The sequence below is a fragment of the Mycobacterium shottsii genome, from assembly GCF_010728525.1.
GTDB classification, from domain to species: Bacteria; Actinomycetota; Actinomycetes; order Mycobacteriales; family Mycobacteriaceae; genus Mycobacterium; species Mycobacterium marinum.
Genome location: NZ_AP022572.1, coordinates 403,698 through 519,040, shown reverse-complemented (window position 1 = coordinate 519,040; position 115,343 = coordinate 403,698). Strand labels below are relative to the sequence as shown.

At 65.7% G+C, this 115,343-nt stretch carries 101 protein-coding genes and 13 pseudogenes (2 of these 114 cut by a window edge); 62 read left to right on the top strand and 52 right to left on the bottom strand.

Annotated features, from left to right (window positions below):
* Positions 1–1,614, top strand: partial view of an acyl-CoA dehydrogenase gene (locus G6N41_RS02420; protein ID WP_198966498.1) — the 3' portion only. Its footprint begins 522 nt before the window's first position; only the last 1,614 of its 2,136 coding nucleotides appear in the window; its start codon lies beyond the left edge, outside the window; its stop codon occupies positions 1,612–1,614.
* 15 nt (positions 1,615–1,629) lie between these two features.
* Here the strand turns inward: G6N41_RS02420 and G6N41_RS02415 are convergent, their stop codons facing one another.
* Together G6N41_RS02415 and G6N41_RS02410 are read right to left on the bottom strand one after the other, a co-directional pair.
* A complete protein-coding gene (locus G6N41_RS02415) occupies positions 1,630–2,160 on the bottom strand; it encodes a hypothetical protein (protein WP_012396590.1) in 531 nt (176 codons plus the stop codon).
* 45 nt (positions 2,161–2,205) lie between these two features.
* Positions 2,206–3,282 (bottom strand): ferredoxin--NADP reductase, encoded by a 1,077-nt coding sequence (locus tag G6N41_RS02410; protein WP_198966497.1) that lies wholly within the window; start codon positions 3,280–3,282, stop codon positions 2,206–2,208.
* Between the two features lie 193 nt (positions 3,283–3,475).
* On the opposite strand from G6N41_RS02410, the gene hsaA reads away from it, so the two are divergent.
* The 5 genes and pseudogenes from hsaA to G6N41_RS02385 all read left to right on the top strand — a co-directional run bounded on the left by hsaA (position 3,476) and on the right by G6N41_RS02385 (position 8,137).
* The gene (gene hsaA, locus G6N41_RS02405) at positions 3,476–4,660 is read left to right on the top strand and encodes a 3-hydroxy-9,10-secoandrosta-1,3,5(10)-triene-9,17-dione monooxygenase oxygenase subunit (RefSeq protein WP_198966496.1); all 1,185 of its coding nucleotides are present in this window, start codon (positions 3,476–3,478) and stop codon (positions 4,658–4,660) included.
* On the top strand, positions 4,660–5,547 hold the full coding sequence (hsaD, locus tag G6N41_RS02400; protein WP_198966495.1) for a 4,5:9,10-diseco-3-hydroxy-5,9,17-trioxoandrosta-1(10),2-diene-4-oate hydrolase: 888 nt from the start codon (positions 4,660–4,662) through the stop codon (positions 5,545–5,547). Before hsaA ends, hsaD begins: the two co-directional genes overlap by 1 nt.
* Positions 5,544–6,446, top strand: a complete 903-nt coding sequence (gene hsaC, locus G6N41_RS02395; RefSeq protein ID WP_198966494.1) for an iron-dependent extradiol dioxygenase HsaC — start codon at positions 5,544–5,546, stop codon at positions 6,444–6,446. Before hsaD ends, hsaC begins: the two co-directional genes overlap by 4 nt.
* Positions 6,447–6,457: 11 nt before the next feature.
* Positions 6,458–7,024 (top strand): 3-hydroxy-9,10-secoandrosta-1,3,5(10)-triene-9,17-dione monooxygenase reductase subunit, encoded by a 567-nt coding sequence (gene hsaB, locus G6N41_RS02390; RefSeq protein WP_020730829.1) that lies wholly within the window; start codon positions 6,458–6,460, stop codon positions 7,022–7,024.
* A gap of 239 nt (positions 7,025–7,263) precedes the next feature.
* A pseudogene (locus tag G6N41_RS02385) lies at positions 7,264–8,137 on the top strand (IS5 family transposase).
* On the opposite strand, the gene G6N41_RS02380 reads toward G6N41_RS02385, so the two are convergent.
* A complete protein-coding gene (locus G6N41_RS02380; RefSeq protein ID WP_231608789.1) occupies positions 8,134–8,439 on the bottom strand; it encodes a hypothetical protein in 306 nt (101 codons plus the stop codon). The pseudogene G6N41_RS02385 and the gene G6N41_RS02380 overlap by 4 nt on opposite strands.
* A 163-nt stretch (positions 8,440–8,602) precedes the next feature.
* On the opposite strand from G6N41_RS02380, the gene G6N41_RS02375 reads away from it, so the two are divergent.
* Entirely contained in the window at positions 8,603–8,980 is a 378-nt protein-coding gene (locus G6N41_RS02375) for a BlaI/MecI/CopY family transcriptional regulator (protein ID WP_198966493.1), read from the top strand.
* The gene (locus G6N41_RS02370; protein WP_198966492.1) at positions 8,977–9,909 is read left to right on the top strand and encodes a M56 family metallopeptidase; all 933 of its coding nucleotides are present in this window, start codon (positions 8,977–8,979) and stop codon (positions 9,907–9,909) included. The genes G6N41_RS02375 and G6N41_RS02370 overlap by 4 nt, the downstream gene beginning before the upstream one ends.
* Here the strand turns inward: G6N41_RS02370 and G6N41_RS02365 are convergent.
* From G6N41_RS02365 to G6N41_RS02355, 3 genes are all read right to left on the bottom strand, one after another.
* The gene (locus G6N41_RS02365; protein ID WP_198966491.1) at positions 9,904–10,791 is read right to left on the bottom strand and encodes a cytochrome c biogenesis CcdA family protein; all 888 of its coding nucleotides are present in this window, start codon (positions 10,789–10,791) and stop codon (positions 9,904–9,906) included. The genes G6N41_RS02370 and G6N41_RS02365 overlap by 6 nt on opposite strands.
* Complete coding sequence (locus G6N41_RS02360; protein ID WP_198966490.1) at positions 10,788–11,333, bottom strand: redoxin domain-containing protein; 546 nt, start codon at positions 11,331–11,333, stop codon at positions 10,788–10,790. The genes G6N41_RS02365 and G6N41_RS02360 overlap by 4 nt, the downstream gene beginning before the upstream one ends.
* A gap of 299 nt (positions 11,334–11,632) precedes the next feature.
* Entirely contained in the window at positions 11,633–12,244 is a 612-nt protein-coding gene (locus G6N41_RS02355) for a mycothiol-dependent nitroreductase Rv2466c family protein (RefSeq protein ID WP_198966489.1), read from the bottom strand.
* Positions 12,245–12,396: 152 nt separating this feature from the next.
* Between G6N41_RS02355 and G6N41_RS02350 the strand changes: the two genes are divergently transcribed.
* Positions 12,397–13,239 carry an arylamine N-acetyltransferase family protein gene (locus G6N41_RS02350; protein WP_198966488.1) on the top strand — a complete coding sequence of 281 codons (843 nt, stop codon included), beginning with the start codon at positions 12,397–12,399 and terminating at the stop codon, positions 13,237–13,239.
* 13 nt (positions 13,240–13,252) lie between these two features.
* On the opposite strand, the gene G6N41_RS02345 is transcribed toward G6N41_RS02350, so the two are convergent.
* From G6N41_RS02345 to fadD3, 5 genes are read right to left on the bottom strand one after another with little or no spacing between them, the layout of a single operon-like run.
* Positions 13,253–14,428 (bottom strand): pyridoxal phosphate-dependent aminotransferase, encoded by a 1,176-nt coding sequence (locus tag G6N41_RS02345; RefSeq protein ID WP_407663717.1) that lies wholly within the window; start codon positions 14,426–14,428, stop codon positions 13,253–13,255.
* Positions 14,425–15,387, bottom strand: coding sequence for an acyl-CoA dehydrogenase IpdE2 (ipdE2, locus tag G6N41_RS02340; RefSeq protein WP_198966487.1), 963 nt, complete (start codon positions 15,385–15,387; stop codon positions 14,425–14,427). The genes G6N41_RS02345 and ipdE2 overlap by 4 nt, the downstream gene beginning before the upstream one ends.
* A 49-nt stretch (positions 15,388–15,436) precedes the next feature.
* Positions 15,437–16,372, bottom strand: a complete 936-nt coding sequence (locus tag G6N41_RS02335) for an acyl-CoA dehydrogenase family protein (protein ID WP_198966486.1) — start codon at positions 16,370–16,372, stop codon at positions 15,437–15,439.
* A gap of 3 nt (positions 16,373–16,375) precedes the next feature.
* Complete coding sequence (locus G6N41_RS02330; RefSeq protein ID WP_198966485.1) at positions 16,376–17,509, bottom strand: acyl-CoA dehydrogenase family protein; 1,134 nt, start codon at positions 17,507–17,509, stop codon at positions 16,376–16,378.
* Entirely contained in the window at positions 17,510–19,033 is a 1,524-nt protein-coding gene (fadD3, locus tag G6N41_RS02325; protein WP_198966484.1) for a 3-((3aS,4S,7aS)-7a-methyl-1,5-dioxo-octahydro-1H-inden-4-yl)propanoate--CoA ligase FadD3, read from the bottom strand. It abuts the gene before it with no gap.
* Between the two features lie 70 nt (positions 19,034–19,103).
* Here fadD3 and ipdE1 point away from each other — a divergent pair, with 70 nt between their 5' ends.
* Positions 19,104–20,252 (top strand): acyl-CoA dehydrogenase IpdE1, encoded by a 1,149-nt coding sequence (ipdE1, locus tag G6N41_RS02320; RefSeq protein WP_198966483.1) that lies wholly within the window; start codon positions 19,104–19,106, stop codon positions 20,250–20,252.
* Positions 20,249–21,037 (top strand): (5R,7aS)-5-hydroxy-7a-methyl-1-oxo-2,3,5,6,7,7a-hexahydro-1H-indene-carboxyl-CoA reductase, encoded by a 789-nt coding sequence (ipdF, locus tag G6N41_RS02315; RefSeq protein ID WP_198966482.1) that lies wholly within the window; start codon positions 20,249–20,251, stop codon positions 21,035–21,037. Before ipdE1 ends, ipdF begins: the two co-directional genes overlap by 4 nt.
* Before the next feature lie 74 nt (positions 21,038–21,111).
* Here ipdF and G6N41_RS02310 read toward each other — a convergent pair whose 3' ends face one another.
* Positions 21,112–22,731 (bottom strand): PPE family protein, encoded by a 1,620-nt coding sequence (locus tag G6N41_RS02310; protein ID WP_198966481.1) that lies wholly within the window; start codon positions 22,729–22,731, stop codon positions 21,112–21,114.
* 175 nt (positions 22,732–22,906) lie between these two features.
* Here G6N41_RS02310 and kstR2 point away from each other — a divergent pair, with 175 nt between their 5' ends.
* The 3 genes and pseudogenes from kstR2 (at position 22,907) to G6N41_RS02295 (ending at position 27,154) form a co-directional block, all read left to right on the top strand.
* Positions 22,907–23,509 (top strand): TetR family transcriptional regulator KstR2, encoded by a 603-nt coding sequence (gene kstR2 / locus G6N41_RS02305; RefSeq protein ID WP_198966480.1) that lies wholly within the window; start codon positions 22,907–22,909, stop codon positions 23,507–23,509.
* A gap of 2 nt (positions 23,510–23,511) precedes the next feature.
* Complete coding sequence (gene fadA6, locus G6N41_RS02300; RefSeq protein ID WP_198966479.1) at positions 23,512–24,672, top strand: steroid 3-ketoacyl-CoA thiolase FadA6; 1,161 nt, start codon at positions 23,512–23,514, stop codon at positions 24,670–24,672.
* Positions 24,673–24,874: 202 nt separating this feature from the next.
* Positions 24,875–27,154: pseudogene (locus tag G6N41_RS02295) on the top strand (PE family protein).
* An 86-nt stretch (positions 27,155–27,240) separates the two neighbouring features.
* On the opposite strand, the gene G6N41_RS02290 reads toward G6N41_RS02295, so the two are convergent.
* On the bottom strand, positions 27,241–29,262 hold the full coding sequence (locus G6N41_RS02290) for a fatty acid desaturase (RefSeq protein ID WP_198966478.1): 2,022 nt from the start codon (positions 29,260–29,262) through the stop codon (positions 27,241–27,243).
* A gap of 145 nt (positions 29,263–29,407) precedes the next feature.
* On the opposite strand from G6N41_RS02290, the gene G6N41_RS27780 reads away from it, so the two are divergent.
* The 3 genes from G6N41_RS27780 to G6N41_RS27770 all read left to right on the top strand — a co-directional run bounded on the left by G6N41_RS27780 (position 29,408) and on the right by G6N41_RS27770 (position 30,696).
* Positions 29,408–29,623: a hypothetical protein gene (locus tag G6N41_RS27780; RefSeq protein ID WP_198968084.1), complete on the top strand. Its 216-nt coding sequence runs from the start codon at positions 29,408–29,410 to the stop codon at positions 29,621–29,623.
* A gap of 72 nt (positions 29,624–29,695) precedes the next feature.
* Positions 29,696–29,977 (top strand): hypothetical protein, encoded by a 282-nt coding sequence (locus tag G6N41_RS27775; RefSeq protein ID WP_198966675.1) that lies wholly within the window; start codon positions 29,696–29,698, stop codon positions 29,975–29,977.
* Positions 29,953–30,696 carry an integrase catalytic domain-containing protein gene (locus G6N41_RS27770; RefSeq protein WP_231608788.1) on the top strand — a complete coding sequence of 248 codons (744 nt, stop codon included), beginning with the start codon at positions 29,953–29,955 and terminating at the stop codon, positions 30,694–30,696. The genes G6N41_RS27775 and G6N41_RS27770 overlap by 25 nt, the downstream gene beginning before the upstream one ends.
* Positions 30,697–30,735: 39 nt before the next feature.
* On the opposite strand, the gene ipdC is transcribed toward G6N41_RS27770, so the two are convergent.
* From ipdC to echA20, 4 genes are read right to left on the bottom strand one after another with little or no spacing between them, the layout of a single operon-like run.
* Entirely contained in the window at positions 30,736–31,800 is a 1,065-nt protein-coding gene (gene ipdC / locus G6N41_RS02280) for a (3aS,4S,5R,7aS)-5-hydroxy-7a-methyl-1-oxo-octahydro-1H-indene-4-carboxyl-CoA dehydrogenase (RefSeq protein WP_198966477.1), read from the bottom strand.
* Positions 31,797–32,540: a cholesterol ring-cleaving hydrolase subunit IpdB gene (gene ipdB / locus G6N41_RS02275; protein ID WP_198966476.1), complete on the bottom strand. Its 744-nt coding sequence runs from the start codon at positions 32,538–32,540 to the stop codon at positions 31,797–31,799. Before ipdB ends, ipdC begins: the two co-directional genes overlap by 4 nt.
* Positions 32,537–33,415 carry a cholesterol ring-cleaving hydrolase subunit IpdA gene (gene ipdA, locus G6N41_RS02270; protein WP_198966475.1) on the bottom strand — a complete coding sequence of 293 codons (879 nt, stop codon included), beginning with the start codon at positions 33,413–33,415 and terminating at the stop codon, positions 32,537–32,539. Before ipdA ends, ipdB begins: the two co-directional genes overlap by 4 nt.
* Entirely contained in the window at positions 33,412–34,155 is a 744-nt protein-coding gene (gene echA20, locus G6N41_RS02265; protein WP_198966474.1) for a (7aS)-7a-methyl-1,5-dioxo-2,3,5,6,7,7a-hexahydro-1H-indene-carboxyl-CoA hydrolase, read from the bottom strand. Before echA20 ends, ipdA begins: the two co-directional genes overlap by 4 nt.
* Positions 34,156–34,558: 403 nt before the next feature.
* On the opposite strand from echA20, the gene G6N41_RS29405 reads away from it, so the two are divergent.
* A complete protein-coding gene (locus tag G6N41_RS29405; protein ID WP_265338846.1) occupies positions 34,559–36,286 on the top strand; it encodes a PE family protein in 1,728 nt (575 codons plus the stop codon).
* A 98-nt stretch (positions 36,287–36,384) separates the two neighbouring features.
* Here G6N41_RS29405 and G6N41_RS27755 read toward each other — a convergent pair whose 3' ends face one another.
* From G6N41_RS27755 to G6N41_RS27745, 3 genes are all read right to left on the bottom strand, one after another.
* Positions 36,385–37,128: a hypothetical protein gene (locus tag G6N41_RS27755; protein ID WP_231608787.1), complete on the bottom strand. Its 744-nt coding sequence runs from the start codon at positions 37,126–37,128 to the stop codon at positions 36,385–36,387.
* Positions 37,104–37,385 (bottom strand): hypothetical protein, encoded by a 282-nt coding sequence (locus G6N41_RS27750; protein WP_198965176.1) that lies wholly within the window; start codon positions 37,383–37,385, stop codon positions 37,104–37,106. Before G6N41_RS27750 ends, G6N41_RS27755 begins: the two co-directional genes overlap by 25 nt.
* Positions 37,386–37,457: 72 nt before the next feature.
* The gene (locus tag G6N41_RS27745) at positions 37,458–37,673 is read right to left on the bottom strand and encodes a hypothetical protein (RefSeq protein WP_198968062.1); all 216 of its coding nucleotides are present in this window, start codon (positions 37,671–37,673) and stop codon (positions 37,458–37,460) included.
* A 142-nt stretch (positions 37,674–37,815) separates the two neighbouring features.
* On the opposite strand from G6N41_RS27745, the gene G6N41_RS02250 reads away from it, so the two are divergent.
* Both G6N41_RS02250 and G6N41_RS02245 read left to right on the top strand, forming a co-directional pair.
* Positions 37,816–38,595, top strand: a complete 780-nt coding sequence (locus tag G6N41_RS02250) for an SDR family oxidoreductase (RefSeq protein ID WP_198967683.1) — start codon at positions 37,816–37,818, stop codon at positions 38,593–38,595.
* Between the two features lie 20 nt (positions 38,596–38,615).
* Complete coding sequence (locus G6N41_RS02245; protein ID WP_198966473.1) at positions 38,616–39,521, top strand: SDR family oxidoreductase; 906 nt, start codon at positions 38,616–38,618, stop codon at positions 39,519–39,521.
* Between the two features lie 45 nt (positions 39,522–39,566).
* On the opposite strand, the gene G6N41_RS02240 is transcribed toward G6N41_RS02245, so the two are convergent.
* From G6N41_RS02240 to G6N41_RS02230, 3 genes are all read right to left on the bottom strand, one after another.
* A complete protein-coding gene (locus tag G6N41_RS02240; protein ID WP_198966472.1) occupies positions 39,567–40,022 on the bottom strand; it encodes a nitroreductase family deazaflavin-dependent oxidoreductase in 456 nt (151 codons plus the stop codon).
* A 63-nt stretch (positions 40,023–40,085) separates the two neighbouring features.
* Positions 40,086–40,472: a hypothetical protein gene (locus G6N41_RS02235; protein ID WP_198966471.1), complete on the bottom strand. Its 387-nt coding sequence runs from the start codon at positions 40,470–40,472 to the stop codon at positions 40,086–40,088.
* Positions 40,473–40,479: 7 nt separating this feature from the next.
* A complete protein-coding gene (locus tag G6N41_RS02230) occupies positions 40,480–41,655 on the bottom strand; it encodes a steroid 3-ketoacyl-CoA thiolase (RefSeq protein ID WP_198966470.1) in 1,176 nt (391 codons plus the stop codon).
* Positions 41,656–41,825: 170 nt separating this feature from the next.
* On the opposite strand from G6N41_RS02230, the gene G6N41_RS02225 reads away from it, so the two are divergent.
* The 7 genes from G6N41_RS02225 (at position 41,826) to G6N41_RS02195 (ending at position 48,757) form a co-directional block, all read left to right on the top strand.
* Positions 41,826–43,079, top strand: a complete 1,254-nt coding sequence (locus G6N41_RS02225; protein WP_198966469.1) for a cytochrome P450 — start codon at positions 41,826–41,828, stop codon at positions 43,077–43,079.
* Positions 43,080–43,096: 17 nt separating this feature from the next.
* The gene (locus G6N41_RS02220; RefSeq protein ID WP_198966468.1) at positions 43,097–44,128 is read left to right on the top strand and encodes an acyl-CoA dehydrogenase family protein; all 1,032 of its coding nucleotides are present in this window, start codon (positions 43,097–43,099) and stop codon (positions 44,126–44,128) included.
* Positions 44,113–45,276, top strand: a complete 1,164-nt coding sequence (gene fadE29, locus G6N41_RS02215) for an acyl-CoA dehydrogenase FadE29 (RefSeq protein ID WP_198966467.1) — start codon at positions 44,113–44,115, stop codon at positions 45,274–45,276. The genes G6N41_RS02220 and fadE29 overlap by 16 nt, the downstream gene beginning before the upstream one ends.
* The gene (locus G6N41_RS02210) at positions 45,273–46,223 is read left to right on the top strand and encodes a bifunctional MaoC family dehydratase N-terminal/OB-fold nucleic acid binding domain-containing protein (protein WP_198966466.1); all 951 of its coding nucleotides are present in this window, start codon (positions 45,273–45,275) and stop codon (positions 46,221–46,223) included. Before fadE29 ends, G6N41_RS02210 begins: the two co-directional genes overlap by 4 nt.
* Positions 46,220–46,621, top strand: a complete 402-nt coding sequence (locus G6N41_RS02205; protein ID WP_015357391.1) for a MaoC family dehydratase — start codon at positions 46,220–46,222, stop codon at positions 46,619–46,621. The genes G6N41_RS02210 and G6N41_RS02205 overlap by 4 nt, the downstream gene beginning before the upstream one ends.
* Positions 46,621–47,781: a lipid-transfer protein gene (locus G6N41_RS02200; RefSeq protein ID WP_198966465.1), complete on the top strand. Its 1,161-nt coding sequence runs from the start codon at positions 46,621–46,623 to the stop codon at positions 47,779–47,781. The genes G6N41_RS02205 and G6N41_RS02200 overlap by 1 nt, the downstream gene beginning before the upstream one ends.
* 130 nt (positions 47,782–47,911) lie before the next feature.
* Positions 47,912–48,757, top strand: coding sequence for a DUF559 domain-containing protein (locus G6N41_RS02195; protein WP_198966464.1), 846 nt, complete (start codon positions 47,912–47,914; stop codon positions 48,755–48,757).
* A gap of 87 nt (positions 48,758–48,844) precedes the next feature.
* Here the strand turns inward: G6N41_RS02195 and G6N41_RS02190 are convergent, their stop codons facing one another.
* Both G6N41_RS02190 and kstD read right to left on the bottom strand, forming a co-directional pair.
* A complete protein-coding gene (locus G6N41_RS02190; RefSeq protein ID WP_198966463.1) occupies positions 48,845–49,714 on the bottom strand; it encodes a MaoC/PaaZ C-terminal domain-containing protein in 870 nt (289 codons plus the stop codon).
* A gap of 1 nt (position 49,715) precedes the next feature.
* Entirely contained in the window at positions 49,716–51,410 is a 1,695-nt protein-coding gene (gene kstD / locus G6N41_RS02185; protein ID WP_198966462.1) for a 3-oxosteroid 1-dehydrogenase, read from the bottom strand.
* Between the two features lie 83 nt (positions 51,411–51,493).
* Here kstD and G6N41_RS02180 point away from each other — a divergent pair, with 83 nt between their 5' ends.
* From G6N41_RS02180 to dmpG, 3 genes are read left to right on the top strand one after another with little or no spacing between them, the layout of a single operon-like run.
* Positions 51,494–52,279, top strand: a complete 786-nt coding sequence (locus tag G6N41_RS02180) for a 2-keto-4-pentenoate hydratase (protein WP_012396547.1) — start codon at positions 51,494–51,496, stop codon at positions 52,277–52,279.
* 43 nt (positions 52,280–52,322) lie between these two features.
* A complete protein-coding gene (locus G6N41_RS02175) occupies positions 52,323–53,249 on the top strand; it encodes an acetaldehyde dehydrogenase (acetylating) (RefSeq protein WP_198966461.1) in 927 nt (308 codons plus the stop codon).
* On the top strand, positions 53,246–54,289 hold the full coding sequence (gene dmpG / locus G6N41_RS02170) for a 4-hydroxy-2-oxovalerate aldolase (protein ID WP_012396545.1): 1,044 nt from the start codon (positions 53,246–53,248) through the stop codon (positions 54,287–54,289). Before G6N41_RS02175 ends, dmpG begins: the two co-directional genes overlap by 4 nt.
* Here the strand turns inward: dmpG and G6N41_RS27740 are convergent.
* Both G6N41_RS27740 and G6N41_RS27735 read right to left on the bottom strand, forming a co-directional pair.
* Complete coding sequence (locus tag G6N41_RS27740; protein ID WP_231608967.1) at positions 54,276–55,694, bottom strand: circularly permuted type 2 ATP-grasp protein; 1,419 nt, start codon at positions 55,692–55,694, stop codon at positions 54,276–54,278. The genes dmpG and G6N41_RS27740 overlap by 14 nt on opposite strands.
* 96 nt (positions 55,695–55,790) lie before the next feature.
* Positions 55,791–56,884, bottom strand: a pseudogene (locus G6N41_RS27735) (carboxylate-amine ligase); the annotation flags it as partial.
* A 207-nt stretch (positions 56,885–57,091) separates the two neighbouring features.
* Here G6N41_RS27735 and G6N41_RS02160 point away from each other — a divergent pair.
* Genes G6N41_RS02160 through G6N41_RS02150 form a run of 3 tightly spaced genes read left to right on the top strand, consistent with a single transcriptional unit; the run spans position 57,092 to position 60,184 of the window.
* The gene (locus G6N41_RS02160) at positions 57,092–58,243 is read left to right on the top strand and encodes a hypothetical protein (RefSeq protein WP_198966460.1); all 1,152 of its coding nucleotides are present in this window, start codon (positions 57,092–57,094) and stop codon (positions 58,241–58,243) included.
* 13 nt (positions 58,244–58,256) lie between these two features.
* Complete coding sequence (locus tag G6N41_RS02155; protein ID WP_198966459.1) at positions 58,257–59,039, top strand: SDR family oxidoreductase; 783 nt, start codon at positions 58,257–58,259, stop codon at positions 59,037–59,039.
* A complete protein-coding gene (locus G6N41_RS02150) occupies positions 59,039–60,184 on the top strand; it encodes a sulfotransferase family protein (RefSeq protein WP_198966458.1) in 1,146 nt (381 codons plus the stop codon). Before G6N41_RS02155 ends, G6N41_RS02150 begins: the two co-directional genes overlap by 1 nt.
* 3 nt (positions 60,185–60,187) lie before the next feature.
* Here G6N41_RS02150 and G6N41_RS02145 read toward each other — a convergent pair whose 3' ends face one another.
* On the bottom strand, positions 60,188–60,637 hold the full coding sequence (locus G6N41_RS02145; protein WP_198966457.1) for a hypothetical protein: 450 nt from the start codon (positions 60,635–60,637) through the stop codon (positions 60,188–60,190).
* A gap of 5 nt (positions 60,638–60,642) precedes the next feature.
* Positions 60,643–61,827, bottom strand: coding sequence for a Rieske 2Fe-2S domain-containing protein (locus G6N41_RS02140; RefSeq protein ID WP_198966456.1), 1,185 nt, complete (start codon positions 61,825–61,827; stop codon positions 60,643–60,645).
* Positions 61,828–61,940: 113 nt separating this feature from the next.
* Here G6N41_RS02140 and G6N41_RS02135 point away from each other — a divergent pair, with 113 nt between their 5' ends.
* Entirely contained in the window at positions 61,941–62,465 is a 525-nt protein-coding gene (locus G6N41_RS02135) for a gamma carbonic anhydrase family protein (protein WP_198966455.1), read from the top strand.
* Between the two features lie 813 nt (positions 62,466–63,278).
* Here G6N41_RS02135 and G6N41_RS29865 read toward each other — a convergent pair.
* The 9 genes and pseudogenes from G6N41_RS29865 to G6N41_RS02090 all read right to left on the bottom strand — a co-directional run.
* Positions 63,279–63,497: pseudogene (locus G6N41_RS29865) on the bottom strand (PGRS repeat-containing protein); the annotation flags it as partial.
* A gap of 20 nt (positions 63,498–63,517) precedes the next feature.
* Positions 63,518–64,389 (bottom strand): annotated as a pseudogene (locus tag G6N41_RS02125) (IS5 family transposase).
* 46 nt (positions 64,390–64,435) lie between these two features.
* On the bottom strand, positions 64,436–64,762 hold the full coding sequence (locus G6N41_RS02120) for a PE family protein (protein ID WP_231608785.1): 327 nt from the start codon (positions 64,760–64,762) through the stop codon (positions 64,436–64,438).
* Between the two features lie 103 nt (positions 64,763–64,865).
* Positions 64,866–65,804 carry an NHL repeat-containing protein gene (locus tag G6N41_RS02115; protein WP_198966454.1) on the bottom strand — a complete coding sequence of 313 codons (939 nt, stop codon included), beginning with the start codon at positions 65,802–65,804 and terminating at the stop codon, positions 64,866–64,868.
* 206 nt (positions 65,805–66,010) lie between these two features.
* Positions 66,011–66,955, bottom strand: a complete 945-nt coding sequence (locus G6N41_RS02110; RefSeq protein ID WP_198966453.1) for an NHL repeat-containing protein — start codon at positions 66,953–66,955, stop codon at positions 66,011–66,013.
* 148 nt (positions 66,956–67,103) lie between these two features.
* A pseudogene (locus G6N41_RS02105) lies at positions 67,104–67,244 on the bottom strand (LLM class F420-dependent oxidoreductase); the annotation flags it as partial.
* A gap of 5 nt (positions 67,245–67,249) precedes the next feature.
* Positions 67,250–68,419: pseudogene (locus tag G6N41_RS02100) on the bottom strand (thiolase domain-containing protein).
* Positions 68,419–69,480, bottom strand: a complete 1,062-nt coding sequence (locus G6N41_RS02095; RefSeq protein ID WP_198966452.1) for a thiolase domain-containing protein — start codon at positions 69,478–69,480, stop codon at positions 68,419–68,421. The pseudogene G6N41_RS02100 and the gene G6N41_RS02095 overlap by 1 nt, the downstream one beginning before the upstream one ends.
* 15 nt (positions 69,481–69,495) lie before the next feature.
* Positions 69,496–70,485 (bottom strand): annotated as a pseudogene (locus G6N41_RS02090) (Zn-ribbon domain-containing OB-fold protein).
* Positions 70,486–70,555: 70 nt separating this feature from the next.
* Here G6N41_RS02090 and G6N41_RS02085 point away from each other — a divergent pair.
* Positions 70,556–71,593, top strand: coding sequence for an LLM class F420-dependent oxidoreductase (locus tag G6N41_RS02085; protein WP_198966451.1), 1,038 nt, complete (start codon positions 70,556–70,558; stop codon positions 71,591–71,593).
* 60 nt (positions 71,594–71,653) lie between these two features.
* On the opposite strand, the gene G6N41_RS02080 is transcribed toward G6N41_RS02085, so the two are convergent.
* Positions 71,654–72,364 carry an acetoacetate decarboxylase family protein gene (locus G6N41_RS02080; protein WP_198966450.1) on the bottom strand — a complete coding sequence of 237 codons (711 nt, stop codon included), beginning with the start codon at positions 72,362–72,364 and terminating at the stop codon, positions 71,654–71,656.
* A 29-nt stretch (positions 72,365–72,393) separates the two neighbouring features.
* Here G6N41_RS02080 and G6N41_RS02075 point away from each other — a divergent pair, with 29 nt between their 5' ends.
* The gene (locus G6N41_RS02075) at positions 72,394–73,599 is read left to right on the top strand and encodes a cytochrome P450 (RefSeq protein WP_198966449.1); all 1,206 of its coding nucleotides are present in this window, start codon (positions 72,394–72,396) and stop codon (positions 73,597–73,599) included.
* Positions 73,600–73,616: 17 nt separating this feature from the next.
* Here G6N41_RS02075 and G6N41_RS02070 read toward each other — a convergent pair.
* Positions 73,617–74,463, bottom strand: a pseudogene (locus G6N41_RS02070) (crotonase/enoyl-CoA hydratase family protein).
* 46 nt (positions 74,464–74,509) lie between these two features.
* Here G6N41_RS02070 and G6N41_RS02065 point away from each other — a divergent pair.
* Genes G6N41_RS02065 through G6N41_RS02050 form a run of 4 tightly spaced genes read left to right on the top strand, consistent with a single transcriptional unit; the run spans position 74,510 to position 79,386 of the window.
* A complete protein-coding gene (locus tag G6N41_RS02065; RefSeq protein ID WP_036450593.1) occupies positions 74,510–76,162 on the top strand; it encodes an acyl-CoA synthetase in 1,653 nt (550 codons plus the stop codon).
* 13 nt (positions 76,163–76,175) lie between these two features.
* Complete coding sequence (locus tag G6N41_RS02060) at positions 76,176–76,943, top strand: fructosamine kinase family protein (RefSeq protein WP_198966448.1); 768 nt, start codon at positions 76,176–76,178, stop codon at positions 76,941–76,943.
* 52 nt (positions 76,944–76,995) lie between these two features.
* Complete coding sequence (locus G6N41_RS02055; protein WP_198966447.1) at positions 76,996–77,826, top strand: amidohydrolase family protein; 831 nt, start codon at positions 76,996–76,998, stop codon at positions 77,824–77,826.
* A 12-nt stretch (positions 77,827–77,838) separates the two neighbouring features.
* Positions 77,839–79,386, top strand: coding sequence for an acetolactate synthase large subunit (locus G6N41_RS02050; protein WP_198966446.1), 1,548 nt, complete (start codon positions 77,839–77,841; stop codon positions 79,384–79,386).
* Here the strand turns inward: G6N41_RS02050 and G6N41_RS02045 are convergent.
* From G6N41_RS02045 to G6N41_RS02035, 3 genes and pseudogenes are all read right to left on the bottom strand, one after another.
* The gene (locus G6N41_RS02045; protein WP_407663716.1) at positions 79,383–79,898 is read right to left on the bottom strand and encodes a hypothetical protein; all 516 of its coding nucleotides are present in this window, start codon (positions 79,896–79,898) and stop codon (positions 79,383–79,385) included. The genes G6N41_RS02050 and G6N41_RS02045 overlap by 4 nt on opposite strands.
* Positions 79,780–83,370, bottom strand: coding sequence for a PE family protein (locus G6N41_RS02040; RefSeq protein WP_407663715.1), 3,591 nt, complete (start codon positions 83,368–83,370; stop codon positions 79,780–79,782). Before G6N41_RS02040 ends, G6N41_RS02045 begins: the two co-directional genes overlap by 119 nt.
* A 107-nt stretch (positions 83,371–83,477) precedes the next feature.
* Positions 83,478–83,831 (bottom strand): annotated as a pseudogene (locus G6N41_RS02035) (AMP-binding enzyme); the annotation flags it as partial.
* 46 nt (positions 83,832–83,877) lie between these two features.
* On the opposite strand from G6N41_RS02035, the pseudogene G6N41_RS02030 reads away from it, so the two are divergent.
* Positions 83,878–84,751, top strand: a pseudogene (locus G6N41_RS02030) (IS5 family transposase).
* An 8-nt stretch (positions 84,752–84,759) separates the two neighbouring features.
* Here the strand turns inward: G6N41_RS02030 and G6N41_RS02025 are convergent.
* From G6N41_RS02025 to G6N41_RS02015, 3 genes and pseudogenes are all read right to left on the bottom strand, one after another.
* A pseudogene (locus tag G6N41_RS02025) lies at positions 84,760–85,941 on the bottom strand (AMP-binding protein); the annotation flags it as partial.
* Between the two features lie 62 nt (positions 85,942–86,003).
* The gene (locus G6N41_RS02020) at positions 86,004–87,101 is read right to left on the bottom strand and encodes an acyl-CoA dehydrogenase family protein (protein ID WP_198966444.1); all 1,098 of its coding nucleotides are present in this window, start codon (positions 87,099–87,101) and stop codon (positions 86,004–86,006) included.
* 30 nt (positions 87,102–87,131) lie between these two features.
* Positions 87,132–88,310, bottom strand: coding sequence for an acyl-CoA dehydrogenase (locus G6N41_RS02015; protein WP_198966443.1), 1,179 nt, complete (start codon positions 88,308–88,310; stop codon positions 87,132–87,134).
* Between the two features lie 224 nt (positions 88,311–88,534).
* Between G6N41_RS02015 and G6N41_RS02010 the strand changes: the two genes are divergently transcribed.
* The 12 genes from G6N41_RS02010 (at position 88,535) to G6N41_RS01955 (ending at position 100,443) form a co-directional block, all read left to right on the top strand.
* Positions 88,535–88,726, top strand: coding sequence for a ferredoxin (locus G6N41_RS02010; protein ID WP_036427093.1), 192 nt, complete (start codon positions 88,535–88,537; stop codon positions 88,724–88,726).
* A gap of 70 nt (positions 88,727–88,796) precedes the next feature.
* On the top strand, positions 88,797–89,708 hold the full coding sequence (locus G6N41_RS02005; RefSeq protein ID WP_198966442.1) for a 3-oxoacyl-ACP reductase: 912 nt from the start codon (positions 88,797–88,799) through the stop codon (positions 89,706–89,708).
* Positions 89,709–89,944: 236 nt separating this feature from the next.
* Positions 89,945–90,709, top strand: coding sequence for an MlaE family ABC transporter permease (locus tag G6N41_RS02000; protein WP_198966441.1), 765 nt, complete (start codon positions 89,945–89,947; stop codon positions 90,707–90,709).
* Between the two features lie 34 nt (positions 90,710–90,743).
* Positions 90,744–91,586 (top strand): MlaE family ABC transporter permease, encoded by an 843-nt coding sequence (locus G6N41_RS01995; protein ID WP_198966440.1) that lies wholly within the window; start codon positions 90,744–90,746, stop codon positions 91,584–91,586.
* Positions 91,587–91,601: 15 nt separating this feature from the next.
* A complete protein-coding gene (locus tag G6N41_RS01990) occupies positions 91,602–92,804 on the top strand; it encodes a virulence factor Mce family protein (protein ID WP_198966439.1) in 1,203 nt (400 codons plus the stop codon).
* Positions 92,804–93,856, top strand: a complete 1,053-nt coding sequence (locus tag G6N41_RS01985; protein WP_012396510.1) for an MCE family protein — start codon at positions 92,804–92,806, stop codon at positions 93,854–93,856. The genes G6N41_RS01990 and G6N41_RS01985 overlap by 1 nt, the downstream gene beginning before the upstream one ends.
* Positions 93,846–94,907, top strand: a complete 1,062-nt coding sequence (locus G6N41_RS01980; protein WP_020730681.1) for a virulence factor Mce family protein — start codon at positions 93,846–93,848, stop codon at positions 94,905–94,907. The genes G6N41_RS01985 and G6N41_RS01980 overlap by 11 nt, the downstream gene beginning before the upstream one ends.
* The gene (locus G6N41_RS01975) at positions 94,904–96,337 is read left to right on the top strand and encodes a virulence factor Mce family protein (RefSeq protein WP_012396508.1); all 1,434 of its coding nucleotides are present in this window, start codon (positions 94,904–94,906) and stop codon (positions 96,335–96,337) included. Before G6N41_RS01980 ends, G6N41_RS01975 begins: the two co-directional genes overlap by 4 nt.
* Positions 96,334–97,485 carry a virulence factor Mce family protein gene (locus G6N41_RS01970; RefSeq protein ID WP_198966438.1) on the top strand — a complete coding sequence of 384 codons (1,152 nt, stop codon included), beginning with the start codon at positions 96,334–96,336 and terminating at the stop codon, positions 97,483–97,485. Before G6N41_RS01975 ends, G6N41_RS01970 begins: the two co-directional genes overlap by 4 nt.
* 11 nt (positions 97,486–97,496) lie before the next feature.
* Positions 97,497–99,179 (top strand): virulence factor Mce family protein, encoded by a 1,683-nt coding sequence (locus G6N41_RS01965; protein WP_198966437.1) that lies wholly within the window; start codon positions 97,497–97,499, stop codon positions 99,177–99,179.
* Positions 99,180–99,211: 32 nt separating this feature from the next.
* Positions 99,212–99,943, top strand: a complete 732-nt coding sequence (locus tag G6N41_RS01960; protein WP_231608784.1) for a mammalian cell entry protein — start codon at positions 99,212–99,214, stop codon at positions 99,941–99,943.
* Complete coding sequence (locus tag G6N41_RS01955) at positions 99,943–100,443, top strand: mammalian cell entry protein (RefSeq protein WP_198966435.1); 501 nt, start codon at positions 99,943–99,945, stop codon at positions 100,441–100,443. The genes G6N41_RS01960 and G6N41_RS01955 overlap by 1 nt, the downstream gene beginning before the upstream one ends.
* A 44-nt stretch (positions 100,444–100,487) precedes the next feature.
* Here G6N41_RS01955 and G6N41_RS01950 read toward each other — a convergent pair whose 3' ends face one another.
* From G6N41_RS01950 to G6N41_RS01925, 6 genes and pseudogenes are all read right to left on the bottom strand, one after another.
* Entirely contained in the window at positions 100,488–101,069 is a 582-nt protein-coding gene (locus tag G6N41_RS01950) for a hypothetical protein (RefSeq protein WP_198966434.1), read from the bottom strand.
* 101 nt (positions 101,070–101,170) lie between these two features.
* A pseudogene (locus tag G6N41_RS01945) lies at positions 101,171–102,044 on the bottom strand (IS5 family transposase).
* A 46-nt stretch (positions 102,045–102,090) separates the two neighbouring features.
* Positions 102,091–103,593, bottom strand: a complete 1,503-nt coding sequence (locus G6N41_RS01940) for an alpha,alpha-trehalose-phosphate synthase (UDP-forming) (protein WP_198966433.1) — start codon at positions 103,591–103,593, stop codon at positions 102,091–102,093.
* Positions 103,594–103,758, bottom strand: a complete 165-nt coding sequence (locus G6N41_RS01935) for a hypothetical protein (RefSeq protein ID WP_011741708.1) — start codon at positions 103,756–103,758, stop codon at positions 103,594–103,596.
* Positions 103,759–103,825: 67 nt separating this feature from the next.
* A complete protein-coding gene (locus tag G6N41_RS01930; RefSeq protein ID WP_198966432.1) occupies positions 103,826–104,128 on the bottom strand; it encodes a PadR family transcriptional regulator in 303 nt (100 codons plus the stop codon).
* 90 nt (positions 104,129–104,218) lie between these two features.
* Entirely contained in the window at positions 104,219–107,158 is a 2,940-nt protein-coding gene (locus G6N41_RS01925) for an MMPL/RND family transporter (RefSeq protein WP_198966431.1), read from the bottom strand.
* A gap of 703 nt (positions 107,159–107,861) precedes the next feature.
* Here G6N41_RS01925 and G6N41_RS01920 point away from each other — a divergent pair.
* The 9 genes from G6N41_RS01920 to G6N41_RS01885 all read left to right on the top strand — a co-directional run.
* Positions 107,862–108,542, top strand: a complete 681-nt coding sequence (locus tag G6N41_RS01920; RefSeq protein ID WP_198966430.1) for an ABC transporter ATP-binding protein — start codon at positions 107,862–107,864, stop codon at positions 108,540–108,542.
* Positions 108,542–109,375 carry an ABC transporter permease gene (locus G6N41_RS01915; RefSeq protein ID WP_198966429.1) on the top strand — a complete coding sequence of 278 codons (834 nt, stop codon included), beginning with the start codon at positions 108,542–108,544 and terminating at the stop codon, positions 109,373–109,375. The genes G6N41_RS01920 and G6N41_RS01915 overlap by 1 nt, the downstream gene beginning before the upstream one ends.
* Before the next feature lie 66 nt (positions 109,376–109,441).
* A complete protein-coding gene (locus G6N41_RS01910) occupies positions 109,442–110,377 on the top strand; it encodes an enoyl-CoA hydratase (protein ID WP_198966428.1) in 936 nt (311 codons plus the stop codon).
* 273 nt (positions 110,378–110,650) lie between these two features.
* Positions 110,651–111,811 (top strand): aminotransferase class I/II-fold pyridoxal phosphate-dependent enzyme, encoded by a 1,161-nt coding sequence (locus tag G6N41_RS01905; RefSeq protein WP_231608783.1) that lies wholly within the window; start codon positions 110,651–110,653, stop codon positions 111,809–111,811.
* A gap of 381 nt (positions 111,812–112,192) precedes the next feature.
* Positions 112,193–113,155 (top strand): AMP-binding protein, encoded by a 963-nt coding sequence (locus G6N41_RS27730; RefSeq protein ID WP_231608782.1) that lies wholly within the window; start codon positions 112,193–112,195, stop codon positions 113,153–113,155.
* A gap of 27 nt (positions 113,156–113,182) precedes the next feature.
* Complete coding sequence (locus G6N41_RS27725; RefSeq protein ID WP_231608781.1) at positions 113,183–113,602, top strand: hypothetical protein; 420 nt, start codon at positions 113,183–113,185, stop codon at positions 113,600–113,602.
* On the top strand, positions 113,599–113,841 hold the full coding sequence (locus G6N41_RS01895) for an acyl carrier protein (protein ID WP_012396495.1): 243 nt from the start codon (positions 113,599–113,601) through the stop codon (positions 113,839–113,841). Before G6N41_RS27725 ends, G6N41_RS01895 begins: the two co-directional genes overlap by 4 nt.
* A 91-nt stretch (positions 113,842–113,932) precedes the next feature.
* Positions 113,933–114,766, top strand: a complete 834-nt coding sequence (locus G6N41_RS01890; RefSeq protein WP_198966426.1) for an SDR family oxidoreductase — start codon at positions 113,933–113,935, stop codon at positions 114,764–114,766.
* 3 nt (positions 114,767–114,769) lie between these two features.
* Positions 114,770–115,343, top strand: partial view of an SDR family NAD(P)-dependent oxidoreductase gene (locus G6N41_RS01885; RefSeq protein WP_198966425.1) — the 5' portion only. Its footprint extends 218 nt past the window's final position; only the first 574 of its 792 coding nucleotides appear in the window; it begins with the start codon at positions 114,770–114,772; the stop codon falls past the right edge of the window.

The window sequence follows — 115,343 nt, the reverse complement described above, 5'->3', positions numbered from 1 at the left end:
GAGCCATTGGCGGCCACGGACTTTTCCCGGCCGCTGGCCCGGGTGGTGCTGGCCGCGGCGCCGGCGCTGTCGCTGGGCGAGTTGGGGCAGCGGGTCGAGGATCTGACCGCGACCGTGCTGGCGGCCGAGGCGGCCGGGGTCACCCGGTGGGCGTTGGAAACCGCGGTGGCCTACGCCAAGGTGCGCGAGCAGTTCGGCAAGCCGATCGGTAGCTTCCAGGCCATCAAGCACCTCTGCGCCGAGATGCTCTGCCGGGCCGAGCAGGCCGACGTGGCCGCCGCCGACGCGGCCCGGGCGGCCGCGGAGTCCGATGACCAACAATTCGCACTCGCGGCGGCGCTGGCCGCCAGCATCGGCATTTCGGCCGCGAAGGCCAATGCCAAAGACTGCATTCAGGTGCTCGGCGGTATCGGCTGCACCTGGGAGCACGACGCTCATCTGTATCTGCGCCGGGCCCACAGCATCGGCCGATTCCTCGGCGGCGCCGAGCGCTGGCTGCGCCGCGTCGCCGCGTTGACCCAGGCGGGTGTGCGTCGTCGCCTCGACATCGACCTTTCCGAGGTGGTCGACCTGCGTCCCGAGATCGCCGCGGCCGTCGCAGACGTTGCCGCGCTGCCCGAGCAGAAGCGTCAGGTCGCCCTGGCCGAAGCCGGCCTGCTGGCACCGCATTGGCCGGCGCCCTACGGGCGCGGCGCATCCCCGGCCGAGCAATTGCTGATCGACCAGGAGCTGGCGGCGGCCGGCGTGGTGCGGCCGGATCTGGTGATCGGGTGGTGGGCGGCGCCCACCATCCTCGAACACGGCACGCCCGAACAGATCGCGCGCTTTGTACCGAGCACCCTGCGTGGTGACTTCCTTTGGTGTCAGCTGTTTTCCGAGCCGGGTGCCGGTTCGGACCTGGCGTCGCTGCGCACCAAGGCGGTCCGCGGTGACGGCGGCTGGCTGCTGACCGGACAGAAGGTATGGACCTCCGCGGCGCACAAAGCCCGGTGGGGCGTGTGCCTGGCCCGGACCGACCCGGACGCCCCGAAACACAAGGGCATCACCTACTTCCTGCTGGACATGATCGCGCCGGGGATCGAGATCCGGCCGCTGCGTGAGATCACCGGCGACTCGTTGTTCAACGAGGTCTTTCTGGAGAACGTGTTCATTCCCGACGAGATGGTGGTCGGAGCGGTCAACGACGGCTGGCGGCTGGCCCGCACCACACTGGCCAACGAGCGGGTCGCGATGGCCACCGGGACGGCGCTGGGCAACCCGATGGAAGAGCTGCTCGAGGTGCTGGCCGAGCTGGAACTCGACACCGGCCAGCAGGATCGGCTGGCCAGGTTGATCGTTGCCACCCAAACCGGTGCACTGCTCGATCAGCGCATCGCCCAACTGGTCATGGGCGGGCGGGATCCGGGAGCGCAATCCAGCGTGCGCAAGCTGATCGGAGTGCGTTATCGCCAGGCGCTGGCCGAATACATGATGGATGTGTCCGCCGGCGGCGGTCTGGTGGCGAACCGTGCCGTGTTCGATTTCCTCAACACCCGGTGTCTCACGATTGCCGGTGGCACCGAACAGATCCTGCTGACCGTGGCGGCCGAACGGCTGCTGGGTCTGCCGCGCTAGCTGCCGCCGGGAGCGCTAGGAGAAGTTGGTCTGCGCGCAGGTGCTGGGGGAGGTGAGGTTGACCCCGGGGTAGACCACCTGCATGTGCGTGCACACGTAGACATTCACGTTGGTCATCGGCTGGCCGGTTTCCCAGCTGGCGGAGTCGATCACGCCGGTCGTCTGGTACTTGTCGGGTGGGCCCTCGCCGAAGTAGACGGTGGTGATCACGTCGGAGCCGGCCTGCTTCATCACCCGTTCGAACTGGCTGGTGGCATGCGCGTCTAGGTAAGCCAATCGATTCGACGACCTGATCTCGGTGGTTTGACGTGCCCACAACCCGGGCGGAAACCCCGTCGGGCCTTCTGGGGTGCGCAGGTTTGCTCCGGCGACGAAGTCGCAGCTGCCGTTGGGGTGGCAGTCGACGAACGAGTGCGTCTCGAGTTGGGTGGTCTCATCGACCGGGAACAGGGTGGTGGCGGTATTGCTGGCCGCGGCCGAGGTGGGACTGGGCAAGAAGGTGAGCATCAGCGCGGGAATCGCCAGGCCTGTCATCAGCCGCCTCATCGTGCGTCCTCTCGTCGACCCGTCTGGGTGAACTTAACGCCGCGACTATTCGTCGTAGGTCACTTCCACCGAATCAGATTCCGGGTGAGATTGACAGGCCAAAATCAGTCCATCGTCGAGATCCTGCTGCTCGAGCACGTCGTTGACTTCCATGTTCACCTTGCCGCTGCGCAGGGTGGCCGCGCAGGCGCCGCAGTGCCCTTCCCGGCACGAGAACGGTGCGTCCAAACCGGCGGCCAGCAGCACGTCGAGCAGCTTGGCGCTGCGCGGCCAGGACACGGTGTGGGTTTGTCCGTCCAGTTCCACCACCGCCGTGGCCGGTGGTTCGGCCGCGGAGTCCTCGACCGTCACCGCCGCGAACGGATCCGACTCCAGCGACTTGAACACCTCGATATGCACTTGCCCGGCAGGCACATCCAGGGTCTGCAGGGCGACGCGCGCGGCCTCCATGAACGGGCCGGGGCCGCAGATGAAGGCGGTTCGGCCGGTGAAGGGCGCGGCCAGCTGTGCCAGTGCGGTCGCGCTGGGCAGTCCCTGCAGCGACTCGAGCCAATGCACCACCGTGAGCCGGTCCGGATACTTGGCCGACAGCTCGCGCAGTGCGTCGGCGAATATCACCGAGCGTTCGTCGCGGTTGGCGTAGAGCAGCGTCACCTGCCCGCTGCCCTCGGCCAGCGCCGACTTGCAGATCGACATGATCGGGGTGATCCCGCTTCCCGCCGCCAGCAGCAGAAAGTCGTCATCGAGCGTCTTGGGTACGAAGTTGCCCGACGGCGCCAGCACATGGATGCGCATCCCCTGATGGGCGTTGTCGCACAGCCAGTTGGACGCATAACCGTCGGCGGTGCGCTTGACCGTCACGGTCAGCGCGTCATCGGTAAACGGCGAGCTGCACAGCGAGTAGCAACGCGCCACCGAACCGGTGCGCTCGCTGGGAACCCGAAGCGTCAGAAACTGGCCGGGCGCGTAGCGTAGGCGCTCCGGTGGGATCCGAGGGTCATCGGAACCGTCCGGAACGGCGAACACCAGCGACCGGGCGTCGCCGGTTTCGGCGACGACCCCGGCGATCTGCAGTTCCAGGACATGGCTGCCAAGTGGCTCGTCAGGAATTGCGTCGGTCAATAGCCGCCCTCTCCTTGGTCTCGACTAGAACATGTTATAGAAAACTCGATTCACATCGCTAGCAGGTGCAGGAATACTCTGCTCGACACAAATCGGAACGTGTTCTAGTCTTCCTCTAGGTTCCATGCCCGGCTGTTCCGTGGGTCCGCATCGGCCGCGGTGCCCAGTCCGCACTCGCAGGAGGCAAAGGTAAGTGACGACGATTCAACAGCGCGATGCGCAGTCGGTGCTGGCTGCCATCGATGATCTGCTCCCGCAGCTTCGGGAGCGGGCTCAAGCGACTGAGGATCTGCGCAGGCTGCCGGACGAGACCGTCCAGGCACTCGAAGATGTCGGCTTCTTCACCCTGCTGCAACCCGAGCAGTGGGGCGGCCTGCAGTGCGATCCCACGCTGTTCTACGAGGCGACGCGGCGGCTGGCGAGCGCGTGCGGTTCCACCGGCTGGGTGAGCTCGATCATCGGCGTGCACAACTGGCATCTGGCACTGTTTGATCAGCTTGCCCAGGAAGAGGTCTGGGGCAGTGACCCCAAGACGCGGATCTCCTCGTCCTATGCGCCGATGGGCGCGGGCGTCGTGGTCGACGGCGGCTACCTGGTCAACGGCTCATGGAACTGGTCATCCGGCTGTGATCACGCGACGTGGTGTTTCGCGGGTGGTCCGGTGATCAAGGACGGCCGCACGGTCGACTTCGGTAGCTTCCTGATTCCCCGTACCGAGTACCGCATCGACGATGTCTGGCATGTGGTCGGTCTGCGAGGCACCGGCAGCAACACCGTGGTGGTCAAAGATGTTTTCGTGCCACGGCACCGGTTCCTGTCTTACAAGGCGATGAACGACCACACCGCGGGCGGGCTGCAGACCAACACCGCACCCGTCTACAAAATGCCATGGGGCACAATGCACCCCACCACGATCACGGCCCCCATCGTCGGGATGGCCTACGGCGCGTACGACGCGCACGTCGAGCACCAGGGCAAGCGCGTGCGTGCCGCATTCGCCGGCGAGAAGGCCAAAGATGATCCGTTCGCAAAGGTCCGCATCGCCGAAGCGGCCAGCGACATCGACGCCGCCTGGCGACAGCTGATGGGCAACGTCGGTGACGAGTACGCGTTGTTGTCCGCCGGCAAAGAGATTCCCTTCGACCTTCGGACGCGGGCGCGTCGTGATCAGGTGCGCGCCACCGGCCGGTCGATCGCCTCGATTGACCGGTTGTTTGAGGCCTCCGGTGCCACCGCCCTGGCCAATGACGCTCCTATTCAGCGGTTCTGGCGCGACGCGCACGCCGGCCGGGTGCATGCGGCCAACGACCCCGAGCGTGCGTACGTGATATTCGGGAACAACGAATTTGGGTTGCCGGCCGGCGACACCATGGTCTGATGACAGTGACCCAGTCCAAGACTGCAGAGCACACATTCGAATCCACCTCGCGCTATGCCGAGGTCGACGTCGACGGACCGCTGAAGCTGCACTATCACGAAGCGGGCGCCGGCAACGATCAGACCGTGGTGCTGTTGCACGGCGGCGGACCCGGGGCGTCGAGCTGGTCGAACTTCGCCCGCAATATCGAGGTGCTGGCCCAGCAGTTCCACGTGCTGGCCGTCGACCAGCCCGGATACGGTCACTCCGACAAGCGGGCCGAGCACGGCCAGTTCAATCATTATGCGGCTAGGGCGCTCAAGGAATTGTTCGACCAATTGGGGCTGGGATGCGTTCCGTTGGTGGGCAATTCGCTGGGCGGCGGCACCGCGGTGCGCTTTGCGCTCGACTACCCGGACCGGGCCGGACGTTTGATGTTGATGGGCCCGGGCGGGCTGAGCATCAACCTGTTTGCGCCTGACCCGACCGAAGGGGTGAAACGACTGGGGAAGTTCTCGGTCGCACCCACCCGGGAGAACCTCGAGGCGTTCCTGCGGGTCATGGTCTACGACCAGAAGCTGATCACCCCCGAGCTGGTGGACCAGCGTTTTGAACTGGCCCGCACACCTGAGTCGCTGGCCGCCACGCGGGCAATGGGAAAGTCCTTCGCCGCAGCGGATTTCGAGCTCGGCATGATGTGGCGCGAAGTTTACAAGCTGCGTCAGCCGGTACTGCTGATCTGGGGTCGTGAGGATCGGGTGAATCCGCTCGACGGAGCGCTGGTGGCGCTGAAAACGATCCCGCGCGCCCAACTGCACGTCTTCGGGCAGTGCGGACATTGGGCGCAGGTGGAGAAGTTTGACGAGTTCAACCGGTTGACCATTGATTTCTTAGGAGGTGCGAGATGAGCATCCGTTCGCTGGGCTATCTGCGCATCGAAGCCACCGATATGGCTGTCTGGCGCGAGTACGGGCTCAAGGTGCTCGGCATGGTCGAGGGAAAAGGCAGTACCGAGGGTGCGCTGTATCTGCGCATGGATGACTTTCCGGCCCGGCTGGTGATCGTGCCCGGCACCCAGGACCGGTTAGCCGAGGCCGGCTGGGAATGTGCGGATGCCCAAGGGCTGCAGGAAATCCGGAATCGGCTCGACGTGGAAGGCACGCCCTACAAGGAAGCTACCGCCGCCGAACTGGCGGACCGCCGCGTCGACGAGATGATCTTGTTCTCCGACCCATCGGGAAACCCGCTGGCGGTGTTCCACGGCGCCGCGCTGGAGCACCGGCGGGTGGTGAGCCCGTATGGGCACAAGTTTGTCACCGGTGAGCAGGGGCTGGGGCACGTCGTGCTGACCACCCGCGACGACGCCGAGGCGCTGCACTTCTATCGGGATGTGCTGGGCTTCAAGCTGCGTGACTCGATGCGGATGCCGCCGCAGGTGGTTGGCCGTCCCGCTGACGGAGCGCCGGCCTGGTTGCGCTTCTTCGGCTGCAATCCCCGCCACCATTCGCTGGCTTTCCTGCCGCTACCGACGCCCAGCGGCATCGTGCATTTGATGGTCGAGGTGCAGAATTCCGACGACGTGGGTCTGTGCCTGGACCGCGCGTTGCGTCGCAAAGTACCCATGTCGGCCACCCTGGGCCGGCATGTCAACGACCTGATGCTGTCGTTCTACATGAAGACGCCCGGCGGGTTCGATGTTGAATTCGGTTGTGAGGGAAGACAGGTCGATGACCACGATTGGATCGCCCGGGAAAGTACAGCGGTCAGTCTGTGGGGCCATGACTTCACGGTCGGCGCTCGCGGCTAGCTCGGACGACAATGGCGGCTGACCCGATCGACCCGCGCACATTTCGCCACGTGCTCGGACAGTTCTGCACCGGGATCACCATCATCACCACGGTGCAAGACGACGTGCCGAGTGGGTTTGCCTGTCAGTCTTTTGCGGCGCTGTCGCTGGACCCGCCGCTGGTCTTGTTCTGTCCGACCAAGGTGTCGCGTTCCTGGAAAGCCATCGAGGCCAGCGGCCGGTTCTGCGTGAACGTGCTCACCGAGAAACAAAAGTCCGTGTCGGCGCGGTTCGGGTCCAAGGAGCCCGACAAGTTCGCCGGTATCGATTGGCGCCCTTCTGAACTCGGTTCGCCGATCATTGATGGGTCGCTGGCCTACATCGATTGCACGGTGGCCTCGGTGCATGACGGCGGAGATCACTTCGTGGTCTTCGGCGCGGTTCATTCGCTATCGGAAGTGCCCAAGATCAAGCCTCGGCCGCTGCTGTTCTACCGGGGCGACTACACGGGCATCGAACCGGACAAGACCACGCCCGCTCAGTGGCGTGACGACCTGGAAGCGTTTTTGACCGCAACGACCCAGGACACCTGGCTCTAGCGGGCTGCCTCCCTCTTCCCGCGAACGCAACGCCACGGCGAAAATCAAGGGGAAAATTTCGCCGTGGCGCTACGCCCGCCTTCGTTTACCGGCTGCTACCGGTGTCCACGGCGTCGCTTTGCGAAGCGGTCTGCGATGATTGCTCCCCGGCTTCTGGGGCCAGGTCCTCGGCGCGTTGCCACTGCTCGTCTAGGGCGTGTCTGCTTAATGTGAATGGTGTTTTGGCTGATGCTGTTTGGGTGATGCGGACGCATGCGATTTCTGATGATTTGTGGTCGCTGATCGTGGCGGTGTTGCCTGCGGGGCGGCGGCGTGGCCGGCCGTGGAACGATCATCGACGTACTCTGGAGGGCATTATCTGGCGTTACCGTACGGGATCTCCGTGGTGTGACCTGCCCGAGCACTTCGGTCCCTGGCAATCGGTGGCCGAGAGGCATCTACGCTGGTCGGTCGATGGCATCTACGCGCGGATCTTCGCGGCGATCGCCTCTGACCTCGACGCCGAGGACGCTGACCTGGGCGCACTGTTGTCGGTCGATTCGACCAGTGTGCGCGCCCACCGACACGCAGCCGGAGCGCGCTCCGGGCGCCGCACAGGGGGATCTGTCGAATTACAAGAAATATCTCGATGAGCCCGATGACCACGCCATTGGGCGTTCCCGCGGCGGGCTGACTACCAAGATCCACGCCTTGACCGACCAGCTGTGCAGTCCGGTCACCCTGGCACTGTCGGCCGGTCAAGCCGGTGATAATCCGATGCTTTGGCCATTGCTGGCCGCCCGGTGCAGCAACTCATACGCCCCGTTTCGCCTGCTGGCGGACAAGGCGTACTCCCATGACTCGACGCGGGCACAGCTGCGCCGGCTCAAGATCGCCCATACCATCCCCGAGCGCAGCGACCAGATCACCCGCCGCAAAGCCAAAGGCCGCAACGGAGGACGGCCTCCGGGGTTCTCAGGCCGAATTTACAAGCACCGTAACACCGTCGAGCGAAGCTTCAACCGGCTCAAACACTGGCGCGCGGTCGCCACCTGCTACGACAAATACGCCCTGACCTACCTCGGCGGTGTCACCCTGGCCGCCATCATCACCTACCACCGCGTCCGCAATTAGCAGACAGGACCTAGTTGCGTCCAGGTCGCTTCGGCCTCGCTTTGGTGTTGGGCCGCGCGTTCCTGCAACCGCGCGGCTTCGGCGGCCTTCACCTCGGCCTCGGCTTGGGCGGCGCGCGCCTTGGCGGCGGTTTCGTCGGCGAGTGCCTGACGTCGTTCCAGTTGGGCGGCCTGAAGTCGGGCCTGCTCGCGAATCTCTTCGCCCTGCAGTTGCCGGCGGTGGCGCCGCGTCCTGCTGGCCACGACGATCAGGCCGCCGAGCACGACTATCGCTGCTATTACCCCGACGACGATCCAAATCATGCTGCTGTTCATGAGGGGCTCCGGTGCTAGTCGGTGGTGCTGTGGTCGTCTGTACCGGGTTCCCCGTATTTGACAGAAATCAAACAAGCGCGAATCGGCTGCATATCGCGGTTGTTCGGCACCGGAATAGCGATCGGCGCGAACGTGCGAGAGAGTAGGAGCCGTGCAGGTTCGGCGCTTCGGCGAACTCGAGACGGTCAGCATGGACCGCGTATGGGACCACGGCGGGGCCGTGACGGTACGCGGCGTCTTCGATGACCTGGCTCACGACCGCCAGATTGCCTACACCACGGTGATGTCCACCATGGACAATCTGCACCGCAAGGGCTGGTTGCAGCGCGAACGGGTGGGCAAGGCGTTCAGTTACTGGCCGACCATGACTCGCGAAGAGCATTCCGCCCGCCTGATGCACGATGCCTTCGACGCCGGCGGCGATTCGGACCTGGTCTTGGCGTTTTTTCTGAAACAGATGGATGAACACGATGCTGTGCGGGTTCGCGACGCGCTGCGCCGGATCATCGACGACCAGGAAGAGTCATGAACGCGGCTTTGCTCTTATTTGCGTACGCATCCGCCCTGATCTGGGTAGGGCCGGTGCTGCTGCGACGGGTTACCGGCACCGGGGTGCACCCGCGGCTGGCGGTGGCGTCATGGCTGAGCGCGGTGTTCGCCGCTATTGCCGCATGGGTGGGCGCTCTGGTGTTCCTCGGCGCGGCGGTATTGGACAGCATATGGCGCCACCGGGCCCTGGCCCTGTGCCTCAAAGAGCTGGGCCTGGCCGGCGAACTGGGCCTGCCGCGCGGGATCGCCTCGGCGCTTGCGGTGGGTGTGCTGTCGACCGGAGCGGTGGCCACCGTCATCTTGTGTTGGCGCATGGGCCGGCAGTTGCGGCGCCAGCGATCCGCCAGTCGGCTGCACGCGGCGACCGCCCGAACGATCGGAGGAGCCAGCGACTGGCCCGGCGTGGTTGTGGTCCCGGCGCCACAGCCCGCGGCCTACTGCGTGACCGGCCGTCCGAACTCGGTCATCGTGGTCACCAGCGGCGCGCTCGGCCGCCTCGATGAGCCGCAGCTGGCGGCCGTGCTGGCACACGAATGCGCGCACCTGGCCAGCCGCCACCACGACTTGCTCATGGCGCTGCGGGCGCTGGCGTCGAGCCTGCCTCGGCTACCACTGTTCGCCGCGGCAGCAAAGGTGGTGGCCGACCTTCTCGAGATGTGCGCCGACGACGTCGCGGTGCGCAGCCACGGCAAGATGGCGTTACTGCGCGGCCTGTTGGCGCTGACCGATGGGCCAGCCATGGCGCCGGCCGCATTGGGCGCGGCCAATACCGCCACGGTGGCTCGTGCCGAACGGCTGGCCAGCTCGGTGTCGCGCCGCAGTTGGTGGCAGGAGCGGTTGATGCTCTGGGCGACCATCGGTCTCGCGGTGGTTTCGCCGATGATCCTTGGACTGGCTTGTCGGCTATGATGTTGGGTCGGGCAGCGATTGCGCGGCGGGATTGCTGGCGCGTCGTCGCGCCAGGGTGTGCCAGCCCACGGCGACGGCGACAAGTGCTGCCGCGACGCCCACTAGCAGCCACGGGCTGAGCCCGTCGACCAGCCGAATCAAGCTGTCCTGCAGCGTGCTTGCGGCCTGGATCACCGGGTCGTCGATTTCGGCGCTGGTGAAATACAGCCGGATTTCGTAGTAGCCGTAGTAGGCGACGTAAAGGCCGGTGATGAGGACGATCACGCCCGCGATCCGGCCCACGAAAGGCAAGATGCGCCGAAACGCTGCGGTGGCAGATGAACCGGCCAGCGCAACGGTGAGCGCCGCTACGCCCACCGTCAGGGTCATTCCGACGGCATAGGCGACGAAGGCCAGCACCCCCGACAGTACGGAGCCCTGTTTGAAGGTGGTGCTGATCACCGCGAGAAACGGCGCAACGGTGCAAGATAGCGAGGCTACGGCGTAGCCCACGCCGTAGCCGTACATGGAACCGAGCCGAGTTGTCGGCGTACCCCCCATGCTCTTGGGCAAGATGATGCTGAGTTCCTTGCCGGCCAGTAGCCAGATGGCAAGACCGACAAGCAGCACCCCGATGACCACCGTCGCGAACGGCAGGTATCTCTGGGCCGAAGCTATGACCGGTGAAATCAGCAGTCCGAAAACACCGAACACCGTGAGGAAGCCGAGCGACATTCCCGCGGTGGCCACTCCGGCGCGCAGCACCGCTCGCGGTCGGGAGGTGCCTTGGCTGCCGGCGATCACCAAGCCCAGATAACCGGGGAGAAAGGCAAAGCCGCACGGATTGAGGGCGGCCACCAGCCCGGCGCCCAGGGCAAAGCTCAGGGCCGCGGTATTGATCATTTCCCGGTGAGCCCGTTGACCCGCTCGGTCAACTGGGCTTCGCTCAGTCCACCCTTGACCACCTCGACCTCGCCGTTGGCGGAGATGAACGCCCATGCCGGTTGCTGTGTGACACCGAAGTCGGACCACACCTGGCCGTCGCTGTCGGCAAGTTGGGTCACGTCGCCTAACTGGTATTTGTCGACGAAGGCCTGCATCGCGGAGGCTTCCTCGCGGGCGGCCACCCCGACGAATGTCGCCTCCGGGTTGGCGGCCGCGGCTTTAGCCACGATCGGTGCTTCCTGTTGGCACTTGGGGCACCACGGTGTCCAGAACCACAACACCGTGGCCTTTCCCGCCAGGCTCTCTCCCGAGAAGGGCTTCCCATCGATGGTTTTGGTGGTGAACTGCAGTTGGGCCGGGACATGCGCGGCCCGGTTGGCCACCGCGTTCGATGACGACGCGGGGGCGCCCGCTGGTGAGGCCGTTCCGGATGAACCGCATGCTGCGATGGTCAATGCGGCGGCGATGCCGGCGAGCGAGGCGATCAGGCGGCGGGGCATGGTGATTCCCTTCCCGTCGAGTTCGAGGGTTCGGTGACGATGGCCAACCAACTACTATCTACGTACGTAGATAGTAGTTGGTTCACCGGACGGCGCGAGACGCCGTCTGCCCGCTACCTCAAATGCCGGGAAATCCCGTCGTCGGGGGCGCCGCGGCGGCCAAAACCGTTTCGAGGTGTCCTTGGGGTGGCCGGGGCACCACTGGGATTCCGGCACCATCGCGCGAACCTGATCCACGTGCGCCCCGCAGCCCGACCAGGTCACCTTTCCGCAGGTTCGGCATTTGACTGGGCTACACATCAGCGGGCCGTCCCATCGAGAACCGGCGGCCCCTGGTAGGGCCGCTGCAAGACCGCGAATTCGGGGGTTTTTGCGGCGGTGAGCACCGCTTCGAGTAACCGCACGCCATCCGCACCGCTGGGCATCCGGGTGAGTACCGGTCCAAAAAAGCCTTGTCCGTCGACCGCGATGATCGGGCTGCCCGCGGTGCCGCCGACGGCAGCCTGGCTGGCCTGGTGTGCATGCCTGGCCTCGTCGTCGAGCCCGCTGTCGTCGAGGGTCTCGGACAGCGACTCGTCCAGGCCGGCCTCGGCGAGGGCTTCGCGGATGCCGCCTTGGGTGATCTCTTCGCGGCGAAGATGGATGCGGGTGCCGATCGAGTCATAGAGCCTGGCGAACGCGTCCGCTCCATACTTGGTCGTCACCGCGGCGAACAGCCGTCCCAGTTGCCGTGATCGCTGCATCATCTGCTGCTGCTTGGCGTCGAGGTCCTTGCCTTCGTTGAGAACGGCCAGGCTCATCTGGCGCAAGGTGACGCGGGTGTGCGTGCTTTGCGCGGCTTCGAGTAGCCAGCGCGAGGTGACCCACGCAAACGGACAAATCGGGTCGAGGTATAGCTCGACGTCGGCCACGGTTCCTCCTTCTCGCGACTGCTGCGGCGATGTCGCGGACGCTTCACCCTGGTTGGGTAGGGCGCTCCCGATAATACCCCCTTGGGTATTTCCTGTGGAAGTTCGCCGCTGGGCCGTCGCGCGGCGATTGGCGCGCCTAGCGCTATGGCGCTATGGCGCTAGATCTGACCGGATACCTCGACCGCATCAACTATCGCGGTGCAACCGACCCGACGCTGGACGTATTGCGGGATTTGGTGAGCGCACACACTGGCGCGATCGCGTTCGAGAACCTGGACCCGTTGATGGGAGTGCCGGTCGATGACCTAAGTCCCGAAGCTCTGGCCGACAAGCTGGTGGACCGCCGTCGCGGTGGCTACTGCTACGAACACAATGGGCTGATCGGTTATGTGTTAGCCGAACTCGGATATCGGGTAAGGCGGCTAGCCGGACGTGTGGTGTGGCTGGCCCCGCCGGATGCGCCGACTCCAGCGCAAACACACACCGTATTGGCGGTGACCTTCTCGGGCTGCCAAGGGCCGTACCTGGTCGATGTCGGCTTCGGTGGGATGACGCCGACCGCTCCGTTGCGGCTCGAAACCGGCACCGTTCAGCAAACAGCTCTGGAACCCTATCGCCTCGACGATCGTGGCGACGGGCTGGTCCTGCAGGCGATGGTCCGCGACGAGTGGCAGGCGCTCTATGAGTTCAGCACGCTGACGCGGCCGCAAGTCGACCTCAGGGTTGGCAGCTGGTTCGTCTCAACGCACCCAACGTCGCACTTTGTCACCGGGTTGATGGCCGCGACCGTCGCCGACGATGCCCGGTGGAACTGGATGGGCCGCAACTTGGCCATCCACCGACGCGGCGGGACCGAGAAGATCCTGTTGGAAGACGCTGCCGCGGTAGTCGACACGCTGGGCGACCGGTTCGGCATCAACGTTGCTGACGTCGGAGAACGCGGCCGGCTCGAGGCCCGCATCGACAAGGTCTGTTTTGGAGCCGAAAACCGGTGACGCCTCTGGCCGGTTAGCACTCCGGCAGCCAGGACTCGATCCTGCGCAGGGCCTCTCGGATGTCTTTGCTCGGTCCCGCGAATGACAGCCGGACGAACGAATTTCCGCCTGCGGTGTCGAAGTCAATACCAGGGGCGATGGCAACGCCGCTGTCGGCCAGCAACTTTGAGCAGAACTTGAGCGAGTCGTCGGTGAAGTCGGAGACATCGGCATAGACGTAGAACGCGCCGTCGGTGGGGGCCAGCCGGTCGATGCCGATGCGACGCAGCCCGTCGAGCAGCGTCGAGCGGTTGCTGGCGTAGTGGCGCAGATTGCCGTCGGCTTCCTTGGTTGCCTCGGGGGTGAACGCCGACACCGCGGCAACCTGGGACAGCACCGGTGGGCAGATGGTGAAATTGCCGGTCAGGCAATCCACGGCGCGACGCAGCTCGGTTGGTACCAGCAGCCAGCCCAGCCGCCAGCCCGTCATCGCGTAGTACTTGGAAAAGCTGTTTACTACCACCGCGTTTCGCGACGTCTGCCAGGCGCAGCTGGTCGGCGGCGCGCCCTCATAGACCAGGCCATGGTAGATCTCATCGCTGATCAGTCGGGCGCCCGAGGCGTCACACCACGACGCGATCGCGGCGAGTTCCTCCGGCGGAATGACAGTTCCGGTCGGATTGGCCGGACTGGCGACGATGACGCCCTGCACCGGCGGATCGATCTGGGCGAGCATGTCCGCGGTGGGTTGAAACCGGGTCTCGGGCCCGCACGGGATTTCCACGACTTCGCAGCCCAGCGCCGACAGGATGTTCCGGTAGCACGGATAGCCAGGACTGGCCAGCGCCACCCGGTCGCCCACATCGAAACACGCCAGGAAGGTGAGCAAGAAGCCACCGGAGGAGCCGGTGGTTATCACTACCGCCTCCGGTTCGACCGAGATTCCATGTTGGCGGTGGTAGTCCGCGGCGATTGCCGCACGCAACTCCGGAATACCCAGCGCTACCGTGTAACCGAGCTCGTTGAGGTGCAGGGCGGCGGCCGCGGCGGCACGTATCGGCTCTGGTGCGCCGACGCTGGGCTGGCCCGCCGAAAGGTTCACCAGATCGCCGTGGGTGCGTTGGCGTTCGGCGGCCGCCAGCCAGACGTCCATCACATAAAACGGTGGGATGCCCGCTCTACGGGCGATGTGGGTGTTCACGGCATTCATGGTATTGATGGCCCGGCTCCTAGTGCTTCCGATTCCAATCGGCGCAGCAGCTCTGGCGGTGAAGCAAGTAGGTGGTTGCTGCCGTGTGCTCGCTTGAAATACAGATGCATGTCGTGTTCCCAGGTGATCGCGATACCGCCGTGCAACTGTATGCCCTCGGCGGCCACCGCGCACAGCGCTTCACAGGCCGCTAGCCGCGCGGTGGCGGCGCTGGTGGGCGACGGCGCAGTGCAGGCCTCGGTGACCACGGCCCGAGCCGCGGCCACCTCGACGTACAGGTCGGCCATCCGGTGCTTGAGCGCCTGGAAGCTGCCGATCGGGCGGCCGAACTGCACCCGGCTCTTCGCGTACTCGACGGTTAGCTCCAAGCAGCGTTCGGCGGCGCCGATTTGTTCGGCCGCCAGCAGAATTGCCGCGGCATCTGCCAGGCCGGGGTCTTCACCCAGAAAAGCCGTCTCCTCGGCGCGCAGTTGGGCCAGTCTGCGGGTCGGATCCATGGTGGCCACCCGATGGGCGCTGAAACGGGTCCACCTGCTCATTTGTCCCTCGGTGCTGGCGACGACGACATCCGCAGTATCCCCGTTGAGCACGTAGTCGGGGTCGAGCACCAGTGCCCCGATCGAGCTGCCCTCGGCCAGCCCGGCCAGCGTCTTGGCATCGGGTTCGGCAGCGGCCAGCAGGGCCAACTCCGCGAGCGTCGTGCCGAGCAGGGGAGAAGGTACCAGTGCCCGACCCAGCTCCTGCAAAACTATTGCGGCATCGACCAGTTCGCCGCCCGCGCCGCCGAGTTCCTCGGGTATCACCAGGGACGCGGCGCCAACCTGCTCACACAGCAGCCGCCATAACTTCTCGTCGTAGCCTCGTTCGGACTCCATTGCGCTGCGAACCGCCGCGGGGCTTGCGTGTTTGTTCACCAAGGCGGCGACGGTTTCCCGCAGCATCTCGCGCTCTTCGGTCATCGCCGCCGCTCCTTCTCATCGCTGCGCTCTGCATCGTCGCCGGCGGGGGTCATAGCGCCTCGAGCACCCGCCGCCGGTGTACTTCTGGTGTACCCCACGCCGAACGCAACGCCTGCACTCGCAGCAGCCACAGCGACAGGTCGTGTTCCTGGGTAAACCCGATAGCACCGTGGGTCTGCAACGCGCTGCGAGCCGCCAGCAGGGCCGCGTCGCCAGCGGCGACCTTGGCGGCGCTGACATCGCGGGGTTGCAGCGACAATGCCGCGCCGTGTACCAGCGGACGGGCCAGCTCGATCGCGATATGGACATCGGCAAGCTTGTGCTTGATCGCTTGGTAGGAGCCGATCACCCGGCCGAACTGGGTGCGCTGCTTGGCATAGTCGACGGTGGCGTCCAACAAGGCTTCGGCGGCACCGATCAGCTGGGCCGCGGTGGCAAGCGCCCCGAACTCATAGGCGCGCTTGACATCTGCCTGCCACGCAGCACCAGTGGCCGTCACGTCGTAACTGCGGCGGCTGGGGTCGATGGACTCGTGGCAGTCCGCCACCGCCGCTTCGCTGACACCGCTTTCGCCAGCCACCAGCACCAGGCCCGCGGTATCGGCATCGACGGCTCGGGGTGCGTGCGGCGGCAGTGCGACGGTGGCGATCAACTCACCGCAGGCCAAACCGGCGCTGCGGTCATCGTTGGCGAGCAATACGGGTGCCACCGCAATCGACTCCGCCACCGGTCCTGGCACACACCAGCGGCCCAGGCGCTCGAGCGCGACCACCAGGTCGATCGGGTGGGCGCCCAGGCCGTCGAACTTCTCCGACACGGTCAGCGCGGTGACGCCAAGGTTGGCCAACTGCTCCCACACCTTGTGGCCGGGCGCGACGTCACCGGCGGACCACGCCCGAACTGCCGCGGGCAGATCGGCGGCCGCGAGGGCCGCGTCGATGCTGGCCGCGAAGTCGCGCTGCTGTTCGTCTAGTGCAAATTCCACGGATCACTTCTTCTCTCGTGGCAGGCCCAGCAGCCGCTCCGAAATGATATTGCGCTGGATTTCATTGGTACCGGCATAAATTGGACCACCAAGGGCAAAGAGCAGACCTTCGGTCCACGGGCTGACCAACTCGGCGTCGGCGCCGCGGATGTCGAGCGCGGTCTGATGGATATCCACGTCCAGGTCGGACCAGAACACCTTGGTGACCGACGATTCGGCGCCCAACTCACCGCCGGCCGCCAGCCTGGTCACGGTGCCGAAGGTCTGCAGCCGATAGGCCTGCGCCTTGATCCAGGCATCGGCCACTCGGTTGGCGAACTCGGGGGGCGAGCCGGCGTCCTTCCACAGCTGAACAAGCTTCTGGGCAGCCGCCATGAAGCGAGCCGGACTGCGCAGCGACATGCCTCGCTCGTTGCTCGACGTGCTCATCGCCGCGCGCCAACCGTCATTGGGTGCACCGATGACGTCCTGGTCGGGCACGAACACGTCATCGAGGAAGATTTCACCAAAGCCGGTGTCGCCGCTGAGTTGGACGATCGGGCGAACGGTAATCCCCTTGGACTTCAGGTCGAACATGAAGTACGTCAGCCCACGATGACGCTGTGCTGACGGGTCGGAGCGGAACAACCCGAATCCCATGTCGGCGAATGGTGCGCGCGAGCTCCAGATCTTCTGGCCGTTGAGTAGCCAGCCTCCGTCGGTCTTGGTGGCAGTGGATCGCAGTGACGCCAGATCGCTGCCGGATTCGGGCTCCGACCAGGCTTGTGCCCAGATCTGTTCGCCACTGGCCATTTTGAGCAGGATGCGATCTAGCTGCTCGGCGGTACCGTGCGCGAACAGGGTGGGGGCCAGCATCGAGGTACCGTTGGCGCTGGCCCGGCCCGGTGCTCCGGCGCGGAAGTACTCCTCTTCGAAGATCACCCAGTGCAGCAGGGGCGCGTCGCGGCCGCCGTACTGTTTCGGCCAGGTGATCACCGACAGGCCCGCGTCGAAGAGCACTCGGTCCCAAACTCGATGCTGGGCGAAGTCTTGCGCATTGTCGTATGACTTGGTCGGCATGACCTCGGCGTTGGCCGCCAGGAACTCGCGCACTTCGCCCTGGAAAGCCAGGGTCTCTTCGTCAAGATCCAAATCCATTTAGGCCAGCTCTCGCAGTTGCGGTTTGACTACTTTGCCGCCCGCGTTGCGGGGCAACGTATCGACGAAGCGAACCGAGCGCGGTGCCTTGAAGTTCGCCAAATGTTCACGGGTGTAATCGATCACCGATTTCTCATCGAGATTGAAGCCGGGTCGGGCGACGATGAACGCCCGGCCCACTTCGCCCAGTCGGTGGTCCGGAATCCCGATCACCGCGACGTCGGCGACACCGTCGAGCCGGGCCAGTACCTGCTCGACCTCGGCGGGATAGACGTTGAACCCGCCGCAGATGTACATGTCCTTGAGCCGGTCGGTGATCCGCAGGTTGCCCGCCTCGTCGAGGACTCCGATATCTCCGGTGTGTAACCAGCCGTCGGCGTCGATCGCGGCGGCGGTGGCCAGCGGGTCGTCGAGATAGCCGAGCATGACGTTGGGGCCCCGCAGCAGCACTTCCCCGGTGTCGGGGCCAATCCGCAATTCGAAGTCCGCGAAGGGCCGCCCGCAGGTGGTGGCGACCGTCAGCGCATCGTCGTCGGCTCGGCACATGGTTCCCATGCCGTTTGCCTCGGTCAGGCCGTAAGCGGTCAGCACGATGTCGATATCGAGTTCTGACTGCATGCGTTCCACCAGCACGACGGGTACGGTGGCCGCTCCGGTCACCGCGAATCGCAGCGAACTCAGGTCGTAGTCGTCGCGCGCGGGGTGGTCGAGCAGGGTCTGATAGATGGTCGGCGGGCCGGGCAGCACGGTGATGCGGTGTCGTTCGATCGCCTGCAGGGTGCGCAGTGGATCAAACGTCAAATGCGGGAACAAAGTTGCGCCGGTTTGTAGGCAGGCCAGGATGCCGGCCTTGTAGCCGAAGTTGTGGAAGAACGGGTTGATGCACAGGTAACGGTCGTCGGCCGTGATCTTTCCGTTGGCTGCCCAAGACGCCGAGGCCGATAGCGACTGCCGGTGCGCGCACAGGACGCCCTTGCTCCGCCCGGTGGTGCCGGAGGTGAAGAGAATGTCGCTGACGTCGTCGGGGCTGACCGCGGCGGCGCGGGCGGCCACCGCGCCGGTGTCGGTGCCGGTCTCGATGAACTCGTCCCAAGTGCCGTCGGGTTCTTCGATCGGTATCGGCACGATGTGCCGCAGTGCGGGCAACGCTTTGCGGTCAAGGCCGGCCACCCGGTCGCTGCCGAGGAAGTGTCCCATCGTGAACAGCACGGGCGCCTCGGTCCGGGCCAGGATGTCGGCGGCCTCGTCGGCGGTGTAGCGGGTGTTGAGCGGGACCATCGCCGCGCCGACGTGGTGGATCGCCAGGCAAGCCACCACCCAGTGCCAGGTGTTGGGCGACCAGACGCCCACCCGAGCCGCAGGCTTGACGCCCAGCTCGATCAGCGCGGCCGCCGCTCGATAAACCTCGTCATGCAGCTCGGAAACCGTGAAGCTGCGCTCGTCGGTAACCAGTGCATCGTGGTTGGGTAACCGGCGCACGAGCCGATCTAGCGCCGTGGGCACGGTGCGGGGATCGCTGGTCATCGACGCTCCTCCTCACGCGGCGACCGCCGGGGCTAACAAAGCAAGTGCTTGGTAGGTTAGCCTACAGGGCATGCAGGACGTCGAGGAGTTTCGGGCGGAGGTCCGCGGCTGGCTCGCGGCCAATCTGGTCGGAGAATTCGCAACGCTCAAGGGGCTCGGCGGGCCGGGACGTGAACATGAGGCTTTCGAGGAACGCCGGGCCTGGAACCAGCATCTGGCCGCGGCCGGGCTGACCTGCCTGGGGTGGCCGGTCGAGCATGGCGGCCGGGGGCTCTCGACCGCCCACCGCGTGGCTTTCTACGAGGAATACGCGCGCGCGGATGCGCCGGACAAGGTCAACCACTTCGGTGAAGAGCTGCTCGGGCCAATGCTGATCGCCTTCGGGACACCCGAACAACAGCAGCGCTTCCTGCCGCGCATCCTCGATGTCACCGAGCTGTGGTGCCAGGGGTATTCCGAGCCCGGCGCCGGTAGTGACTTGGCCAATGTGGCGACCACCGCCGAACTCGACGGTGATCAATGGGTAATCAACGGCCAGAAGGTATGGACATCGCTGGCTCATCTTTCGCAGTGGTGCTTCGTGGTCGCGCGAACCGAGAAGGGCTCCAAACGCCATGCCGGGCTGTCGTATCTGCTGGTCCCGCTGGATCAACCCGGCGTGCAGATCCGGCCGATCGTCCAGATCACCGGTACCGCGGAGTTCAATGAGGTGTTCTTCGACGACGCCCGCACCGATGCTGACTTGGTGGTCGGCGCACCGGGTGACGGCTGGCGCGTCGCGATGGGCACGCTGACCTTCGAGCGGGGTGTCTCGACGCTGGGGCAGCAGATCGTCTATGCCCGTGAGCTTTCCGATCTGGCCGCTCTCGCGCGGCGCACCGGCGCCGCCGACGATCCGTTCATCCGGGAACGCCTGACCCGGGCGTGGACCGGACTACGGGCAATGCGTTCGTATGCCCTGGCCACCATGGATGTTGAGCAGCCCGGCCAGGACAACGTTTCGAAGTTGCTGTGGGCCAACTGGCATCGCAGTCTCGGCGAACTGGCGATGGATGTGATCGGCAAGCCGGGCTTGACGCTGGCCGACGGCGAGTTCGATGAATGGCAGCGGCTGTTCTTGTTCACCCGCGCTGACACGATCTACGGCGGATCCAACGAGATTCAGCGCAACATCATTGCCGAGCGGGTGCTCGGCCTGCCCCGGGAGGCCAAGGGATGAGCTTGTCTGAAGCGCCGAAAGAAATTGCCGGACATGGCCTTTTGGTTGACAAGGTCGTGGTGGTGACCGCGGCGGCCGGCACCGGCATCGGTTCGGCGACGGCGCGCCGTGCCCTGGCCGAAGGCGCCGACGTGGTGATTTCCGACCACCACGAGCGACGGCTCGGCGAAACCGCCGCCGAACTGTCCGCGCTGGGACTGGGCCGGGTCGAAAGCGTGCTGTGCGACGTGAGTTCCACCGCACAGGTCGACGCGCTGATCGACTCGACCACCGCCGGCATGGGCCGCCTTGACGTGTTGGTCAACAACGCCGGGTTGGGCGGGCAGACCCCGGTGGCCGATATGACCGACGACGAGTGGGATCGCGTCCTGGACGTGACGCTCACATCGGTGTTCCGGGCCACTCGAGCCGCACTTCGCTACTTCCGTGAGGCGCCGCATGGTGGAGTGATCGTCAACAACGCCAGCGTGCTGGGTTGGCGGGCGCAGCACTCGCAGTCGCACTACGCTGCGGCCAAGGCCGGCGTCATGGCGTTAACTCGCTGTAGCGCAATAGAAGCCGCGGACTATGGCGTGCGGATCAATGCGGTGTCACCTAGCATCGCCCGGCACAAGTTCCTGGACAAGACCACCTCTGCCGAGCTGCTCGACCGGCTGTCCGCCGGTGAGGCGTTCGGACGCGCCGCCGAACCGTGGGAAGTGGCGGCCACCATCGCGTTTCTGGCCAGCGAGTACTCGAGCTATCTGACCGGAGAGGTGATTTCGGTCTCCAGTCAGCACCCCTGATCGGGTTGTCGCGACCGCATCACTGGTAAATGTGTTGCCGAAGTCCGATCCTGGGCGCCGGACGACCGAATCGGTTACCCCGCTAGCTGTTTCAGCAGTTCTTCCAGGCTGAACACGCCCGACATATTGCTGCCCGTGTTGAACAACCCCGTGAGGTTGCCGCCAATCCCGGGGAGGCTGTCCGCGACGCCGGTATTCCCGATGCCGGAGATGATGCCGTTTACGGTGCCGCCGCTGGCCTGGTTGAACATGCCCGAGATGTCGCCGGCAAACGTTCCGGTGGCAGTGTTTAAGAAGCCCGAGACATTGCTCCCGGTATTGTTGAAGCCCGAGTTCGTGTCGCCGGTGTCGGCGGTGGAACCGATGTCGGTGTTCACGTCGCCCGAATTCCACAAACCGGTATTCGTGTGGCCGGAATTGCCGGATCCCGTATTGACGTCGCCCGAATTCAGGAAGCCCGTGTTGGTGCTGCCCGCGTTGCCGAAGCCGGTGTTGCCACTGGCCGAGTTGAAGAAGCCGGTGTTGAGGACACCCGAGTTCCCGACGCCGAAGTTGCCGATGTCGGAGTTGCCGAAACCGACGTTGCCGGTGCCCGAGTTCCCGACGCCGAAGTTGCCGAAGGCGCTAGTGGACGAGAGGCCCGCATTGAAGACGCCGAAGTTTCCATTACCGGAGTTGAAGAAGCCGATATTTTTCGTACCCGAGTTGCCGATTCCGAAATTCCCGTTGCCCGAGTTCAGTCCATTGAACGTGAACTGACCGGTTCTCGAGTCGTAGTAGGCATTCCCGAAGCCGACCAGATTGTCGCCGGTAAGTCCAAAGCCCAGGTTCCCGTCACCGCTGTTGCCGGCGCCAACGTTGAGGTCGCCGCGGTTACCGATGCCGAAGTTGCCGCTGCCCCAGTTGCCCAAGCCGAAGTTGATGCCCGGATTAGAGCTGGTGAGAGGGTTGCCGGTGTTTCCGAAACCGATGTTTTCGTTGCCGAGGTTGCCGCTGCCCCAGTTGCCGCTGCCCAGGTTCCCATCGCCGATGTTGCTGCTGCCGACGTTGCCGCCGCCGAAGTTGGAGCTGCCGGTGTTTCCGTTGCCGATGTTGGTGCTGCCGGTGTTTCCGTTGCCGATGTTCCCGGTGCCGCCCTTGTTGCCGAGCCCTATGTTCGGCAGCGCCTGCAACAACTGTTGGAAGGGATTCAAACTTGCCGCCGCCGCCGCCGCCGACACGCCGGAGTGGTAGCCGGTCATCGCGGCCACGTCTGCGGCCCACATCTCTTCGTACTGTGACTCGGCTGCCATGATCGCCGGCGCATTGAACCCGAAGAAGTTGGACCGCACCAACTGCACAAACACGTTGCGGTTGGCGGCCACGGCCAGCGGATGGATCATCGCCATCCGCGCCGCCTCGAATGCGCTGGCTACCGCCTGGGCTTGGCCGGCCGCTCCGGCGGCCCGCGCCGTCGCCGCACTCAGCCACCCCGCGTAGGGGCTGGCCGCGGCCGTCATAGCCGCCGATGCCGCGCCTTGCCAAGCCTGTCCGGCCAGGCCGGAGGTCACAGTGGAAAACGAATCCGCCGCGGCGCCCAACTCCTCGGCGAGGCCCTTCCAGGCCGCCGACGCCTGCAGCATCGGCGTAGAACCCGCACCGTTGAACATTCGCAGCGAATTGATCTCCGGGGGCAACATCGGAAAACTGACCATGGCTGACCTCCTGCCAGTGGCCTCGCCGCCCCCCGATGCGGCCAGTGCCGAAATCGAATTGGAGTGTTCCGGCGCAGATGCTACGACGGTGGTCAGGCGGGGATAGTGCGTTTTACTGATATTGAGGTCTTTAGTCACATTGGCCGAGCAAGCGCTTGGTTGATACGCTGATCGGGTGGAACGAGTGACCGGTCAGGCTAACAGCCGCCGAGGAGAGTTATTGGGGCTCGCCGCGGTGATGTTCGCCGAGCGCGGTCTGCGCGCCACCACTGTCCGTGACATCGCCGACGGAGCCGGCATCCTGTCCGGCAGCCTCTATCACCATTTCGCCTCCAAAGAGGAAATGGTCGACGAGCTGTTGCGCGAGTTTCTGGACTGGCTCTTCGCTCGCTATCTCGAGATCGTCGATGGCGAACCCAACCCGCTGGAGCGGCTCAAGGGCCTATTCTTGGCGTCGTTCGAGGCCATCGAACATCGGCACGCTCAAGTGGTCATCTACCAGGACGAGGCCCAACGGCTGTCTTCACAGCCCCGGTTTTCCTACCTGGAGGACCGCAACAAAGAGCAGCGCAAAATGTGGGTCGACGTGCTCAATCAGGGCATCGAGGAGGGCTACTTCCGGCCCGACCTCGACGTGGACCTGGTCTACCGGTTCATCCGCGACACCACCTGGGTGTCGGTGCGCTGGTACAAACCTGGCGGAGCGCTGACCGCGCAGCAGGTTGGGCAGAAGTATCTCGCCATTGTGCTGGGCGGGATCCAAAAAGAAGGAGTCTGAAAATGCCGGAGGCGTACGTCATCGACGCTGTACGTACCGCGGTGGGCAAGCGTGGCGGAGCGTTGGCGGGGGTACATCCCGTCGACCTGGGTGCCTTGGGGTGGCGGGGACTGCTGGATCGAGTTGACGTCGACCCGGCCGCGGTCGATGACGTGATCGCGGGCTGTGTCGATGCCATCGGCGGTCAGGCCGGCAATATCGCACGGTTGTCCTGGCTTGCGGCGGGATATCCCGAAGAAGTGCCGGGTGTCACCGTGGACCGCCAATGCGGCTCCAGCCAGCAGGCGATCTCCTTTGGTGCGCAAGCGATCATGTCCGGAACGGCCGACCTCATCGTTGCCGGTGGCATGCAGAACATGAGCCAGATCCCGATCTCGTCGGCAATGATCGTCGGTGAACAATTCGGCTTTAGCTCGCCGACCAACGAATCCAAGCAGTGGCTGCACCGGTACGGGGATCAGGAGATCTCGCAGTTCCGCGGTTCGGAGATGATCGCCGAGAAGTGGAATTTGTCGCGTGAAGAGATGGAGCAGTATGCGCTGACCAGCCACGCGCGTGCGTTCGCGGCGATCAGGGGTGGGCGCTTCGATAACGAAATCCTTAGTGTGGAAACGGAATCCGGGCCCTTCCGGGTCGACGAAGGGCCGCGCGAGTCATCGCTGGAGAAGATGGCTGTCTTGAAGACCCTGGTCGAGGGGGGACGGCTTACCGCCGCGATGGCCAGCCAGATCTCCGACGGTGCCAGCGCGGTGCTGCTGGCTTCCGAACAGGCGGTCAAGGATCACGGCCTGACTCCGCGCGCTCGCATCCACCACATCAGTGCTCGCGCCGCCGACCCGGTGTTCATGCTCACCGGCCCCATCCCGGCGACCCGCCATGCGCTGGAAAAGACCGGTCTGTCCATCGATGATATCGCCACGGTAGAGATCAATGAGGCGTTCGCGCCGGTGGTTTTGGCGTGGCTCAAGGAAATCAAGGCCGATCCCGAGAAGGTCAACCCCAATGGCGGTGCCATCGCTCTCGGTCATCCGCTGGGTGCCACCGGGGCCAAGCTGTTCACCACCATGCTCAATGAACTCGAGCGGGTCGGTGGGCGCTACGGGCTACAGACGATGTGCGAAGGCGGGGGCACCGCCAACGTCACGATCATCGAGCGGCTATAGCGGCCGGCGTTTCGGGCTGCGAAGGGTGAACCACTCGGCTCGCGCGGTGAGTCCTGTGGCATCGGGATTTTCGGTGTGGCGCGTCCTGCGCAATGCCAGACGATTATTCATGCCCGTTGCTACTGTTTCTCTGTCCAATTGACGTGACTGCGCGATCGTCGGATGGAAGAGCGCGTGTGTCGACACGTATTGGGAGGCTCAGATGTCCTATCTCATCGCAGCGCCCGAGCTCATGCAGTCGGCGGCAGCGGACTTGGCGGACATCGAGTCCGCGCTCAGCGCGGCGAACGTCCTGGCGGCGGTGCCAACGATCCAGATAGTGGCGGCGGGTGCCGATGAGGTGTCGGCGGCCATTGCGGCGTTGTTCGGTGCGCACGCCCAGGCGTGTCAGGCGCTCGGCTCCCACGTGACGGCGTTTCATCAAGAGTTCGTGCAGGCGCTGAATTCGGGTGCGGCGTCATACGCGAACGCCGAGGCGGCGAGCATCGCTCCGCTCCAAGCCCTATACGACCTGGTAAATGCGCCCACCCAGGCGCTGCTGGGGCGCCCGTTGATCGGCAATGGCGCCAACGGGGCCCCGGGGACCGGCCAGAACGGCGGCGACGGTGGGCTGTTGTTCGGTAATGGTGGTGCCGGGGGGTCGGGCGCGGAGGGTCAAAACGGTGGGGCAGGTGGCAATGCGGGACTGATCGGTAGTGGTGGTGCCGGGGGTGCTGGTGGTAACACCGAGATGTTCGGGAATAACGGTGCCGTGGGTGGGGCTGGTGGTGCTGGTGGGTGGTTGTTGGGTAACGGTGGTGCTGGTGGTACCGGGGGTGTTGGGGCCTTCAATGGGGGTGCTGGCGGGGCTGGTGGGCGGGCGTGGCTGTTTGGTGTTGGTGGTGGTGGCGGTACGGGTGGTATCGGCAATGCGGGTGTTGGCGGTGTGGGTGGTGTTGGCGGCGATGCGGGGCTGTTGTCCTTCGCTAACGGTGGGGCCGGTGGTTTCGGTGGTTCGGGCGCCAATGCGGGTGGGGCCGGCGGTGATGGTGGTGCGGCCGGGATGTTGGGCACCGGTGGTGTTGGCGGTGATGGTGGTGCGGGCGGCACGAATGGCTCGGAGGTTGGCCAGGTCAGCGTGGGCGGGGCCGGTGGAGATGGTGGCAGTGGCGGGTGGTTGTTGGGGATCGGTGGCAGTGGTGGGTTCGGCGGGTTTGGGCAGGGTCCCTCGGGTGGGATCGGCGGGGACGGCGGTGATGCCGGATTGTTCGGTGTTGGTGGCATAGGCGGGACTGGTGGCACCGGCTTCTCCGGTGTTGGCGGCAATGCTGGTGCCGGTGGTGATGGTGGTCTGTTGTGGGGGTCCGGTGGGGCTGGTGCGCGGGGCGGGCAAGGTGGGGCCGGTGCCGGCGGGGGCTGGTGGAGGAGGCGGCCTGTTCGGTGGGGATGGTGGTAGCGGCGGGACCGGTGGTACCGGGGGTCCGGTGGTGGTGGCGGTGCTGGTGGGGATGCGGGGCTGTTCGGTGTCGGTGGGGCTGGTGGCGTGGGTGGCACCGGCGTCGGGTTCCCGACCGACCCTGGTCTGTCATTCGGTGGTCAGGGCGGTGCCGGGGGGCGTGGCGGTCTGCTGATCGGTCTGGGTGGCAATGGTGGCACGGGCGGGTTTAGTGGCCCGCTGTCTGAGAATGCTGGCGGCGGTGACGGCGGTGCTGGTGGTGGCGTTGGGTTGATCGGTTTCGGCGGGGCCGGTGGGTTCGGTGGCGCTAGTGGGTTCGGTACGGGTGGGGACGGTGGTGTGGGTGGCGCCGGTGGCGCGTTGTTCGGTCTTGGTGGTGTCGGCGGTAATGGTGCGTTGGGTGCCGGTGGTAGCGGCGGTGTTGGTGGTACTGGCGGTGCCGGCAGTGGCCTCGGGTTTGGTCTCGGTGGTGCCGGTGGTTCCGGCGGTGCCAGTGGCCTTGGTGATGGGGGTGCCGGTGGGACTGGTGGCGCCGGCGGGTTGCTGGGCGGTAATGGTGGTGCCGTCGGTAATGGTGGGGCTGGCGCGGTCGGCTTTTTGAACAACACCGCCGACGGCGTTGGTGGTGCCGGTGGTGCGGGCGGTAGTGGGGGCTTGCTGTTCGGTGATGGTGGTGGCGCTGGTGGTGCTGGCGGGATTTCGACGTCCAGCAGCGCTAACAACGGTGGTGCCGGTGGTGCCGGTGGTAACGCGGGTGGCTTGTTCGGCAGCGGTGGTGCCGGCGGTATTGGTGGTGCCGTCGGTACCGGGGGCACGGTCGCGGGTGCCGGCGGCAGCGGCGGCGGGGCCGGATGGGTGGGCAACGCCGGCAACGGTGGTGCCGGCGGGGACGGTTGGATCATCGGTGACGGCGGCGACGGCGGCGACGGCGGCGACGTGGGGTTGTTCGGCGCTGGCGGCAACGGCGGAACCGGCGTGGCGGCCGGCACCGGTGGTACCGGCGGCAGCGGAGGGCTACTCGGCGTGGACGGGATTAACGGGTCGTAGCCCGCTGGCGTCCGGGTGCGGACCACCCGACCGATGGCCCGCGGCGGTGTCGTATCGCGCCGGTTGCGTCCGGCGCGATGGGCGCCTCAGCTGTCGTAGTCGCCTGCCACGAACGGTGTGGTCGGGTGCGGCTGACACGTCAAAATGTAACCCGCGTCGAGTTCGGCCTGACCAAGCGCGAAGTTGTGGTCCATCTCCACGTTGCCTTCGATGAGTTTGGCTCGGCAGGTGCCGCACGCTCCGCCCATGCAGGCATAGGGTGCATCGCTGCGCCGCTGTAGCGCGCCGTCCAGGATCGAGTCTACGGGGCTCAGATCGAAGGTGTCCTGCCGCCCGGACAGGGTGAAGGTCACGGTTGCGCCCTCATACCCGTGATCGGTCGCCGGTGCTGTGTTGTAACCGAAGAACAGCTCCAGGTGAATGTGCTCCGTGTCGACCCCGTGCTCGATCAACGAGTCACGCACAGTGGTGGTCATTTCCATTGGTCCGCAGATGAACCACTCATCCACCGTTTCTGGGGACAGGTTGCTCGTCAGCCACCTGTTGAGCTTCTCCGTGTCGATGCGTCCGCGTAGCTCTGGGGTGTGCAGCGGCTCGTTGGACATCACGTGCAGGATCTCCAGCCGGTCGGCATAGCGTGACTCGAGACGGTCCAGCTCGGCCCGGAACATCGTGGATTCCTTGGTGCGATTCCCGTAGATCAGGGTGAACCGGCTTTCGGCTTCGATCTCGAGCGTGGTCGCAAGGATCGACAACACCGGTGTGATCCCGCTGCCGGCCACCAGTCCGACGTAGTGCTTGCGCTCCAACGGATTCAATGGCGTGCTGAACTGGCCGGTCGGCGTCATCAGCTCCAGCACATCGCCGGCCTTGAGGTCGTTGGCCACAAAAGTCGAAAACGCGCCGCCCGGAATGTGTTTGACGGCGATCCTCAGCTGGGCCCGAGTGGCCGGAGCGCAGATCGAGTAGTTGCGACGGACGCCCTGCCGGCCAAGATCGGTGCGGACCGTCACGTGTTGGCCCGGCTCGAAGCGGAAGGCGTCCTGCAGGTCTTCGGGCACCGCAAACGTCACCAGCGTGCTGTCGGTGGTGATGGGGTCCACCGATGCGACCGGGATGCGGTGCAGTACCGCGTGCGGCGAACTCGACCTGGCCGGCATCCGCACCGGCAACAGCTTGGCGAGCCTGCCGTTGAGTTCCTTCCACTGCCGGTACTCGTCCGGATTCAATTGCTGGCCAAAGACCGTGGAGATCGCGGCGTTGCGTTCCAGGTAAGCCTCTTCGTTGCGCTTCCAGGTGCGCACGTACCGGTAGAACGGCACCGACGGGTGCAGATGGTGTACCAGGTGGTAATTCTGCGACAGCAGCACCGGCGTGAACAGCCATTCCGCACCGACGCGGTTGCGGGTCGCGCGATAGCGGTTGGTGCGCTGGGTGTCCTCCAGCCCGTGATGAGGCAGCCAGTCGAACCACCATGCCAGCACGGTGAGTCCGATGCGCTGCGGGATCAAGAAGACCACCGCCAACGTCCAGAAATTGCCGGTGACGATCGCAATGGTCAAGCCGGTGATGCTCAACGCAAACATGAACAGGGTTTCGGCAAACTCGACGACCGGTCGGCTACGAGCACGCGGGATGTAGTACTTGAGGTAGTAGTACTCCACCAGCGACCAGCGCAACGGCAGCAGCCACGGCGAACCATAAGAGGCGAAGGTGTCGGGGTCTTCGACGTCGTCGTTGGAGTGGCGGTGATGCTGGATGTGGATGTATCCGAAGGCCGGGAAGGCGACCACCGGACCGACGAAGAGAAAAGCCAGCCGCCCGAACAACCCGTTCACCCAGCGCACCGAGCTGACCGAGTAATGCGAGGCGTCGTGCACGACGGTGAACATCACAAAGGTCACCGCGGCGTTGACCGGAATCGTCACCCAGAACGGGACCCAACCGTCGATGTAGCCGACCGTCGTCAGGACAAAGGACCCGAGTGCGGCCAGGAAGATCCCAAGGGTGGGAAGGGCCAGCTTAGGCACCGTCTCGCCAGGATCGGGCAGAGCGTGATGCGCAGACGAATCCGGTGCCGCTCGGTTCACGGCGTCGATGGTCGACATAGCTGAAGAAGCGTAGTCGACACGCGTCAACTACTCCACCAGCCGGCAAGCATCACGAGAAATGCCCGTGAAGCGTCCTCGGTGGATCACGTAAAAATGCCCGCGAAACGGTCGATCCTTGGCAGGCATGGGAAGTGGGCTGTCGATGTCGTCTCGGGCCGAGATCACCGCGAAGTTCGCCAGGGGGTATGTGGGGGCGCCGAAGGCGGGCAAGGGGCAGATTCTGGATCAGGTGGTGGCGGTCACCGGCTGGTCGCGTGACAACGCCCGGCGGCGGTTGAGGGCGGCGGCCGCGCCGGCGGGAGCGGGTCGGCAGGTCGCCAAACGGATTTGCCGGCAACGCAATCCGAAGTACTCCTAGGATGCGCTCAAGGTGTTGCAGAAGGTGTGGGCGGCCTCAGGCGGGCAGTGCGGCCGGTATCTGGCCGCTTCCATGGCACTTCAGTTGGATGCTCTAGAACGCCACGGCGAACTGGTGGACGGCCGTGACCGTTACGGCCCGGCGGTGCGTGCCGAGCTGTTGGCGATGAGCAGCGCCACGATCGACCGCTACCTGCGCGGCGCCAAGGCCCGCGACCAGATCTCGGGTGTGTCGACGACGAAACCCTCCCCGCTGCTGCGGTCCTCGATCACCATCTGCAAAGCAGGCGATGAGGCCGAAGAATCTCCGGGTTCTTCGAAGGCGACACCGTGGCGCACTGCGGCCCGACACTGAAAGGTGAGTTCGCCCGCACGGTCAACCTCACCGACATGCACATCGGCTGGGTGTTCACCCGCACGGTGCGCAACAACGCCCACGCCCACATCCTGGGCGCCCTCAAAACCGGAATTACTAAAATCCCCTATAAGGTAACGGGTTTGGACTTCGACAACGGCACCGAATTCCTCAATAAGGCGGTCATCAAGTGGGCCGCGGACATGGAGATCTTCTTCACCCGCTCACGGCCCTACAAGAAGAACGACCAGGCCACCATCGAGTCCAAAAACAACCACCTCGTGCGTCGCTACGGGTTCTACTACCGCTACGACACCGACGAAGAACGCGCCGTGCTCAACCGGCTGTGGCACCTGGTCAACGACCGGCTCAACTACCTGACCCCCACCATCAAACCCATCAGCTACGGCTGCAGCCGCGACGGTCACCGCCGCCGGCTCTACGACAAGCCCCAGACCCCTGGACCGGCTGCTGGCCGCCGGAGTCCTCTCAGCGGCCCAACAAACAGAGCTGCTCACCTACCGCAACAGCCTCAACCCCGCCGCGATCGCCCGCCAGATCGCCGACCTGCAAGCCGCCCTGCTCAGACTCGCCAAAGACAAGACCGAACAGCTCTACCTCGCCGCCATACCCGCCGCTCTACCCGCCCTCAAAGCCGGCATCCGCATCAAAAGCAAGACCACCACCTGACCCCGATTTCGCGGGCATTCCTTACCTGATGCATGAACCAGGTTTCGCAGGCATCTTGACTTGATGCATCACGCCAGCGCTGCGGCGGCCCGTAGATGTTCGATCGCGTCGTGCACGATCGACTCGACCAATTGCGCACACGACGGCAGGTCATCGAGTATTCCGGCGACCTGACCCGATGCCAGTACCCCCGCCTCGGGGTTGCCGTCGACCAGACCGGCCTTCAACAACATCGGGGTATTGGCCGCCATCACCACCTGCGACCAGGTCAGTTCTCTGCCGTGTCGCATGGCGAGGCCGTCTTTGATCATCGACGCCCAGCTCATCTGCGACATCTGTTTGAACTTCGCGGCGTTGCGGATCGCGGCGGTAAAGCCCCGCGCTCGCGATCCGCCTTCCAATTTCTCGACCAGTCCGGTGCGCAGCACCCGGTGTGGCATCCCGTCGACGCGGGTGGTGACGACGGTGCCATCCAGCGCGGCCTGAAGATAGCGTCGTTTCACCGCCTCGGGCACGGTGGAGTCCGAGGTGAGCAGGAAACGGGTGCCCATTGCCACGCCTGCCGCGCCATAGGAAAGTGCGGCGGCCAGCCCGCGTCCATCGAAGAAACCGCCTGCCGCGATCACCGGGATGCCGGTGCCCTTGACGGCGTCCAGCACTGAGGGCAACAGCAGCGTCGTCGCGACCGGTCCGGTGTGTCCGCCGCCCTCACCGCCTTGGACGATCATTGCGTCCGCGCCCCAGCCCGCAACCTTGCGGGCGTGCTTGCCCGCGCCGATCGATGGGATGACGACGGCTCCGGCTTCCTTGAGCCGCGCGATCAGCTCGGGCTTGGGGGCCAGGGCAAAGGATGCGACTTTGACACCTTCGCGGATCATCAAGTCGACCCGGTCCGACGCATCGGCGGCGTCGGCGCGGATGTTCACACCGAAAGGCTTGTCGGTGCTGGCTTTGACTTTGCCTATGGCAGTGGTTAATTCGTCCAAGGTCATGGTGGCCGAAGCCAGGATTCCCAGGCCCCCCGCGTTCGCTGTGGCCGAGACCAGCCGCGCACCGGCCACCCAACCCATCCCGGTCTGCACCACCGGGTGCTCGACGCCGACCAGATCGGTCAGCGGCGTGCGCAATCTCATGAACGAATCTCTCTATCGCGCAGCGCTTTCGGATCGATGACTTCGCGGATCAGCTGCAGTTCCCCGTCGGTGGGAGTCCTGGTTTGTTCGGCGTCCTCGAGGCCGTGTACCTCGAATGAGGTGGCTTCCCGAACGTCGTCGGGGGACACTCCGGGATGCAAACTCAGGGCCCGCATCGTGTGCTCGGGTCCGCCGAAGTCGAACACTCCCAGGTTGGACACCACCCGGTAGACGTTGACGAACCGAAACGCGGGGTTGTCGGGATCGACCTTGTCGTAGCCGATTCCGGAGACGATGTCGACGACCTCGCAGAACACCCGTTTGGAATGGCTGCCGACCCAGTAGCTGGTTGCGTGGTTGATGGTATTGCCGGGCGATCCCCGGACGCCAAACATCTGCCGGGTCGGATGCTGCAGCGGGCCGAACGCCGAGATGTTCTGATTGCCGTAACGGTCAACCTGATTGGCGCCCATCACAACATGGCGGCGTCCCCAGGCCAGTGTCTCGAAGACCCGGCCAAAGGGCATCCAGCCCTCGACCGGTCCGATCTTGCCCAAAGGTGGCGTGTCGGCCAGCAACTGGGCTTCCCCGTCGGTCAGCAGGATGTCGGGTGAGAAGGTGAGCCGGGCCAACCTCGCTCCGACCGACGCCATGTTCGTCATCGGGCTGACCATGATTTCACCGGCGTTGCGGAACAATTCGGCGCAGGCGAAGGCGCATACCTCGGCCCGGGTACTCACGATGACGCTCCAAACTCGCGCACCGCTGCCTGATAGTCGGCCTCGGTGCCGGACAAGTATGTGGCCACGAACTGTTGCCATCCCTGGTCGGTCGACGCCGCTTCGGCGTAGTGGCGCTGGAATTTCTCGTCCCGGCCGTAGTCGGGCGCGGCGGTGGTGAAGTGGGCGCCGCCGGGGGCCTCCACCACCGCGTCGACCATCATCCGGTTCACCAGCATCGCTTGGGGCGGTACGGATTTGACTAGTTCCTCGGTGGTGACAATGCGCTCCACCGAGAGGAAGCGCTGCTCGGCGGCCATCAGGAAAAGGTCGTCGAAGTACGGGTCGATCCCGGTGTACGCGGCATTGCCACGGCAGTCGCCGAGATTGAGGTGCGCAAAGGCCGCGTCCAAGCGCAGCGCCGGCATGGCGATCAGGGTCTCGTGGCCGCCTTCCGGGGCCGGGTAGGGACTGGTGACCGTGGCCAGCTCGCCGTCCCAGAAGTCCGGAACCGAACTGCCCAGCCCGGCGCGGATCGGCAGGAACGGCAGGCGTTGTGCGGCCGCTTGTAGCCCGCAGCGCAGCATGCCCTCGTCCATTTCGCGGGCCTCGATGGCACCACTGGTGCGGGCCTTGGCGAACCACGGGTCGTAGAAGGGGGGTGAGTCCAATGAGACGAACCCGTAATAGACCCGCTTGACCTTGCCGGCCGAACACAGCAGTCCGACGTCGGGGCCGCCGTAGCTGACCACCGTCAGGTCGGTGACCTCAGAGCGCAGGATGGCCCGCACGAAGGCCATGGGCTTGCGCCGTGAACCCCAGCCGGCGATGCCGATGGTCATTCCACTGCGCAAGTGCCCGACTGCGTCATCGAGGGTGGTTGTCTTGTTGCTCATGACTTTTTCACGAACGCGTCGCGGTGCTCGTCGGCGACTCCGGCGAGGTTGAGTTCGAACGTAAATCCTTGCTCCATGCGGTAGCTGGCGTTAACCCGTTGCACATCAATCAAGTTCAGCGCCTCCTTGGCGGCACGGATAACGCGGGTGTCCTTGGCGGCGATGTCACGGGCCACGCGCAAAGCGGATTCGTCGAGTTCGGCGCGGGGCACCACCTCGTGCACCGGGCCAAAGTGGTGCAAGGTGGCGGCATCCACGGTGGCGGCGGTGAAGAACAGCCGCCGCATCAAATGTTGTGGAACCAACCTGGAGAGGTGGGTTGCGGCGCCGAGCGCGCCCCGCTCCACCTCCGGCAAACCGAAGGTGGCGTCCTCGGAGGCGACGATGACATCGGAGTTGCCGACCAATCCGATGCCCCCGCCAACGCAGAACCCATTGACCGCGGCGATCACCGGCACCGCGCATTCGTATACCGCGCGGAAGGCCGCAAAGCAGCCACGGTTCGCGTCGATCAGCGCCGTGAAGCCTTCGGTGCGCTGCATTTCCTTGATGTCTACGCCGGCGTTGAAGCCGCGGCCCTCGGCCCGCAGGATCACCGCTCGGGTATCCAGGTCGGCTCCGGCGGCCGTCAGGGCGTCGGCGAGTTCGAACCAACCGCGCGATGGGATGGCGTTGACCGGCGGATAGTCGACGGTGATCGCAACGATCCCCGGTTCAGCGGTGGTGGACGTGATTGTCACTGGGGACTTCCTTATGGGGTGGGCTACCTAAGCAAGCACTTGCTTGGGATGCTAGCACAGCGAACCGCTTCGCAGTGGCCAAGGCCATCAACAGGAGGCAAGGCCGGGTGCACACGTTTTCTTATGGGTGAGACGTTGTGGGGTGTGGTTGGGGGGTGGTGGTGCAGTCGGTCGTGGGTGGGCTGCGACGGGGGTCGGGGTAGTGGCGGGGTGGGTGTTTTTCGTGTTGTGGTGATCTTGGTGATTCGTGGATAGGTCGTTGACCTGCGTCGATATCGTCGGCCGATCGGTGTTGGGTGTGGTGGGCTGAAGGGGCGGTGGGTGTGGTGTCGTTGGTCAGGGTGGCCCCGCAGGTGGTGGGCGACGGGGTGGGGAATTTAGCGCGTATCGGGTCCTCGATCGGGTGGCCAACGCGGCCGCGGCCGTGGCGACCACCACGATGGTGCCCGCCGGCGGTGATGAGGTGTCGGTGGCGGTGGTGGGGTTGTTTCGCGGTCTGGGGCAGGATTACCAGCTCTTCGGCGCCCAGTTGGAGCAGTTCCATCAGCGTTTCGTGCAGATCCTGGATGCGGCCAAGACCGCCTATCTGGAGACCGAGACCGCCGCGGCGGCGGCGGTGGCCGATGGGCAGTATCAGGTGTTGGCGGAGCCGGTGCAAACGCTGGGGCAGGCCTGGCTGGCCAGTCCGGCGGGTGAGCTGCTCGATCCGCTGGTCAATGCGCCGTTTGCGTCGTTGACCGGCCGGGAGTTGATCGGCAACGGGGCGGCGGGGGTCGCGGGTGTCGATGGTGGTGGCGGGCAGGCCTGGGGCTGGTTGTTCGGTGATGGCGGCCCCGGGGCGGCGGCCGGTCGTGGTGGTGATGCCGGGCTGATCGGTGCTGGTGGTGTCGGTGGGGCCGGGTGGGCTAACTCGGGTGCGGCCATGATGGCCAGCGGGGCCGGTGGTGATGGGGGTTTGGTGTTCGGTGATGGCGGGCCGGGTAGTCCCGGGGCGGCCTCGTTTGACCCCACCGTGGCCGGTGGCGCGGGTGGTCCGGGTGGGGATGCCCGCGGGATCGGTGACGGTGACCGTGGCGGCGATGGTGGCCCCGGGGCCACCGAAGCGCCCGGCGGGCGGGGCAGCGATGGCGGGCCCGGCGGCAAGGGCGGCAATGCCGGGGACTACGGCAACGGCGGTACCGGCGGAACCGGCGGCATCGGCTCACCCGGCCAATCTTGGGGTGACCCTGGGTCGCAGGGTGGCCTTGGCGGCTGGGGCGGTGCGGGCGGAATCGGCGGCGAGGGCGGCCACGGCGGCGCCGGTGGCGACGGCAAAGACGCGGTGGAGTCGCCGCAGTTGGGAAAGGCGGGCGGTCCCGGTGGGGACGGGGGGCGCGGCGGCCTCGGCGGATTCGGCGGCGACGGCGGCGCTGGCGGTCATGCCCTCGCGCCGAGATATCACGACGGCGCCCCCGGTGCTGGCGGCGTGGGTGGCGACGGCGGCGCCGGGGGCAATGGCGGGCGCGGTGGCGACGGAGCTAACGGCGTTAACGCCGCCACTTTGGCGAGCGTGATTGGCGGAAACGGTGGCGACGGGGGCAACGGCGGCTATGGCAACCTGGGCGGTTACGGCGGCCTAAGCGGTGACGGGTCCACCAGAGCCGGTCAGGGCGTCGCTGGAATCGACGGCGACGGCGGCGACGACGGAAACGGTGGCAACGGCTCCACCACCGACCATGGAGTTATCCCACAAGGTTGGGGCGGTAACGGTGGCAATGGTGGTCGCGGTTTCAACGGTGGTGACGGCGGTGACGGTGGCAACGGCGGGAGCGGCCCAACAACACTTCGGCTTTTCGGCAGAGTGGGCGGTGACGGTGGTCGCGGCGGCGACGCCTACGGCGGCAACGCCGGGTGGGGTGGCGACGGCGGCAACGGGGGCCGAGGCGCATACGGATCCGGTCTCATCCCACCGGCGCGGGGTGGCGATGGCGGTAACGGCGGCGACGGCGGTGACCTCTACATCAATGGCGTGATGTACCAACACGGCGGGGCCGGATTCGACGGTCTGCCCGGCGAGCCACCCGACATCCCGCCGATCGGTGGTTTGGGCGGCAAAGGCGGCAGCGGCGGGCTTGGCCCCCACGCGCCGTAGGGCTCGGCGGTGGTGGACCTGACCGCCACTCGAGCCTTCCCGCACGGGGTTGGGCGTGATGCATCGAGTCAAGATGCCTGCGAAACCTGGTTCATGCATCAGGTAAGGAATGCCCGCGAAATCGGGGTCAGGTGGTGGTCTTGCTTTTGATGCGGATGCCGGCTTTGAGGGCGGGTAGAGCGGCGGGTATGGCGGCGAGGTAGAGCTGTTCGGTCTTGTCTTTGGCGAGTCTGAGCAGGGCGGCTTGCAGGTCGGCGATCTGGTGGGCGATCGCGGCGGGGTTGAGGCTGTTGCGGTAGGTGAGCAGCTCTGTTTGTTGGGCCGCTGAGAGGACTCCGGCGGCCAGCAGCCGGTCCAGGGGTCTGGGGCTTGTCGTAGAGCCGGCGGCGGTGACCGTCGCGGCTGCAGCCGTAGCTGATGGGTTTGATGGTGGGGGTCAGGTAGTTGAGCCGGTCGTTGACCAGGTGCCACAGCCGGTTGAGCACGGCGCGTTCTTCGTCGGTGTCGTAGCGGTAGTAGAACCCGTAGCGACGCACGAGGTGGTTGTTTTTGGACTCGATGGTGGCCTGGTCGTTCTTCTTGTAGGGTCGTGAGCGGGTGAAGAAGATCTCCATGTCCGCGGCCCACTTGATGACCGCCTTATTGAGGAATTCGGTGCCGTTGTCGAAGTCCAAACCCGTTACCTTATAGGGGATTTTAGTAATTCCGGTTTTGAGGGCGCCCAGGATGTGGGGGTGGGCGTTGTTGCGCACCGTGCGGGTGAACACCCAGCCGATGTGCATGTCGGTGAGGTTGACCGTGCGGGCGAACTCACCTTTCAGTGTCGGGCCGCAGTGCGCCACGGTGTCGCCTTCGAAGAACCCCGGAGATTCTTCGGCCTCATCGCCTGCTTTGCAGATGGTGATCGAGGACCGCAGCAGCGGGAGGGTTTCGTCGTCGACACACCCGAGATCTGGTCGCGGGCCTTGGCGCCGCGCAGGTAGCGGTCGATCGTGGCGCTGCTCATCGCCAACAGCTCGGCACGCACCGCCGGGCCGTAACGGTCACGGCCGTCCACCAGTTCGCCGTGGCGTTCTAGAGCATCCAACTGAAGTGCCATGGAAGCGGCCAGGTACCGGCCGCACTGCCCGCCTGAGGCCGCCCACACCTTCTGCAACACCTTGAGCGCATCCTAGGAGTACTTCGGATTGCGTTGCCGGCGAGTCCGTTTGGCGACCTGCCGACCCGCTCCCGGCGGCGCGGCCGCCGCCCTCAACCGCCGCCGGGCGTTGTCACGCGACCAGCCGGTGACCGCCACCACCTGATCCAGAATCTGCCCCTTGTCCGCCTTCGGCGCCCCCACATACGCCCTGGCGAACTTCGCGGTGATCTCGGCCCGAGACGACATCGACAGCCCACTTCCCATGCCTGCCGAGGATCGACCGTTTCGCGGGCATTTTTACGTGATGCACCGAGGACGCTTCACGGGCATTTTTCGTGATGCTTGCCGTTGGGTACCTAAGCAAGCACTTGCTTGGTACGCTTGCGCAGTGACCCGCTCCGCAGCAGCCAAAGCCATCAACCTCGGACTGGTCGGCCGGGTAGTTCTGGTAACCGGCGGCGTGCGCGGCGTAGGCGCCGGTATCAGCTCGGTCTTTGCGGAGCAGGGCGCGACGGTGATCACCTGTGCGCGCCGGGCTGTCGAGAACTCGCCTCATGAGTTTCACTGTTGCGATATCCGCGACGAAGATTCGGTCAAGCGGCTGATGGGGTCCATCGCCGAACTGCACGGACGGCTCGATGTGCTGGTCAACAACGCGGGAGGGTCGCCCTACGCGTTGGCGGCCGAGGCCACCCCCAGGTTCCACAGCAAAATAGTCGAACTCAATCTGCTTGCGCCGCTATTGGTTTCGCAGCATGCCTATGGGCTCATGCAAGAACAGCCAACTGGCGGGTCGATCGTCAACGTCTGCAGCGTCAGCGGGCGTCGTCCGACGCCGGGCACGGCCGCCTACGGCGCGGCCAAGGCCGGCTTTGAGAACCTCACCAGCACGCTGGCGGTCGAATGGGCGCCCAAGATCCGGGTGAACGCGCTGGTGGTCGGCATGGTGGCGACAGAGCAGTCGGAATTGTTCTACGGCGACGCCGAATCGATCGCCCGGGTGGCCGCCACCGTCCCGTTGGGGCGGCTGGCGCAACCGGCGGACATCGGCTGGGCCGCAGCGTTTCTGGCTTCCGATCTGGCTTCCTATATCAGTGGCGCCACGCTCGAGGTGCACGGTGGCGGCGAGCCGCCGCCGTATCTGGCTGCATCCAGCGCCAACAAATAACGAGAAGAGGAGCAACGAGTATGGGCCTGCTCGACGGACGGGTCGTCATCGTCACCGGAGCGGGTGGCGGGATTGGGCGCGCACACGCGCTCGCTTTCGCGGCCGAAGGTGCGCGTGTGGTGGTCAACGACATCGGGGTGGGCCTGGACGGTTCGCCCGCCGGTGGCGGCAGCGCGGCTCACGGTGTGGTCGACGAGATCACTGCAGCCGGTGGCGAAGCCGTCGCGAATGGATCTGACGTATCGAACTGGCAGCAGGCGGCCGACCTGATTTCGACCGCCGTCGATACGTTCGGTGGCCTGGACGTTCTGGTCAACAACGCCGGCATCGTGCGCGACAGGATGATGGCCAACACCAGCGAGGAAGAATTCGACGCCGTCATCGCCGTGCACCTCAAGGGCCACTTTGCCACCATGCGACATGCGGCGTCGTATTGGCGCGGGCTTTCCAAAGCGGGCAAGGCCGTTTACGCACGGATCATCAACACCAGTTCCGGTGCGGGACTACAAGGCAGTGTCGGGCAGGCCAACTACAGCGCCGCCAAGGCCGGTATCGCGGCGTTGACGCTCGTCGGCGCGGCCGAGATGGGGCGCTACGGGGTCACCGTCAACGCGATCGCGCCCGCGGCCCGCACCCGCATGACCGAAACGGTCTTTGCGGAGATGATGGCCAAACCCGACGAGGGTTTTGACGCGATGGCTCCGGAGAACGTCTCCCCGCTGGTGGTATGGCTGGCCAGCGCCGAAGCCGGTGCCGTGACGGGGAAGGTCTTCGAGGTCGAGGGCGGCGTGATCCGGGTAGCCGAAGGCTGGGCGCACGGACCCGAGGTCGACAAAGGTGCCAAGTGGGATCCCGCCGAGCTGCGCCTTGTGGTGGCCGACCTGCTGGCCAAGTCAAGGCCATCGGTTCCGGTGTACGGCGCCTAGTCATCGCCGGCCACACCGATTCAAGCGTCGGGCGTTCTTCTCGGGCTAGGGCTCGCAGACGACGATCGGAATCGTCCGGTCGGTCCAGGACTGGTAGTCCTCATAGGAGGGATACATGTCCACCAACTTCGGCCAGTACCGGGCGCGCTCCTCGTCGGTGGCGTCTCGCGCGGTCAGGTCGAGCACTTCCTTTTTGATCTGCACCCCCACCTTGGGGTTGGCCTTGAGGTTGAGGTACCACATCGGGTTTTTTGCCGAACCACCTTTGGACGCAGCGACAATCACCCGATCGCCGTCGCGGTGAAAATACAGCGGGCTAACCCGCGGCTCGCCGGTCTTGCGGCCGGTAGTGGTCAGTAGCGCGACGGGAATCTTCTGGAAGGTGCCGCCCAGGCCCTCACCGCCGTTGCGGCGGTACATGAAGGTGTTGATGCGCGATATCCACTTGATGAAGAAGTCGGTGAAGGGCGAATTCAGAAACCGCGGAGGTGATTTCGGCATGACAACATCCTAAGGTCGCTAGTGGCTGACGACGCGGGTCATTCGGCGGCCGGTGCCCTCACGCTATCGCTGAATGAATGGGCGGAAACGGACGTTGATGTGCTCAATCTCGGCTTTACCGCTGGGACTGTCGGCGGGAATCACGAAGGTCTCGACGACCCGTGAGGCGATACGGCGGCTCCCGAAAGCGGCCTTGGTCAACACGTCGTACTCCGCATGCACCCGATCGCCGACGATGCGGTAGTCCGGCGGCGTCGTATCGGCAATCACCCGGTACTGCGGTCCACGATTGAGGCTGCGCCGCAGGTGATTGCCGGAGAACCCGTTTCGAATGCCTTGTTCGATCCGGGTGCAGCCGGCCGCGAACGGCACCACCGCGGCGTCATGGGTGACCAGCGCGTCGATGTAGGCCTGCGCGGCCTCGATGCGACGCTCGTCGGAGACACGCACCGAACGGCTAGATTTGCTCGAGAATGGTGCCGGTGGACAGGGCCCCGCCCGCGCACATGGTGATCAGCGCGGTGCTCTGGTCGGTGCGTTCCAGCTCGTGCAGTGCGGTGGTGATCAACCGGCTGCCGGTGCATCCCACCGGGTGGCCCAGGGCGATCGCGCCGCCGTTGACGTTGACCATGGCCATGTCGGGTTCGTGAACCCGCGCCCAGGACAGCACCACCGATGCGAAAGCCTCGTTGATCTCCACGATGTCGATGTCGCCCATCTTCATCCCGGCCTTCTCGAGCACCTTTGCCGTCGACTGCACCGGCCCGTCCAGGTGGTAGTACGGCTCGGCGCCCACGAGCGCCTGGCTGACGATGCGGGCGCGTGGGCGCAAACCGAGTGCCCTGGCCCTTTCCTCGTCCATCCACAACACGGCGGCCGCGCCGTCCGAAATCTGCGATGACGTGCCCGCGGTGTGAATGCCGCCCTCCATTACCGGCTTGAGCTCACTCAAGCCCGCCATGGTGGTGTCGCGCAGACCCTGGTCCCGAGAGACCATGTGCAGCTCGCTGGTGGGCTGCTTCTGCTCATCGAGCACTGGGGCCTCGATCGGTGAGATTTCGCGATCAAAGCGGTGTTCGTCCCAGGCGCGCTTGGCGCGCAACTGGGATTCGAGTCCGAACGCGTCGATGTCTTGGCGGGTGATCCCGCGGCGCTTGGCGATGCGCTCGGCGGCTTCGAACTGGTTCGGCATGTCGATGTCCCAGGACTTGGCCCGGATTGCGGAGCGGTCCGGCCCGGCGTTGGCGCCCAGGCCCACCCGGCTCATCGCCTCGATCCCGCAGGCAATGCCGATGTCGATGGCCCCGATCGCGATCAGGCCGGCGATCAAATGGTTGGCTTGCTGACCGCTGCCGCACTGGCAGTCGACAGTGGTGGCGCCGACATGATCGGGAAGGCCGGCGGTCAGCCACGCCACTCGGCTGATGTTGTTGGACTGCTCCCCGAACTGCGTCACGCAACCGCCGATGACCTGTTCGACATCTCCGGGTTGTAGACCCGACGAGAGCCCGGCCTTGTGCACCAATGCCTTCTGAACCGCCCCCAACAACTCGGTCGCGTGCAGGCCTGACAGCCATCCGTTGCGCTTGCCGATCGGACTGCGCGTCGCCTCTACGATTACCGGGTTACCCATGTGGTCAGGCTAGAACACGTTTCATTACTCTGACAAGCGACGATGGTTCGCTGCCTTTTGTCAGCGGTGAAGCCATGTTTTACTGGCAATAGAGCATCACTAGGACAACTAGTGTCCTGGGATCGCCAGACACGCCCCGCAAGAGGGATTCGTCACTAAGGAGAACTAGCGTGCCTTGCCCCAACCTTCCGCCTGGGTTCGACTTCACCGACCCCGACATTTATGCCGAGCGGTTGCCGGTCGAAGAGTTTGCCGAGCTGCGATCCGCTGAGCGCATCTGGTGGGACGAACAACTTCCTGGCCAGGGTGGCGGTTTCCACGACGGCGGCTTCTGGGCGATTACCAAGCTCAAGGACGTCAAGGAAGTGTCTCGGCGCAGCGATGTGTTCTCGAGCTACGAAAACGGGGTGATCCCCAGGTTCAAGAACGACATCGCGCGTGAGGACATCGACGTCCAGCGCTTCGTCATGCTGAACATGGATGCGCCGCACCACACCCGGCTGCGCAAGATCATCTCGCGTGGTTTCACCCCCCGGGCGATCGGACGTCTGCACGACGAGCTCAACGACCGCGCCCAGAACATCGCGAAGGCGGCGGCGGCCGCGGGGTCGGGCGACTTTGTCGAGCAGGTGTCGTGTGAGCTGCCCCTGCAGGCGATCGCGGGCTTGCTCGGCATTCCACAGGAAGATCGCGGCAAGCTGTTCGACTGGTCCAACGAAATGACCGGCACCGAGGACCCCGAGTTCGCGCATATCGACGCGAAGGCCTCCTCGGTGGAGTTGATCGGCTACGCGATGAAGATGGCCGAAGAAAAGGCCAAGAACCCCGGCGACGACATCGTGACTCAGCTGATCCAGGCCGACATCGACGGTGAAAAGCTTTCCGACGATGAGTTCGGGTTCTTCGTGGTGATGCTGGCCGTTGCCGGCAACGAGACCACCCGCAACTCGATTACCCAGGGGATGATGGCGTTCGCCGACAACCCCGAGCAGTGGGAGCTCTACAAGCGGGAGCGTCCGGAGACCGCGGCCGACGAGATCGTGCGATGGGCGACTCCGGTGACCTCGTTCCAGCGCACCGCGCTGGAGGACTACGAGCTCAGTGGCGTGCAGATCAAGAAGGGCCAGCGGGTGCTGATGTTCTACCGTTCGGCCAACTTCGATGAAGAGGTGTTCGAAGACCCGTTCAGCTTCAACATCCTGCGCAACCCGAACCCACACGTCGGATTCGGCGGTACGGGTGCGCACTACTGCATCGGCGCTAACTTGGCTCGGATGACCATCAACCGGATCTTCAACGCCGTCGCCGATCACATGCCGGACCTGAAGCCGATCTCGGCGCCGGAGCGGCTACGGTCGGGCTGGCTCAACGGAATCAAGCATTGGCAGGTTGACTACACCGGCAAGTGCCCGGTTTCACATTGACGGAGTTGATACCAACGATGGACTTCGAGCCCACCGCAGAACAACAAGCCGTGGCCGACGTCGTTACGTCGGTGCTGGCGCGTGACCTGACCTGGACTGCGCTGGTCGACGGGGGTGTGACGGCGCTTGCCGTGCCCGAACGCCTCGGTGGCGATGGGGTAGGCCTGCTGGAGGTCTCCACGGTGCTCGCCGAGGTGGGACGCCACGGCGCCGTCACGCCCGCGCTGGCAACCCTGGGCCTGGGCGTGGTGCCGCTGCTCGACCTGGCTTCCGAGGCTCAGCAGGATCGGTTCCTGGCCGGTGTCGCCAAGGGCGCGGTGTTGAGCGCCGCGCTCAACGAGCCCGGGGTCGCGTTACCCGACTGGCCCGCGACCAGGTTCGCCAATGGGCGGCTGTCCGGGACCAAACTCGGCGTCGCCTACGCCGGCCAGGCCGACTGGCTGATCGTGACCGCTGACGGTGCGGTCGTGGTGGTATCACCGAAAGCCGATGGGGTGCAGCTGGTCGCTACGCCGACATCGAACGGATCCGTCGAATACACGGTGTCGTTTCATGACGTGGTGGTATCCGAATCCGACGTCCTGGCCGGCGCTACCGCGCCCAGGGTCAATCAGTTGGCGTTGGCGATGCTGGGCGCCTACGCCGACGGGCTGGTGGCGGGAGCGCTGCGCCTGACCGCTGACTATGTGGCCAACCGCAAGCAGTTCGGCAAGCCGTTATCGACATTCCAGACGGTTGCCGCGCAGCTTGCTGAGGTATACATCGCTTCGCGCACCATCGATTTGGCGGCGAAATCGGTGATCTGGCGACTGGCCGCAGGGCGGGAAAACGATCCGCAGACCGGCGATGACCTCGATGTCCTCGGGTACTGGGTGACCTCGCAGGCGCCGCCGGTCATGCAGATCTGCCACCACTTGCATGGCGGGATGGGGATGGACGTCACCTATCCGATGCACCGGTACTACTCCACGATCAAAGACCTATCCCGGCTCCTGGGCGGGCCCGCTCATCGTCTAGACTTGGTGGGAGCGCAATGTTCATCGACCTGACCCCCGAACAGCGTCAGCTGCAAGCCGAACTACGACAATACTTTTCCAACCTGATCTCCTCCGATGAGATGAAGGCGATGGAGAAGGACCGGCACAACGCGGCCTACCGCGCGGTGATCCGCCGAATGGGCAAAGACGGCAAGCTCGGAGTCGGGTGGCCAAAAGAATTTGGTGGCCTTGGGTTTGGTCCCATCGAGCAACAGATCTTCGTCAACGAAGCCCACCGGGCCGACGTGCCGCTGCCCGCGGTGACGCTGCAGACGGTGGGACCCACCCTGCAGGCGTACGGCAGCGACGCGCAGAAAAAGAAATTCCTGTCGGCCATCCTGGCGGGTGAGGTGCACTTCGCGATCGGCTACACCGAGCCGGAAGCCGGCACCGACCTGGCATCCCTGCGAACCACGGCGGTACGTCAGGGTGACGAGTACATCGTCAACGGCCAGAAGATCTTCACCACCGGCGCCCACGATGCCGACTACATCTGGCTCGCCTGCCGCACCGATCCGGAAGCGGTGAAACACAAAGGCATCTCGATTCTGATCGTCGACACCAAGGATCCCGGCTACTTGTGGACACCGATCATCCTGTCCGACGGCGCACACCACACCAACGCCACGTACTACAACGACGTGCGCGTGCCGGCAGACATGTTGGTCGGCGAACCCAACGGCGGCTGGCGCCTGATCACCACGCAACTCAACAACGAGCGGGTGATGCTGGGCCCGGCCGGCCGATTCGCCAGCATCTATGACAGGGTGCGGGCCTGGGCGGCCAAACCGGGTGGGGACGGTGTCACGCCGATCGACCACGACGACGTCAGGCGGGCTCTCGGTGAGATCCACGCGACCTGGCGGATCAACGAGCTGCTCAATTGGCAGGTGGCCGCCGCGGGTGAGAACATCAACGTCGCTGATGCTGCGGCAACGAAAGTGTTTGGCACCGAGCGTGTTCAGCGAGTTGGCCGGCTCGCCGAAGAAATCGTCGGCAAGTACGGCAACCCTGCCGAGTCTGATACCGCCGAGCTGCTCGAGTGGCTGGACGCGCAGACCAAACGCAATCTGGTCATCACCTTCGGTGGAGGGGTTAACGAAGTCATGCGGGAGATGATCGCGGCCGCCGGCCTCAAAGTGCCCCGGGTGCCGCGATGAGCGACATTCACGAGATCGTCGCGCAGGTCAAGGCGGCGGGGCCCAGTAAACCGCGGGCGGGCCGGGATCCGGTGAACCAGCCGATGATCAACAACTGGGTCGAGGCCATCGGCGACCAAAACCCCATATATGCCGATGATGCCGCTGCCCGCGCGGTCGGGCACCCGGGAATTGTGGCGCCGCCGGCGATGATCCAGGTGTGGACGATGATGGGACTCGGCGGAGTTCGTGCCGACGATGATCCATTGCCGCCGATCATCAAGCTGTTCGACGACGCCGGCTACATCGGGGTGGTCGCCACCAACTGTGAGCAGACCTACCACCGCTATCTGCAACCTGGCGAGTTGGTCAGCATCAGCGCCGAATTGGGTGACGTAGTCGGCCCCAAACAGACCGCGCTGGGTGAGGGCTGGTTCATCAACCAGCACATCATCTGGCACGTTGGTGACGAAGACGTCGCTGAAATGAACTGGCGCATTCTCAAATTCAAGCCCCGCACCGAGTCGGCGCCGACCAACGTTCCCGACGATCTGGACCCCGATGCGATGATGCGTCCGTCGTCGTCGCGTGACACCGCGTTCTTCTGGGAAGGGGTGAAAGTCCACGAGCTGCGGATCCAACGGCGTCCGGACGGCAGCCTGCAGCATCCGCCGGTGCCGGCGGTATGGCAGGACAAGGCCGAGCCCATCGACTATGTGGTGTCCACCGGAACGGGCACGGTGTTCAGTTTCGTGGTGCATCACGCTCCGAAGGTCCCAGGCCGCACGCTGCCTTTCGTGATCGCTTTGGTTGAGCTCGACGAGGGCGTGCACATGTTGGGCGAGCTGCGCAACGTCGAGCCCGAGCAGGTCGAGATCGGAATGCCGGTTCGCACCGTCTACATCGATTTCCCCGCTGGTGCCAGCGGACCGGAATGGACCCTCTACGCATGGGAGCCTGACGCATGAGCGCCCCAACAATGGATGTCGGTACCAAGCTGCCGGAGCTCAAACTCCACGGCGATCCCACCTTCATCGTCTCGACGGCCCTGGCCACCAGGGACTTTCAGGATGTGCATCACGATCGTGACAAGGCGCAGGCAAAGGGATCGAAGGATATCTTCGTCAACATCCTCACCGACACCGGCTTGGTGCAGCGCTATGTGACCGACTGGGCGGGCCCCTCGGCGTTGATCAAGTCGATCGGACTGCGGTTGGGGGTGCCGTGGTATGCCTACGACACGGTGACCTTCTCCGGCGAGGTGACCGCGATCGAGGACGGCCTGATAACGGTAAAGGTTGTGGGTAGCAACAGCCTTGGCAACCATGTGATCGCGACAGTGACGTTGACGGTCGGGGGTGCCTGATGCTGTCGGGCAAGGCCGCCATCGTTGGTATCGGCGCCACGGACTTTTCCAAGAACTCCGGTCGTAGTGAGCTGAGGCTGGCGGCCGAGGCGTTACGGGATGCTCTCGACGATGCCGGGCTGAGTCCGGCCGATGTCGACGGGCTGACCACCTTCACCATGGACACGAACACCGAGATCGCGGTGGCGCGCGCGGCCGGGATCGGCGAGCTGAAGTTCTTCTCCAAGATCCACTATGGCGGCGGCGCGGCGTGCGCGACCGTGCAGCATGCGGCGATGGCGGTGGCCACTGGGATAGCCGACGTTGTGGTGGCGTACCGGGCTTTCAACGAACGATCCGGCATGCGTTTCGGCCAGGTGCAGACGCGGTTGACGGAGAACGCCGACTCGACGGGTGTGGACAATTCCTTCTCCTATCCACACGGTCTTTCGACGCCGGCCGCGCAGGTCGCGATGATCGCCAAGCGCTACATGCACCTCTCCGGCGCTGGCAGCCGCGATTTCGGGGCGGTGTCGGTGGCCGACCGTAAGCACGCTGCCAAGAACCCAAAGGCGTACTTCTACCAGAAGCCGATAACCATTGACGATCACCAGAATTCGCGGTGGATCGCCGAGCCGCTGCGGCTGCTGGACTGTTGTCAGGAGACTGACGGCGCAGTGGCGATCGTGGTGACATCGGCCGAGCGCGCGCGGGATCTCCAGCAGCGTCCGGCGATCATCGAGGCGGCGTCACAGGGTTCCAGCCCGGACCAGTACACGATGGTCAGCTATTACCGCCCGGAGCTGGACGGTTTGCCGGAGATGGGTTTGGTGGGCCAGCAGCTGTGGCAGCAGTCGGGGCTCAAGCCAACCGATATCCAGACCGCGGTGCTCTACGACCACTTCACCCCCTTCACTCTGATTCAGTTGGAGGAGTTGGGATTCTGCGGCAAAGGCGAAGCCAAGGACTTCATCGCCGACGGTGCGATCGAGCTAGGCGGGCGGCTACCGATCAATACGCACGGTGGCCAGTTGGGTGAGGCGTATATCCACGGCATGAACGGCATCGCCGAGGGCGTGCGGCAGTTGCGGGGCACCTCGGTGAACCCGGTGCCCGACGTCGAACATGTGCTGGTTACCGCGGGCACGGGCGTACCCACGTCCGGACTGATCCTGGGTTAGTTCGCCACGCCGGGCCGCCCAGCGTCACGCTAGCGTGGCTGGGGCTGTCGAACGTCACTCTAGAGTGACGCTGTGGATGGTTGAGGTGCGCTGAGGTGACGGCTGTGGCCGTCTGTGCAACGCTGCCGCCATGGCAGTGCCGTTTCTGGGAAGTGAAGCCGTCGCCAGCGGTGAGGTCCGCAAGAGCGCGCTGCGAACGCGGTACCACAGGCTGTTTCCGGACGTCTATATCCGCTGCGACGCCGAGCTGAGTCCCCAGGCCCGGGCCAGGGCGGGCTGGCTGTGGTCACGACGCCGGGGCATTGTCGCCGGACTGGCGGCCTCCGCGCTGCACGGAGCCAGATGGGTCGATCCCGATGTGCCGCTGGACATTCTGCACGTCAACCGAAACCCGAGGCCGGGCATTCGAGCCCGCGGCGACCGGGTCGCCGCTGACGAAGTCATGCAGATCGGCGGCATACCCGTGACAACGCCGGCCCGCACCGCGCTGGACCTGGGCTGCTGGTACCCGACGGGCGAAGCTGTGGCCGCAATCGATTCCCTGATGCGCGCCGCCGATGTGGGACGGGCCCAGATCGAGACGCTCCTGCACCGCTATCCGACCCGGCGGTGGATCCGCCGGGCGCGCAGGTCGGTCGAGCGGGCGGATCCTGGAGCTCAGTCGCCCAAAGAGACCTGGCTGCGACTGTTGCTGCTCGACGATGGTCTTCCTCGACCGCAAACTCAGATCCGCGTCGCCGACGAATGGGGTGAGCTTGTCGCCTATCTCGACATGGGATGGGAAGAGCTGATGGTCGCCGTTGAGTACGACGGTGAACAGCACCGCAACGACCGGCGGCAATATAGCTGGGACATAAGGCGAAAGGAGATCCTCGAGCGACGCGGATGGACGGTCATCCGAGTGCTTGCGGGCGATCGGCCCACGGACATCCTGCGGCGGGTCCGGGCCGCGCTGGTGCGCCGAGCGTCACGCTAGCGTGGCCCTGGCATGCGACCGCCACGCCAGCGTGACACTCGGGCGTTGCGAACTGGGCGGGCGCGAGACCGCGAGACCGCTTGACGGCTAGACTGGGACCAGCTCCACTCCGCTGAGCACCACAGCGTTGTCGCGCCCGGGCGCGACAACGCTAGCCAGGAAGCGTTCGTTGTCCTTCCAGACGTTGACGGTGAGCGTCTCGCCGGGGAAGGCCACACCCGCAAAGCGGGCAACGTAGCCGGCGACCGCGGTCGCGTCCGCGTCGAGCAGTGCGTCGGTGATCGCCTTGCAGGTCATGCCGTAGGTGCACAGCCCATGCAGAATGGGCTTGGGAAAGCCCGCGGCCGCGGCGAATTCGGGATCCGAATGCAACGGGTTGCGATCGCCGCAGAGTCGGTACAGCAGGGCCTGCTGCGGCAGAATCGGCATCGCGAGCTCCAGATCGGGCGCCCGTTGTGGTGCCGCATCAGCGGCCCCGCCACCGGAAGGCCCACGGTCGCCACCGAATCCCCCTTCGCCGCGGGCATAGATCGATCGCCGTTGCGTCCACAGTGGCGCACCGTCGAGTGTGGTCACGGTCGTCTCGCTCCAGATGACCGCGGCCTTACCCTTGTCCCAGATATCGGTGAACCGGGTGATGGCCCGCGCGGAGCCCGCCGGCGGCAGTGGCGCGGGCACTTGCACCCGCTCGCTGGCATGTAGCACCTTGCTCAGCTCGATATCGATGCCGGGAAATTGGACAGTTGGCGCCTTGGTGGCGTGGAATGTTGCCGCCACATTGCCGAAGGTCGGCAATACCTGCGGTGTGTCATCAACCAGATAACGCAGTTCCCGGCGGTCCATCGGATCCGCCCCAGCGCCCAGGCCCAGGTGATAGAGCTGCACATCACTGCTGGCCCAAGAGAACTCGATCGGGTCAAGCTCAGCACCCAGCGCGACGGCTACGTCGATCGGCATCTCAACGGTCTCCCGCAATGTGTAGCGCGGCCAGGTAGCCGAATGTCATCGCCGGCCCGATGGTGCCGCCCGGTCCGGGATAGGTATGCCCCATCACCGGCGCGCTGACGTTGCCGGCGGCGTAAAGGCCGTCGATGATGCTGCCGTCGTCGCGCAGCGCGCGTCCGCTGACATCGGTGCGGATACCACCCTTGGTGCCCAGGTCGCCGGGCACCATCTTGGCGGCGTAGTACGGGGCGTGGTTGATCTCGCCCAGGTTCGGATTGGGCTTGTTGGTCGGGTCGCCGTAGTACCTGTCGTAGGCGCTCTCGCCACGGTGGTAGTCCTCGTCGACCCCGGAGCGCGCAAAGCCGTTGAAACGCGACACGGTCGAGGTGAGCTCATCGACCGGAAGTCCCGCCTTGGCGGCCAGCTCTTCAAGTGTGTCGGCCATGACGATCACCCCGGAATCCAGCCACTTGCGTGGAATAGGTTGTCCGGGTTGCAGTCCCGCGAAGATGTAGCGGTCGCGGTAACGCTGATCGAATACCAGCCAGGCGGGAATGTTCTCACCGGGTCCCGGGCCTTGACCGTACTGGCCGCCGTACATGTGGTGGCAGGCCTCCACATAGGGCATCGACTCATTCATGAATCGCTGTCCTGACATGTTGACGATGATCGAGCCCGGAGAATTGCGCTCAGACAGCGCGAACCACGGTCTGCCGACCAGCGGCACCGTTGGCCCCCACCAGGCGTCTTCCATCAGGTCCAGTGCGGCGCCCTGCTTTTCGGCGGCGACGATGCCATCGCCGGTATTGGCCTTGGCGCCCACGGTCCAGTCTGTGGTGATCGGCGCACGTTGGTACTTCACCCGCATCTGCTCGTTGTGGTCAAAGCCGCCGCAAGCCAGGATGACCCCCTTGCGGGCCCGAATCAGTTGCGGCTCCTCCGATTCCTGCGCGTCTGTACTGCGGACGTAGATCCCGCGCACCACGCCGTCTTCGAGGTAGAGGTCGGTGAGTGCGGTGTTCAGCTGCACCGGAACGCCTTTGCGCTGCAGCCCGATGCGCAGCGGCCCGATCAGCGCCCGTCCCATGCCGACCAGGTTCTTGCCGGTTGCCTTGGCCCACATCGTGCGGGCACCCACCTTCATGCTGCGCAGCACCCCCCGGGGGTGACGCTTGAGCTGGTTGAGGCGCACGTAGTCCTGTTGCATCACAACCACATTGAGTGGAATCTTGCCGTATGCCGGCTCTAGCTCGGCCATGTCGGCGCCCAGCTTGCGGGCATCGAAGGGCTTCGGCTCGATGGAGCGGCCGCCGGAGCGTCCGCCCGGTGCTTCGGGGTAGTAGTCGGAATAGCCGGGCACCCAGCACATTTTCAATGGCGTGTGCTCGAGCACAAAGGACAACATCTCGGGCCCACGCTCGAGATAGGTGTCGATGCGCTCCGGTTCGACCCCGCTGACCGATGAGTCGCCGATGATGCCGTGCAGATAGGTGCGTGCCGCCTCGGTCGTGTCCGAGACGCGGGCGCGTTTGAGGATCTGGTTGTTGGGAATCCATACCCCGCCGCCCGAGCGTGCGGTCGAGCCACCGTAGTGCGGGGCCTTCTCGATGACTACTGTCGAGAGGCCCTTGTGTGCGGCGGCAAGGGCAGCCACCATGCCGGCGCCGCCGCTTCCGACCACGACGACGTCGTAGTCCTGTGATGTCATGTAGAACACGTTATAGAATTGCCAGGGTCGGGCGCTACTGGCCCGGTCATCTCGATGCCAGAAAGACGAGGGGACTTCGGGAGATGCTGGCTGATTCGACCCGGGACAAGATTGCCGCCGACTTGGCGCAAGCCGAACGGAGCCGTCAGCCGATAACCCCGTTGACGCCGTCCTACCCGGATATCGACGTGGTCGACGCCTACCAGATCCAGCTGATCAACATTCGTCGGCGGGTCGCCGAAGGAGGCCGAGTGGTGGGCCACAAGGTCGGCCTGTCCTCGCCGGTGATGCAGCAGATGATGGGTGTCGACGAGCCTGACTACGGGCACCTGCTCGACAACATGCGGGTGTTCGAGGACGCCCCGGTGCGGACGGCGAACTACCTGTATCCCCGGGTGGAGGTCGAGGTCGGCTTCATCCTGGCCGCCGACCTGCCGGGCGCCGACTGCACCGAGGACGACGTGTTGGCGGCCACCGAGGCCCTGGTTCCCTCGATCGAGTTGATCGACACCAGGATCAAGGATTGGCAGATCAAGATCTGCGACACCATCGCTGACAACGCATCGGCCGCGGGCTTCGTGCTGGGTGCGGCGCGGGTGTCCCCGGCGGAGGTGGACGTGAAGGCGATCGACGCGGTCCTGACTCGCAACGGCGAGCTGGCCGCCGAGGGGCGCAGCGACGCGGTGCTGGGCAACCCGGCCACCGCGGTGGCGTGGTTGGCCCGCAAGGTCGAGGGGTTTGGCGTGCGGTTACGCAAGGGCGACATCGTGCTGCCGGGGTCGTGCACGTTCGCCGTCGACGCGAACGCCGGTGACGAGTTCGTTGCCGATTTCACGGGCCTGGGTTCGGTTCGCTTGTCGTTCCAATAGTGCCGAACTAGTTTCGAACATCGAGAGCGGTAAAAGGAGCAACATGCCGTCGAAGGCAAGTGTGGCCATTGTTGGGTCCGGAAATATCAGCACCGACCTGCTCTACAAACTGCTGCGATCCGACTGGCTGGAACCGCGCTGGATGGTGGGGATCGACCCGCAGAGTGAGGGTTTGGCGCGGGCCCGCAAGTTGGGTCTGGAGACCATCCACGAGGGCGTGGATTGGTTGTTGGCCCAGTCGGACAAGCCCGATCTGGTGTTCGAGGCGACCAGTGCCTATGTGCACAAGGCGGCGGCGCCGAAGTATGCGGCCGCCGGAATCCGGGCGATTGACTTGACGCCGGCGGCGGTGGGTCCCGCGGTGGTTCCGCCGGCCAACCTGCGCGAGCACCTGGATGCCCCCAACGTCAACATGATCACCTGCGGGGGACAGGCGACCATTCCGATCGTGTACGCGGTGTCGCGAGCGGTTGCCGATCTGGGCGGGGTTCCCTACGCCGAGATCGTGGCGTCGGTGGCCTCGGTCTCGGCAGGGCCCGGGACCCGGGCCAACATCGACGAGTTCACCAAGACCACCAGCAAAGGTGTCGAGACGATCGGCGGCGCCCGGCGCGGTAAGGCGATCATCATTTTGAACCCGGCCGATCCGCCGATGATCATGCGGGACACGATCTTTTGCGCCATCCCCGAAGACGCCGACCGCGACGCGATCGCGGCCTCGATTCATGAGATCGTGGCCCAGGCGCAGACCTATGTGCCCGGGTACCGGTTGCTCAACGAGCCGCAGTTCGACGAGCCGTCGATCAACTCCGGTGGCCAGGCGGTGGTGACCACGTTCGTCGAGGTCGAAGGCGCTGGCGATTATCTGCCGCCCTACGCGGGCAATCTGGACATCATGACCGCGGCGGCGACCAAGGTCGGCGAGGAGATCGCCAAGGAGACGCTTGCCGTGTCAGGAGGAAAGCGATGACCGGGATCTGGGATGTGCGCATCACCGACACGTCGTTGCGCGACGGGTCGCACCACAAACGCCACCAGTTCATTAAGGAGGAGGTCGGCGCCATCGTGGCGGCCCTGGATGCCGCCGGGGTGCCGGTGATCGAGGTGACCCACGGCGACGGGCTGGGCGGGTCGAGCTTCAACTACGGCTTCTCCAAAACCCCCGAGCAGGAACTGATCAAGCTGGCCGCCCAGACGGCCAAGGAAGCCAAGATCGCGTTTTTGATGCTGCCCGGGGTCGGCACCAAAGAAGACATCAAAGAAGCGCAAGACAACGGTGGATCCATCTGCCGGATTGCCACCCACTGCACCGAGGCCGACGTCTCGATCCAGCATTTCGGGCTGGCCCGCGAGCTGGGCCTGGAAACCGTCGGGTTCTTGATGATGGCCCACACGATTGCGCCCGAGAAACTGGCCGCCCAGGCCCGCATCATGGCCGACGCGGGCTGCCAGTGCGTCTATGTCGTCGACTCCGCCGGCGCCCTGGTGCTCGACGGCGTCGCCGACCGGGTTGCCGCGCTGGTCGCCGAACTCGGCGAGGACGCCCAGGTGGGCTTTCACGGGCATGAGAACCTCGGCCTGGGGGTGGCCAACTCGGTAGAGGCGGTGCGTGCCGGTGCCAAGCAGATCGACGGCAGCGTGCGCCGGTTCGGCGCGGGCGCGGGCAATGCGCCGGTCGAAGCCCTGATCGGGGTGTTCGACAAGATCGGCGTCAAGACCGGTATCGACTTCTTCGACATCGCCGACGCCGCCGAAGACGTGGTGCGCCCGGCCATGCCCGCCGAATGCCTGCTCGACCGCAATGCGCTGATCATGGGCTACTCCGGGGTGTATTCCAGCTTCCTCAAGCACGCCGTTCGCCAATCCGAGCGCTACGGTGTTCCCGCGCATCAGCTGTTGCACCGGGCCGGTCAGCGCAAGCTCATCGGTGGCCAGGAAGATCAGCTCATCGACATCGCACTGGAAATCAAGCGCGAGCAGGAAAGCGGCCAGGTCGCTAGCCGTCGGTGAAAATCCAGGTGTCCTTGCTGCCGGCGCCCGACGACGAGTTCGCTATCCGCGACCCTCGGCTGGCCACTCGGGTCAGGGCGGCGGGCAGGACTTTCGCCGTCACCGGGCCGCGGGGTGTCTGTCGTAGGTGGACGAACGCGCGCAGGTCGACGTGGTGCGGGTAGAGCCCATCGTCATCGAAGGTTGGGTGCGTTGAGAGTGCCACCAGCTGCTGGGCGACGAACTGCTCCGGTTGGATGAGCAGCTCGCGCCGGCGCGCCTCGATCGCGGCGTCGGTGGCCTCCGGGCCGATCAGCACGCCGCTGCCGCTGAGCCCGTCGGTCGGCTTGACCACCAGCTCGCCCAGATGACCCAGCACGTAATCGCGCTGCTCGCGTTCGGCACAGACCCACGTCGGCGCCTGCGCCAGCGCCGGCTTCTCCCCGAGGTAGTACTCGATCATGGCGGGGACGAACGCGTAGACCGCCTTGTCCTCGGCGACGCCGTTACCCAGCGCGTTGACGATGGTGAGGTTGCCGGCGTCCAGCGCCTCGAGCAGTCCGGACCGCAGCGGCGCGCCATCGTGGCCGGTCGATGAAAGCAGCATGTCCTCGTACATCCGCGAATAGATGACGTCGACCGGAGAACCGCCGGAACCGCCGTGGCGGAACACCCTGCGATCGCGCACCGACAGGTCCGATGGCGCGACCAGTGCAACGCCCATCTCCTCGGCGAGGAATCCGTGTTCGAACCAGCCCGGGTCGTCGCGGCCGGCCGACAACAGGGTGACCGTCGGCTGATCGGGAGCGTGCGGTGGGGCCGCCGCCCGCAGCGTCTCCAGCAGCAGGTGCGCGACCCGGTCCAGATCGGCGACCCCGCCCGGCGGTGGCAGCTCGGGCAGGTACTTGCCAAGCAGCCGGCGGTTGACGATCGCGCACGCCACACCGGACGGGATGCGCAGGTTGTCTTCCAGCACCATCCAGTTACCCGCGCGGTCGCACACCAGGTCGATGCCGCTGATGTGCGCACGCACGCCGTCGCCGGCCAGTCGGCCGGTCGAACGGAAACCGGGCGAGCGGTCGAGAACCTGCGCGCTGAGCACGCCGTCCGCCAGGATCGCCTGCTCGGAGTAGACGTCTCGTAGGAAGGCGTCCAGCGCCCTGGCTCGTTGCGCGAGGCCCTGGGACAGCTGCGCCCACTCGTCGGCGGTCACGATTCGCGGCACCAGATCAAGCGGGTTCACCTGCACACGGCTGTGCCCGGCGGCCCGGAACGTGACGTTGCCGGCACGGCGTTCCTGCTCGATGTCGCGGTCGCGGGCGCGCAACACATCGACGCCGAGGCCCTCTATCGTCTTCAGTGCCGTCTTGTAGTTCGGGCGTGCCCGCCCGTCGGCATCGACGGCTTCGTCGTAGCTGGCGAACATGTCGTCGGCGGGTTTGCCGACCTCGCCGGTGGGCTGATATGCCGCGAGCAGGCCACCATCGTGCGATATCGCCGCGGTGGTGGGCTTGACGCGCCCAGCGGTCTCGGCGATGAGCTGATCTACGACGTCGGTGAGGCGGGCGCGGCGGCGCAGCGCCCGCCGCTGCCGAGCCGAGGACGTACCGGAGAGCAGGGTCTGGCGGGTCAGTTCGCCGATCATCTCCCAGTCGCCGCTGTCTTCGAGCTGCGGTCGCAGCGAGGACACCAGATCGTTGACCACGTCCCCGGCCGGTCGGCTCGCCGGGACGGGCCCGGTGAGGTCGACGAGGTCGCCCTCGAGCCCCGAGCGGGCAGCACGCCAGAGCGCCGCGCTGCCCACCGTCGAGGGAAACGCCGGCGCGGGGTGCCGGCGCGGATCGCTTCGGCCTCCCGCGCGACGGCGGCCCGGTACAGTCCGGCGACCAGCACGATGGTGTCCACCGACGGGCAGCTGTCGCACACTCGCAGTTCTAGCGTGGGCGCGTGGCTGGACGGCCGGAGATCGAAGTAGATCATGCCGTAGTCGGTGATCACCTGGCTGGCGATCAATGCCTTGACCAGCGCGTCGTACTCGGTTGCCGACTGCACCGGGGCGGCCAGGCCGGTCGTCGGCCATCGTCGCCATACCAGCGTGCGCATGCTGGCATAGCCGGTGTCCGACCCGTCGGCCCAGAACGGCGAGCTGGCCGACAAGGCCAGCAGCGTCGGCAGACAGGGGAGCAGGCGGTTGGCGATGGCGATCGCTTCGTCGCGGTCATCGATGCCGACGTGCACATGGGTGGCGCAGATCAGCTGTTCGCGGGCGAGTAGCTGGTAGTCGGCGAGCATATGCAGGTAGCGGGGAGTCTGGGTGATCTGAAGCTCGGCGGGTACCGACAGTGGCACGGCGCCGGCGGCCACCACGCCCACGCCGATTTCGTCGGCCGCGTCCACCAACAACCGCCGGTGCCGAAGCAGGTCGGCGCGCAGCGCGTCCAGGCTGTCGACGATGCCGCTGTTGGTCTCGACGACGCAGCTTTGAAGTTCGGCGACGTAGTCTTCCGGAAGCTTCGCGAGCAGGTTCGGGGCGCGTGTCGTCAGGCGCCTGGACCTCAGGTCGACAAGGTGAAACTCCTCCTCGACGCCCATCGTTCGCGGCGGGTCGCGGCGCATGCAGCCACGGTACGCAGTGGTCAATTGCGGGTGTGTTAAACAGAGCTTCCGATGTTGTTGCCGCCAGGCGCGACGCGCTGGAGGCGGCGACCGAGCCCGAAAATCGATGGTCGGTGAGGTCATCTGGCTTCGTTGGTGGGCAGCGCCGCTACGCCGCAAAATGTTCGCCATTGACTCAAAATAGGAACACGTTCTAGCGTCGAAGTCGTGTCCTCGCATCCCGTCTCGCAACCTGTCTCGGAACCGCTGACCGAGGCGATTGCCGAAGCCGAGAAGTTGGTCACGGCGGCACCACACATCGAAACCGAAGCCGACCTGCTCGAAGGACTGCAATATCTGGCCGGCTGCATCGCTGGCTGCCTGCATTTGGCCTTCGACTACGAGCGTGATCACCCCTTCCTGCAGTCGGGTACCGGTCCGTTCACCAAGATGGGCCTCGATAACCCCGACACCCTCTACTTCGGCACGCGGGTGCATGCCGACCGTGACTACGTCGTCATCGGCAACCGGGGCACCACCACCGACCTGAGTTTCCAGCTGCTCGGGGGTGAGTACACCGACAACAACGTGCCGGTCAGTCAGGCCGCTTTCGACGACCGTGAACTCGAAATCGCGTCGGACGGCAGCTTTCAATGGCAGCTCCGGCCGACCAGCAACGGGCAACTGGTGATCCGGGAGGTCTATGCGGACTGGTCCGCGCAGCGCGGCACTCTAGCCATTTCCAGGCTGGATACCGCCGGCACCGCGCCGCCCCCGCTGACCCGGGAGACCATGCAAAAGCGCTACACCGTCGCGGGAAAGCAGCTGGTGGACCGGGTGAAGACGTGGTTGCAGTTTCCGCAGTGGTTTTATCTCAACATCCCGGTCAACACCATGGTGGCGCCCCGGTTGACCCCTGGGGGGCTGGCTACGCAGTATTCCTCGGCCGGACACTTCGACCTTCGCCCCGACCAGGCGCTGGTGATCACGGTGCCGGTTAGTGACGCCCCCTATCTGGGCTTTCAGCTCGGCAGCATGTGGTACATCTCGTTGGACTACATCAACCATCAGACCTCCCTGAACAACTCTCAAGCCCAGGCGGATCCGGACGGCAAGGTTCGCATTGTGGTGGCCGACCGCAATCCCGGCGTAACCAACTGGGTGGAAACCCTCGGTCACCGGCGCGGGTTCCTGCAGTTCCGTTGGCAGCGGGTGTCGCGGCAGCTCACTGACGCCGACGGGCCGAGTGTGGAGTTGGTGGACTTCGACGCGGTCGGTTCCGCGCTGCCGTATCTGGAGCACAACAAGATTTCCGACGAAGACTGGCGCGCGCGAATTGCGCTGCGCCAAAAACAAATTGCAGCCAGGATGCTGGGTTGAGAAGGAAACGGTGATGCCAGGTTTACTTGACGGAAAGACCCTTGTCATCAGCGGAGTGGGGCCGGGATTGGGGACCACCCTGGCGTATCGGTGCGCGGCCGAGGGGGCCGACCTCTTGCTGGCCGCCCGCAGTGGCGATCGCCTCGATGAACTTGCCAAGCAGATCATCGGCAAGGGGCGACAAGCCATCGCGGTGCGCGCCGACATCACCGACGACGATCAGGTGAGCAACCTGGTCGATGCCACGCTCGAGGCATACGGGAAGATCGACGTGTTGGTGAACAACGCGTTTCGGGTGCCATCGATGAAACCGTTGGCCGAAACCACATTTCAACACATTCGGGACGCGATCGAGCTGAGTGCGCTGGGGGCGCTGCGCGTCATTGCGGGCTTCACCCGGGCGCTAGCCGAAACCAAAGGTTCGATCGTCAACGTCAACTCGATGGTGCTACGGCACTCGCAGCCCAAGTTCGGCGCCTACAAGATGGCCAAGTCGACATTGCTGGCGATGTCACACTCGCTGGCGGCGGAACTCGGAGTGAAGGGCATTCGGGTAAATTCCGTTGCGCCGGGCTACATCTGGGGTGACACGCTGCAGGGCTACTTCGAGCACCAGGCCGGCAAGTACGGAACCACGGTGGAGCAGATCTACCAAGCCACGGCCGCGCAGAGCGATCTGAAGCGACTCCCGACCGAGGACGAGGTGGCGTCGGCGATCCTGTTCATGGCCAGCGACCTGTCCAGCGGCATCACCGGGCAGACCCTGGACGTCAACTGCGGGGAGTACCACACCTGATGGCCGATCGCACCGATGTCGGAACCGTCGACGAGCTGCATGCATCGGCTACCAAACTGGTCGGGCTGGACGACTTTGGCAGTGACCAGGACAACTATCGCGAAGCCTTGGAGGTGCTGCTGGACTCCTATCGGCGCGAGGCCGGACTCACCGTGCTGGGCAGCAAGATGAACCGATTCTTTCTGCGCGGCGCCCTGGTTGCCCGGTTGCTGTCCGAAGCCGCATGGAAGCAGTACCCGCAATACACCGAAGTGCCGATCCAGCGGCCCATCTTCGTGACCGGCCTGGTGCGGACCGGCACCACGGCGTTGCACCGACTGTTTGGTGCCGACCCCTCCCACCAGGGTCTACACATGTGGCTGGCCGAGTTCCCGCAACCGCGCCCGCCCCGCGAGACATGGGAGACAAACCCGTTCTACCGCCAGCTCGACGCCCAGTTCACCCAGCACCACAAGGACAATCCCGGCTATACCGGCCTGCACTTCATGGCTGCCTACGAACTGGAGGAGTGCTGGCAGCTACTGCGGCAGTCGCTGCATTCGGTGTCGTATGAGACCCTCGCGCACCTGCCCAGCTATGCGCAGTGGCTGGCAAAGCAAGACTGGACACCATCGTATCAACGGCATCGGAAAAACCTTCAGCTCATCGGGCTCAACGATGCCGAAAAACGATGGGTGCTAAAGAATCCCAGTCATCTGTTCGCACTGGATGCGTTGATGGCCAGCTATCCCGACGCGCTGGTGATCCAGACCCACCGGCCGGTCGAGACGATCATGGCCTCGATGTGCTCGTTGGCGCAGCACACCTCCGAAGGCTGGTCGACGAACTTCGTCGGCGCCCAGATCGGTGCCGACGCGATGGAGACCTGGTCGCGCGGCCTGCAGCGGTTCGATTCCGCCCGAACCAATTACGACCCAGCGCAGTTCTACGACGTCGACTATCGGGATCTGATTGCCGACCCGATGGGGACGGTGGCCGACATCTATCGGCACTTTGGCCTGACACTGACCGATGAGGCTCGAGCGGCGATGGCAAAGATCCACGCCGAGAGTCAGACCGGTGAGCGCGCGCCCAAGCATAGGTACTCGCTGGCCGACTACGGCCTGACCGCCGAAGCTGTCAAGGAGCGGTTCGCCGGGTTCTGACGATCATTCTGGATCATGTTGTACCAGCACGCCTTCGGCGATGGCGTGCTGGATGCTGTCGGTCATCTTGGGGCAGGCCTTGGTGCGTGCGATATCCCCGCCGGATCGCCGGACTTCGGCGAAATGAGCGCACCGCTGTGCCGCCTCGGTGTTCCACTGCACCGCGGTATGGCCCGGGCCGATCTGCTTGACGGTGACGGTGACGTGGCAGAACCGGCAATCCACCGGCTGCAATCCGGCCGTGAGATAGCGTTCGCGATCGGCGAGACTGGCCTGGCGAACCGCCGCGCCGCGCTGCGGGTCGTTGGTGAAATCCCTTGACTTCGACCAGGGCTGACGCCCGTGGTGCTGTTCGGAGGATTCCTGGTGATCATGATGGTCACCGAGGAGCAGCAGCATCGACCTGGCGAGTTGATCGACGTCGGGGACCTCTTGATCGTCCGGTGCTGCCATGGCCGTCAGTGTTGCTCGGCGGGCACGTCGTCGGGCACCGATTCGGCCTGCTGCTCCTGGAGCTTCTTTGTCTCCAGATTCTGTTGGACCTCGGCCCGCCAGAACTCGTTGGCGCGGGTGGTGTCGACTTCCATCTCGAAGCGTTCCACCATCTCCGGGGTGACGTCGGCGGCATCCACGTAGAACTGCTCATACCAGCGTCGCATCTGATAAACGGCGCCGTCTTCTTCGACCAGCAGGGGATTGTCGATGCGGGTCTTGTGCTTCCAGATCTCGACGTCCTGCAAGAAGCCCTTGCTGACACCTTCGGTAAACACCCGCGACAGCTTGTCGGTCATCTTTTCGTCCATGCCCTTGGGCTTTTCGACGATGACACCCCACTGCAGCACGAATGAGTCCTGGGTCACCGGGTAGTGGCAGTTGATCAGAATCGACTCGGACTTGTACCCGCCGTAGCTGTTGTGCAGCCAGTTGATCATGAACGACGGCCCGAAATACGACGCTTCCGAATCCAAGTGCGCTTCACCGTAAGCGGTTCCGAGATCGTCAACATCGGGGCGCCCGACGTTGTGCAGATACTGCGATGCGATGTGGCCTTCGAAGACGTTCTTGAAGTAGGTCGGCAGCCCGAAGTGGATGTAGAAGAAGTGCGCCATGTCGGTGACGTTGTCGATGATGTCGCGGCAGTTGGAGCCCTCGATGAGAATCCGGTTCCACCGCCACTGGGTCCAGTCATCGCTCGCGGCCTCGGGAATCTCGGGGATGCGGACCGCGGGGTCGGGTGGGTTGCCTTCGTGGTCGTGCCAGACGAAGAGCAGCCCACCACGGACATCCGTCGTCCACGACCGGGTGCGCGCCATCCGGGGCGTGCGCTTGGCGTAGGGCACCAACTTGCAGCGGCCGTCACCGCCCCAGCGCCAATCGTGGAACGGGCAGGCCACCTCGTCGCCCTTGATGGTGCCCTCCGACAGGTCACCACCCATGTGCCGGCAATAGCTGTCGAGGATCTTCAGGTCCCCGTGGGAGTCGGTGAACACCACCAGCTTGGTGCCGAACGCCTCCACTCCATGGGACTTACCGTCCATGAAGTCCTTGGCAACGCCCAGGCAATGCCAGCCGCGCGCATACCTGTTCGGCAAGATGCCGGCGTCGATCTCCCGGACGCCGACGGCAGATGTGTCGGTACTCACCCGTAACCTCCAGATCGCTGTCTCTAACTAGAACACGTTACAGTTTTGGGGTGGGGGAGTGCAACGACGGCGTGTCTGGCCACGGCATATGCATGTTGCGGTATATGTAAACGATGCCGCTATTTTCGTTTGAGGGTCGCTCCCCGCGCGTTGATCCCACCGCGTTCGTAGCGCCAACCGCGACGCTGATCGGCGACGTCACCGTCGAGGCGGGGGCGTCGGTGTGGTTCAACGCCGTGCTACGAGGCGACTACGCGCCCGTCGTGATACGGGAGGGCGCCAATGTGCAAGACGGGTCCGTGTTGCATGCACCGCCAGGCATCCCGGTCGACATCGGCCCGGGCGCAACGGTGGCGCACCTGTGCGTGATTCATGGCGTTCACGTCGGGGCTGAGGCGCTAATCGCCAACCACGCAACGGTTCTCGACGGTGCCGTGATCGGCGCGCGCTGTCTGGTCGCCGCGCATTCGTTGGTGGTGGGCGGCACTCAGATTCCGGAGGGGATGCTGGTCAGCTGGGCACCGGCCAAGGTGAAAGGACCGATTGCCGGAACCGGCGCGGAGATGTGGGCCAATGTCAATCCGCAGGCCTATCGTGACCTGGCGGCGCGACACATGGCCGGGCTGGAGCCGCTCTAACCCCGGTTAGTTCAGCCCCGGTGTCCCGTTGAGGCCGGCCAACAGGCCACCGGCCCCGGCCGCGCCGGCGTTGCCGTGATCCGGTTGGCCCGACCCGCCATTGCCGCCGTTGCCACCGGTGCCGATCAACTGTGCGTTACCGCCGTCCCCGCCGGCATTGCCGGACAGCGCGGTGATCCCGCCGGCACCGCCGTCGCCGACAAGTGCACCGCCGGCGCCGCCGTTGCCGCCGGCACCGCCAATCAGGTCACCGAACCCGCCGACACCGCCCGCGCCACCGGCGCCGACCAGCCAGGCAGCGCCGCCGGCGCCACCGGTCCCGGCGATGTTGACCGAGTCTCCGCCGGTCCCGCCGGCGCCACCGTCACCGAACACGCCAGACTGGCGGCCGGCCCCACCCATCCCGCCACCGGTCCCGAGCGAATTCCCGCCGGTGCCGCCCACCCCACCATTACCGGCGAACAACGCGCCGGCGCCGCCGCCACCGCCGGATCCGGCGGTGGCGTTTATCGCACTTCCGCCGTGGCCGCCGGCCCCGCCCGCGCCGCCGACCCCGTCGACGCCGGCGTCGTTGTCCAGTAGATTCCCGCCGATTCCGCCGACCCCGCCGTCGCCGAACAGCCATCCGCCGCCGCCCGCCAGGGAGAGCCCGCCGGCGCCGCCCGCGCCGCCACTGCCGAACAGCATGCCGCCGAGGCCACCGGACCCGCCTGCCCCTCCGTTGGCCGTCAATGAGCCTCCGGCCGCGGTGCCGCCGGCGCCACCCGCGCCGCCAGCGCCTCCTGTTCCGAAAAGTCCTGCGGCACCGCCGATCCCGCCAGCGCCGCCGGTTCCGGAGTTCGCGCTACCACCGGCGCCGCCGGCTCCGGCGGTGCCCCAGAGCAGCCCCGCCGCATCGCCGTTTCCGCCCACCGAGCCGGCCGCGCCGGACCCGCCGCTGCCGCCATTGCCGATCAATATCCCGCCGTCGCCACCGTTTGCGCCCGTGCCCGGCGCGCCGTTAGCGCCGTTGCCGATGAGCGGGCGCCCCAATAGCGTCTAGGTCCTGTCTGCTAATTGCGGACGCGGTGGTAGGTGATGATGGCGGCCAGGGTGACACCGCTGAGGTAGGTCAGGGCGTATTTGTCGTAGCAGGTGGCGACCGCGCGCCAGTGTTTGAGCCGGTTGAAGCTTCGCTCGACGGTGTTGCGGTGCTTGTAGATTCGGCCTGAGAACCCCGGAGGCCGTCCTCTGTTGCGGCCTTTGGCTTTGCGGCGGGTGATCTGGTCGCTGCGCTCGGGGATGGTATGGGCGATCTTGAGCCGGCGCAGCTGTGCCCGCGTCGAGTCATGGGAGTACGCCTTGTCCGCCAGCAGGTGAAACGGGGCGTATGAGTTGCTGCACCGGGCGGCCAGCAATGGCCAAAGCATCGGATTATCACCGGCTTGACCGGCCGACAGTGCCAGGGTGACCGGACTGCACAGCTGGTCGGTCAAGGCGTGGATCTTGGTAGTCAGCCCGCCGCGGGAATGCCCAATGGCGTGGTCATCGGGCTCATCGAGATATTTCTTGTAATTCGACAGATCCCCCTGTGCGGCGCCCGGGGCGCTCCGGCTGCGTGTTGGTGGGCGCGCACACTGGTCGAATCGACCGACAACAGTGCGCCCAGGTCGGCGTCCTCGGCGTCGAGGTCAGAGGCGATCGCCGCGAAGATCCGCGCGTAGATGCCATCGACCGACCAGCGTAGATGCCTCTCGGCCACCGATTGCCAGGGACCGAAGTGCTCGGGCAGGTCACACCACGGAGATCCCGTACGGTAACGCCAGATAATGCCCTCCAGAGTACGTCGATGATCGTTCCACGGCCGGCCACGCCGCCGCCCCGCAGGCAACACCGCCACGATCAGCGACCACAAATCATCAGAAATCGCATGCGTCCGCATCACCCAAACAGCATCAGCCAAAACACCATTCACATTAAGCAGACACGCCCTAGCCGGGTGCGTTCACCTTGTTCAGCAGGTCGTGGGCGAGTGAGGCGTTGGTGGCCTCGGCGCTGGCATAGGACGTCGCGGCCGCGCGCAGGTTGCCCACGAACTCGTCGTGAAACCTCGCGGCCGCGATGCCGAGCGTTTGATACGTCTGGCCGTAACAGGCGAACAATGTCGCAACTGCCGCCGAGATCTCGTCACCGGCCGCGGGCGCAAGCTGGGTGGTGGCGAATTCCGCCAGTCTGTTGGCTTCGCGGATCAGTGACCCGATGGTCAGCGCCTTGTCGCTCGTCGTTGCCAGGATCGCCGGGCTGACAACGACCGCCATGATTTACCTCCTGCGCCTGCAACGAGTATCACAGGTGCGGTTGGTGCAGGACGCCAATTCGCGCGGTGCGTGGCTAATGGGCTCTGTGGGCCAATCGAATTCGTCAGCGAGCGTGGCGGCTGTTGGACTGCGCAGGCAGTTTCAGCACCCGGTCGCGATAGTCGATGACATAGACCGACCCCTGACTATCGACTGCCACGTCGGTCGGGGAAAAGAGATCCTTGAAAGGCAGCACGGACTGTTCGTGTGTGGCGGCATCCATCCGCACCACCCGGTTGTTGTTCAGGTCGGCCACATAGACGTTGCCGCTCAGGTCCACGGTCACCCCAGCGGGGAAGTTGAGGCCGGTGAACGGGAGGTCCACCGGCTGTGTCGCGCCTGCGGCCAGCGCCACCACCCGGTTGTGTCCGCTGTCGGTGACATAGACGGTGTCGGCGTTGTCGGCTGCCACATCGTAGGGACGGTCCAGGCCGGTGAAACCCAGCTCGCTGGGGGTGCTCGAGCCAGCGGGCAGTTTCAGCACGTTGTTGTTGACGTGGTCGACGACGTAGCAGGTGTCCGCGCTGTCAAAGGCCAAGCCGTGTGGGTCGGCAAGGCCCGTGAACGGCAGCTCGATCGGGATTGTGGAGTCGGGCGGAACCTTCAACACCCGGTTGGCAGCAGCGTCTATCACATAGACGGCATTGTGATGGTCCACCGCTACGCCGCCCGGAACTATCTTGGCCGAGATCGGAAACGCAGACGGGGTGTTGGATCCGGCAGGCAGCTTCTGCACCAGCTTATTGCCCGAGTCGGCGACGTAGACCGTATCGAAACTGTCCAGGGCGACCCCGTCCGGATTTGCCAGGTGGAAATGCAGCTTGATCTGGGCGGGTTGGTCGGCGGCGGTGGATAGGTCGACCCGTTTGACCGGCGCTTGGCCCGATGGCTTGAAGATCAGGTAGCCGGTGACCGCGAGAATCGCGACGACGACTATCGCGCCACCGGTAATCGCCAGCTTTCGCCACTTGCGTGGCGACGCCCCGAATCCGACACCCGCCATCTGCCGACTCCTTCGCCTCCTCCGGTCATCGCAACGCCAAGACAGTACCCGATCGGCATGCCCGGTGCGATGTGTGAGCTGGGTCGCAGGCGCTAGCTGGTCCAGGCCAGGCGCCGTATCGCGACCTTGCTGCGCGGCATCGGGCGGGGCTGGAACCGATCCGGATCGATGCCGTAGCCAACGGCATTACAGACCAATCGAATTCGTCAGGACTCATGTTGGCTGTTGTACTGTGCGGGCAGTTTCAGCACCCGGTCGTGGTAGTCGATCACATAGACAGAACCGTGGTTGTCCACCGCGACGTCGGTCGGGGAAAAGAGATCGTCGAAAGGCAGGACGGTCTGTTCGTGCGTAGCGGCATCCAGCCGCACCACCCGGTTGTTGTTCAGGTCGGCCACATAGATGTTGCCGTTGAGATCCACCGCTACGCCAGCCGGGAAATTGAGGCCGGTGAACGGGAGTTCTACCGGCTGTGTCGCACCCGTGGCCAGCGCCAATACCCGGTTGTAGCCGCTGTCGGTGACATAGACGGTACCGACGTTGTTTGCTGCCACATCGTAGGGACGGTCCAGGCCGGTGAAGCCGAGCTCGCTGGGGGTGGCCGAGCCCGCGGGCAGTTTCAGCACGTTGTTGTTGACGTGGTCGACGACGTAGCAGGTGTCGACGCTGTCGAAGGCCAAACCATGTGGGTCGGCAAGGCCCGTGAACGGGAGTTCGACCGGGGTTGTGGAGCCGGCCGGCACCTTCAATACCCGGTTGGCGGCTCCATCGATCACATAGACGACATCGTGGCGGTCGACCGCAACACCGCCCGGTGTTATCGGCTCGCCGATCCGAACCGTGACCGGTTTGCTGGATCCGGCGGTGAGTTTCTGCACCAGCCTATTGCCCGAGTCGGCGACGTACACCGTGTCGAGACTGTCCACGGCCACCGCAGCGGGGCCGGACGGGTTGAAATGCAAGGTGGTCTGGGTGGGTTGGGCCGCGGCACTGGCGGCCGACCGGTCGAGCTGATCGGAGGGCGTCTTGCCGGATGGTTTGACGATCAAATAGGCGCTGACCGCGAGAATCGCCACGACTATTACCGCGCCACCGGCCATCGCGGCTCTTGCCCATTTCCGCGGCGACATTCTGAACCCGACACCCGCCATGGGTCGACTCCTTCACCACCTTCGGTGATCGCAACCCCAAGACCGTACCTCAGTCGGCATACCCGGTGCGATGCCTCGGCAAGCATCACGAGAAATGCCCGTGATGCACCGAGGGCGCTTCACGGGCATTTTTCGTGATGCTTGCCGCGGGATAGTCGGCGGCGGCCTTCTCCATGTAGAATAGGGAATCCGGCAACGCGATCGAGTCGAATCCGACTTCCTCGGCGGTCTTGGCGATGCCGATCAGTTCATCGATCGGGCCCATCGCGATGCTGACGGTGTATTTCATCGGGCTCATGGCTTGTCGGCCCCCACCACCCACATGGAGTAATACTGCGAGCCGACGCCGTATGCGTGACCCAGGGCTTTCCGGGCATTGGGCACTTGGTGATCGCCGCCCTTGCCCATCACCTGGATAGCCGCCTCGGCGAAGCGAATCAACCCCGAGGCGCCGATGGGGTTGGATGAGAGCACGCCGCCGGACGGGTTCACCGGCAACCGCCCGCCGATCGCGGTCTCACCGGCCTCGGTGAGCTTTCAGCCCTCGCCCTCGGGCATAAACCCAAGGTTTTCCAACCACATTGGTTCGAACCAGGAGAACGGGACATAGATCTCGGCGGCATCGATCTCATCGATAGGACTGGTGATTCCGGCCGCTTTCCACAGCGCCGCGGCCGCGTCACGGCCGGCCTGGGGGCTGACTTGGTCGCGTCCGGAGTATGCCAGCGGTTCGGTGCGCAGTGCGGTCGCGTGGATCCATGCCACCGGGTGCCCATCGGCAACGCGCGCATCGGCGATTTCCTCATTGCCGATCACCACGGCGCAGGCGCCGTCCGACGACGGGCAGGTCTCGTCGTAGCGGATCGGGTCCCACAACATCGGTGACTGCATCACCTTGTCGAGGGTGATGTCCGGCTGCTGTAGATGTGCGAGCGGGTTGCGGCTGCCGTTGAGCCGGTCCTTCACCGCGACCATTGCGCCGATGTTCGACGGAGCGGCGGATGTAGGCGCGCACGTGTGGGGCGAAATAGCCGCCGGCACCGGCACCGACCGGTTTGATGAAGGGAATCGGAATCGACAAGGCCCACATGGCGTTGGACTCCGACTGCTTCTCCCACGCCATCGCCAGCACGCGGCGATACTTGCCGGACTGGACCAGGCTGACCGCCACCACACCGGTGGATCCGCCCACCGAGCCCGCCGTGTGCACCCGGATCAGCGGCTTGTCGCTGGCGCCCATGGCATGGCCATGAACAGCTCCGGCATCATCACGCCCTCGAAGAAATCGGGCGCCTTACCGACCACGACGGCGTCGATGTCGTCGAACATCGACCCGGAATCTTGCAGCGCCCGATCGATAGCCTCGCGCACCAGGCCGTTCATCGAGACATCTTGGCGCTTGGCGACATACTTGGTCTGCCCGGTACCCAGTACCGCGGCCAGCTGTGCTCGGGCTCCGGCCATCAGTTGTTCCCTTCCATGACCGCGACCAAGTTCTGTTGCAGCGCTGGACCGCTGGTGGCGTGTGCTAGCACGCGACCGGCTGAACCGTCCCAAATGTGTCGTGCCGCAAAGCCGATGCGTTCGAGGCCGGCGACAAACATCGGGTTGGCCGCCAGCGCTCCGCCGGACGGGTTGACTTTCGTCTTGTCGGTGAGTCCGATCGCCTCGGCGATGATCAGATGCTGGTGGGTGAACGGGGCGTGGATCTCGGCGACGTCGATGCCGGTGTCACCGCCGCTGGCCGCCTTGGCTGAGACGGCGGTGGACGGCGAGACGGTCAGGTCGCGCACACCCAGCGACGGCGATTCGATGCGGTGCTCGAAACCCGTTATCCACGCTGGCGATTCACGTAGCTCCCGAGCGCGATCATCGGCGGCCAGGACGATCGCGGCCGCGCCGTCGGTGATCGGCGCGATGTCGTGCCGTCGCAGCGGGTCGTTGAAGAACGGGCGGGCGAGCAGCTCGTCGATGCTCTTGGCCGGCTTCTCGGAGTCGTTTCGCTGCGAGCGGGCGAACGAGTCGAGGGCGACCTGAGCCATCTGTTCGTGGGTCCACTTGCCGGAATCCAGGCCGAGGCGGGCCTGCAATCCCGCCATCGACACCGAGTCCGGCCACAGTGGCGCAACGGTGTAGGGATCGGTCTGCCTCGACAGGATCTGGCGCAGGATGCCCGCCGAGGACTTGCCGAAGCCGTAGACCAGCGCGGTGTCGAGCTCGCCGGTCAGGATCTTGATGTAAGCCTCGAAAAGCGCCCAGGCCGCATCCAACTCCACGTGGGATTCATTGATCGGCGGCACGGCGCCGATCGAATCGATCGCAGAGATAAACGAAAATGCCCTTCCGGCTAGGTAATCCGAGGATCCCGAACACCAGAAGCCAATGTCGGACTGGGTGATGCCCAGATCCTCATACAGCTGCGCGAAGCAGGGCATCAGCATTTCGACGCCGTTGGTGGTGCCGTCGGTGCGGCGGACATGCGGGGCGTGGGCAAAGCCGACGACCGCGACATTGCGATCACTCATGTGTGGGTGAGCCCTTTACAGGTGGTGTTTGTAGGTGTCGTAGTCGGCGTCCGGTTCCCCGGTCGGCCGGAAATACTCGATGTTGTCGATGCCGAATCCCCACTCCTCGCGGCGCTTCCACACCGCCTCTACGCGCATGCCCATCCGCACTTCATTGGCGTCGATGTCGGCGACCAGGTGCAGGAACGGAATGTCGGCGCCGTCGAGCAGCACGTAGGCCGCGACGTAGGGCGGCTTGATGCGCTGACCCTGGAACGGGATGTTGATGATCGCGAACGTGGTCACCGTGCCCTGGTACGGCAGTTCGACGAACTAGGTGGTCGGCTGGCCGGTGGCCGGATCGGCCCCGTGCGGCGGGAAGTAGACCTTCCCCTTCGCGCCGGTCCTCGCGCCGAGCAGTTTCCCTTCGGCGATGGCCCTGAGATAGGCGCTTTCCTCGTGTGAGGCGGTGTGCTGAATCGTCAGCGACACCGGCGTGACGATCATCTTGACCGGATCCTGCTCACTCGGTTCCCCGGGTGGCTCGGCGTCCTCGCCCAGCTTGAAATAGGCGATGTCGGTGATGGCGCCCACCGTCTCCTCGGCCCAGTGCACGTGGACCCGGGCGCCGGTCTTGATCTTGTCCGGCCCGCCCGCATCGACGGCGTGCAGCAGGGGGGTGTCCGCGCCGTCCAGCTTGATCAGTGCCCAGGCGAACGGGCGGTCCAGTGGCTGCCCCGGTAGCGGCTCCGGCTGCCAGGTCCAGGACGCGACCGTGCCGACGGCCGACACCGGTACCATTTCGCCCAACGGTTCGTAGGTGACCGGGTCATAGTCCGCCGGCGGCACGTGCACCCTGCCGTCGGATCCACGGACTCCCAGAATCCGGCGCTCGCGCAACGCGGTGAAGAACTCACCGAGGGTGGGACCTACCGAACGGGTGTAGTCGAAGGACAACGTCAACGGCGCGGAGAGGGGCGGCTCAGGGTGATCGATCAGGGTCGGGCCGCTCGAACTGGCTGTCACGCCTTCGAGTAGAACAGGTTCTAAGAACGGTTTCAACTAGGGCTTTCTTGGGGCCCTGAGAGAGGCAGCGATGAAGCTCGGATTGCAGCTGGGGTATTGGGGCGCGCAGCCCCCCGAGAACGCGGGGGAGTTGGTCGCCGCGGCCGAGGGAGCCGGATTCGACGCCGTCTTCACCGCCGAGGCGTGGGGCTCGGACGCCTACACACCCTTGGCCTGGTGGGGTTCCTCGACCCAGCGGCTGCGGCTGGGCACCTCGGTGATCCAGCTGTCCGCGCGTACTCCGACCGCATGCGCGATGGCGGCGCTGACCCTCGACCACCTCAGTGCTGGCAGGCACATTCTGGGATTGGGCGTGTCCGGTCCCCAGGTGGTGGAGGGCTGGTATGGGCAGCGGTTCCTCAAGCCACTGGCCCGCACCCGTGAATACGTCGACATCCTGCGCCAGGTATGGGCCCGGGAAGGGGTGGTGACCAGCGACGGCCCGCACTACCCGCTGCCGCTGACGGGTGCCGGGACAACCGGCCTGGGTAAGGCGCTCAAGCCAATCACCCACCCGCTGCGTGCGGATATCCCGATCATGCTCGGTGCCGAGGGGCCGAAGAACGTCGCACTGGCCGCCGAGATCTGTGACGGTTGGTTGCCCATCTTCTACACGCCCCGGATGGCCGACATGTACAACGAATGGCTGGACGAGGGATTCGCCCGCCCCGGCGCCCGGCGCAGCCGCGCGGACTTCGAGATCTGTGCGACGGCGCAGGTAGTGGTCACCGAGGACCGGCCGGCGGCGTTCGCCGCCATCAAACCGTTCGTGGCTCTCTACATGGGTGGGATGGGAGCCGAGGGCACCAACTTCCACGCCGACGTCTACCGCCGGATGGGCTACGCGGAAGTGGTCGACGACGTCACCAAATTGTTCCGGTCCAACCGCAAGGACGAGGCCGCCGAGATCATCCCCGACGAGCTGGTCGATGACGCCGTGATCGTCGGCGACGCCGACTACGTGCGTAAGCAGATCGAGGTCTGGGAAGCCGCCGGTGTCACCATAATGGTGGTCAGCGCCCGCAGCGTTGAGCAGGTCCGTGAGCTCGCCGGACTTGTTGGAGGCTGATCCAAGCGGTTCTTGCCAGGTGATTAGAACACGTTCTAGATTGGCCCGGTGGGGTTGACTTCAGATGGCGTGCGCGTCGCCGAACGTCATCTCCACATTGGCTGCCGATTGGGAAACCAGCGCACGCTTGGGCAGCCCCAGCGAAGCAAGCTCCCTGGCATAGGGGTGGTCACCCAGATGCAGACGTGCACCGCCCAGCCGGGCGCGCATTCCGGTGATTCGCATTTCCCACGGAATCTCCCGGGTGACCCCGTCCTGGTGAGAGTAGGTCTGCAGCACCTGCGCGCCCCGGGTGGGCACCGCAACGCCGTTGCCGAATTCGATGCCGGCGATCAGCTGCCCGTCCGCGCTGACATCGAAGCTGAACTTCTTGCCCTCGCGGACGTTGAAGTCCGCCATGATCTTCGGGAAGCCCCAGATGGAGCGCCCGGCCTCGAGGGTGAACGACTGGTCGACCGGCAGGTGGTGGATGAACGCCGCGGCCTTGGCCAGCGCTCGCGGTCCACGCGTCTGGACGCCCGGCGGATTCACCATGACCGCGGTGCCGTACTCGTGGTATCGGCCGAGGTCTCCGTCGACATAGCGCACCAGCATCTGCATCACCATCGCTTTGCCGGGCAGGTGTTCGCACACTCGCAGCCCGCTGTAGTCGATGAGCTGTTGTGCCGCCACGGCGGGAACCGAGAACATCGCGGAGTGCAGATTGGCTGTGCGGATGCGCACCGGCATGGTGAGCACAGTGCCGGCGATGGTGTGTTGAGAGACGGGCATAAGGCTCACTGTAATGCGGAGGAATGGCGATGACTAAGCCGTTGATCAAACCCGACGTCGACCTGACCGACGGCAACTTCTACGCCAGTCGGCAAGCGCGAGAGGCATATCGGTGGATGCGGGCCAATCAGCCCGTCTTCCGTGACCGCAACGGTCTGGCTGCCGCATCCACCTATCAGGCCGTGATCGATGCCGAGCGGCAGCCCGAACTGTTCTCCAACGCCGGCGGTATCCGTCCCGATCAGGACGCGCTGCCGATGATGATCGACATGGACGACCCGGCACATCTGTTGCGGCGCAAGCTGGTTAACGCGGGTTTCACCCGCAAGCGGGTTAAGGGCAAAGAGCGCTCGATCGCCCAGCTGTGCGACACGCTGATCGACGCGGTTTGTGAGCGCGGAGAATGCGACTTCGTGCGGGACCTGGCCGCGCCGCTGCCGATGGCGGTCATCGGTGACATGCTCGGGGTGCTCCCCGAACAGCGAGAGATGTTCCTGAGGTGGTCAGACGATCTGGTGACATTCCTCAGTTCCCATGTGTCACAAGAGGATTTCCAGGTCACCATCGACGCCTTCGCCGCCTACAACGACTTCACCCGGGCGACCATCGCCGCGCGCCGCGCCGAGCCTACCGACGACCTGGTCAGCGTGTTGGTCAGTTCGGAAGTCGACGGTGAGCGGCTGAGCGACGACGAACTGGTCATGGAGACGCTGCTGATTCTGATCGGCGGCGACGAGACGACCAGGCACACGCTAAGCGGCGGAAGCGAGCAACTGTTGCGCAACCGCGACCAGTGGGACCTGCTGCAAAGCGACCGAGAGTTGCTGCCGGGCGCCATCGAAGAGATGCTGCGCTGGACCGCGCCGGTGAAAAACATGTGCCGAATGCTGACCGCGGACACCGAGTTTCACGGGACCGCGTTGAGCGAGGGCGAAAAGATCATGCTGCTGTTCGAGTCGGCCAATTTCGACGAGGCGGTGTTCACCGACCCGGAGAAGTTCGACATCCAGCGAAACCCGAACAGCCATTTGGCTTTCGGCTTCGGTACCCACTTCTGCATGGGCAATCAGCTGGCCCGGTTGGAGCTGTCGTTGATGACCGCTCGGGTGGTGCAGCGGCTGCCTGACTTGAGGCTAGCCGATCAGGATTCACGGTTGCCGCTGCGGCCGGCGAACTTTGTCAGCGGCTTGGAGTCCATGCCGGTCGTCTTCACTCCCAGCCGGCCACTGAGCTGAGCACGCCGAGCGGGAGATCAGCGGTTCTGGAAGTTGGGTTTGCGCTTCTGCGCGAACGCCTGCGGACCTTCTTTCTTTGGCGTCGTCGGACAAGAACACCTCGATGCCGATCCGAGTGTCGATCTTGAACGCCTCGTTCTCGTGCATGCCCTCGGTTTCGCGGATGGTGCGCAGGATCGCCTGGACCGCAAGAGGCCCGTTGGCCGCGATGATCTCCGCAATTTCCAGCGCCTTGGTCAGCGCCTGGCCGTCGGGCACGACGTGGCCCACCAGCCCCATCTCCTTGGCCTCCGCGGCAGTGATGTGCCGTCCGGTCAGCAGCAGATCGCAGGCCACGGTGTAGGGGATCTGGCGGACCAGCCGCACCGCCGAGCCGCCCATCGGGTACAGGCTCCACTTGGCCTCCGAGATGCCGAACTCGGCGCTCTCGGCGGCGACGCGAATGTCGGTACCTTGCAGAATCTCGGTTCCGCCGGCAATCGCGGGGCCCTCGACGGCGGAGATCAGCGGCTTTTTCAGCCGGCGGCCCTTCAGCAGCGCGTCGATGCGCGACGGGTCGTAGCTGCCGTCCTTGAATGAGTCGCCCGGCGGCTTCTTGGTCGCCGCCTTGAGGTCCATCCCAGCGCAGAAGTAGCCGCCCGCGCCGGTCAGGATGCAGCAGCGGATGTCGGGATCGTTGTCGACGCGATCCCAGGCCTCGACCATGATTTGCATCATTTCGCCACTAAGCGCGTTACGCGGGGACGGGCGATTCATCGTCACGATCAGGGTCTGCCCGCGCTGCTCCACCAGCGCGTCTGGTCCGGACTCCCCGTTTGCTGGCGTCTCGGAAGTATTCGGGGCCACGAGCACCGCCTTTCGCATGACATCGGGCATTCGCTTGTCAAGAAATGTAACACGTTCTAGTTTGGTGGCCGTGGCCCTGAATATTGCCGATCTAGCCGAGCACGCCATCGACGCTGTGCCTGACCGTGTAGCCCTCATCTGCGGCGATGAGCAGCTGACCTATGCCCAGCTGGAAGAAAAAGCCAATCGACTGGCGCACCACCTCATCGACCAGGGGGTGCGAAAGGGCGACAAGGTCGGCCTTTACTGCCGAAACCGCATCGAGATTGTCATCGCGATGCTCGGCATCATCAAAGCGGGCGCCATTTTGATCAACGTCAACTTCCGCTACGTCGAGGGGGAGCTGAAGTACCTGTTCGACAACTCTGACATGGTGGCGTTGGTCCACGAGCGTCAGTACGCGGACCGAGTCGCCAACGTGCTGCCGGACACCCCCAACGTCAAGACGATCCTGGTGGTGCAGGACGGTAGTGACAAGGACTACCAGCGTTACGGCGGTGTGGAGTTCTACTCGGCCATTGCCGACAGCTCGCCCGAGCGAGACTTCGCCGAGCTGCAGCGGGAGCGCAGCGCCGATGACATCTACATCCTCTACACCGGGGGTACCACTGGCTTCCCCAAGGGCGTGATGTGGCGTCACGAGGACATCTACCGGGTGCTGTTCGGCGGAACCGACTTCGCAACCGGCGAATTCATCAAGGACGAATACGATCTGGCCAAAGCCGCCGCCGCGAATCCGCCGATGATCCGCTACCCGATTCCGCCGATGATCCACGGCGCTACCCAGTCGGCTACCTGGATGTCGATCTTCTCCGGTCAAACCACCGTGCTGGCGCCGGAATTCGACGCGGACCAGGTGTGGCGCACCATCAGCGACCGCAAGGTCAATCTGCTGTTCTTCACCGGGGATGCGATGGCGCGTCCGCTGCTCGACGCGCTTATGAAGGACAACGATTACGACTTGTCGTCGTTGTTCCTGTTGGCCAGCACCGCGGCGCTGTTCTCGCCGAGCATCAAGGAGAAGCTGCTCGAGCTGCTGCCGAATCGGGTCATCACCGACTCAATTGGTTCGTCGGAGACCGGCTTTGGCGGCACCAGCATCGTGGGAGCCGGCCAGGCCACCACCGGTGGTCCGCGGGTGACCATCGACCATCGCACCGTGGTACTCGACGAGGAGGGCAACGAGGTCAAACCTGGCTCGGGGGTGCGCGGCATCATCGCCAAGAAGGGCAACATCCCGGTCGGCTACTACAAGGACGAGAAGAAGACCGCCGAGACCTTCAAGACCATCAACGGTGTTCGCTATGCGATCCCCGGCGACTACGCAATGGTCGAGGCAGACGGGACGGTCACCATGCTGGGACGCGGCTCGGTGTCGATCAACAGCGGCGGCGAGAAGATCTACCCCGAAGAGGTCGAGGCGGCGTTGAAGGGCCACCCCGATGTGTTCGACGCCCTGGTGGTCGGCGTGCCGGATCCGCGCTACGGCCAGCACGTGGCGGCCGTGGTGGCGCCCCGGCCGGGCTCTCGTCCGTCGTTGGCGGAGTTGGACGGCTTCGTGCGCAGCGCGATCGCGGGATACAAGGTGCCACGCAGCCTCTGGTTCGTCGACGAGGTCAAGCGTTCACCCGCGGGCAAGCCGGACTACCGCTGGGCCAAGGAGCAGACCGAGGCGCGGCCCGCCGACGATGTGCACGCCGCGCATGTGAGCGCATGATGCGCGACGCGGTGTGAGCGACTTCGTCAAGCAGCACTCGGGTGCGCCCGCCGGTTATTTCGCGTGGGAAGCGGCAGGCCTGCGATGGCTTTCCGATGTCGACGGCGGTGTTGCATGTGTGCCGGTGGTTTCGGTGGGCCAGACGAGTCTGACGTTGCGGCGGCTGGAATCCGTGGCCCCCAGCGTTGCGGCGGCGCACGATTTTGGCCGCCGACTGGCCATCACCCACGATGCGGGCGCCCCGGCGTTCGGGGCGGGGCCGCAGGGCTGGGACGGGCCGGGATTCTTCGGGCCGTTGTCGCAGCCACTGCCGATGTCGCTGGCGCGGCACCAACACTGGGGCGACTTTTATGCTCAGGAGCGCCTGGCGCCGATGGCCGAGCTTGCCGCGCCGCGCCTTGGCGCCCCCACCCGCGCCACCATCGAGTCCGTCATCACACGTTGTCGCGCAGGTGATTTCGACGACGAAGATCGGCCGGCCTGGCTACACGGCGATCTGTGGGGTGGCAACGTGATGTGGACACCCGACGGGGTGGTGCTGATCGACCCCGCCGCGCATGCCGGCCATCGCGAATCCGATCTGGCGATGCTCGCACTGTTCGGCTGCGCGCACTACGAAGCCATCCTCGCCGGCTACCAGCAGCTGCGACCGCTGCGGCCCGGCTGGCGTGGCCGCATCGGACTGCACCAGCTTTACCCGCTGCTGGCGCACGTGGTGCTCTTCGGCGGTGGCCACGTCCAGCGGACCGATGTGGTGGCGCGCGCCGTTCTCGCTGCCTAGCCTCACCTGTCGAAATCACCCACCCTCGCGGGGCGTTAGAGTCTGAAGTGCGATGACGATCGACGCGTGGATGCAGCATCCGACTCAGCGATTCCTGCGCAGCGACATGATGGCCTCGCTGCGCCGCTGGACCGACAGCTCGATCCCCGAGGCCCAGATCCCCATCGAGGCGACCATTGCATCGATGGATGCCGCCGACGTCGAGTTCGGTCTACTCAGCGCGTGGCGTGGTCCCAATGGTCAGGATCTGGTGTCTAACGACGAGGTTGCGGGGTGGGTCGATCTGCACCCGCAGCGATTCGCCGGGCTGGCGGCGGTAGACCTGGACCGTCCGATGGTCGCGGTTCGCGAGCTGCGAAGCCGAGTCGCTTCGGGGTTCGTCGGTCTGCGGGTGGTGCCCTGGTTGTGGGAGGCGCCGTCCACCGATCGCCGCTATTACCCACTGTTCGCCGAATGCGTGGAGTCGGGGGTTCCGTTCTGCACCCAAGTCGGGCACACCGGCCCGCTGCGGCCATCGGAGACCGGCCGCCCGATCCCCTACATCGACCAAGTGGCCCTGGACTTCCCGGAGCTGGTGATCGTCTGCGGTCACGTCGGCTACCCGTGGACAGAAGAGATGGTCGCGGTGGCGCGCAAACACGAAAACGTCTACATCGACACGTCGGCCTACACGATCAAGCGGCTGCCGCACGAGTTGATCCGATTCATGAAGACTGGCACCGGACGACGCAAAGTCTTGTTCGGCACCAACTTCCCGATGATCGCTCATGCGCACGCCCTGGCGGGCCTTGACGAACTCGGTCTGGAAGACGAGGCTCGACGCGACTTTCTGCACGGCAACGCCGAGCGGGTCTTCGGGCTCGCGCAACGACCCCCAAGATAAAGGAGTAGGCAGGTGAACGGTGCCCAGGCTCTGATCAACACCTTGGTCGATGGTGGTGTTGACGTGTGCTTTGCCAACCCCGGTACCTCGGAGATGCATTTCGTGGCCGCACTGGACACCGTTGCGGACATCCGCGGTGTGCTCGCCCTCTTCGAGGGCGTGGCCACCGGTGCGGCCGATGGCTATGCCCGCATGGCCGACAAGCCCGCAGCGGTGCTGCTGCATCTGGGCCCCGGACTCGGCAACGGCCTGGCCAACCTGCACAACGCCCGCCGGGCCCGGGTGCCGATGGTTGTGGTCGTCGGAGACCACGCGACTTACCACAAGAAGTACGACGCCCCATTGGAATCCGACATCGACGCATTGGCCGGCACGGTTTCGGGCTGGGTGCACCGGACCGAGACGGCCGCCGATGTCGGCGCCGACACCGCCAAGGCCATCGCCGCCAGCCGGCAGGGGCCGCAGGTTTGCACGCTGATCCTACCGGCGGACGCGTCCTGGTCCGAGGGCGCCGAGCCGGCCATGGTGCCGCCGGCGCAACCCGCGCCGGTCACCGGCGACGTGGTCTCGATCGCCAAGATGCTGCGCTCGGCGGAACCGGCCCTGCTCCTGATCGGTGGGGACGCCACCCGGGGACCGGGTCTGGCCGCGGCCGCTCGTATCGCCGAGGCGACCGGCGCGCGGTGGCTGTGCGAGACATTCCCGACTCGGCTGGAGCGCGGCGCTGGAGTGCCCGCGGTGGAACGGCTCGGATACTTCGCCGAGGCCGCGGCGGCACAGCTGGACGGGGCCAAACATCTGGTGCTGGCCGGCGCGAAATCGCCGGTGTCGTTCTTCGCCTACCCGGGCATGGCCAGCCATCTGGTGCCCGCCGGATGCACGGTGCACGAGCTTGCCGGGCACCGGGGAGCGGCTGATGCCTTGATCGCACTGGCCGACGAGGTTGCGCCCGGGACGAGTGCGCCGCTGGCCGCGCTATCGCGCCCGCAACTGCCGACGGGCGCGCTGATCTCGATGTCAGCGGCGGACGTGATCGGCGCGCTGATGCCCGAACGTGCGATCGTCGTCGACGAGTCCAACACCTCGGGTGTGCTGCTGCCGCAGGCGACCGCCGGTGCGCCGGAACACGATTGGCTGACGCTGACCGGCGGGGCGATCGGTTACGGCATTCCGGCCGCGGTGGGTGCCGCGGTCGCGGCGCCCGAACGTCCGGTGCTGTGCCTGCAATCCGACGGGTCGGCGATGTACACGATCTCCAGGTTGTGGACCCAGGCCCGGGAAAACCTCGATGTCACGACCGTCATCTACAACAACGGCGCCTACGACATTCTGCGAGTGGAGTTGCAGCGCGTGGGTGCCGGCTCGGCGCCCGGTCCCAAAGCGCTGGATCTTCTTTATATCTACCGTCCCACAATGGATTTCGTCAAGATTGCGGAAGGCATGGGTGTTCCGGCCCGGCGGGTCGGTAGCTGCGAGGAATTTGCGGACGCGCTGCGCGGCGCCTTCAATGAACCCGGGCCGCATCTGATCGACGCCGTCGTGCCATCGCTGCTGGGCTAGCCGCCGCCTCCGGCAAGGGCAGATAGCTTTGCGCTGCCGCCCAGGAGCCAATCCGCGATCCTGTTCAGCGCCTTGACTCCGGTTTGGAAGCTGGCTGCCTGCGCGGCCAATGCCACACCCAGATGGCCCGATCCGGTGGGCACGATGCCGAACTGCCGCACCAAATAGTCGCCGTCGTGGCCGGGGCCCCAACCGCCTTTTGCGGCAACTCCTTTGGCGGCCAGACCCCAGCGATGGCGCTCGGTGAGCTGGCGCATCAAGTCGATGACGGGGCTCGCGTCCGCAACACCGGGCAGTCCCGCGGCGAACAGAGCTTGCCGGTCCAGGCGCCATGGTGTTTGACCGAATGCGGTGAAACCGCGCCGAAGTCGGCGCGATTCCACCCGGGTGCACTCATCGCCGGCCGTGCCGATGACGGCCTGCACCTGTTGGGCGGTATCGAGGGGGTCGCCCAGCTGCGACCACAGCTGCTCGGCGGCCGCGTTGTCCGATCCGGTGATCGCCTTGGTCACCCATGCAGCTGCGCGCCGTGGGTTGCTGCGCAGCGCTGCGATCGCCAACGGCACCTTGACCGTCGACCAGGCGACGCCGGTCGACCAGGAGCCCAACGAACAGGTCTCGCCGCTGTCGGGGAGCGCGACCGCCACACCCGCGGTCGCCGGCAGCGCGGTGCACAGCCGCTCGAAGCTTGCCTCGAGCGCGGCGCGGGGCGCGCCCATCATCAGGCCTGGCCTCCGGCGCCCGCCGCGCCGCCGCTGCCCGCGGTGCCGCCGGCGCCCCCGGCGCCGCCGTCGGAGTCGGTGCTTGCCTGGCCGTCTTGGCCCTCCTGACTAGCGCCGCCGGTGCCGCCGTTTGCGCCGCTCTGGCCGCTGCCGGACAGGCCGCCACCGCCGCCGCTGCCACCGGCGCCGCTGGCACCGGTGCCCGCCACCCTGCCGCCGCCCGCCACCCCGACCTGCCCCCGCCGACCCTGCCGCCCTGCCAGCCGCCATTGCCATTGCCCGCCGCGCCCCCACCGTTGCCGTTGGCGCCGGCGCCGTTATTGATGCCGCCGTCGCCGCCATCCCCGCCGCTACCGCCGACGGCACCGCCACCGCCCTTGCCGCCGTCGCCGCCGGTTCCCCCGTTGCCGCCGTTGGCGCCGCCGCTACCGGCCCTGCCCCCGGCGCCACCATTGCCGCCGGTGCCGGCGGTGCCGGTCGCCCCGGAGGCGACGTCGCCGCCGTCGCCGCCGTCGCCGCCCGCGGAACCGTTGCCGCCGGCGGGGGAGCCCTCGATGGTGCCGTTGTTGGCGTTACCGCCGTTGCCGCCGTTACCCGCGGTGCTGCCGGCCGATCCGGCAGTGACATTCCCACCGTCCCCACTGTTGCCGCCGCCGCCGAACTGACCGCCGGCTCCGCCCTGTCCGCCTTGCCCGCCGACGGCCACACCGTCGGTGCCGGTTTCTGACGCGTCGCCGCCGGTGCCGTCTTCCCCGCCGGTGGCCACTTCGTTGTTGGCGGCATTGGTGCCGGTGCCGCCGGCTCCGCCGTCGCCACCCTGCTGGACCTGCGTGGTCGGCAGTGTTGCGGGGCTGCCATTGGTGCCGTTCCCGCCGATTTCCCCGGTGATCCCCGAACCGCCAGGGTTGCCGGCTGTGGCCTGGGGCTCGTTGGGAGTGAAGGCGATGTTGACGGCGTTCGCGCCGTCGGCGCCGTTGCCGCCATCGCCACCGGCTCCGCCGGACGGTGTCGGGAGGCTGGAGGCGGGGACGAACTGCGCGCCGATGGCGCCCTCGGCGCCGTTTCCGCCATTGCCGCCATGGCCGCCGTTGCCGCCGGTCCCGCCATTGCCGCCGCTCGGACCCGCGCCGCCGGCGCCGCCGTTGCCGCCCGCTGCCGCGGTGCCGGCATCACCACCAGCACCGCCGTCGCCTGCGGGGCTGAGGAATCCGGGGGAGCTGCCCGCCCCGCCGAACGCGCCGGCGCCGCCCTTACCTCCGGCGCCGGCATTGCCGCCATTGCCGCCGGTGCCGCCGTGCCCGCCGGTACCGCCTGCGGGCTCGTCCCCGATGCCAAGTCCGGGAGTCACGGCGGCACCGCCCGCCCCGCCGGTGCCACCCTGACCGCCGGTGCCACCGGCACCCCCGGCGGCGCCGCCGTTGCCGCCGGCTCCACCATCGGCTCCGGTGCCGCCAATTCCGCCGGTACCGCCCGCGGGTGCCGAGGACGTTCCGGTGTTGCCGCTACCGCCGTTGCCGCCGTCGCCGCCAACACCGCCGCCCCCACCGATGCCGCCGCCCCCGCCGGTACCGCCATTGGCGCCGGCGGCGCCACCGGCACCCCCGTCGCCGCCGTTGTCTCCGGTGAACAGGTTGGCGTCGGCGCCGTCGACTCCGTTGCCGCCAGCACCGCCGTGACCGCCCTGCCCGCCATTTCCGCCGACTCCCTCGTTGCCCGCCCGACCGCCGGTACCGGCCAGCCCGGCCGCACCGGGGGCCCCACCGGCGCCGCCTACGCCACCCTGACCGCCGGTGCCGCCGATGCCGAGGCTGCCGGTCTGACCGCCACCGCCGGAGCCGGCGGCGCCGCCGGTCCCGGGCTCGCCGCCTTTACCGCCGTCACCGCCGCTGCTACCCGCACCGGTCACCCCGCCACCGGTGATTCCGTTCGCCCCGGCTCCACCCATGCCGCCAGCGCCGCCGTGGCCACCCTGACCGCCGTCGCCCGCGGCACCGCCTCCCAGCGCGGCGCCACCGGCACCGCCGTTGCCGCCGTTGCCGCCGGTGCCGGCGGTGCCGAAACCGCCGGCCAACCCGGCGTTGGTCAGTGGTCCCGCGGCGCCCGCGGTGCCGCCGCCACCCGCGGCGCCACCGGCACCACCGTTGCCGCCGGTGCCGGCGGCGATGCTGGTGGTGCCCGCTCCGCCAGTGCCGCCGACGCCGCCGGTGCCGCCTTGGCCGCCGAGTCCTCCGGCGCCACCGTGGCCGAACAGCACCGGCCCGCCGCCACCGGCGCCGCCGGCACCGCCGTTGCCACCCAGACCGCCGTCGCCGCCGGTGCCGCCGGCGGCCGCAGCTGCCGCGCCCGCGGCCCCGTCGCCACCTTGGCCGCCCGCCCCGCCGTCGCCGCCGTTCATGAACAATCCGCCAGCGCCACCGTTGCCGCCGATACCGCCATTCCCGGCCGCGCCGCCGCTGCCGGTCCCGGTGGCGCCGATGCCACCGGACCCACCCGACCCGCCGGCACCGACCAGCCAGCCGGCGTCTCCGCCGGTGCCGCCGACGCCGCCGGTGCCGCCGCCGGTCCCGCCGATACCGCCGGCCCCGCCGGCGCCACCGCCGCCGATGAGCCAGGACCCACTGCCGCCATTGCCGCCCAGGCCACCCATGCCGGCGCCGGCCGCGCCGGTGCCGCCGGTGCCGCCGATCCCGCCGCCGCCGAACAGCAGCCCCCCGTTACCTCCATTGCCACCGCTGGCGCCGCCGGTCCCGCCGGCGCCACCCGCGCCGCCATTGCCCAACAAGCCGGCCGATCCGCCGCTGCCGCCAGCCTGGCCGGCAGCACCGGCCGCGCCGTTGCCTCCGCTGCCGAACAACCAGCCGCCGTCGCCGCCGTTGCCTCCGGGCGTCGTCGCATTGGCACCGTTGCCGATGATCGGGCGGGCCAGCAGGCTCTGCGCGGGTGCGCTCACCGCGTTGATGGTCAGCTGCAGCGGCGATGTGCCGGTTGCCTCCGCGGCGGCGTAGGCCGCCGCGCCCGCACTCAGGACCCGCTCCAACTGGGTATGCAATGCGGCCGCTTGGCCGGCCAACCGCTGGTAGTCGGCGGCGTGCGCGGAGAAGAACGCGGCGATGGCGGTGGACACCTCGTCGGCGGCCGCTGTCAGCATCGCGGTGGTGGGACCCGCCGCCGCGGCGTTAGCCGCGACGACTGATGAACCGATGCCGGCCAGGTCGCCGGCGGCCGCCGTCATCGCCTCTGGCGCGACAATCAGGTAGGACATCCGGGGCACCTTGGGTTCTGAGAAACACGACCTGGGCACTATCGAGGCGGATGCTATCCCGATCGGCGAAATTCATTGAGTGTTTTTCACCGAAGATCAGGCTTCGGCTACGACTGGTCGCGGATGGACCAAACCGGATCGCCACAGTCGACACCGTCGGCCGCGAGCTGGCGTTTGAGCACCTTGAACGTCTCGGTTCGGGGCAGCGCCGCACAGATCCGGACGTAGGACGGCCACTGCTTGGGGCCGAGGTCGGATTGACCGGCCAGGAATGCGCGGAACTTGTCGACATCGAACTTCGCACCGGGGGTGAGCACCATCGCCGCCATCACTTGGTCTCCGACCACCGGATCGGGTATCGCGTAGACCGCAACTTCGATGGCGTCGGGATAACGCAGCAGTACCCGCTCGATCGGTGCGGTTCCGAGGTTTTCACCATCGACCCGCATCCAATCGCCTAGGGCGTGTCTGCTTAATGTGAATGGTGTTTTGGCTGATGCTGTTTGGGTGATGCGGACGCATGCGATTTCTGATGATTTGTGGTCGCTGATCGTGGCGGTGTTGCCTGCGGGGCGGCGGCGTGGCCGGCCGTGGAACGATCATCGACGTACTCTGGAGGGCATTATCTGGCGTTACCGTACGGGATCTCCGTGGTGTGACCTGCCCGAGCACTTCGGTCCCTGGCAATCGGTGGCCGAGAGGCATCTACGCTGGTCGGTCGATGGCATCTACGCGCGGATCTTCGCGGCGATCGCCTCTGACCTCGACGCCGAGGACGCCGACCTGGGCGCACTGTTGTCGGTCGATTCGACCAGTGTGCGCGCCCACCGACACGCAGCCGGAGCGCGCTCCGGGCGCCGCACAGGGGGATCTGTCGAATTACAAGAAATATCTCGATGAGCCCGATGACCACGCCATTGGGCGTTCCCGCGGCGGGCTGACTACCAAGATCCACGCCTTGACCGACCAGCTGTGCAGTCCGGTCACCCTGGCACTGTCGGCCGGTCAAGCCGGTGATAATCCGATGCTTTGGCCATTGCTGGCCGCCCGGTGCAGCAACTCATACGCCCCGTTTCGCCTGCTGGCGGACAAGGCGTACTCCCATGATTCGACGCGGGCACAGCTGCGCCGGCTCAAGATCGCCCATACCATCCCCGAGCGCAGCGACCAGATCACCCGCCGCAAAGCCAAAGGCCGCAACAGAGGACGGCCTCCGGGGTTCTCAGGCCGAATCTACAAGCACCGCAACACCGTCGAGCGAAGCTTCAACCGGCTCAAACACTGGCGCGCGGTCGCCACCTGCTACGACAAATACGCCCTGACCTACCTCAGCGGTGTCACCCTGGCCGCCATCATCACCTACCACCGCGTCCGCAATTAGCAGACAGGACCTAGCCGGCCAGCGAAGTACGCGTAGCCGGCCGCATCACGGTAGGCGAGGTCGCCGCTGTGTTAGACGCCGCCCGACATCCGCTGCGCCGAGGCGGCCTCGTCGTTGTAGTAGCCCTCGAACCGGCCCGGCCCCGCGGTGTTCACAAGCTCCCCGACGGCTCCCACCGGACACTGCTGGCCCGTCTCGGGGTCGACAATCTCGATGTTCTCCGGCAGCGGGCCCAACGAGCCCGCCGGGGTATCGGGGGTTCGCGCGATGGCTACACCCCCCTCGGTGGAACCGAAGCCGTCCTGGACGACGCAGCCGAAGCGACATCCGAAACGCTCGATATCGCCGGGTACACCTTCGTTGCCGTAGACGGCTCGCAACGGTTTGTCCGCGTCATCGGGTCGTTCGCGTGTGGCCAGCACATACGACAACGGCTTGCCCACGTAGTTCGCGTAGGTGGCGCCGTAGCGGCGCACGTCGGAAAGAAATTGCGAAGCGGAGAACTTGCGCCGCAACGCCATTGATCCCTGGCATGCCACCGCCACCGCCCATCCCACCAGGACCGCGTTGGAGTGGAACAACGGCATCGACACATAACAGACGTCGTCGCGCCCCAGGCCGAAGCGCTGCGTCATGGTCACGCCCGCGATCGCGACCTTGCTGTGGCTGCACTTGACGCTGTGGCTGCACTTGACCGCCTTGGGATCACCGCTGGTGCCGGAGGTGTAGATGAGCATGAAAAGATCATCCGGTGCGGCATTTTGAAAGCTGATCTCCGAATTACGATGCGCATCAATCACTTCCGCCCACTCGGCTGAGTCGACGTTGACGTGCTCGATGTCGTCCAGGGTGCTCGCCGATGCCGTGTCGGCGAGCACCATCTGGCAGTCGGCGTGTTCGATGTCGCGGGCAAGTGCCGCGCCGCGGCGTACCGGATTGAGGCCTACCGGAATGATTCCGGACATTCCGGCTGCGGCCAGCATCGCCGAGAAGAACGGCGTGTTCTGCAGCAACACGCCGACATGCGGCGGGCGAGTGGGGTCAAGACGCTCACGCAGCGCCGCGGCGATCGCGGCGCCGTGCCCGATGTGGTCTGCCCAACTGGTGAAGGAGTCTTCGAAATAGATTCCCCGGTCTCCGATTTCGGCGAGCGGGACCAGCAGCTGGGGGACGGTGGGGTCCGCGCTCAATTCAGCCCCTTCGTTGGTCTCGACGAGCGTGAAGCTGCGGCCGCGCCCAGCGCGGTCGCCCCCTACGCTGGAGTCTCCGCCAGTTCACGGCCGATTTGGCGAAGCGCTGTGGTGGCCCCACCCAGAGCGAACTCGGCTTCCTTGGCGGCCAGGAAGTAACGGTGCACCGGATGATCGGTGTCGACACCGACCCCGCCGTGCACATGCACGATGGTGTGCGCGACACGGTGGCCGGCCTCAGCCGCCCAGAAGCCCGCCGATGCCACATCGATCTCAGCGGGCAGGTCCTCCGATACCCGCCAAGCGGCCTGGGTCAGTGTCAGTCGCAATCCCTTGACGTCGATATAGCCGTCGGCCAGGCGCTGTCCCACCGCCTGGAAACTGCCGATCGGGCGGTCGAACTGCTCGCGGGTACGCGCGTATTCGGCGGTCATCTGGAGTCCGCGTTCGAGCAGCCCGAGCTGAAATACGCTGCGGCCCAGGGCATTAATGGTGCGCAGCCAGGCGGTGACATCGGATCCGCCGATCCCGCGTGCGGCATCCACCTCCGTGCCGTCCAGGGCCAGATGGCCGACGCTGCCCAGGCCGGTGGTCTGCAACGCGGTGACGTTGACCCCGGGGTCATCGGCGGCAACCAGGAAAACAACGGTGCCGGAATCGGTTTCGGCGGGAACAAGAAAGGCGTCTGCGACCGGACCGTAGCCCACCTGAGTGCGGGTGCCGGTGAGGCGGAAGCCCGCGCCGGACCGCGCGGCCTGGACCGGTCCGTCGCCCATCTCCGCGTCAAGGGCCACGGCAAGGATCTTCTCGCCGCCGACCGCCGCGGCACCCCAGCTCTGCTGCAGTTCTTCGGAGCCGAACCGGGCCAGCGCGCCAGCGGCCAAAACCACCGACTCGAGGTAGGGCACGGCGGCTAGCTGATGCCCGAGCGCGACCAGGATCGCAACCTGCTCAAGCACCCCGAAACCGTCGCCGCCCACCTGGGTGGCGGCGGCACTGGACAGGATGTCGCTGTCGATCAGCTTGCGCCACAGCTCGCGGTCGAATCGGTGCTCCAGCCCGTCGAGCTGGCGCTGGTGCTCGGGCGTGCACACCGCGTCCACGATGGTGTCGACCAGACCGCCAAGATCCTGAGCCGCTTCAGTCGTCGAGAAGTCCATAGAAGTCCGTCCTCTGAGAATGTGTGAAAGTCAGCGGTTGGCCCGGGGCAGTCCCAGGGCGACCATGCCGATGATGTCGCGCTGGACTTCGTTGGTGCCGCCGCCGAAGGTCAGGATCAGACACGCCCGGTGCATCCGCTCGACGCGCCCGCGAAGCAACGCGCCGGGGGAGTCCTGACGCAGGGTGGCCGCGGTGCCCAGCACCTCCATGAGCAGCCGGTAGGCCTCGGTGGCCAGCTCGGTGCCGAACACCTTGGCGGCCGATGCGTCCGCCGGTGACGGGGCGGCGTCGTTCGAGGCCAGCTCCCAGTTGATCAGCTTGAGCACCTCGACCTTGGCGTGCACCCGGGCCAGGTTCAGCTGCACCCACTCCGAGTCGATGAGACGGGCGCCGCCGGCATCCTTGGTGTTTTGCGCCCATTCGCGGACTTCCCGCAGGGCCATGGATATCGGTGCCGACGAGACCAGGGCCACCCGCTCGTGGTTGAGCTGGTTGGTCACCAGTTTCCAGCCTGCGTTCTCCTCACCGATCAGGTTGGTCACCGGCACCCGCACGTCGGTGTAGTAGGTCGCACTGGTGTCGGGTCCGGCCATGGTGTGCACCGGTGTCCACGAGAAGCCTTCGGCGGTCGTGGGAACGACCAGCATGGAGATGCCGCGGTGTTTCCTGGCCTCCGGTTTGGTGCGCACCGCCAGCCAGACCCAGTCCGCGTAGGCGATCAGGCTGGTCCACATCTTCTGGCCGTTGATCACATAGTCGTCGCCGTCGCGAACCGCCGTGGTTCGCAGGTTGGCCAGGTCGGTGCCCGCGCCCGGCTCGGAGTAGCCGATGGAGAAGTGCAGATCCCCGGCGGCGATCTTGGGGAGGAAGAACTTCTTCTGCTCGTCGGTGCCGAAGGCCATGATGGTCGGCGCCACGCTGTTGATCGTCAGGAACGGCACCGGGGCACCGGCGATGGCCGCCTCGTCGGTGAAGATCAGCGAGTCCATCGGCGAGCGATCCTGGCCGCCGTATTCCTTCGGCCAGTTCAGGGTGAGCCACCCGTCCTTGCCCATCTGGGCAACCGTCTCGCGGTAGACGTTGCCGGTGCCGTATTCGCCCTGGACCGAACTCAGCGCCTCGCGGCGCTCCGGCGTCATCAGGGTGGTGAAATACGACCGCAGTTCGCGGCGCAGCTCCTCCTGCTCGGGTGTGTAACTGATGCGCATTCCTGCCGCCTCCGGTCAACCGATTGGGTTGGGTAACCGGCCATGACAGGCATCTCCACACCTGCCGACGCGCAGCCAACGGCTACCCATGCGTTACCCCGGTTGTAACACGTTCTAGTCTGGGAATCCAGCGACCGTTTCGTCAGCGGTGTGGTCGTCCTAGGGTGGTGCTACACAATGATCACTGGCTGGCCCAGGTTCTGGGCAAGATCAAGGAGGGCGCCGTGCGAGTGATAGTCGACCGTGACCGGTGCGAAGGCAACGCCGTGTGCCTGGGGATTGCTCCGGATATCTTCGACTTGGACGACGACGACTATGCGGTCGTCAAGACGGATCCCATTCCCCCCGACCAGGAGGCTCTGGCCGAGCAAGCGATCGCTGAATGCCCGCGTGCGGCCCTGTTGCGTGAGGATTAGGCCAGTAGCCTGCTGTGCCCGGCATGTCGTAACCGCCATGGTGTAACCGGAAACTAGAGGTATTCATAAATTGACTAGCAGCACGAACGTGACCGATCTGTCCGGAAGGGTCGCGGTGGTCACCGGCGCGGCCGCGGGACTGGGCCGTGCCGAGGCGGTCGGCCTGGCCCGGCTCGGCGCCACCGTGGTGGTCAACGACATCGACTCGGCCTTGGACGCCTCTGACGTCATTGATGAGATCAGCGCCGTCGGTGCCAAGGCGATCGCGGTGGCCGGCGACATCAGCCAGCGCGCCACCGCCGATGAACTGATTGCCACCGCCGATGGGCTGGGCGGGCTCGATGTCGTGGTCAACAACGCCGGCATCACCCGCGACCGGATGCTGTTCAACATGACCGACGAGGACTGGGACCAGGTCATCGCGGTGCACCTGCGCGGCCACTTCCTGCTGACCCGCAATGCGGCAACCTATTGGCGCCAGAAAGCCAAGGCGGCCGGGGGCTCGATATTTGGGCGGCTGGTCAACACCTCATCGGAAGCGGGGCTGGTCGGTCCCGTCGGGCAGGCCAACTACGGCGCCGCCAAGGCCGGCATCACCGCACTCACCCTGTCCGCGGCGCGGGCGTTGGGCCGTTACGGCGTATGCGCCAACGCGATCTGTCCGCGGGCCCGCACCGCCATGACCGCCGACGTCTTCGGGGCGGCGCCCGACGTGGCGGCGGGCGAGATCGACCCGTTGTCGCCGGAACACGTGGTGACTCTGGTGCAGTTCCTGGCGTCCCCGGCGGCCGCGGCGGTCAACGGGCAGCTGTTCATCGTCTACGGTCCGCAGGTGACGCTGGTGGCGGCGCCGACTGCGGAGCGCAAGTTCAGTGCGGACGGCCCGGCCTGGGAGCCCGACCAGCTAACCAACACATTGCACGATTACTTTGCTGGGCGGAACCCCGAACGCAACTTTTCCGCTAGCTCGCTGATGGCTTGAGCAGGAATAAGTGGACTTTGCCCGGGGCCTGCCATCGGCTAGGGCCGGTGGCGGACTTACCCGCGCGGCAACGCAACTGACCAGCAAGATTGATCGTGGTTATACGAGTATCCGTTCATTGACATGCCCAAGTCGTTCTGAGTTAGTATGAGCCGGCTCACACGAAGGCAGGTGCGGACCCTGGGCTGGCTCTTGGGAAACACTCGCGTCGTCGCCGACTGGGACGGGGGACCAAGTTGATTCAACAATTTGCGGTTCCAGCCCGGGCGGTCGGCGGGTTTTTCGAGATGTCCATCGACACCGCGCGCGCCGCCTTCCGGCGGCCGTTTCAATTCCGGGAGTTCCTCGACCAGACGTGGATGGTGGCCCGGGTATCACTGGTGCCCACGCTGCTGGTCTCCATTCCGTTCACGGTGCTGGTGGCATTCACCCTGAACATCTTGTTGCGCGAGATCGGTGCCGCCGACCTTTCGGGGGCCGGGACCGCGTTTGGCACCATCACCCAGCTGGGGCCGGTGGTCACCGTGCTGGTGGTGGCGGGTGCCGGCGCCACCGCGATCTGTGCGGATCTGGGTGCTCGCACCATCCGCGAGGAGATCGATGCGATGCGGGTGCTGGGCATCGACCCCATCCAACGCTTGGTGGTGCCCCGGGTCCTGGCTTCCACTGTGGTTGCGCTGCTGCTCAACGGCTTGGTGTGCGCGATCGGCCTGTCGGGTGGCTACGCGTTCTCGGTCTTTCTGCAGGGCGTCAACCCCGGTGCGTTCATCAACGGTCTGACCGTGCTGACCGGGCTGCGCGAGTTGATCCTCGCCGAGATCAAGGCCCTGCTGTTCGGGGTGACGGCAGGTCTGGTCGGCTGCTATCGCGGCCTGACCGTCAAAGGCGGGCCCAAAGGCGTGGGCAATGCGGTCAACGAGACCGTGGTCTACGCGTTCATCTGCCTATTCGTGATCAACGTGGTGATGACCGCTATCGGCGTGAGAATCTCGGCCCGGTAACAAATGACCGATAGCAAGCGATGGTGATGAGGCGATGAGCTATGACGTCACTATCCGCTTTCACCGGTTCATGTCGAGGCTGGTTCGGCCGGTCGACAACTTTGGCGAGCAGGCGCTGTTCTACGGCGAAACCGTGCGCTACATCCCCAACGCGATCACGCGCTACCGCAAGGAAACGATCCGACTGGTAGCCGAGATGACGCTGGGCGCGGGGGCCCTGGTCATGATCGGTGGGACCGTCGGAGTGGCGGCCTTTCTGACCCTGGCGTCCGGCGGCGTCATCGCCGTGCAGGGCTACTCATCGCTGGGCGACATCGGTATCGAGGCGTTGACCGGCTTCCTGTCGGCGTTCCTGAACGTGCGTGTCGTCGCTCCGGTGATCGCCGGTATCGCACTGGCGGCCACCATCGGCGCCGGTGCCACCGCGCAGCTTGGCGCGATGCGGGTGTCCGAGGAGATCGATGTCGTCGAGTGCATGGCGGTCCACTCGGTCTCCTACCTGGTGTCGACGCGGTTGATCGCCGGGTTGGTCGCGATCATTCCGCTGTACTCGCTTGCGGTGCTGGCGGCCTTTTTCGCCGCCCGCTTCACCACGGTTTTCATCAACGGACAGTCCGCGGGACTCTATGACCACTATTTCAATACCTTCCTGATTCCATCCGATCTGCTGTGGTCATTTCTGCAAGCCATCGTGATGGCGATCGCGGTAATGCTGGTGCATACGTACTACGGCTACAACGCCTGCGGCGGCTCGGTGGGGGTCGGGATCGCCGTCGGTCAGGCGGTGCGTACCTCGCTGATTGTCGTCGTAGTCATTACCCTTTTCATTTCGCTCGCCGTTTACGGAGCGTCCGGCAATTTCAACCTCTCTGGATAAGGACTCGATAGGGCTATGGCAGGCGGCGGATCGCGACGCACCTCCGCGCGGGTGGCGGCAGCGCTGCTGGCTAGCTTGTTGGTGGCGGGCATCGCCCTGACCTACCTGTCCTACACCTCGGCCTTCACTCCGACCGACACCGTGGTCGTCTCCTCGCCACGGGCCGGGCTGGTGATGGAGAAGGGCGCCAAGGTCAAATACCGCGGAATCCAGGTGGGCACGGTCGAGGACATCTACTACAGCGGCGATCAGGCACGGCTGAAGCTGGCCATCCGAAGCGCCGAGATGCACTTCATCCCGTCGAACGCGACGGTCCACATCGCCGGAAACACCATTTTCGGCGCCAAGTCGGTGGAGTTCATCCCGCCCAAGACGCCGTCGCCGACCTCGCTGCACCCCAATGCGAAGGTGACGGCCTCCGAGGTTCAGCTCGAGGTCAACACCCTGTTCCAGTCGCTGATAGATCTGCTGCACAAGATCGACCCGGTCGAGTTGAACGGAACGCTCAGCGCGCTGTCGGAGGGGCTGCGTGGTCACGGCGACGACTTGGGTGCGGTGCTGTCCCGCCTGAATACGCTTACCCGCCAAGCCAATCCGAAATTGCCGACGCTGCAGGAGGACTTCCGCAAGGCGGCGATCGTGACCAACACCTACGCCGACGCGGCGCCCGACCTCAACACTGTGTTCGACAGCCTCCCGACGATCAACAAGACGGTCGTGGACAAGCAGAACGACCTGGACACCACGCTGCTGGCCACCATCGGTCTGGCCAACAACGGTTACGAGACGCTGGCGCCGGCCGAGCAAGATTTCATCGCCGCCATCAACCGGTTGCGGGCCCCGGTGAAGGTGGCGCATGACTACTCGCCGGAATTCGGCTGCCTGTTCAAAGGCATCGGGCGCGGAATCAAGGAATTCGCCCCGTTGATCGGCGTCCGCAAGGCCGGCCTGTTCACCTCGTCGAGCTTCGTGTTGGGATCGCCCTCCTACACCTACCCGGAGAGCCTGCCGATCGTGAACGCCTCGGGTGGTCCGAATTGCCGTGGCCTGCCCGATATTCCGACCAAGCAGACCGGCGGGTCGTTCTACCGGGCACCCTTTCTGGTCACCGACAACGCCAACATCCCCTACGAGCCGTTCACCGAGGTACAGATCGACGCGCCCTCGACCCTGCAATTCTTGTTCCACGGCACCTTTGCGGAACGGGACGACTTCTGATGGCGTCCGGGGGTATGCCGTCGCACCGGTCGATGGTGATCAAGGTCAGCGTCTTCGGGGTGGTCATGTTGGTGGTGGCCGCCGCTTTGGTCGTGGTATTCGGGGATTTTCGCTTTGGGCCCACCAACGTCTACCACGCGACGTTCACCAACGCGTCGCGCCTCAAGGCGGGCCAGAAGGTTCGAATCGCGGGGGTGCCGGTCGGTTCGGTCAAGGCCGTCGACCTCAACCCGGACAACACGATCGACGTGGCATTCGCGATCGACAGGGCGTACACGATGTACTCGTCGACGCGGGCGGTGATCCGATACGAAAACCTGGTTGGTGACCGGTATCTGGAGATCACCTCGGGGCCCGGCGAGCTGCGCAAGCTGCCCCCGGGCGGCACCATCAACGCCGAGCACACCCAACCCGCGCTGGATCTGGACGCATTGCTGGGCGGGTTGCGCCCGGTGCTCAAGGGCCTGGATGCCGACAAGGTCAACACCGTCACCGGCGCCGTCATCGAGTTGCTGCAGGGCCAGGGCGGGGCGCTGGCCAACGTGCTCGCCGATACCAGCGCTTTCTCGACCGCGCTGGCCCGACGTGACCAGCTCATCGGCGACACGATCACCAACCTCAACTCGGTGCTGGCCACCGTCGACCAGCGCAGCGCACAGTTTTCGGCCAGCGTCGACCAGCTGCAGCAGCTGATCACCGGGCTGGCCGAGAACAAGGACGTCATCGCGGGAGCCATCCCGCCGCTGGCATCGACGACGACGGACCTCACGGAGCTGCTGAAGAATTCGCGCCGGCCGTTGCAGGGGCTGTTGGAAAACGCGCGGCCGCTGGCCACCGAACTCGACAACCGCAAGGACGAGGTCAACAACGACGTCGAGCAGCTGGGCGAGGACTACCTGAGGTTGGCCGCCCTCGGCTCGTACGGGGCGTTCTTCAACATCTACTTCTGCACGGTGACAATCAAGATCAACGGCCCGGCCGGCAGTGACATCCTGATCCCGATGGGCGGCCAGCCCGATCCCAGCAAGGGGAGGTGCGCTTTTGCCAAGTAGCAAACACGACCGCGACCCGCTTCGCACCGGCATCTTCGGTGTGGTGCTGGTGATCTGCGTGGTGCTCATCGCATTCGGCTACAGCGGACTGCCGTTCCTGCCGCAGGGCAAGACCTACAACGCGTACTTCTCCGACGCCGGCGGCATCACTCCCGGAAACAACGTCTACGTTTCGGGCTTCAAGGTCGGCACCGTCTCGGATGTGAGTCTGGCCGGGGACGCCGCCAAGATCACCTTCAGCGTGGACCGCCACGTCGTGGTCGGCGACCAGTCACTGGCCGCGATCCGCACCGACACCATTCTCGGCGAGCGCTCCGTTGCGGTGACCCCCGCGGGCAGCGGGAATGCCACCACGATCCCGCTGAGCCGCACCACCACCCCCTACACGCTCAATGGCGCCCTGCAGGATCTGGGCGGCAGCGCGAGCAACCTGGACAAGCCGCAGTTCGAGCACGCGCTGCAGGTGCTCACCGAGACGTTGCACGACGCCACCCCGCAGCTGCGCGGTGCACTTGATGGCGTGACCGCGCTGTCGCGCACCCTCAACACCCGAGATGAGGCGCTGCAAGGCCTGCTGGCGCATGCCAAGACGGTGACCGGGGTGTTGTCCGAACGTGCCGCGCAGGTCAACAAGTTGATCGAGGACGGCAACCAGCTGTTCGCGGCCCTGGATGAGCGACGTTCTGCGCTCGGCGCGCTGATCTCCGGGATCGACGACGTTTCGGTCCAGCTTTCCGGGTTTGTCAACGACAACCGCAAAGAGTTCGGGCCGGCACTGAGCAAGCTGAACCTGGTCGTGAGCAACCTCAACGAGCGTCGCGACTACATCACCGAGGCGCTCAAGCGGCTGCCCGCCTATGCGACCACGCTGGGCGAAGTGGTGGGCTCCGGCCCGGGCTTCAACGTCAACGTCTATAGCGTGCTGCCTGCACCGATGGTGGCCATGGTGTTCGACACCGTGTTCCAGCCGGGCAAGCTGCCGGATAGCTTTGCCGACTACCTGCGCGGGCTGATTCAGGAGCGCTGGATCATCAGGCCGAAGTCACCATGATGAAGCAACGTCTCAGTAGTCGGGGTATGCGGACGGTCACCATCGTCGCGCTGGTTGCGGCGTTGGTCGGCGGCCTCTACGTGCTGTTCTCCGGGGGCGAGAGCGGCCGGAAAGTCGTCGCGTACTTCACCTCCGCCGTTGGCATCTACCCCGGGGACGAGGTTCGCATCCTCGGTGTGCCGGTCGGGCGGATCGACTCGATCGAGCCGCGGCCGGCCGACGTCAAGATCACGATGTCGGTGTCCAACGACGTCAAGATTCCGCGGGATGCCCAGGCGCTGATCGTTTCGCCGAACTTGGTGGCGGCGCGGTTCATTCAGCTCACCCCGGTTTACACCGGCGGAGCGGTGCTGCCCGACGGAGCGAGCATCGATCTGTCCCGCACCGCGATCCCGGTCGAATGGGACGAAGTCAAGGAATCGCTGACCCAACTGGCTGTCCAGCTCAGTCCGGCCGCCGGCGAACTTCAGGGCCCGCTGGGAGCGGCGATCAACCAGGCCGCAGACACCCTCAACGGCAACGGCGACTCGTTCCACAACGCGTTGCGGGAACTGTCGCAAGTGGCTGGACGCCTTGGTGATTCGCGCAACGACATCTTCAGCACGGTCAAGAATCTGCAGGTGCTGGTCGACGCGCTCTCGCAGAGCAACGAACAGATTGTGCAGTTCGCCGGCCATGTGGCCTCGGTGTCGCAGGTCCTCGCCGATAGCTCGCGCAACCTCGACAACACCTTGGGCACGCTCAACCAGGCGCTTTCGGACATCAAAGGGTTCCTGCGCGAAAACAACTCGACGCTGATCGAAACGGTCAACCAGCTCGGCGACCTCACCCAGACCCTCAGTGACCAGAGCGACAACATCGAGCAGGTGTTGCACGTGGCCGGTCCCGGTATCACCAACTTCTACAACATCTATGACCCCGCACAGGGCACCCTCAACGGGTTGCTTTCCATACCCAACTTCGCCAACCCGGTTCAGTTCATCTGCGGTGGTTCCTTTGACACCGCGGCCGGGAAATCGGCGCCCGACTACTACCGGCGCGCCGAACTGTGCCGGGAGCGGCTGGGTCCGGTGTTGCGCCGGCTCACGGCCAACTACCCGCCGTTCCTGTTCCACCCGCTCAACACCATCACCGCCTACAAGGGCCAGATCATCTATGACACCCCGGCCACTCAGGCCAAAGCCGAGACACCGGTTCCGGAGCTGACCTGGATCCCGGCTCACCCTGCACCGCAACCCGCGCCGGGGAACACCACCGATCTGCAGAGTCTGTTTGTTCCCCAAGCCCCCGGGCCCGCGCCCGGATCTCCGCCGGGTTATGGCCCCGCGCCCGGGCCTCCGCCCGCGCCGGCACCGGCCGGACCGGATGCCGGCCTGTCGAGCCCGGCGCCGGGGGCGCCACTGCCCGCCGAGCAGGGGGCCGGCGGATGAGCCGAATCTGGATACGCAGCAGCGTGTTTGTGGCGTTCAGTGCGCTGCTGGCTGGCTGTCAGTACGGCGGGCTGAATTCCCTGCCGATGCCCGGCACCGCCGGCCACGGTGGCGGTGCGTATTCGGTCACGGTGGAAATGCCGGACGTGGCGACGCTTCCGCAGAACTCGCCGGTGATGGTCGACGAGGTCACCGTCGGCAGTGTCTCCGGCATCAATGCGGTGCAGCGACCCGACGGATCCTTCTATGCCGCGGTCAAATTGGCGTTGGACAAGAACGTGGTGCTGCCGGCCAACGCGACCGCGAAGGTCTCGCAGACGTCTCTGCTGGGGTCACTGCACATCGAACTGGTCGCACCGACCGACAAACCCGCCGAAGGCAGGCTCGCCGACGGGTCAAGGATCCCGGAATCGCACACCGGTCGATCTCCCACCACCGAGGAGGTCTTCTCGGCGCTGGGCGTGGTGGTGAACAAGGGCAATGTCGGAGCGCTAGAAGACATCACCGATGAGGTCTACCAGGCGGTCGCGGGCCGGCAATGGCAGTTCGTCGACCTCGTGCCCAGGCTCGCGGAACTGACGGCGGGCCTCAACAAGCAAGTCGACGACATCATCGATGCGGTGGACGGGCTCAACCGATTCTCCGCAATCCTGGCTAGGGACAAGGACAATCTAGGCCGCGCGCTGGACACCTTGCCCGACGCGCTTCGGGTGCTCAACAAGAATCGCGGCAACATCGTCGAGGCGTTCTCCTCGCTGAAGAGACTGGCCATGGTCACCTCGAACGTGCTTTTCAAGACCAAGGTGGATTTCGCCGAAGACCTCAAGGGCCTGTACTCGGTTGTCAAGGCGCTCAACGACAACCGCAAGGACTTTGTCTCCTCATTGCAGCTGTTGCTGACGTTCCCGTTCCCCAACTTCGGGATCAAGCAGGCGGTGCGCGGCGACTACCTCAACGTGTTCACCACCTTTGACCTGACTTTGCGCAGGATCGGTGAAACGTTCTTCACCACCGCCTACTTCGACCCGAACATGGCGCACATGGACGAGATCGTGAACCCGCCCAACTTCTTGCTCGGCGAAATGGCCAACCTGTCGGGACAGGCGGCCGACCCGTTCAAGATTCCAGCCGGCACGGCGTCACAGTAGGGGCCGAGACGATGATCGACAAGCTCACCAAGATCCAGCTGTCCATCTTTGCGATCATCACGGTCCTCACCTTGACGGTGATGGGCATCTTCTACTTGCGGTTGCTCGCCACGTTCGGCATTGGTACCTATGAGGTGAGCGCCGACTTCGTCGCGGGCGGGGGCCTGTACAAGAACGCCAACGTCACCTACCGGGGTGTCGCGGTCGGGCGGGTGGAATCGGTCGGCCTGAACCCCAACGGGGTGACCGCGCAGATGCGGCTCAACAGTGGCACCGCCATCCCGTCCAACGTCACAGCCACCGTGAAGAGTGTGTCGGCGATCGGTGAGCAGTACATCGATCTGGTTCCGCCCGACGATCCGTCGGCGGGCAGGCTGCACGACGGATCCCGGATCGAGCGCAACAACACCCGGATCGGCCAGGACGTCGCCGACCTGCTGCACCAAGCCGAGACGCTGGTCAACAGCCTCGGTGATACCCGGCTGCGCGAGGTGCTCCACGAGGCCTTCGTGGCCACCAACGGCTCGGGGCCGGAGCTGGCTCGGCTGGTGGAGTCGGCACGACTGCTGGTCGACGAGGCGAACGCCGACTACCCGCAGGTCTCGCAGTTGATCGACCAGGCCGGGCCGTTCCTGCAAGCGCAGGTGCGAGCCGGTGGCGACATCAAATCGCTGGCCGACGGGTTGGCCCGGTTCACCGCGGAACTGCGCCAGGCCGATCCTGGGCTTCGCAGTACGCTGGCCACCGCACCGGATGCCATCGATGAGGCCAACACCGCGTTTTCCGGTATCCGTCCGTCCTTTCCGGCGCTGGCGGCAAGCCTGGCCAACCTGGGCAGGGTCGGGGTGATCTATAACAAGTCGATCGAGCAGCTGTTGGTGGTCTTTCCGGCCTTGTTCGCCGCGATCACCACCGCCGCCGGCGGTGTGCCGCAGGACGAGGGTGCCAAGCTGGACTTCAAGGTCGACCTGAACGACCCGCCGCCATGCAACGTGGGATTTCTGCCGCCGCCCTTGATTCGGTCACCCGCCGACGAGACGTTGCGTGAACTTCCGCCGGACATGTACTGCAAGGTCGCGCAGAACGACGCCACCACGATGCGCGGTGCGCGTAACTACCCCTGCCAGGAGTTCCCCGGCAAGCGGGCGCCCACCATTCAGCTGTGCCGTGACCCGAAGGGGTACGTCCCGGTTGGGCGCAACCCCTGGCGCGGTCCGCCGGTGCCCTATGACACGCCGGTCACCGATGGGCTCAACGTTCTGCCCCCCAACAAGTTTCCCTACATTCCGCCGGACTCGGATCCGGATCCGGGCACTCCGATTGTGGGGCCGCCACCGCCCGGTGTGATCCCTGGTCCGCCACCGGCGCCCAACCAGCCGGCCCAGCCCGCTCCGCCACCCAACGACAACGGGCCACCGCCGCCGTTCACGTCGTGGATGCCGCCGGACTACCCGCCGCAGGCGCCACAGATTCCCTACCCCAAGACGCTGCCGCCGCCGCCACCGCCGGTGGGCGTCGGCCCGGAACCCGGGCCGCAGCCACAAGCCAGCGGCCCGGCCTACACCACCTATGACCCGCTCACCGGTGTATTCAAGGACCCGGCCGGTGGCACTGGTATCTTCGCGGGTGGCATCAGCGGAGCGTCCAGCGCGGAGAATTGGGTGGATCTCATGCTTGCTCCAAGGACCATGTAAGCGCTGATGCGGGGGCCTATGTGGTGGAAGTAGTGGAATCGGCAGACGCGGATAAGCAGACGCCGACGCAGCGGGTGCGTCGGCGGGCGTCTCGTGCCGCGGGGCCCGCGAAAAGCGAGTCCGGCGAATCGGATGCGGGTGAAACCACCGTCGGGGTTACCGCCGCACCGAGCACTGCCAAGCGGCCGGCCAAGCAGGCCAAGCCGGCCAGGTCGCTGACGGCGGTTCGGACGCCGCCACGGCGTCCGGCCCACCGCAAGCTGGTCGGATGGCTGTCTGCGGCGGCCGGGCTGGTCCTGGCCGCCGCGCTGGGCACCGGCGTGGCCGTCCTGATGGTGGGGCACCGCGACGCCGAAGCCGTACAGGCCCGCCAGCAACGCTTCGTCGATACCGCCACCCAGACGGTGGTCAACATGTTCAGCTACACGCCCGACACCATCGACCAGGCCGTCAACCTGTTCGTCGACGGCACCAGCGGGCCGCTGCGCGGCATGCTGAGCGCCAACAACAACGTCGAGAACCTCAAGGGTCTGTTTCGCGCCACCAACGCCATCTCGGAGGCGGTCATCAACGGTGCCGCGCTCGAAGACATCGACTCCGTTACCGACAACGCGTCGGTGCTGGTCTCGGTCCGGGTCACGGTCGCCGACATCGATGGGGTCAACAAGCCCTCCATGCCCTACCGGTTGCGGGTCATCGTGCATGAGGACGACACCGGGCGGATGACCGGCTACGACCTGAAGTATCCGGACGGGGGCAACTGATGCGATTGCGGCGGTGGCGGCGGTGGGTCATCACTGTCGCGGCAAGCATGCTGGCTGTCGTCATCGTGGGGTTGGCCGCCCTCGGCGGTTGGTTCTATTGGGACCGAGTGGAGGCGCGCGGGGAGGCCGCGGCGCGCGCGGTGCTGCCCGGGCTGGCCGCCAAAGATATACCCCTGGTCTTCGGATACGACTACCAAACTGTCGAGCGCAGCCTCAATGCCGTCTATCCGTTGCTGACCCCGGCCTATCGCGAGGAATTCGAGAAGAGCGCCAACGCGCAGATCATCCCCGAGGCCAAGAAACGCGAAGTGGTGGTCCAGGCCAATGTCGTCGGCGTCGGAGTCATGGCGGCCAAACGGAATTCCGCGTCGGTGATGGTCTACCTGAACCGCACTGTGACCGACAAATCGCGCCAGCCGCTCTACGACGGCAGCCGACTTCGGGTGGACTACAAGCGCATCGGTGGAAAGTGGCTGATCGCGTACATCACGCCGATCTGAGGTTCCCGCTCACCCGCAGTGTCCTTGGTGCCCTCGGCGCAGTGTCAGTAGCACATCGCAATGTCGTTGCAGTACAACGGGTAACGCTCGATCGGGCTGGGCGGAGGCCCGACCATCTGCAGGGAGAACGGCTCCTTTTTCATGTCCGGCTGCATGCCGCAGACGGCATCGTGCAGTGTTGTATCCGTACCGCTCATCGTTTCATCGCTGAACGCATAGGTGTCGGTGGACGGTGCCGTGCCGCCGCCCGGACACACGACGCCGTCCTGTTTGGTGACGGTGAAGGTCCACAGCACGCTGGATAGCCGAGCCCTGCCGCTGAAGTTCTGCAGCTTTTCCGCCCGGGTTATCGGTGCGTTCGGTGTCGCGCTCACGACGTTGAGGGCACAGTTGAAGGCCCATACCACCGGGTCGGAGTAGTCGTTCATGTTGCGAGTGCCCGACGGCTGATCGCACAGCGCGGTGATTGTCCAGGTCACCCCCGACACCCCGGCCTCATTGAGGGTGTACGCACCGTCCGGTGGGGGCCCCAGCGCGTGTGCCGGGCTTTCCGATTCCAGCGTCAGCCCCAGCGCGACGGCCGAAACAATGCCGGCGCCGACGGCCAGGCCATGGCGGATCTTCACGCCGAACCTCCCTTGAACGCCTTGCACGCCTTCTCGAGTATCACAGCGTTTCGGCCCGAAAACCATGGCTTTGGCGGCCCGGTTGGTCTAGGTCGTGTCTGCTAATTGCGGACGCGGTGGTAGGTGATGATGGCGGCCAGGGTGACACCGCCGAGGTAGGTCAGGGCGTATTTGTCGTAGCGGGTGGCGACCGCGCGCCAGTGTTTGAGCCGGTTGAAGCTTCGCTCGACGGTGTTGCGGTGCTTGTAGATTCGGCCTGAGAACCCCGGAGGCCGTCCTCTGTTGCGGCCTTTGGCTTTGCGGCGGGTGATCTGGTCGCTGCGCTCGGGGATGGTATGGGCGATCTTGAGCCGGCGCAGCTGTGCCCGCGTCGAGTCATAGGAGTACGCCTTGTCCGCCAGCAGGCGAAACGGGGCGTATGAGTTGCTGCACCGGGCGGCCAGCAGTGGCCAAAGCATCGGATTATCACCGGCTTGACCGGCCGACAGTGCCAGGGTGACCGGACTGCACAGCTGGTCGGTCAAGGCGTGGATCTTGGTAGTCAGCCCGCCGCGGGAATGCCCAATGGCGTGGTCATCGGGCTCATGGAGATATTTCTTGTAATTCGACAGATCCCCCTGTGCGGCGCCCGGAGCGCGCTCCGGCTGCGTGTTGGTGGGCGCGCACACTGGTCGAATCGACCGACAACAGTGCGCCCAGGTCGGCGTCCTCGGCGTCGAGGTCAGAGGCGATCGCCGCGAAGATCCGCGCGTAGATGCCATCGACCGACCAGCGTAGATGCCTCTCGGCCACCGATTGCCAGGGACCGAAGTGCTCGGGCAGGTCACACCACGGAGATCCCGTACGGTAACGCCAGATAATGCCCTCCAGAGTACGTCGATGATCGTTCCACGGCCGGCCACGCCGCCGCCCCGCAGGCAACACCGCCACGATCAGCGACCACAAATCATCAGAAATCGCATGCGTCCGCATCACCCAAACAGCATCAGCCAAAACACCATTCACATTAAGCAGACACGCCCTAGCCGGCGGCGTCGACCGAATCGTTGGGGCGCGAGTCGGCCAATGCGTCCAGGAAGGATCGGGCCCAGCGGTCCACGTCGTGAGCAAGTACCTGCCGTCGCATCGACCGCATCCGGCGCCGCCCCGCTTCCTCGGTCTGGTTGAGCGCCTCTTCGATCCCGTCCTTGACGCCTTCCAGGTCGTGCGGGTTGACCAGATAGGCGTGCCGGAGTTCGGCGGCGGCACCGGTGAATTCACTGAGCACCAGGGCGCCACCCAGATCGCTGCGGCAGGCCACGTACTCCTTGGCCACCAGGTTCATCCCGTCGCGCAGCGGGGTGACCAGCATGACGTCGCTGGTCACGAAGAAGGCGATGAGTTCGTTGCGCGGAACGGGCCGGTGTAGATAGTGCACCACCGGATGGCCAACCTCGGCGTACTCGCCGTTGATGTGGCCGACTTGGCGCTCGATGTCGTTGCGCAGGGTCTGGTAGCTCTCCACCCGTTCCCGGCTTGGTGTCGCCAACTGCACCAAGACGGTGTCGTCCCGCTTGACGCGGCCCTCGGCGAGCAGCTCGGAGAAGGCTTTGAGGCGGACGTCGATGCCCTTGGTGTAGTCGAGCCGGTCGACACCGAGCAGGATCTTGCGGGGATTGCCCAGTTCGGCGCGAATCTCGCGGGATCGGCGCCTGATGTTACGGTCGCGGGCCGTCTGGTCGAGTGCGCCGGAGTCGATGGAGATGGGAAAGGCGCCGACGCGAATGGTGCGCGATCCCAATATCACCTCGCCGAACCGCGACCGCACCCCAACCGTCCCGCGCGAGGTGTCGGCTCCGACCAGTCTGCGCGACAGGATCAGGAAGTTCTGGGCACCGCCGGGCAGGTGGAAGCCGACCAAATCGGCGCCCAGCAGGCCCTGGATGATTTCGGTGCGCCAGGGGAGCTGCATAAACAGCTCCACCGGCGGGAACGGGATGTGCAGGAAGAAGCCGATGGTCAGATCCGGGCGCATGGCGCGCAACATCTTTGGGACCAACTGCAGCTGGTAGTCCTGCACCCAGACTGTCCCCCCGCGCGCGGCGGCCCGGGCGGTGGCCTCGGCGAACCGGCGATTGACGTCGACGTAGCGATCCCACCATTCGCGGTGATAGATCGGCCGGACGATGACGTCGTGATAGAGCGGCCACAGGGTGGCGTTGGAAAAGCCCTCGTAGTACTGGGCGACGTCGTCAGCGCTGAGCCGTACCGGCTGAAGCTGCAATTCGTCTTGGACGATCGGCTCGTCCTGCACGTCCACGTCGTTTTCGACGACACCCGCCCAGCCGACCCAGGCCCCCCGCCGCCGGCGCAACAGCGGCTCGAGGGCCGTGACCAGCCCGCCGGGGCTGCGCTTCCAGGCGATGGTGCCGTCGGGAAGCCGCTCCTGATCGACGGGCAGGCGGTTGGCGACAACTACAAAGTCTGAGTCCCCGAAGACCTCCGTGCTTGCAGGTTCCGCGGACTGGCGTCCCCCGGGACCCATTTAGTTCTCGGGCTTCGCCGGTCCAATACCGAGCATAGATAGGAAAACGCGGCATTCGTCGGCATCGTTTGCGTAGGCCGCGACGACACGCCTGGCCTGGTTGGCGGTGCTGTCGGCGAGTGGCTCCACGTCGCCGATATCGCCATGATCAGTTTTTGTAGGCATCACACAACTGTAGGCCACACCCGTATTGCGTTGCAGCGATCGCCCTGGTTGGCGCGCTCAGCTCGGCTTAGAGGTCGCTGCCCAGGACCTCGCGAGCCAGCTCCCGCAGGGCCCGGCGATCCTCGGTCAGCGCCGCCCGTCCGGCGGGGGTGGCCCGGTAGACGCGACGCGTGCGGCCGTCGACAACTCGCTGCTCAGACAGCAGCAGACCGTCGGCCTCCAACCGATGCAGGGTCGGGTACAAGGTGCCGGGGCTGACCTTGTAGCCGTGCCGGCTCAGCTCCTCGGTCAGCCAGGCGCCGTGAACCTCATCGTCGGCGGCGTGATGCAGGATGTGTAATCGCACCGTCGCCCGCTGGAATTCCCGCACTCACACCACCTCCATGTGGTGACGAAACCGATATCGGATTGCGATTCTAGGCTCATGACGCGGTGGCCGAGGGCCGGGCCGGATCTCCCGCTAGCCCGATGCGGTTCTGCGGAGGTACCGAACCGACGCCGCCAGCACCGAAGTGGACAGCCAGCGTCGCGCCGAGGCGATGCGCTTGTGGAACCAAGGTCCCCAGCGGCGAGGGCCCGCCAACGAAGCGCGCAGGAACGGCGGCGGCGACCACCAGAACCACCGACCCAATAGGCCCATGATCGCGGGCACCGCGAAGATGCGCACCACCAGCGTGTCGACGATGAGCCCGGCCCCGATGGTGGTGCCGACTTGCTCGATGCTGAGCACGTCGCTGGACGCCATGGCAAACATCGTGATCGCAAAGACGATGCCCGCGGTGGTGACTACCCCGCCGGCGCCACCGAAGGCACGGATCGTTGCCGTGCGAAGACCGACCCCGCGGTCCGGGTGGGCGAGTACCTCCTCGCGCACCCGCACTGTGAGCAGCAGGTTGTAGTCGGCGCCCACCGCCACCAACGAAATGAAGGCCATGGACTGCACCGCCCAGTGCAGGTCCTTGCCCAGCAGGTCGTGCCAGATGAACGTGCTGATGCCCAGTGCCGACAGATACGAGACGATCACCGCACCGATGACCACCGCCGCCGCCACCGGGCTGCGCAGCATCAACAGCACGATCAGAAACACCAATGCCAGCGCTGCCGCGGCAAGCAAGACAAAGTCGTGGTGGACGTACCCGCGCAACTCGGCGGTCGCGGTGCCGAAGCCGGCGATGTTCACCGTGCTTCCGGCCAGCACGCCCTCCTTGGTAGCGGCCTTGACGGCGGCGACGATCTGCTGAGACCGGTTGGCGCCATCCCCGCCGAAGACCGCGCCGTCGCCGAACACCAGCAGCCGAGTCACGTGTCCGTCGGGGGAGAAGTACAGGTTGGCCGCTCGCTGGAAGCGCGGGTCATTCCAGGCCTGCTGGGGCAGGTAGAAGGTGCCCTCGGCGCTGCCCTGAAAGCCTTGGCGCAGGCCCCGCAGATAATCAATGATGTCCGAAATCGCGGTGTGCGCATCGTGCACGGCGTCGGCGAGTTGTGCGGTCGTCGCGCTGAGCTGTGCCATGTCGGCGCCCATGATGGCCAGGGACTGATCGGCGGTGGTCAGGGACTTGGCTGTGTCGGACATTCCCGCGCCCAGCTGTGATGTTCCTTTGGCAAGCGAATTCGTTTCCACCACAATGGAATCAGCCGGATCGATCACCTTGAGTACCAATGCGCATACCGGGTCGCTGGGGCAATTGGCAACGCTGTTGGTGTAGTCGCGCAGCGGGTTCAGGTATCCCGAGACCTGCGCCGCGGTGTCGTGCAGTTGAACCAATCCGGAGTCCATGGCGTCGATGCCGGAGTTGACCCGGCCGAGCCCGTTCGCACTGCCGGAAAGCTGTTCCTGCAGACGTGATATCGCCGTAGAGAACCGCGATAGTGTCGGCGCAATCACATTGATCGAGGAGAAGCGGTGATCCAGCTGGGCGATGCGCTGATCGAGCTGGTCGCCGATGGCGCCTGCCTGGTTGGCCAGCGTCGCTTCGTCGGGCACCGAACCTGCTGGGCGGGAGGCGGACTGCACCATCCGGATGCCGGGAATCGTCATCAGCTGGCGGGTCACCCGCTCGATCGCGATCACGCCGGTGGGATTGCGCAGATCGTGGTCGGTCTCGATGGACACGGTCTCCGGAAGTAGTTGGTTCGGCGGGAAGTGCCGGTCGGTGGCCTGGTAGCCCCGGTTGGCCAGGGTGGAGTCCGGTTCTGCGGCGGGCTCGTTGAAACCGAAGGTCAACCCGGTGATGGGCAGCGTGCAGATCAGCAGAACGAGAGCCGCGGCCACTAGAACGGGGCCTGGCCAGCGTGCCACCATGGTGCCGATACGCCGCCAGCGTCGATGGATCGGCCGGTTCACCGTCCTCGGCTGCGTCAGTCCACGGCGTCCCGCGAGGTCCAGCAAGGCCGGTAGCAGGGTAAGCGAGGCGAGCATCCCGATGACAACGCCTACCGCGCAGGGCAGTCCGGCGCTGCGCAGCAACCCGACATCGGCGAAGGTCAGACACGACAGGGCGGCGGCGAGGGTGAGCGCGGAGGCCAGGACCACCGGCATCACGTTGCGATTGGCGGCCAGCAGCGCTTGTTCGTGCTCGACGCCGTCGCGGCGCGCCTCGTGATAGCGCCCGAGCAAGAAGATCGCGTAGTCGGTAGCTCCGCCGAGCACCATGGCGCCCAGCAACGCGACCGAGAAGACGGAAACCTCGAGAAGATTGTGCTGGCCGAGTAGTGAAACGATCGAACGGCCGACCGCCAGGCCGAGTCCCACTGCCACCAGCGGAATCGCGGCGGTAATCACGGATCGGTACACCGCGAGCAGCAGTAGGGCGATGAGAACCACGGTCACACCGGTCAGTAGCAGCATCTGCCGATCGATCTCGCCGAATTCGTCGGCGACGGTGGCGCCCGGGCCGGTGACGTAGGCCCGCAAACCCGGTGGGGTGGGCTGGTCGGCCACGGTCCGCCGCACCGCGTCCAGTGCCGCGTTCGCCTGCGCCGCGCCGAGATCCCCGGCCAGTCGCAGCATCGTGTATTCGGCCTTGCCGTCGGTGCTGACTGCCGCCCTGGCGGTATAAGGGTCCGACCATAGGTCCATGGCTGACACCAGACTCGTGGGGTCGGAGCGCAGTTTGGCCAACAACTTGTCGTAGAAAGCGCGTTCTGCCGGCCCGAGCCGGTGATCGCTCTCCAGCACGAGATAGTTGATGTTGCCGGCGTTGCCGTCGCGGAACTGCTCGCCCATCCTGGCGCCCGCGACCGATACCGGCGCGTCGGCGGGAAGAAACCCGCGGCCGTGGGAACGTGCCGTGCTTTCGGCCTGCGGGATCAACAGGTTGCCCACGGTGGCGCCGACGATCCAGAGCCCCACAATAAGCACGGCGTATTGACTGGTGATTTTGGTAAAGCGATCCCACACGGGATGTGAAAGTACCGGAATTCAACGCGCGTACCCTTGTGAGCTGTACCACTAGGGGGTATTTAGTTTGACTCCGTACCACCGCCATCGACCGTCGGCAGCCGCGGTTTTTATTAGCCAAATTGGCTGCGATTGGAGATTTGTATAGCGAAGGAATATGTGGGCCGCGGTATTCGATTGACGAGTCGTATCAAATGCCCGCTGACGCGCCATTTCTCGCGCCGGCTGGGTTCGTGTCAGGCGGCTCGAGCAGTGGGTATGATCGCTGTTCACCGCCCTTTGCGGGAAGCGCAGTGAAACGTTGCTGGCCGCCGTGTCGACAAGGCGGCAAGTCGCCTTTGTCAACCTTTTTGACAATCGGGTGTCAGCAAATTCCCAGGAGGACGTTCAGGTAACTCCAAGTTGTGTGGAAGCCCGTGTTCGATCGCCCGGCGGGGAGCGGGGGGGGGGCTTCGTCTGCGAATCTATTCACCGTGAGGTTTTTGTTTGATTTCACCGCACCGCCGGGATTTATCGGAGGAGAAAAGCTAATTCCCTCAACCGTGAAACCCGAAGGCGGACACCGGTGAGCCAGCGGGTCCTATGGAATCGGTCTTCGATATCGTATTTCGATAGTGTTGTTGGTCGAGACTGCCGGGTCTGCCGGCCGGCTTCATGATCGGCTGGTCAGATCGAGAGCCCGCACACGTTGGGAGGTGCCGTAGTGGGCGAGGGCCCGGTGTTCGAGTTCGTCGATGTGGTCGTCCAGCGCCACCGGGTTCGCGCGCTGGATGGGTTCACCGCCGCGGTTCCGGCGCAGGGTGTGACGGCGGTGTTCGGGTCATCGGGATCGGGGAAGTCGACGATGTTGCGCCTGTGTAATCGACTGGAGGTGCCAACGAGCGGGCGAGTGTTCTTCTGGGGCAACGATATTGCTGAGTGTGACCCGCTGTGGCTGCGGCGCCGAGTGGGCATGTGCTTCCAGCGTGCGACGCCGTTTGCCGGCACCGTGGCCGATAACCTCCGGGTCGCTCGGCCGGACGCCTCTGAAGCTCAGATGGCCGAAACCCTGGCGCGGGTTGCTCTGAGGGGATCGTGGCTGGATCGCGATGCCACCGCGCTATCGGGCGGAGAGGCACAGCGGATGTGCCTGGCCCGGACCTTGCTGGCGCAACCGCAAGTCTTGTTGCTCGACGAACCAACCTCGGCGGTCGACGCCGGCGCGGCCGCGGTGATCGAGGGCGCGGTCCGGGAACTGGCGGACGACGGGACTCCGGCGCTGTGGGTCACCCACGATGCGGCGCAGGCCGAGCGCGCCGCCGACCGCATTCTGCATATCACCCGGGGGCGCTGCACCGGCCTCGATTCGGTTGTGGACAGGCCCGCAGACGGGCAGGTGAGCTAGTGAACGGTCAGATCGGGTGGATAGGGCTGGCGACTTCGCTGGCCCTGGTCGCGTTCGCGGCGGCGATTTCGCTGTGGCAGCGATTGGGCTTGGAGCGGCAGGTGGTCTGGGCGGCGGCCCGCGCGCTGGTGCAACTGCTGCTGGTGGGGGGTGCGTTGACCCTGCTGTTCGAGCCGGGGCGCTCGCTGTGGTGGTCCTGGGCGTGGATCGCCGGGATGATCGGCTACGCCGGGGATGTGGCACGCCGGAGGGCGCCGGAGGTGCCGCGGCCGGCGCTGCTGGCGGTCGCGGCATTTTCTGCTGCGGCGGTGCTCACCCTGGGAGTGATTTTCGGGTTAGGGGTGTTTCCCCTGCAGGCACGCACCGTGGTGCCGATCGCCGGAATGATGATCGGCAACTCGATGACGGCGATGGTGCTGGTGGCTCGCCGCCTCGTCGACGAACTGCGCGACAAGCGCGACGAGGTGGAGGCGAGACTAGCGTTGGGGCAGCCCTCCCGTCAGGCCGCCGCCCCCTACCTGCGGACCTTGTTGCGGTCAGCGATATCGCCGCAGATCGAGACCACCAAGGCCACCGGGTTGGTGTTCCTGCCCGGCGCCATGACCGGGCTCATCCTGGCCGGTGTATCACCGCTGCAGGCCGTGCTGGTGCAGGCGGTCGTGATGTTTTTGATCCTCGGCTCCGTTGCGGCCACCACCGTGGTCGTCGGACTCGGTCTCGTCCGCCTGGTGTTCACCCGCGATCATCGGCTGCGACCGTTGCGGCAGCCAACCGGGGTCAACGGGGGCCCCAGTCGCGCCCGACCGTGCGGCCGGCGGGCAACCCAGCGATGACCCGCTTACACAACGGACGTAATCTGTAAAGATCCACGCAAGCCCAGGACAAGTTAGGCGGGCGCAATGACACTCTCCGAGCAGGCCGACACCAGCGCGGAGGGTGTCGCCCCCGCCGAACTGGTGGCCTACGAAACCCTTGATGAGGGCCGTATCGCCCGGATCTGGCTCAACCGGCCCGAGGCGCACAACGCGCAGAACCGCACCCTGTTGGTGCAGCTGGACGAGGCGTTTGGTCGAGCCGAGGCGGACGACACCGTGCGAGTGGTGATTCTCGCCGCGCGTGGCAAGAACTTCTCCGCCGGACACGATCTCGGGTCCGAGGCGGCGCTGCTGGAACGCAAACCCGGGCCGGCGCAGCATCCGACCTTCCGATCGCACGGTGGGACCCGCGACGCGGTAATGGAGAAGCTCTACCTGCAGGAGTGGCACTTCTACTTCCAAAACACCTGCCGCTGGCGCGATCTGCGCAAGATCACCATTGCCCAGGTACAGGGCAATGCGATCTCGGCGGCCCTGATGCTGATCTGGGCCTGCGATCTGATCGTCGTCGCGGACAATGCCAAGTTCAGCGACGTGGTGGCGGTGCGTCTGGGGATGCCCGGGGTCGAATACTATGCCCATCCTTGGGAATTCGGGCCGCGCAAAGCCAAAGAGCTGTTGTTGACCGGTGATTCGCTAGACGCTGAGGAGGCGTACCGGCTAGGCATGGTGTCCAAGGTTTTCCCTGCCGATGAGCTGGCGGACAAGACCCTGCAGTTCGCCCGTCGTATCGCCGAACGTCCGACCATGGCGGCGTTGTTGGTCAAGGACTCGGTCAACGCCGCTTCCGACGCGATGGGATTCACCGAGGCGCTACGGCACGCGTTTCACGTGCACGAGCTGGGTCACGCGCACTGGGCGGCCCACAATGAGAACCGGTACCCGATTGGGCTGCCGCCCGACGTCGAGGACTGGCGTACGGCCGGGCCGACCCAGGTAGCTCGACGCGATACGCCCTAAACCCGGCCGTGACGCGGTTGTCAAGAACCGGTACCAAACCCCAAAGTATGTTCAGGCGGCCCCGGGACGTTCCCGTTGCGGACTGGTTGAATCCGGTTTTTCGGAACCAAATTCCAAGATTCTGCGCTATTGCTGTCACTTGACGGAAAGCATCCCTTAAGTGGCCTAACTTGGTGTCTAATTACACGCGTGCTTAATACGTCGCGGTTGAACCTGCACGCGCGGGTAGAGCGGGACAGTCGCTTGGCCGCCTTCCGGCACTACGGCGCTCGCATGGAATTGCCGTTCTTTCGGACCGTGGAGTCCGCCCCCGGGCCGACCACCGTCGTCGAAGGACAGCCCCGGGTGATGTTCGCCTCGAACAACTCCCTGGGCCTAGGTGGCGACCCTCGCTTGGTTGAGGCGGCGAATCGGGCGACCGAGCGCTACGGGCCCTCGTGTGCGGGGGCGCCTCCGTTCTGCGGCACGCTGCAGATCAAGGTCGAGCTCGAAGAGTTACTGGCCGACTGGTACGGGACCGAGGCGGCGCTGGTCTACAACAGCGGATACCTGACCAACGTGGGCGCGCTCACCGCCTTGTTGGGCGTCACCGATCTGGCGTTTCCCGATAGTGAAGCGCACGCATCGATCCAGGACGGCATCCGGCTGTCCGGGGCCAGCTCGCGGTTCTTTGCGCACAATGACCTCGATGCGCTGGAACGCAATCTGATCCGCACCGCTGACCGCGGCGGCACCAAACTCAACGTCGTCGACGGGCTTTACTCGATGGAGGGCGACATCGCGCCGATGGCCGGCATTGCGGCGCTGGCCAGCAAATATAACGTGGGCCTGTTCGTAGACGAGGCGCACAGCGTCGGCGTCTTCGGGTCGCGGCGCACCGGAATCGCCGAAGAATTCGGATGTGCCAAGGATGTCGACGTGTTGATGGGCGGCATGTCGAAAGCGATCGCCTCCACCGGCGGTTACATCGTTGGATCCCAAGACCTTATTGATGTGCTCAAGTTGCACTCCAATGCCCATATCTTCACCGCAACGGCCGCGCCGGCCGCGTTGGCCGCAAGCGCTGCGGCGATTGAAATCATTCGCGGCCCGGAGGGGGCACAGCGCGCCGCCGCAGTCCTGGCCAACGCCCAAGCCCTGCGCGACGGTCTGGTCGCACACGGATTGCAGGTACGAGGAGGGATAGTCCGGGCCGACGGTTCGGGCGCGATGGCACCGCATGTGTCGGTTTGGATCGGGCGTGAAAGCCAAGCGATCGCCGCCTGGAACCGAGCCTTCGACGATGGTGTCTTCTGCGCGCTGGCGCTTCCGCCCGCGGTCGGTGAGAACGAGGCATTGATGCGGTGCAGCGTGTCGGCGGGTCACTCGACGGCCCAGATCGAGCGAGCGGTCGAAGTCATTGCCGCCGCCGTGCTTGGCGCACGAGACAAATGATCGCTGAGTGTCAAATTGCTGGCTGATGTTAACAATTTCGTATCAAAAAATTCAATCGACAATGCTCGTTCGCGCGCAATCTTCGGAAATCGCGATAACCGCTCAGGTGCTAGTCCGTCAAGATGGGAAGCGGCAGGAATATGAGTAGGTTTACCGACGCCATCGCAACGACCGCGAGCAATTCCCCGCGGGGTTTGCACTTCGGCGCCGCGGGTGGATTGCGGTTTGCCAGCTGGCGCGACATTCATCAGACGGCGGTGCGGGTTGCGGGCCGGTTGTCGGCCGAGGGAGTCACCCGCGGCAGCAGGGTGACCGTGCTGGCCGGCCGGGCCCGAGGATGTCGCTCCCGTCGTACAAGGCATCTGGCGGCTGGGCGCCGCGATGACCATGCTGCAGCAACCGACCTCGCAGGCCGATCTGGCCGGTTGGCACGCCGGTACGTTGCGCGCGCTGGCGTTGCTGGACACTCGCTGGGTGGTCATCGGGGAGCCTTTCCTTGCTGCGGCCGAGACCCTGCGTGCGGCGGGATACCGCGTCATCGAGATAGGTGAGAGCTGGCCTGAACGTGCGGCCACCGAGGAGCCGACCGGCGAGGACGACGTCGCGCTCTACCAACTCACATCGGGATCGACAGGAGATCCCAAAGCCGTCGCGATCATCCATGGCAACCTGTTCGCCGACGTCGCAGCCATGACGGCGGAGGTGCATTTGGACCCCGAGGTCGACATCACCGCGAGTTGGCTTCCGCTGTCACATGACATGGGGCTGATCGCCTACCTGATCTCTCCGATGTTCGCCGGCAACGGCGCGGTCTACATCACGCCGACGGAGTTTGTGGTGTCCCCGCTCAAGTGGATGCAGATCCTGACCGAGCGGCGGGCCACCATCACCGCGGCGCCCAACTTCGCGTACTCGATCATCAGCCGCCTACTCAGCGCGGTCGAGGACGGCACCTACGACCTGGGTGCCCTACGCTGCGTCGTCACGGGTGCGGAGCCCATCGATCCCGCGACCATGGCGGAGTTCGCGCGGCAAGCCGGGCGCTTTGGACTGCGCCACACGGCGCTCGGCGCCGCCTACGGTCTGGCCGAAGCGACCGTCGCGGTGTCGTTTTCGCCTGTCGACAATCCGCTCACGACCGAGTCGGTGTGCGTCGAGGAACTGGAAAACCGGGGTCTGGCGCTACCGGCGTGCTCCTGCGGGGGGCCGACGAAACAGTTCGTGACGCTGGGACCCCCGATGTCCGGGGTCGAGGTGCGGATCGTCGCCGCCGACGGCAGCAACCTGCCGCCGCGCCGCATGGGCGAGATCGCGATCGCCGGCGACGCCGTGGCCCGTCACTAGCTCACGATGGACGGAGAGGTCGCCGCCGTGGACCCGGACGGCTGGCTTTTCACCGGCGACCTCGGGTATCTGACCGAGGGCGGCGAAATCGTCGTGTGCGGGCGCCGCAAGAACGTCATCATCGTCGCCGGCCGCAATATCTTTCCCGCCGACATCGAGCGGCTGGCCGCGTCGGTCCACGGCATCAGGCGCGGAGGCGTTGTCGCGTTCGGGGTCACCCTGGCCGACCGGCGCGAGGAGATCAGGATCGTCGCCGAGACCGTTGCGGACCCGTCCATCGAGGACGGCCGGGAATTGCGCCGCCAGATCGCCCAGAATGTGCGCGGCGCAACGGGCTTGAGCCCGACGGTGCTGCTGGTTGGCAAGGGTAACGTACCCAAGACCGCCTCGGGCAAGATCCGTCACGTCATGGCACGAGAACTCTTCGGAGAGGTCAGTCCAGCATGAATCCACTCGATCAAGCGATTCTGTCCGTTATCGCGTCGCTGGCGCCCGACCACATGGCACCGGTAACCGTCGATTCGTATCTGGTTGATGACTTGGGCTATGACTCGCCACGCAAGATGGAACTCGTCGCGGCCTTGGAGAGCCGCCTGCAGATGCGGCTCAAAGATCCCGAAATCCCGCTCGAGACGGTGGGCGAAGTGATCGGGTGGGTCAACCGGCACGTGGGCGAGACGGCGTAGTCGGTCCGCGCGCCGGGGGGAGCCGCAGCGGCGATCATGGTGCATGGTTCTATGACTAGAACCTGTTTCAGTTTTGGCGTGAGGGGTCCAGATGCAGCTTTCGTTCCAAGACCGGACCTACCTGGTCACCGGCGGCGGTAGCGGAATCGGAAAGGGAGTGGCCGCCGGGCTGGTCGCGGCCGGAGCCTCGGTCATGATCGTCGGCCGTAACCCCGACAAGCTCGCCGGCGCGGTACAGGAACTCGAAGCGTTAGGTGCCAACGGCGGCGCCATCCGGTACGAACCCACCGACATCACCAACGAGGACGAGACCGCCCGCGCGGTGGATGCGGTTACCGCCTGGCACGGCCGGCTGCATGGAGTGGTGCACTGTGCGGGCGGATCGGAGACCATCGGACCGATCACCCAGGTCGACTCCGAAGCGTGGCGCCGTACGGTCGACCTCAACGTCAACGGCACCATGTACGTCCTCAAACACGCCGCACGAGAGATGGTGCGAGGCGGCGGCGGATCGTTTGTCGGCATCTCCTCGATTGCGGCCAGCAATACCCATCGCTGGTTCGGTGCCTACGGTGTCACCAAGTCCGCGGTCGATCACCTGATGCAGTTGGCCGTCGACGAGCTTGGCGCGTCGTGGGTGCGGGTAAACAGCATCCGCCCCGGCTTGATCCGCACCGACCTCGTCGCAGCGATCACCGAGTCCGCTGAGTTGAGCTCCGACTACGCGATGTGCACGCCGCTGCCCCGCCAGGGTGAAGTCGAGGACGTCGCCAACATGGCGATTTTTCTGCTCAGCGATGCCGCCAGCTTCGTCACCGGACAGGTCATCAATGTCGACGGCGGCCAGATGCTGCGGCGCGGCCCGGACTTCTCGGCGATGCTGGAACCGGTGTTCGGCCGTGACGCACTGCGCGGATTGGTCTGACCCATGACTCGACTGGTTGGACAGCGAATCCTGGTGACCGGCGCCGGCTCCGGCATCGGCCAGGCCACGGTGTTGCGGCTACTGGACGAGGGGGCCACGGTGGTTGGCGCCGATATCGATGCGGATAGCCTATCCAGAACCCAGGCGCGCACAGCTGAGGCCGGGACCGGCGCCAGACTCACCACGTGCCAGATCGACGTCGCTGACGAGAAGTCGGTGGTCGACGGCGTTGGCGCGGCTGTCCAGGCGCTCGGCGGTCTGGATGCGCTGGTCAACGCCGCCGGGATGTTGCGTGCCGCGCACACGCATCAAACCAGCATCCAACAGTGGAACCAGATCATCGCGGTCAACCTGACCGGCACCTTTCTGGTGGTCCGGGAAGCAATGCCGGCGCTGCTCGACAATCAGCGCAGCACCGTGGTGAACTTCAGCTCCACCTCGGCCGCGTTTGCCCATCCGTACATGGCCGCCTACGCGGCCAGCAAAGGCGGAGTCCAGGCGTTCACCCATTCCTTGGCCCTCGAGTACGCCCGAGACGGCCTACGAGCGGTGTGCGTGGCGCCCGGGAGCATCAAGT

Coding starts and splice junctions, on each gene's coding strand:
- G6N41_RS01970 (WP_198966438.1), top strand. CDS start 96,334: ATGAGCCGAATCTGGATACGCAGCAGCGTGTTTGTGGCGTTCAGTGCG.
- G6N41_RS01940 (WP_198966433.1), bottom strand. CDS start 103,593: ATGGGTCCCGGGGGACGCCAGTCCGCGGAACCTGCAAGCACGGAGGTC.
- G6N41_RS02415 (WP_012396590.1), bottom strand. CDS start 2,160: ATGAGGCGGCTGATGACAGGCCTGGCGATTCCCGCGCTGATGCTCACC.
- ipdE2 (WP_198966487.1), bottom strand. CDS start 15,387: ATGACCGAAGAGCGCGAGATGCTGCGGGAAACCGTCGCCGCCTTGGTG.
- G6N41_RS01935 (WP_011741708.1), bottom strand. CDS start 103,758: ATGCCTACAAAAACTGATCATGGCGATATCGGCGACGTGGAGCCACTC.
- kstD (WP_198966462.1), bottom strand. CDS start 51,410: ATGACATCACAGGACTACGACGTCGTCGTGGTCGGAAGCGGCGGCGCC.
- G6N41_RS27745 (WP_198968062.1), bottom strand. CDS start 37,673: ATGTCGTCTCGGGCCGAGATCACCGCGAAGTTCGCCAGGGCGTATGTG.
- G6N41_RS02360 (WP_198966490.1), bottom strand. CDS start 11,333: ATGCCCCGCCGCCTGATCGCCTCGCTCGCCGGCATCGCCGCCGCATTG.
- G6N41_RS01890 (WP_198966426.1), top strand. CDS start 113,933: ATGCAGCTTTCGTTCCAAGACCGGACCTACCTGGTCACCGGCGGCGGT.
- ipdF (WP_198966482.1), top strand. CDS start 20,249: ATGAGCTTGTCTGAAGCGCCGAAAGAAATTGCCGGACATGGCCTTTTG.
- hsaD (WP_198966495.1), top strand. CDS start 4,660: ATGACAGTGACCCAGTCCAAGACTGCAGAGCACACATTCGAATCCACC.
- ipdC (WP_198966477.1), bottom strand. CDS start 31,800: ATGAGATTGCGCACGCCGCTGACCGATCTGGTCGGCGTCGAGCACCCG.
- G6N41_RS02120 (WP_231608785.1), bottom strand. CDS start 64,762: ATGGCGGTCGTTGTCAGCCCGGCGATCCTGGCAACGACGAGCGACAAG.
- G6N41_RS27780 (WP_198968084.1), top strand. CDS start 29,408: ATGTCGTCTCGGGCCGAGATCACCGCGAAGTTCGCCAGGGGGTATGTG.
- G6N41_RS02370 (WP_198966492.1), top strand. CDS start 8,977: ATGAACGCGGCTTTGCTCTTATTTGCGTACGCATCCGCCCTGATCTGG.
- G6N41_RS02380 (WP_231608789.1), bottom strand. CDS start 8,439: ATGATTTGGATCGTCGTCGGGGTAATAGCAGCGATAGTCGTGCTCGGC.
- G6N41_RS02350 (WP_198966488.1), top strand. CDS start 12,397: ATGGCGCTAGATCTGACCGGATACCTCGACCGCATCAACTATCGCGGT.
- G6N41_RS27730 (WP_231608782.1), top strand. CDS start 112,193: ATGACCATGCTGCAGCAACCGACCTCGCAGGCCGATCTGGCCGGTTGG.
- G6N41_RS01955 (WP_198966435.1), top strand. CDS start 99,943: ATGCGATTGCGGCGGTGGCGGCGGTGGGTCATCACTGTCGCGGCAAGC.
- G6N41_RS02085 (WP_198966451.1), top strand. CDS start 70,556: ATGAAGCTCGGATTGCAGCTGGGGTATTGGGGCGCGCAGCCCCCCGAG.
- G6N41_RS02110 (WP_198966453.1), bottom strand. CDS start 66,955: ATGGCGGGTGTCGGGTTCAGAATGTCGCCGCGGAAATGGGCAAGAGCC.
- G6N41_RS27740 (WP_231608967.1), bottom strand. CDS start 55,694: ATGTTCGCCAGCTACGACGAAGCCGTCGATGCCGACGGGCGGGCACGC.
- hsaB (WP_020730829.1), top strand. CDS start 6,458: ATGGCGGCTGACCCGATCGACCCGCGCACATTTCGCCACGTGCTCGGA.
- G6N41_RS02115 (WP_198966454.1), bottom strand. CDS start 65,804: ATGGCGGGTGTCGGATTCGGGGCGTCGCCACGCAAGTGGCGAAAGCTG.
- G6N41_RS02210 (WP_198966466.1), top strand. CDS start 45,273: ATGAGCGACATTCACGAGATCGTCGCGCAGGTCAAGGCGGCGGGGCCC.
- ipdA (WP_198966475.1), bottom strand. CDS start 33,415: ATGAGCAACAAGACAACCACCCTCGATGACGCAGTCGGGCACTTGCGC.
- dmpG (WP_012396545.1), top strand. CDS start 53,246: ATGACCGGGATCTGGGATGTGCGCATCACCGACACGTCGTTGCGCGAC.
- G6N41_RS02205 (WP_015357391.1), top strand. CDS start 46,220: ATGAGCGCCCCAACAATGGATGTCGGTACCAAGCTGCCGGAGCTCAAA.
- G6N41_RS01990 (WP_198966439.1), top strand. CDS start 91,602: ATGGCAGGCGGCGGATCGCGACGCACCTCCGCGCGGGTGGCGGCAGCG.
- G6N41_RS02200 (WP_198966465.1), top strand. CDS start 46,621: ATGCTGTCGGGCAAGGCCGCCATCGTTGGTATCGGCGCCACGGACTTT.
- G6N41_RS02135 (WP_198966455.1), top strand. CDS start 61,941: ATGCCGCTATTTTCGTTTGAGGGTCGCTCCCCGCGCGTTGATCCCACC.
- G6N41_RS02180 (WP_012396547.1), top strand. CDS start 51,494: ATGCTGGCTGATTCGACCCGGGACAAGATTGCCGCCGACTTGGCGCAA.
- G6N41_RS02155 (WP_198966459.1), top strand. CDS start 58,257: ATGCCAGGTTTACTTGACGGAAAGACCCTTGTCATCAGCGGAGTGGGG.
- G6N41_RS02290 (WP_198966478.1), bottom strand. CDS start 29,262: ATGTCGACCATCGACGCCGTGAACCGAGCGGCACCGGATTCGTCTGCG.
- G6N41_RS02055 (WP_198966447.1), top strand. CDS start 76,996: ATGACGATCGACGCGTGGATGCAGCATCCGACTCAGCGATTCCTGCGC.
- G6N41_RS01895 (WP_012396495.1), top strand. CDS start 113,599: ATGAATCCACTCGATCAAGCGATTCTGTCCGTTATCGCGTCGCTGGCG.
- hsaC (WP_198966494.1), top strand. CDS start 5,544: ATGAGCATCCGTTCGCTGGGCTATCTGCGCATCGAAGCCACCGATATG.
- G6N41_RS02240 (WP_198966472.1), bottom strand. CDS start 40,022: ATGCCGAAATCACCTCCGCGGTTTCTGAATTCGCCCTTCACCGACTTC.
- G6N41_RS02075 (WP_198966449.1), top strand. CDS start 72,394: ATGACTAAGCCGTTGATCAAACCCGACGTCGACCTGACCGACGGCAAC.
- G6N41_RS02145 (WP_198966457.1), bottom strand. CDS start 60,637: ATGGCAGCACCGGACGATCAAGAGGTCCCCGACGTCGATCAACTCGCC.
- fadE29 (WP_198966467.1), top strand. CDS start 44,113: ATGTTCATCGACCTGACCCCCGAACAGCGTCAGCTGCAAGCCGAACTA.
- G6N41_RS27775 (WP_198966675.1), top strand. CDS start 29,696: ATGGCACTTCAGTTGGATGCTCTAGAACGCCACGGCGAACTGGTGGAC.
- G6N41_RS02150 (WP_198966458.1), top strand. CDS start 59,039: ATGGCCGATCGCACCGATGTCGGAACCGTCGACGAGCTGCATGCATCG.
- G6N41_RS02330 (WP_198966485.1), bottom strand. CDS start 17,509: ATGGATTTGGATCTTGACGAAGAGACCCTGGCTTTCCAGGGCGAAGTG.
- G6N41_RS02190 (WP_198966463.1), bottom strand. CDS start 49,714: ATGCCGATCGACGTAGCCGTCGCGCTGGGTGCTGAGCTTGACCCGATC.
- G6N41_RS01910 (WP_198966428.1), top strand. CDS start 109,442: ATGACACTCTCCGAGCAGGCCGACACCAGCGCGGAGGGTGTCGCCCCC.
- G6N41_RS02365 (WP_198966491.1), bottom strand. CDS start 10,791: ATGATCAATACCGCGGCCCTGAGCTTTGCCCTGGGCGCCGGGCTGGTG.
- G6N41_RS02230 (WP_198966470.1), bottom strand. CDS start 41,655: ATGGGTAACCCGGTAATCGTAGAGGCGACGCGCAGTCCGATCGGCAAG.
- G6N41_RS02040 (WP_407663715.1), bottom strand. CDS start 83,370: ATGTCCTACCTGATTGTCGCGCCAGAGGCGATGACGGCGGCCGCCGGC.
- G6N41_RS02080 (WP_198966450.1), bottom strand. CDS start 72,364: ATGCCCGTCTCTCAACACACCATCGCCGGCACTGTGCTCACCATGCCG.
- G6N41_RS27750 (WP_198965176.1), bottom strand. CDS start 37,385: ATGGCACTTCAGTTGGATGCTCTAGAACGCCACGGCGAACTGGTGGAC.
- G6N41_RS02020 (WP_198966444.1), bottom strand. CDS start 87,101: ATGGACTTCTCGACGACTGAAGCGGCTCAGGATCTTGGCGGTCTGGTC.
- G6N41_RS01995 (WP_198966440.1), top strand. CDS start 90,744: ATGAGCTATGACGTCACTATCCGCTTTCACCGGTTCATGTCGAGGCTG.
- G6N41_RS02015 (WP_198966443.1), bottom strand. CDS start 88,310: ATGCGCATCAGTTACACACCCGAGCAGGAGGAGCTGCGCCGCGAACTG.
- G6N41_RS02245 (WP_198966473.1), top strand. CDS start 38,616: ATGGGCCTGCTCGACGGACGGGTCGTCATCGTCACCGGAGCGGGTGGC.
- G6N41_RS02310 (WP_198966481.1), bottom strand. CDS start 22,731: ATGGTCAGTTTTCCGATGTTGCCCCCGGAGATCAATTCGCTGCGAATG.
- G6N41_RS02345 (WP_407663717.1), bottom strand. CDS start 14,428: ATGAATGCCGTGAACACCCACATCGCCCGTAGAGCGGGCATCCCACCG.
- G6N41_RS02095 (WP_198966452.1), bottom strand. CDS start 69,480: ATGAGTGATCGCAATGTCGCGGTCGTCGGCTTTGCCCACGCCCCGCAT.
- fadD3 (WP_198966484.1), bottom strand. CDS start 19,033: ATGACCAGCGATCCCCGCACCGTGCCCACGGCGCTAGATCGGCTCGTG.
- G6N41_RS01965 (WP_198966437.1), top strand. CDS start 97,497: ATGATCGACAAGCTCACCAAGATCCAGCTGTCCATCTTTGCGATCATC.
- G6N41_RS02195 (WP_198966464.1), top strand. CDS start 47,912: ATGGCAGTGCCGTTTCTGGGAAGTGAAGCCGTCGCCAGCGGTGAGGTC.
- G6N41_RS02175 (WP_198966461.1), top strand. CDS start 52,323: ATGCCGTCGAAGGCAAGTGTGGCCATTGTTGGGTCCGGAAATATCAGC.
- fadA6 (WP_198966479.1), top strand. CDS start 23,512: ATGCCGGAGGCGTACGTCATCGACGCTGTACGTACCGCGGTGGGCAAG.
- G6N41_RS01975 (WP_012396508.1), top strand. CDS start 94,904: ATGATGAAGCAACGTCTCAGTAGTCGGGGTATGCGGACGGTCACCATC.
- G6N41_RS01905 (WP_231608783.1), top strand. CDS start 110,651: ATGGAATTGCCGTTCTTTCGGACCGTGGAGTCCGCCCCCGGGCCGACC.
- G6N41_RS02220 (WP_198966468.1), top strand. CDS start 43,097: ATGGACTTCGAGCCCACCGCAGAACAACAAGCCGTGGCCGACGTCGTT.
- G6N41_RS01985 (WP_012396510.1), top strand. CDS start 92,804: ATGGCGTCCGGGGGTATGCCGTCGCACCGGTCGATGGTGATCAAGGTC.
- ipdE1 (WP_198966483.1), top strand. CDS start 19,104: ATGCAGGACGTCGAGGAGTTTCGGGCGGAGGTCCGCGGCTGGCTCGCG.